124 protein-coding genes (1 of these 124 running past the window's edge) are annotated in these 115,343 nt (G+C 40.2%); 103 read left to right on the top strand and 21 right to left on the bottom strand.

Going from position 1 to position 115,343, the window contains the following annotated elements; genetic code table 11:
* The 13 genes from N483_RS10025 to N483_RS09960 all read left to right on the top strand — a co-directional run.
* Nucleotides 1-273, top strand: the 3' portion of a protein-coding gene (locus tag N483_RS10025; RefSeq protein ID WP_023401120.1) for a hypothetical protein. The gene continues 12 nt to the left of window position 1, outside the view; only the last 273 of its 285 coding nucleotides appear in the window; the start codon falls outside the window, past its left edge; it ends in the stop codon at nucleotides 271-273.
* Nucleotides 274-1,317: 1,044 nt separating this feature from the next.
* On the top strand, nucleotides 1,318-1,635 hold the full coding sequence (locus N483_RS10015; protein WP_023401118.1) for a hypothetical protein: 318 nt from the start codon (nucleotides 1,318-1,320) through the stop codon (nucleotides 1,633-1,635).
* A 121-nt stretch (nucleotides 1,636-1,756) separates the two neighbouring features.
* A complete protein-coding gene (locus tag N483_RS10010; protein WP_023401117.1) occupies nucleotides 1,757-2,329 on the top strand; it encodes a hypothetical protein in 573 nt (190 codons plus the stop codon).
* Nucleotides 2,330-2,452: 123 nt separating this feature from the next.
* Nucleotides 2,453-2,815 carry a hypothetical protein gene (locus N483_RS10005; protein WP_023401116.1) on the top strand — a complete coding sequence of 121 codons (363 nt, stop codon included), beginning with the start codon at nucleotides 2,453-2,455 and terminating at the stop codon, nucleotides 2,813-2,815.
* Nucleotides 2,816-2,937: 122 nt separating this feature from the next.
* The gene (locus N483_RS10000) at nucleotides 2,938-3,309 is read left to right on the top strand and encodes a hypothetical protein (protein ID WP_023401115.1); all 372 of its coding nucleotides are present in this window, start codon (nucleotides 2,938-2,940) and stop codon (nucleotides 3,307-3,309) included.
* 381 nt (nucleotides 3,310-3,690) lie between these two features.
* The gene (locus N483_RS09995) at nucleotides 3,691-4,323 is read left to right on the top strand and encodes a hypothetical protein (RefSeq protein WP_023401113.1); all 633 of its coding nucleotides are present in this window, start codon (nucleotides 3,691-3,693) and stop codon (nucleotides 4,321-4,323) included.
* A 167-nt stretch (nucleotides 4,324-4,490) separates the two neighbouring features.
* Nucleotides 4,491-4,715 carry a hypothetical protein gene (locus N483_RS09990; RefSeq protein ID WP_023401112.1) on the top strand — a complete coding sequence of 75 codons (225 nt, stop codon included), beginning with the start codon at nucleotides 4,491-4,493 and terminating at the stop codon, nucleotides 4,713-4,715.
* Nucleotides 4,716-4,898: 183 nt separating this feature from the next.
* Nucleotides 4,899-5,876, top strand: a complete 978-nt coding sequence (locus tag N483_RS09985; protein ID WP_023401111.1) for a transposase — start codon at nucleotides 4,899-4,901, stop codon at nucleotides 5,874-5,876.
* Nucleotides 5,877-6,687: 811 nt separating this feature from the next.
* On the top strand, nucleotides 6,688-9,039 hold the full coding sequence (locus N483_RS09980) for a kelch repeat-containing protein (protein WP_155250801.1): 2,352 nt from the start codon (nucleotides 6,688-6,690) through the stop codon (nucleotides 9,037-9,039).
* Nucleotides 9,040-9,415: 376 nt separating this feature from the next.
* Complete coding sequence (locus tag N483_RS09975; RefSeq protein WP_155250800.1) at nucleotides 9,416-9,850, top strand: hypothetical protein; 435 nt, start codon at nucleotides 9,416-9,418, stop codon at nucleotides 9,848-9,850.
* A gap of 174 nt (nucleotides 9,851-10,024) precedes the next feature.
* Nucleotides 10,025-10,282 carry a hypothetical protein gene (locus N483_RS09970; RefSeq protein WP_052027423.1) on the top strand — a complete coding sequence of 86 codons (258 nt, stop codon included), beginning with the start codon at nucleotides 10,025-10,027 and terminating at the stop codon, nucleotides 10,280-10,282.
* 159 nt (nucleotides 10,283-10,441) lie between these two features.
* A complete protein-coding gene (locus N483_RS09965; protein ID WP_023401107.1) occupies nucleotides 10,442-10,729 on the top strand; it encodes a YciI family protein in 288 nt (95 codons plus the stop codon).
* Nucleotides 10,730-11,591: 862 nt separating this feature from the next.
* Nucleotides 11,592-12,089, top strand: a complete 498-nt coding sequence (locus tag N483_RS09960) for a lipocalin-like domain-containing protein (protein WP_023401106.1) — start codon at nucleotides 11,592-11,594, stop codon at nucleotides 12,087-12,089.
* A gap of 194 nt (nucleotides 12,090-12,283) precedes the next feature.
* Here the strand turns inward: N483_RS09960 and N483_RS09955 are convergent, their stop codons facing one another.
* Together N483_RS09955 and N483_RS09950 are read right to left on the bottom strand one after the other, a co-directional pair.
* Nucleotides 12,284-13,753: an FAD-dependent oxidoreductase gene (locus N483_RS09955; RefSeq protein WP_023401105.1), complete on the bottom strand. Its 1,470-nt coding sequence runs from the start codon at nucleotides 13,751-13,753 to the stop codon at nucleotides 12,284-12,286.
* Between the two features lie 55 nt (nucleotides 13,754-13,808).
* The gene (locus N483_RS09950; protein ID WP_023401104.1) at nucleotides 13,809-14,507 is read right to left on the bottom strand and encodes a phosphoglycolate phosphatase; all 699 of its coding nucleotides are present in this window, start codon (nucleotides 14,505-14,507) and stop codon (nucleotides 13,809-13,811) included.
* Between the two features lie 532 nt (nucleotides 14,508-15,039).
* Here N483_RS09950 and N483_RS09945 point away from each other — a divergent pair.
* From N483_RS09945 to N483_RS09760, 38 genes are all read left to right on the top strand, one after another.
* Nucleotides 15,040-15,900 (top strand): TolB family protein, encoded by an 861-nt coding sequence (locus N483_RS09945; protein WP_023401102.1) that lies wholly within the window; start codon nucleotides 15,040-15,042, stop codon nucleotides 15,898-15,900.
* A gap of 63 nt (nucleotides 15,901-15,963) precedes the next feature.
* Nucleotides 15,964-16,668, top strand: a complete 705-nt coding sequence (locus tag N483_RS09940) for a hypothetical protein (RefSeq protein ID WP_023401101.1) — start codon at nucleotides 15,964-15,966, stop codon at nucleotides 16,666-16,668.
* Nucleotides 16,669-16,770: 102 nt separating this feature from the next.
* Nucleotides 16,771-17,145: a type II secretion system protein GspG gene (locus tag N483_RS09935; protein ID WP_023401100.1), complete on the top strand. Its 375-nt coding sequence runs from the start codon at nucleotides 16,771-16,773 to the stop codon at nucleotides 17,143-17,145.
* A 39-nt stretch (nucleotides 17,146-17,184) separates the two neighbouring features.
* Nucleotides 17,185-17,484: a hypothetical protein gene (locus tag N483_RS09930; protein WP_023401099.1), complete on the top strand. Its 300-nt coding sequence runs from the start codon at nucleotides 17,185-17,187 to the stop codon at nucleotides 17,482-17,484.
* Nucleotides 17,485-17,578: 94 nt separating this feature from the next.
* Nucleotides 17,579-18,061, top strand: a complete 483-nt coding sequence (locus N483_RS09925; RefSeq protein WP_023401098.1) for a hypothetical protein — start codon at nucleotides 17,579-17,581, stop codon at nucleotides 18,059-18,061.
* 184 nt (nucleotides 18,062-18,245) lie between these two features.
* Complete coding sequence (locus tag N483_RS09920; RefSeq protein WP_023401097.1) at nucleotides 18,246-18,740, top strand: hypothetical protein; 495 nt, start codon at nucleotides 18,246-18,248, stop codon at nucleotides 18,738-18,740.
* 93 nt (nucleotides 18,741-18,833) lie between these two features.
* Nucleotides 18,834-19,256: a hypothetical protein gene (locus N483_RS09915; RefSeq protein WP_023401096.1), complete on the top strand. Its 423-nt coding sequence runs from the start codon at nucleotides 18,834-18,836 to the stop codon at nucleotides 19,254-19,256.
* Between the two features lie 41 nt (nucleotides 19,257-19,297).
* The gene (locus N483_RS09910; RefSeq protein WP_023401095.1) at nucleotides 19,298-19,594 is read left to right on the top strand and encodes a hypothetical protein; all 297 of its coding nucleotides are present in this window, start codon (nucleotides 19,298-19,300) and stop codon (nucleotides 19,592-19,594) included.
* A gap of 377 nt (nucleotides 19,595-19,971) precedes the next feature.
* Nucleotides 19,972-20,328, top strand: a complete 357-nt coding sequence (locus N483_RS09905; protein ID WP_023401094.1) for a DUF6559 family protein — start codon at nucleotides 19,972-19,974, stop codon at nucleotides 20,326-20,328.
* Between the two features lie 420 nt (nucleotides 20,329-20,748).
* Nucleotides 20,749-21,066, top strand: coding sequence for a heavy metal-binding domain-containing protein (locus N483_RS09900; RefSeq protein ID WP_023401093.1), 318 nt, complete (start codon nucleotides 20,749-20,751; stop codon nucleotides 21,064-21,066).
* Between the two features lie 138 nt (nucleotides 21,067-21,204).
* On the top strand, nucleotides 21,205-21,633 hold the full coding sequence (locus N483_RS09895; RefSeq protein ID WP_023401092.1) for a hypothetical protein: 429 nt from the start codon (nucleotides 21,205-21,207) through the stop codon (nucleotides 21,631-21,633).
* A gap of 167 nt (nucleotides 21,634-21,800) precedes the next feature.
* Complete coding sequence (locus N483_RS09890) at nucleotides 21,801-22,085, top strand: hypothetical protein (RefSeq protein ID WP_023401091.1); 285 nt, start codon at nucleotides 21,801-21,803, stop codon at nucleotides 22,083-22,085.
* Between the two features lie 115 nt (nucleotides 22,086-22,200).
* Nucleotides 22,201-22,389 (top strand): hypothetical protein, encoded by a 189-nt coding sequence (locus tag N483_RS09885; protein ID WP_036976986.1) that lies wholly within the window; start codon nucleotides 22,201-22,203, stop codon nucleotides 22,387-22,389.
* Nucleotides 22,390-22,487: 98 nt separating this feature from the next.
* Complete coding sequence (locus N483_RS09880; protein ID WP_023401090.1) at nucleotides 22,488-22,895, top strand: hypothetical protein; 408 nt, start codon at nucleotides 22,488-22,490, stop codon at nucleotides 22,893-22,895.
* Nucleotides 22,896-23,577: 682 nt separating this feature from the next.
* Complete coding sequence (locus N483_RS09875) at nucleotides 23,578-23,904, top strand: hypothetical protein (protein ID WP_023401089.1); 327 nt, start codon at nucleotides 23,578-23,580, stop codon at nucleotides 23,902-23,904.
* A gap of 236 nt (nucleotides 23,905-24,140) precedes the next feature.
* Nucleotides 24,141-24,527 carry a hypothetical protein gene (locus tag N483_RS09870; RefSeq protein WP_023401088.1) on the top strand — a complete coding sequence of 129 codons (387 nt, stop codon included), beginning with the start codon at nucleotides 24,141-24,143 and terminating at the stop codon, nucleotides 24,525-24,527.
* 299 nt (nucleotides 24,528-24,826) lie between these two features.
* On the top strand, nucleotides 24,827-25,339 hold the full coding sequence (locus N483_RS09865) for a hypothetical protein (RefSeq protein WP_023401087.1): 513 nt from the start codon (nucleotides 24,827-24,829) through the stop codon (nucleotides 25,337-25,339).
* A gap of 306 nt (nucleotides 25,340-25,645) precedes the next feature.
* The gene (locus tag N483_RS09860) at nucleotides 25,646-25,981 is read left to right on the top strand and encodes a hypothetical protein (protein WP_023401086.1); all 336 of its coding nucleotides are present in this window, start codon (nucleotides 25,646-25,648) and stop codon (nucleotides 25,979-25,981) included.
* A 383-nt stretch (nucleotides 25,982-26,364) separates the two neighbouring features.
* Nucleotides 26,365-27,021, top strand: a complete 657-nt coding sequence (locus tag N483_RS09855) for a hypothetical protein (RefSeq protein ID WP_023401085.1) — start codon at nucleotides 26,365-26,367, stop codon at nucleotides 27,019-27,021.
* Between the two features lie 115 nt (nucleotides 27,022-27,136).
* Complete coding sequence (locus N483_RS09850) at nucleotides 27,137-27,547, top strand: helix-turn-helix domain-containing protein (protein WP_023401084.1); 411 nt, start codon at nucleotides 27,137-27,139, stop codon at nucleotides 27,545-27,547.
* An 83-nt stretch (nucleotides 27,548-27,630) separates the two neighbouring features.
* Nucleotides 27,631-28,038 (top strand): VOC family protein, encoded by a 408-nt coding sequence (locus tag N483_RS09845; protein ID WP_023401083.1) that lies wholly within the window; start codon nucleotides 27,631-27,633, stop codon nucleotides 28,036-28,038.
* A 105-nt stretch (nucleotides 28,039-28,143) separates the two neighbouring features.
* Nucleotides 28,144-28,449, top strand: a complete 306-nt coding sequence (locus N483_RS09840; RefSeq protein ID WP_023401082.1) for a hypothetical protein — start codon at nucleotides 28,144-28,146, stop codon at nucleotides 28,447-28,449.
* 68 nt (nucleotides 28,450-28,517) lie between these two features.
* Entirely contained in the window at nucleotides 28,518-28,772 is a 255-nt protein-coding gene (locus N483_RS09835) for a hypothetical protein (protein WP_023401081.1), read from the top strand.
* A gap of 500 nt (nucleotides 28,773-29,272) precedes the next feature.
* Complete coding sequence (locus N483_RS09830; protein ID WP_155250798.1) at nucleotides 29,273-29,743, top strand: hypothetical protein; 471 nt, start codon at nucleotides 29,273-29,275, stop codon at nucleotides 29,741-29,743.
* 236 nt (nucleotides 29,744-29,979) lie between these two features.
* On the top strand, nucleotides 29,980-30,312 hold the full coding sequence (locus N483_RS09825) for a hypothetical protein (RefSeq protein WP_023401079.1): 333 nt from the start codon (nucleotides 29,980-29,982) through the stop codon (nucleotides 30,310-30,312).
* 343 nt (nucleotides 30,313-30,655) lie between these two features.
* Nucleotides 30,656-31,228 carry a hypothetical protein gene (locus N483_RS09820; RefSeq protein ID WP_023401078.1) on the top strand — a complete coding sequence of 191 codons (573 nt, stop codon included), beginning with the start codon at nucleotides 30,656-30,658 and terminating at the stop codon, nucleotides 31,226-31,228.
* Nucleotides 31,229-31,238: 10 nt separating this feature from the next.
* Nucleotides 31,239-31,475, top strand: a complete 237-nt coding sequence (locus N483_RS09815) for a hypothetical protein (protein WP_023401077.1) — start codon at nucleotides 31,239-31,241, stop codon at nucleotides 31,473-31,475.
* 84 nt (nucleotides 31,476-31,559) lie between these two features.
* Nucleotides 31,560-31,880 (top strand): hypothetical protein, encoded by a 321-nt coding sequence (locus tag N483_RS09810; protein WP_023401076.1) that lies wholly within the window; start codon nucleotides 31,560-31,562, stop codon nucleotides 31,878-31,880.
* 740 nt (nucleotides 31,881-32,620) lie between these two features.
* Nucleotides 32,621-32,839, top strand: a complete 219-nt coding sequence (locus N483_RS09800) for a DUF7661 family protein (protein ID WP_023401074.1) — start codon at nucleotides 32,621-32,623, stop codon at nucleotides 32,837-32,839.
* A gap of 74 nt (nucleotides 32,840-32,913) precedes the next feature.
* Nucleotides 32,914-33,237 carry a hypothetical protein gene (locus N483_RS09795; protein ID WP_023401073.1) on the top strand — a complete coding sequence of 108 codons (324 nt, stop codon included), beginning with the start codon at nucleotides 32,914-32,916 and terminating at the stop codon, nucleotides 33,235-33,237.
* A gap of 119 nt (nucleotides 33,238-33,356) precedes the next feature.
* A complete protein-coding gene (locus tag N483_RS09790) occupies nucleotides 33,357-34,718 on the top strand; it encodes a serine hydrolase domain-containing protein (RefSeq protein WP_023401072.1) in 1,362 nt (453 codons plus the stop codon).
* 141 nt (nucleotides 34,719-34,859) lie between these two features.
* On the top strand, nucleotides 34,860-35,303 hold the full coding sequence (locus N483_RS09785) for a hypothetical protein (RefSeq protein ID WP_155250797.1): 444 nt from the start codon (nucleotides 34,860-34,862) through the stop codon (nucleotides 35,301-35,303).
* A 353-nt stretch (nucleotides 35,304-35,656) separates the two neighbouring features.
* Complete coding sequence (locus N483_RS09780; RefSeq protein ID WP_023401070.1) at nucleotides 35,657-36,004, top strand: hypothetical protein; 348 nt, start codon at nucleotides 35,657-35,659, stop codon at nucleotides 36,002-36,004.
* A gap of 154 nt (nucleotides 36,005-36,158) precedes the next feature.
* On the top strand, nucleotides 36,159-36,644 hold the full coding sequence (locus N483_RS09775; protein WP_023401069.1) for a hypothetical protein: 486 nt from the start codon (nucleotides 36,159-36,161) through the stop codon (nucleotides 36,642-36,644).
* 211 nt (nucleotides 36,645-36,855) lie between these two features.
* Nucleotides 36,856-37,428, top strand: a complete 573-nt coding sequence (locus N483_RS09770; protein WP_023401068.1) for an NADAR family protein — start codon at nucleotides 36,856-36,858, stop codon at nucleotides 37,426-37,428.
* Nucleotides 37,425-37,616 carry a hypothetical protein gene (locus N483_RS27470; RefSeq protein ID WP_023401067.1) on the top strand — a complete coding sequence of 64 codons (192 nt, stop codon included), beginning with the start codon at nucleotides 37,425-37,427 and terminating at the stop codon, nucleotides 37,614-37,616. Before N483_RS09770 ends, N483_RS27470 begins: the two co-directional genes overlap by 4 nt.
* 39 nt (nucleotides 37,617-37,655) lie before the next feature.
* Nucleotides 37,656-38,069 (top strand): hypothetical protein, encoded by a 414-nt coding sequence (locus N483_RS27465; protein ID WP_231105438.1) that lies wholly within the window; start codon nucleotides 37,656-37,658, stop codon nucleotides 38,067-38,069.
* 362 nt (nucleotides 38,070-38,431) lie between these two features.
* Nucleotides 38,432-39,172, top strand: coding sequence for an ImmA/IrrE family metallo-endopeptidase (locus tag N483_RS09760; RefSeq protein WP_023401065.1), 741 nt, complete (start codon nucleotides 38,432-38,434; stop codon nucleotides 39,170-39,172).
* 116 nt (nucleotides 39,173-39,288) lie between these two features.
* Here the strand turns inward: N483_RS09760 and N483_RS09755 are convergent, their stop codons facing one another.
* Nucleotides 39,289-40,830: a serine hydrolase gene (locus N483_RS09755; RefSeq protein WP_023401064.1), complete on the bottom strand. Its 1,542-nt coding sequence runs from the start codon at nucleotides 40,828-40,830 to the stop codon at nucleotides 39,289-39,291.
* A gap of 102 nt (nucleotides 40,831-40,932) precedes the next feature.
* Here N483_RS09755 and N483_RS09750 point away from each other — a divergent pair, with 102 nt between their 5' ends.
* The 4 genes from N483_RS09750 to N483_RS09735 all read left to right on the top strand — a co-directional run bounded on the left by N483_RS09750 (nucleotide 40,933) and on the right by N483_RS09735 (nucleotide 44,536).
* On the top strand, nucleotides 40,933-42,495 hold the full coding sequence (locus tag N483_RS09750) for a LytR/AlgR family response regulator transcription factor (RefSeq protein ID WP_172642424.1): 1,563 nt from the start codon (nucleotides 40,933-40,935) through the stop codon (nucleotides 42,493-42,495).
* A 229-nt stretch (nucleotides 42,496-42,724) separates the two neighbouring features.
* On the top strand, nucleotides 42,725-43,219 hold the full coding sequence (locus N483_RS09745) for a hypothetical protein (protein ID WP_023401062.1): 495 nt from the start codon (nucleotides 42,725-42,727) through the stop codon (nucleotides 43,217-43,219).
* 110 nt (nucleotides 43,220-43,329) lie between these two features.
* Complete coding sequence (locus N483_RS09740) at nucleotides 43,330-43,581, top strand: TIGR03643 family protein (RefSeq protein WP_023401061.1); 252 nt, start codon at nucleotides 43,330-43,332, stop codon at nucleotides 43,579-43,581.
* Between the two features lie 226 nt (nucleotides 43,582-43,807).
* Nucleotides 43,808-44,536, top strand: a complete 729-nt coding sequence (locus N483_RS09735; RefSeq protein ID WP_023401060.1) for a sterol desaturase family protein — start codon at nucleotides 43,808-43,810, stop codon at nucleotides 44,534-44,536.
* A 168-nt stretch (nucleotides 44,537-44,704) separates the two neighbouring features.
* Here the strand turns inward: N483_RS09735 and N483_RS09730 are convergent, their stop codons facing one another.
* Entirely contained in the window at nucleotides 44,705-45,436 is a 732-nt protein-coding gene (locus N483_RS09730; protein WP_023401059.1) for a type 1 glutamine amidotransferase domain-containing protein, read from the bottom strand.
* A gap of 90 nt (nucleotides 45,437-45,526) precedes the next feature.
* Complete coding sequence (locus N483_RS09725; protein WP_023401058.1) at nucleotides 45,527-47,575, bottom strand: winged helix-turn-helix domain-containing protein; 2,049 nt, start codon at nucleotides 47,573-47,575, stop codon at nucleotides 45,527-45,529.
* A gap of 171 nt (nucleotides 47,576-47,746) precedes the next feature.
* Between N483_RS09725 and N483_RS09720 the strand changes: the two genes are divergently transcribed.
* Nucleotides 47,747-48,190, top strand: a complete 444-nt coding sequence (locus N483_RS09720; protein WP_023401057.1) for a nuclear transport factor 2 family protein — start codon at nucleotides 47,747-47,749, stop codon at nucleotides 48,188-48,190.
* A gap of 215 nt (nucleotides 48,191-48,405) precedes the next feature.
* On the opposite strand, the gene N483_RS09715 is transcribed toward N483_RS09720, so the two are convergent.
* Complete coding sequence (locus N483_RS09715; RefSeq protein ID WP_023401055.1) at nucleotides 48,406-49,563, bottom strand: tetratricopeptide repeat protein; 1,158 nt, start codon at nucleotides 49,561-49,563, stop codon at nucleotides 48,406-48,408.
* A 356-nt stretch (nucleotides 49,564-49,919) separates the two neighbouring features.
* Here N483_RS09715 and N483_RS09710 point away from each other — a divergent pair, with 356 nt between their 5' ends.
* The 4 genes from N483_RS09710 to N483_RS09690 all read left to right on the top strand — a co-directional run bounded on the left by N483_RS09710 (nucleotide 49,920) and on the right by N483_RS09690 (nucleotide 52,643).
* Nucleotides 49,920-50,606 (top strand): helix-turn-helix domain-containing protein, encoded by a 687-nt coding sequence (locus N483_RS09710; protein ID WP_023401054.1) that lies wholly within the window; start codon nucleotides 49,920-49,922, stop codon nucleotides 50,604-50,606.
* A 448-nt stretch (nucleotides 50,607-51,054) separates the two neighbouring features.
* Nucleotides 51,055-51,396, top strand: coding sequence for a hypothetical protein (locus N483_RS09700; RefSeq protein WP_023401052.1), 342 nt, complete (start codon nucleotides 51,055-51,057; stop codon nucleotides 51,394-51,396).
* 200 nt (nucleotides 51,397-51,596) lie between these two features.
* Nucleotides 51,597-52,052 (top strand): hypothetical protein, encoded by a 456-nt coding sequence (locus N483_RS09695; protein WP_023401051.1) that lies wholly within the window; start codon nucleotides 51,597-51,599, stop codon nucleotides 52,050-52,052.
* Between the two features lie 111 nt (nucleotides 52,053-52,163).
* Complete coding sequence (locus N483_RS09690) at nucleotides 52,164-52,643, top strand: NUDIX hydrolase (protein ID WP_023401050.1); 480 nt, start codon at nucleotides 52,164-52,166, stop codon at nucleotides 52,641-52,643.
* A 178-nt stretch (nucleotides 52,644-52,821) separates the two neighbouring features.
* Here the strand turns inward: N483_RS09690 and N483_RS09685 are convergent, their stop codons facing one another.
* Nucleotides 52,822-54,459 (bottom strand): energy transducer TonB, encoded by a 1,638-nt coding sequence (locus tag N483_RS09685; RefSeq protein WP_023401049.1) that lies wholly within the window; start codon nucleotides 54,457-54,459, stop codon nucleotides 52,822-52,824.
* Nucleotides 54,460-54,928: 469 nt separating this feature from the next.
* Between N483_RS09685 and N483_RS27255 the strand changes: the two genes are divergently transcribed.
* The 3 genes from N483_RS27255 to N483_RS09670 all read left to right on the top strand — a co-directional run bounded on the left by N483_RS27255 (nucleotide 54,929) and on the right by N483_RS09670 (nucleotide 56,632).
* A complete protein-coding gene (locus tag N483_RS27255; RefSeq protein WP_023401048.1) occupies nucleotides 54,929-55,333 on the top strand; it encodes a DUF4177 domain-containing protein in 405 nt (134 codons plus the stop codon).
* Between the two features lie 180 nt (nucleotides 55,334-55,513).
* Nucleotides 55,514-55,984: a hypothetical protein gene (locus N483_RS09675; RefSeq protein WP_023401047.1), complete on the top strand. Its 471-nt coding sequence runs from the start codon at nucleotides 55,514-55,516 to the stop codon at nucleotides 55,982-55,984.
* 117 nt (nucleotides 55,985-56,101) lie between these two features.
* A complete protein-coding gene (locus tag N483_RS09670; RefSeq protein WP_023401046.1) occupies nucleotides 56,102-56,632 on the top strand; it encodes a GNAT family N-acetyltransferase in 531 nt (176 codons plus the stop codon).
* A gap of 193 nt (nucleotides 56,633-56,825) precedes the next feature.
* Here the strand turns inward: N483_RS09670 and N483_RS09665 are convergent, their stop codons facing one another.
* The gene (locus N483_RS09665; RefSeq protein WP_023401045.1) at nucleotides 56,826-58,769 is read right to left on the bottom strand and encodes a GEVED domain-containing protein; all 1,944 of its coding nucleotides are present in this window, start codon (nucleotides 58,767-58,769) and stop codon (nucleotides 56,826-56,828) included.
* Nucleotides 58,770-59,387: 618 nt separating this feature from the next.
* Here N483_RS09665 and N483_RS09660 point away from each other — a divergent pair.
* Together N483_RS09660 and N483_RS09650 are read left to right on the top strand one after the other, a co-directional pair.
* On the top strand, nucleotides 59,388-59,636 hold the full coding sequence (locus N483_RS09660) for a hypothetical protein (protein ID WP_023401044.1): 249 nt from the start codon (nucleotides 59,388-59,390) through the stop codon (nucleotides 59,634-59,636).
* 588 nt (nucleotides 59,637-60,224) lie between these two features.
* The gene (locus N483_RS09650; RefSeq protein WP_023401043.1) at nucleotides 60,225-62,054 is read left to right on the top strand and encodes a serine hydrolase domain-containing protein; all 1,830 of its coding nucleotides are present in this window, start codon (nucleotides 60,225-60,227) and stop codon (nucleotides 62,052-62,054) included.
* A 210-nt stretch (nucleotides 62,055-62,264) separates the two neighbouring features.
* Here the strand turns inward: N483_RS09650 and N483_RS09645 are convergent, their stop codons facing one another.
* Entirely contained in the window at nucleotides 62,265-64,094 is a 1,830-nt protein-coding gene (locus tag N483_RS09645) for a hypothetical protein (RefSeq protein WP_023401042.1), read from the bottom strand.
* A 532-nt stretch (nucleotides 64,095-64,626) separates the two neighbouring features.
* On the opposite strand from N483_RS09645, the gene N483_RS09640 reads away from it, so the two are divergent.
* Nucleotides 64,627-65,406 carry an ion transporter gene (locus N483_RS09640; RefSeq protein WP_023401041.1) on the top strand — a complete coding sequence of 260 codons (780 nt, stop codon included), beginning with the start codon at nucleotides 64,627-64,629 and terminating at the stop codon, nucleotides 65,404-65,406.
* 64 nt (nucleotides 65,407-65,470) lie between these two features.
* On the opposite strand, the gene N483_RS09635 is transcribed toward N483_RS09640, so the two are convergent.
* The gene (locus N483_RS09635; protein ID WP_419555108.1) at nucleotides 65,471-66,766 is read right to left on the bottom strand and encodes an amidohydrolase; all 1,296 of its coding nucleotides are present in this window, start codon (nucleotides 66,764-66,766) and stop codon (nucleotides 65,471-65,473) included.
* Between the two features lie 402 nt (nucleotides 66,767-67,168).
* On the opposite strand from N483_RS09635, the gene N483_RS09630 reads away from it, so the two are divergent.
* The 8 genes from N483_RS09630 (at nucleotide 67,169) to N483_RS09590 (ending at nucleotide 75,553) form a co-directional block, all read left to right on the top strand.
* On the top strand, nucleotides 67,169-67,921 hold the full coding sequence (locus N483_RS09630; protein WP_023401039.1) for a hypothetical protein: 753 nt from the start codon (nucleotides 67,169-67,171) through the stop codon (nucleotides 67,919-67,921).
* A gap of 671 nt (nucleotides 67,922-68,592) precedes the next feature.
* On the top strand, nucleotides 68,593-69,105 hold the full coding sequence (locus N483_RS09625) for a hypothetical protein (protein WP_023401038.1): 513 nt from the start codon (nucleotides 68,593-68,595) through the stop codon (nucleotides 69,103-69,105).
* 291 nt (nucleotides 69,106-69,396) lie between these two features.
* Nucleotides 69,397-70,128, top strand: coding sequence for a carbon-nitrogen hydrolase family protein (locus N483_RS09620; protein WP_023401037.1), 732 nt, complete (start codon nucleotides 69,397-69,399; stop codon nucleotides 70,126-70,128).
* A gap of 62 nt (nucleotides 70,129-70,190) precedes the next feature.
* Nucleotides 70,191-70,559 (top strand): DoxX-like family protein, encoded by a 369-nt coding sequence (locus N483_RS09615; protein WP_023401036.1) that lies wholly within the window; start codon nucleotides 70,191-70,193, stop codon nucleotides 70,557-70,559.
* A 398-nt stretch (nucleotides 70,560-70,957) separates the two neighbouring features.
* Nucleotides 70,958-72,037, top strand: coding sequence for a serine hydrolase domain-containing protein (locus N483_RS09605; protein WP_023401034.1), 1,080 nt, complete (start codon nucleotides 70,958-70,960; stop codon nucleotides 72,035-72,037).
* A gap of 590 nt (nucleotides 72,038-72,627) precedes the next feature.
* A complete protein-coding gene (locus N483_RS09600; RefSeq protein ID WP_023401033.1) occupies nucleotides 72,628-73,485 on the top strand; it encodes a PD40 domain-containing protein in 858 nt (285 codons plus the stop codon).
* 90 nt (nucleotides 73,486-73,575) lie between these two features.
* A complete protein-coding gene (locus N483_RS09595; protein WP_023401032.1) occupies nucleotides 73,576-74,448 on the top strand; it encodes a PD40 domain-containing protein in 873 nt (290 codons plus the stop codon).
* A gap of 340 nt (nucleotides 74,449-74,788) precedes the next feature.
* Nucleotides 74,789-75,553, top strand: a complete 765-nt coding sequence (locus tag N483_RS09590) for a ribonuclease H family protein (protein ID WP_023401031.1) — start codon at nucleotides 74,789-74,791, stop codon at nucleotides 75,551-75,553.
* 89 nt (nucleotides 75,554-75,642) lie between these two features.
* Here N483_RS09590 and N483_RS09585 read toward each other — a convergent pair whose 3' ends face one another.
* Both N483_RS09585 and N483_RS09580 read right to left on the bottom strand, forming a co-directional pair.
* Nucleotides 75,643-76,200, bottom strand: a complete 558-nt coding sequence (locus N483_RS09585; RefSeq protein ID WP_023401030.1) for a TetR/AcrR family transcriptional regulator — start codon at nucleotides 76,198-76,200, stop codon at nucleotides 75,643-75,645.
* On the bottom strand, nucleotides 76,197-76,700 hold the full coding sequence (locus N483_RS09580; protein ID WP_023401029.1) for a DUF2867 domain-containing protein: 504 nt from the start codon (nucleotides 76,698-76,700) through the stop codon (nucleotides 76,197-76,199). Before N483_RS09580 ends, N483_RS09585 begins: the two co-directional genes overlap by 4 nt.
* 476 nt (nucleotides 76,701-77,176) lie before the next feature.
* Between N483_RS09580 and N483_RS09575 the strand changes: the two genes are divergently transcribed.
* Nucleotides 77,177-78,160, top strand: coding sequence for a PD40 domain-containing protein (locus tag N483_RS09575; RefSeq protein WP_023401028.1), 984 nt, complete (start codon nucleotides 77,177-77,179; stop codon nucleotides 78,158-78,160).
* A gap of 138 nt (nucleotides 78,161-78,298) precedes the next feature.
* Here the strand turns inward: N483_RS09575 and N483_RS09570 are convergent, their stop codons facing one another.
* A complete protein-coding gene (locus N483_RS09570; RefSeq protein ID WP_023401027.1) occupies nucleotides 78,299-80,011 on the bottom strand; it encodes an SUMF1/EgtB/PvdO family nonheme iron enzyme in 1,713 nt (570 codons plus the stop codon).
* A 317-nt stretch (nucleotides 80,012-80,328) separates the two neighbouring features.
* Between N483_RS09570 and N483_RS09565 the strand changes: the two genes are divergently transcribed.
* Both N483_RS09565 and N483_RS09560 read left to right on the top strand, forming a co-directional pair.
* Nucleotides 80,329-81,495, top strand: coding sequence for an alpha/beta hydrolase (locus tag N483_RS09565; RefSeq protein ID WP_231105439.1), 1,167 nt, complete (start codon nucleotides 80,329-80,331; stop codon nucleotides 81,493-81,495).
* A gap of 181 nt (nucleotides 81,496-81,676) precedes the next feature.
* Nucleotides 81,677-81,892, top strand: coding sequence for a hypothetical protein (locus N483_RS09560; RefSeq protein ID WP_036976979.1), 216 nt, complete (start codon nucleotides 81,677-81,679; stop codon nucleotides 81,890-81,892).
* Between the two features lie 190 nt (nucleotides 81,893-82,082).
* Here N483_RS09560 and N483_RS09555 read toward each other — a convergent pair whose 3' ends face one another.
* Together N483_RS09555 and N483_RS09550 are read right to left on the bottom strand one after the other, a co-directional pair.
* Entirely contained in the window at nucleotides 82,083-82,367 is a 285-nt protein-coding gene (locus N483_RS09555; RefSeq protein WP_023401024.1) for a transcriptional regulator, read from the bottom strand.
* 1 nt (nucleotide 82,368) lies between these two features.
* Nucleotides 82,369-82,839: a hypothetical protein gene (locus N483_RS09550; RefSeq protein ID WP_023401023.1), complete on the bottom strand. Its 471-nt coding sequence runs from the start codon at nucleotides 82,837-82,839 to the stop codon at nucleotides 82,369-82,371.
* 212 nt (nucleotides 82,840-83,051) lie between these two features.
* On the opposite strand from N483_RS09550, the gene N483_RS09545 reads away from it, so the two are divergent.
* From N483_RS09545 to N483_RS09530, 4 genes are all read left to right on the top strand, one after another.
* A complete protein-coding gene (locus N483_RS09545; protein WP_023401022.1) occupies nucleotides 83,052-83,927 on the top strand; it encodes an alpha/beta fold hydrolase in 876 nt (291 codons plus the stop codon).
* A gap of 115 nt (nucleotides 83,928-84,042) precedes the next feature.
* The gene (locus N483_RS09540) at nucleotides 84,043-84,450 is read left to right on the top strand and encodes a GFA family protein (protein ID WP_023401021.1); all 408 of its coding nucleotides are present in this window, start codon (nucleotides 84,043-84,045) and stop codon (nucleotides 84,448-84,450) included.
* Nucleotides 84,451-84,525: 75 nt separating this feature from the next.
* Nucleotides 84,526-84,741, top strand: coding sequence for a hypothetical protein (locus N483_RS09535; protein ID WP_023401020.1), 216 nt, complete (start codon nucleotides 84,526-84,528; stop codon nucleotides 84,739-84,741).
* Between the two features lie 253 nt (nucleotides 84,742-84,994).
* Nucleotides 84,995-85,189 (top strand): hypothetical protein, encoded by a 195-nt coding sequence (locus N483_RS09530; protein ID WP_023401019.1) that lies wholly within the window; start codon nucleotides 84,995-84,997, stop codon nucleotides 85,187-85,189.
* A gap of 130 nt (nucleotides 85,190-85,319) precedes the next feature.
* Here N483_RS09530 and N483_RS26940 read toward each other — a convergent pair whose 3' ends face one another.
* Entirely contained in the window at nucleotides 85,320-85,481 is a 162-nt protein-coding gene (locus N483_RS26940; protein WP_023401018.1) for a hypothetical protein, read from the bottom strand.
* Between the two features lie 467 nt (nucleotides 85,482-85,948).
* On the opposite strand from N483_RS26940, the gene N483_RS09525 reads away from it, so the two are divergent.
* The 4 genes from N483_RS09525 (at nucleotide 85,949) to N483_RS09510 (ending at nucleotide 89,929) form a co-directional block, all read left to right on the top strand.
* The gene (locus N483_RS09525; RefSeq protein WP_023401017.1) at nucleotides 85,949-87,847 is read left to right on the top strand and encodes a S9 family peptidase; all 1,899 of its coding nucleotides are present in this window, start codon (nucleotides 85,949-85,951) and stop codon (nucleotides 87,845-87,847) included.
* Between the two features lie 245 nt (nucleotides 87,848-88,092).
* The gene (locus N483_RS09520; protein ID WP_023401016.1) at nucleotides 88,093-88,542 is read left to right on the top strand and encodes a DUF6174 domain-containing protein; all 450 of its coding nucleotides are present in this window, start codon (nucleotides 88,093-88,095) and stop codon (nucleotides 88,540-88,542) included.
* Between the two features lie 276 nt (nucleotides 88,543-88,818).
* On the top strand, nucleotides 88,819-89,142 hold the full coding sequence (locus N483_RS09515) for a hypothetical protein (RefSeq protein WP_023401015.1): 324 nt from the start codon (nucleotides 88,819-88,821) through the stop codon (nucleotides 89,140-89,142).
* A 331-nt stretch (nucleotides 89,143-89,473) separates the two neighbouring features.
* On the top strand, nucleotides 89,474-89,929 hold the full coding sequence (locus N483_RS09510) for an SRPBCC family protein (RefSeq protein ID WP_023401014.1): 456 nt from the start codon (nucleotides 89,474-89,476) through the stop codon (nucleotides 89,927-89,929).
* Between the two features lie 212 nt (nucleotides 89,930-90,141).
* Here N483_RS09510 and N483_RS09505 read toward each other — a convergent pair whose 3' ends face one another.
* A complete protein-coding gene (locus tag N483_RS09505) occupies nucleotides 90,142-92,241 on the bottom strand; it encodes a winged helix-turn-helix domain-containing protein (protein WP_023401013.1) in 2,100 nt (699 codons plus the stop codon).
* Between the two features lie 199 nt (nucleotides 92,242-92,440).
* On the opposite strand from N483_RS09505, the gene N483_RS09500 reads away from it, so the two are divergent.
* On the top strand, nucleotides 92,441-93,997 hold the full coding sequence (locus tag N483_RS09500) for a Zn-dependent hydrolase (RefSeq protein WP_023401012.1): 1,557 nt from the start codon (nucleotides 92,441-92,443) through the stop codon (nucleotides 93,995-93,997).
* 107 nt (nucleotides 93,998-94,104) lie between these two features.
* Here N483_RS09500 and N483_RS09495 read toward each other — a convergent pair whose 3' ends face one another.
* The 3 genes from N483_RS09495 to N483_RS09485 are packed head-to-tail and all read right to left on the bottom strand — an operon-like array spanning nucleotide 94,105 to nucleotide 96,343.
* Nucleotides 94,105-94,995, bottom strand: coding sequence for a haloalkane dehalogenase (locus tag N483_RS09495; protein WP_023401011.1), 891 nt, complete (start codon nucleotides 94,993-94,995; stop codon nucleotides 94,105-94,107).
* A complete protein-coding gene (locus tag N483_RS09490) occupies nucleotides 94,988-95,725 on the bottom strand; it encodes a hypothetical protein (RefSeq protein ID WP_023401010.1) in 738 nt (245 codons plus the stop codon). The genes N483_RS09495 and N483_RS09490 overlap by 8 nt, the downstream gene beginning before the upstream one ends.
* Nucleotides 95,726-95,737: 12 nt before the next feature.
* Nucleotides 95,738-96,343, bottom strand: coding sequence for a short chain dehydrogenase (locus N483_RS09485; protein WP_023401009.1), 606 nt, complete (start codon nucleotides 96,341-96,343; stop codon nucleotides 95,738-95,740).
* Between the two features lie 116 nt (nucleotides 96,344-96,459).
* Here N483_RS09485 and N483_RS09480 point away from each other — a divergent pair, with 116 nt between their 5' ends.
* The 6 genes from N483_RS09480 (at nucleotide 96,460) to N483_RS09455 (ending at nucleotide 100,758) form a co-directional block, all read left to right on the top strand.
* Nucleotides 96,460-97,314: a LysR family transcriptional regulator gene (locus N483_RS09480; RefSeq protein WP_023401008.1), complete on the top strand. Its 855-nt coding sequence runs from the start codon at nucleotides 96,460-96,462 to the stop codon at nucleotides 97,312-97,314.
* 275 nt (nucleotides 97,315-97,589) lie between these two features.
* Nucleotides 97,590-98,237, top strand: a complete 648-nt coding sequence (locus N483_RS09475) for a hypothetical protein (RefSeq protein WP_023401007.1) — start codon at nucleotides 97,590-97,592, stop codon at nucleotides 98,235-98,237.
* A 269-nt stretch (nucleotides 98,238-98,506) separates the two neighbouring features.
* The gene (locus N483_RS09470; RefSeq protein ID WP_023401006.1) at nucleotides 98,507-98,953 is read left to right on the top strand and encodes a hypothetical protein; all 447 of its coding nucleotides are present in this window, start codon (nucleotides 98,507-98,509) and stop codon (nucleotides 98,951-98,953) included.
* Between the two features lie 103 nt (nucleotides 98,954-99,056).
* On the top strand, nucleotides 99,057-99,401 hold the full coding sequence (locus N483_RS09465) for a hypothetical protein (RefSeq protein WP_023401005.1): 345 nt from the start codon (nucleotides 99,057-99,059) through the stop codon (nucleotides 99,399-99,401).
* A 34-nt stretch (nucleotides 99,402-99,435) separates the two neighbouring features.
* A complete protein-coding gene (locus tag N483_RS09460) occupies nucleotides 99,436-99,942 on the top strand; it encodes a macro domain-containing protein (protein WP_023401004.1) in 507 nt (168 codons plus the stop codon).
* A gap of 132 nt (nucleotides 99,943-100,074) precedes the next feature.
* Complete coding sequence (locus N483_RS09455) at nucleotides 100,075-100,758, top strand: alkylmercury lyase family protein (protein WP_023401003.1); 684 nt, start codon at nucleotides 100,075-100,077, stop codon at nucleotides 100,756-100,758.
* 71 nt (nucleotides 100,759-100,829) lie between these two features.
* On the opposite strand, the gene N483_RS09450 is transcribed toward N483_RS09455, so the two are convergent.
* A complete protein-coding gene (locus tag N483_RS09450; protein ID WP_023401002.1) occupies nucleotides 100,830-102,032 on the bottom strand; it encodes an endonuclease/exonuclease/phosphatase family protein in 1,203 nt (400 codons plus the stop codon).
* Nucleotides 102,033-102,270: 238 nt separating this feature from the next.
* Here N483_RS09450 and N483_RS09445 point away from each other — a divergent pair, with 238 nt between their 5' ends.
* The 11 genes from N483_RS09445 (at nucleotide 102,271) to N483_RS09395 (ending at nucleotide 114,887) form a co-directional block, all read left to right on the top strand.
* Nucleotides 102,271-102,828: a GNAT family N-acetyltransferase gene (locus N483_RS09445; protein WP_023401001.1), complete on the top strand. Its 558-nt coding sequence runs from the start codon at nucleotides 102,271-102,273 to the stop codon at nucleotides 102,826-102,828.
* A gap of 79 nt (nucleotides 102,829-102,907) precedes the next feature.
* Entirely contained in the window at nucleotides 102,908-103,315 is a 408-nt protein-coding gene (locus N483_RS09440) for a VOC family protein (protein ID WP_023401000.1), read from the top strand.
* A 286-nt stretch (nucleotides 103,316-103,601) separates the two neighbouring features.
* Nucleotides 103,602-103,886: a hypothetical protein gene (locus tag N483_RS09435; protein ID WP_231105437.1), complete on the top strand. Its 285-nt coding sequence runs from the start codon at nucleotides 103,602-103,604 to the stop codon at nucleotides 103,884-103,886.
* A 68-nt stretch (nucleotides 103,887-103,954) separates the two neighbouring features.
* Entirely contained in the window at nucleotides 103,955-104,551 is a 597-nt protein-coding gene (locus tag N483_RS09430) for a hypothetical protein (protein ID WP_023400998.1), read from the top strand.
* Entirely contained in the window at nucleotides 104,551-105,666 is a 1,116-nt protein-coding gene (locus N483_RS09425; protein WP_023400997.1) for an efflux RND transporter periplasmic adaptor subunit, read from the top strand. The genes N483_RS09430 and N483_RS09425 overlap by 1 nt, the downstream gene beginning before the upstream one ends.
* 7 nt (nucleotides 105,667-105,673) lie before the next feature.
* Complete coding sequence (locus N483_RS09420; RefSeq protein WP_023400996.1) at nucleotides 105,674-108,781, top strand: efflux RND transporter permease subunit; 3,108 nt, start codon at nucleotides 105,674-105,676, stop codon at nucleotides 108,779-108,781.
* Between the two features lie 78 nt (nucleotides 108,782-108,859).
* Entirely contained in the window at nucleotides 108,860-109,234 is a 375-nt protein-coding gene (locus tag N483_RS09415; RefSeq protein WP_023400995.1) for a hypothetical protein, read from the top strand.
* A 314-nt stretch (nucleotides 109,235-109,548) separates the two neighbouring features.
* On the top strand, nucleotides 109,549-111,516 hold the full coding sequence (locus N483_RS09410; RefSeq protein WP_023400994.1) for a pyridoxal phosphate-dependent decarboxylase family protein: 1,968 nt from the start codon (nucleotides 109,549-109,551) through the stop codon (nucleotides 111,514-111,516).
* A gap of 171 nt (nucleotides 111,517-111,687) precedes the next feature.
* Complete coding sequence (locus N483_RS09405; RefSeq protein WP_023400993.1) at nucleotides 111,688-112,953, top strand: hypothetical protein; 1,266 nt, start codon at nucleotides 111,688-111,690, stop codon at nucleotides 112,951-112,953.
* Between the two features lie 204 nt (nucleotides 112,954-113,157).
* Entirely contained in the window at nucleotides 113,158-113,808 is a 651-nt protein-coding gene (locus N483_RS09400; RefSeq protein ID WP_023400992.1) for a hypothetical protein, read from the top strand.
* A gap of 110 nt (nucleotides 113,809-113,918) precedes the next feature.
* Nucleotides 113,919-114,887: a hypothetical protein gene (locus N483_RS09395; protein ID WP_036976974.1), complete on the top strand. Its 969-nt coding sequence runs from the start codon at nucleotides 113,919-113,921 to the stop codon at nucleotides 114,885-114,887.
* The last annotated feature ends 456 nt before the right edge of the window (nucleotides 114,888-115,343 follow it).

Raw genomic sequence — 115,343 nt, 5'->3', positions numbered from 1 at the left:
GAAAAGTGGAGATTAACTAAAGCAGAGATAATGGCTGCTTATGCTCTATTACCAGAAGATGTCATCGAGTCAGGTAACGGTTATTGTGAGAAAGGTTTTTTAACTTACATTAGTCACAACGAGTTATTATTAGCCATGGAAGAACTAGGTGGTGTAATCGTTGATAATGGCCTTCAATCTAAACAGTTTTGGACTCATTTAATTAATGCGGCGAAATTAATGAATCATCGTCATGTTGATAGATATAGTTCAATCCGTAGCGAAGCCACATAGCAAGCGTATCAAGTAAAAGGGCGTAAAATTGCAGGCTAGTGTTCTATCGTCGCTAGTTTCAGTCTGCTATTTTGCTCGGGTTAAGCTAGGTGTTAGGGCTATGGGGAAATACCTTGTTAGATAAAAAGATAGATAAATTTTCGTACAAGTGTATATCCAATTCGAAATGGAGAAAATTGTTTGGGGTTGTTAATGACTAGAGCTTAGAAATAGTGCATTGTATGTGGAAGCTTGTATGTGAACAGCAATGCCGTAGTGGTTTTGTTCATAGTGTAGAACAACTTGGTGACAATTCTATTGGTGATTGCGGTGCTTTGAATGGTCCTTTTGAATTCAGGCGCATGAATGGCTGTTGCTACCTCATAGGGTTGAGTTTTAGCCATGTGAAAATGCACCAACTCAATACAAAATGCAGGACCTAACGCCAACATTAGAGTATTTGAGTATGTTCGGGTGTTTTGAGGTCGAGATGGACAAGGTTGGACTGAGAATATTTGGGTACAAGCTTGAACAGACTGTGTTAGAGTGATCCACAACTTGTGATATTTTTACTAAGAGTCTCATACCTTAGTGCGGCATGAGACTCTTAGTAGAGAATTGTGAAAATGTATAAAACTTTCGGATACTTTGAAAAAGACATCTTTTAGCTAACTTAAAGCTAGAGGATGTAGTGTGTCTATTAAAAATAAGACATTAGATCGTAATTCAAACGGTCAAATAAAAAGAAAATATACGGGGCCTGAATCGTCATATTGGTTGTGTCAAACTCCAAAGTGGTGGATAAAATTATATATGACGAAACCTCGTAGGAGAGAAAATCAAAGGTTATGTCACGCCATTTTAAAAGGCCAAGATCCCGATGGAATAGCTTTTCCGTTGGGGAATTCTAAGCCGCATATATATTATTGGTAATCATAGCCTAACAAGTGCAGTCATCGGACAAATTTTGCTGTGTCGCTTTTTGCTAACCCGCTTAGCGGGCAAAAACCAATCCAATAAAATTTGTCCATGCTGCAAGTGTTATATGGCAATTGAGGTTAAATATTGGATTCAGGTTTAAGTAAAGAAGCCCTAGCTCATTTAGAGGTTATTGCTCAAGTGACAATTCACCTCCGTTTTCTAGGCTATCAAGCTACAAGTTCGAAAAACTCTTCACTGTTTAGTCTATTTAAGCGGTCGAACTCTTTAGATTCACAGCTAGTTGCAGATTTAATGGATGCTATTCACAATACGCCAGCTCAAATATCACAACCATTTTGCTCAACTGAAGAATATATAAAACTGTACTATCGTAGTTTTGATCAAAAATATCCAAACTCAATTTCTCTCGAAACTATATTCAAAAACTACACTGGTGAATAAGTCATATAACAAGTTAATTAAACAATGGTTGCAACACTGCAAGCTTGCGCTCCTTTGTCGCTTAGTTTAGTGTGCTATTTACGCCGGTTAAGTGAGGCGTTAGCAGTATGGAGAGACTTGTTTGCACCCCGTCGAATTAACTTTCTATAAATTGGTATCCAAAGAAATCGAGTTGTCCACATTCGAGAGTTGGGTGTACTCGGAAACTGCACTCGAACAGACTCTAAGTTCTGATGATTATCTCGAAATAATTTCAATAAATTACAAAACGGCATCAGGTCTATATGAAGCTCAAAAAGTGCTATCAAAGTACTTTTCTATGGGTAAATATTATGATTGGAGTATTCGTAATGCTCTTTGTAAAATTATTGAGAAACCAAACGATGTTCATAAATATGTCGAGCAATGTTATGACCTATATTGTGAAGGTTTCGGTTTTATGGATAACCTCGGTTTAGGTTATGGACTTGGTTTAACTTGCTCAGATGACTTCAATGGGAAGGTTGATGATTTTTACCCACAGATAATTGAAGAAGCTAAAAGAGTAATGCTGTGGTTAGATTCTGGTAAAATAGTAATAACAGGCCATAGTGGTGAATATCATGGTGTTGAATACAATGACAATCGAAGCGCCAAAGAAAAAGAGCCAACGGGTTATAAAATACAAAAAAAAAGCGATAGTATTAGGTTTTGAGTACAGTTCACAAACGTATCAAGGATTGACGTAAAAAGTTTGGTTTGTGCTCATTCTTTATTAATTATAATCAAGTATTTTATGCTACTTATGCGAGCGTTATAAATACCTTAAGGAGCTAGTGTGGACGTTACATTTTTCGCAGAAAATGAAGGTTGCGTTCTAAATAGTTTTGAGGGAATTCCTGAAAATTCAATTCTTGGTGGTGGACGTTTTAGCAAAGCACAAATCAGTGATTTACTTGGTTGCTTTAAATGTTCAGCCACTATTCTAAGCAACAACCTTTGGATATTACCAACGAGTTTTTCTAATGAGTTGAGCTGTATTGATGATGAACAATTGAAGAGTGCTGCTGTTTACTGGTCGAATGAGAAATCATGGGTAAATACTAATGTTAATGATATGGATTTAGCTGGTCACTTATTAGAATTAAAATATGCTTATCAGTCTCATTTAAATAAAAGAGTTTTTGTACTATTTGAGTAAATACTTATAACAAACCAATTTAGCGCGAGACTGTTAAAGCTTGGCTCAGTTTCGCTTCGCATCACATTTTAGCCAACTAATGCTTAACCGTTTAATACGGCTTATGCTTCAAGGGTAATTATATGAAATTTTCTACATTCTTTCTCTTGGTCTGCTTTTCAAGTTTTGCCGTGGGCAGTTGCTTAGATAACGATGAGTACAAGAAAAAGAGAACAGACATAGTAAAAGAATCCAGAGAGCTTAATCGTTCATACAAAGAGTGTAAAGAATCAGCATACAATAATACTTACTGGAAGGCTGTATCAGAATGTACTTTGAAAGGGTTAGGAAAAGACATAGGTGGTGGGTGTGGGCACATGGTTGGACAGGGAGCTTATCCAATGCAAGAGCCTGATAAAAACCATTGTGAAATTTTCCACATTCCGAAAGAGGTTATTTTAGAATACAGGCAGCAGTTAATAGATGAGCTAGAGCTGCAAAAATGTGAAACATAACAAATTGCTTAAAACATGATGGAAGAACATGGTGGGAAAGAACATGGTGGGAAAGAACATGGTGGGAAAGAACATGGTGGGAAAGAACATGGTGGGACAGTCACAAACTTACTATAGCAATTTGGGACAGCTTAAAGCGAATAGATGTCATGCTATTCCTGACTGATTCAGGAGAGAACCGCTAGGAAATAGTTGATTGGGGCATAAGCACAAAAAGGGCTCACCATCTCATGTTCAGGTAAGATTATCCGCATCGAAGGATAAATGCTGTACAATACAATGAAGCTGACTTATTAAGCGTCGCCGGGTCGGCACGAGGTTACCACAGTGCTGTGGTACTCTCCGGTTAGTTTATTGGGGCGCTAGCAGTACAAGAGACACATGAAAAAAATAGATTATTCAAAATATTCCATTTCTGAATTATTAGATGTAAAAGAAAACATTCACCCAAGTTCGAGTAATTACAGTGCATTTTTGGAAGAAATGGAACGTCGTGAAGAAGAAATTCATCAGTTGAATGAGAGTCTTGAAGAAGGTTCTTTTTCATTAGCTGAACGAAAGATACAAATTGTTGGGTATTTTCAATTGGTAGCTGCGATTGCAATTTTTTTCGTTATTGCGTTATCGACTTTTACGAATGGAATGTCAGTACTATTGCTTATAGCTGGGATCCCCCTAATTATCCTGAATGCAGTAGCTGGATACACAGCTGTTAAAGAAAAAGCACAATGGTATTGGCTATCGATTCTCAATCAATCTCTACAGGCTATAGGGTTTTCTATAGGCTCAGTAACCGCCAAATATTCAGGGTTAGGTTTTATCGGCCTGTCAATAAAGCATGCAACGAGCCCAGAGTTGGCTTTTGGTTTTGAGTTTTCACCTGGGTTTTCTTTTTATAAGTATACGGAATCATTGAATACACAGTGGATTCAAATTGATATTGTTGCATTGATTTTCATCGTGGCACTGATAAAGGTTAAAGATGTGAAAGGTACTACTAACAAATCAAGTTAGCCTAATTCGTAGCATTGACGCGTTTTTTTCTAACCCGCTATGGCAAGTAAAAAGACATGTTTTGAGGATATGTTGCATGTATTTGGTGGCATTTGGTGGGACAGGCACAAATTTATTGTGCTGTTTTTTCGTCGATAAGGCGAGCGTAATATTTATAAGGTTGTAGTATGGCTAATGTGACCCCTGAAGAATATGTTGGCAGATTGGTCGGTATTGCTAAAAAGCTAATCGACGAAAATCAGTTTGGCCCTATTGAAATCATTAAGTATTTAAGGCTCGAGGAGAATTGTTCTTTAGGGCAAGCGAAGGAAGTATTTGTAATAGCTGAGCATGATGAAACGCTTGGTCAATATCAAAAGCGAGTAGTAGCCCCGCTCATGGAAGAGTTTTAAAAACTTGTAAATGAAAGTGGTGAAGAGTGACTGTCAAGTACATACATATGGGACCATACATATGGGACAGACACAAATTTTTTGCGATATGTGATAGCCACAAATTTGTGGTCATAAATCTATTGCTTAAATTTTACTTTTTTACTACTGTTTAAATATCCAGTTTTTAGTGGGTGAATAGGAATGACAAGAGCAAGGAAAGCGCTAATAGATTTATCATCGACGTCTTATTATCACTTAATAGCACGGTGTGTACGCCGTGCTTTTTTGTGCGGAGAGGACAAGTATACGGGCAAAAATTTTGACCACAGACGAACATGGTTGGTAGAGCGAATAAAACAGCTAAGTGGTGTTTTTGCAATTGAAATAGCAGCGTACGCCATCATGAGCAATCACTATCATTTGGTTGTAAAAGTGAATAGGCACCAGGCTCTAGATTGGTCGGAAGCTGAAGTAATATCTAGGTGGTACAAGTTATACAAAGGTAGTCCAATCATTGATAGAGGCTTACGCGGTGAAACCCTGAGTAGGGCGGAGGAATTGCTTAAATCTGAGTTGATTGCAAAATGGCGTGCAAGGCTTTATGACATCAGCTGGTTTATGAAAAACCTTAATGAATACATAGCAAAGGAAGCAAACAAGGAAGACAACTGTACAGGCAAATATTGGGAAGGGCGATATAAATCACAAGCTTTATTAGATGAAACGGCATTGCTTAGTTGCATGGCGTATGTGGATTTAAACCCAATCCGAGCGAATATGGCAAACAAGTTAGAGGACTGCGACTTTACATCGATTCAAGAGCGAATAAAGCAATTCCAAAGCAGTAAAGCAAACATCAGAAAAACAGAGCCTCACATCAAACAACCCATATCACTAAAGTCGTTTGGCGGAAGAGAACAAGAACACGCATTACCATTTTTGTTTTTGGATTATCTCGAGCTCGTTGATTGGACGGGCCGTCATTTACACTCTAAAGAGAAAGGTTACATGTCAAAAGATATGCCCCATGTACTTGTGTCAATGAAAATTGAAGTGACGAGCTGGTTAGATAGGGTAAAAAATTATGGCAATCACTATGGAAACTTCGTAGGCACTGAAACAGTATTAAGAGTTCATGCAGCTAAAAATGACATGAACTGGTATAAGGGAGTCGGGTAGCATATTTTAGTTAAAGACATTATTCTCAATTTTAAGCTCATTCGTTTATGAAAATGAAAAAATTAATATTTTAAGTTTAATTCTCATGTAATTTTCTTTTTGGTATTTTTACCGAATGGTGAGAACCCTCTTTTGAGTAATATTTTAGTGCTTTGGTTTGGGCCTGTTAAAATGGGCCTGTCCACTTGTTTTATCCCCTGTCCACTTGTTTTATTCCTAAAACAGTATTAGTGGTTTATGTGGATAAAAATGGCATGTTCTAGTGTAAGGAAGTTTGGCTTTAAAGGTTAGTTAAAGCCTTTATTTTCAATTGAATTCTCATGCAATGGTCTTTTTGACATTTTTACGAGTGGTGCAAGCTCAATTTTGAACAATGTTCCAGCACTTTGATTTGGCCTGTTAAAATGTGCCTGTCCATTTTTCCACTACTTTGATTTGGCCTGTTAAAATGTGCCTGTCCATTTTTCCACTACTTATCTACTTATTTTCTCGCTTTTCTATTTATTTACTTGTGGCTTTATCTTTTTGTGTTTTATTTGTTAGTAAATATTTAAATTCTGATTTTTCTTCTTAAATTTTTAGAAGCAGAAGATTGATGTATGTATTAATAATTTTATTCGCATATTTTCGATATGGCTTTTGGTTTATAATGTCGGAAATATAACAAATTAATTAAGTGATCTGCTTGTTTTTTGCACGGCTTGACTTGCTGTTTTCTGCATTTGTTAAGGCGTTGTGGGCAATTTTAGATTCATTTTTTATTAAAATATAAAAGGCTTAAAAAGTGTTTAAAAAAAAGATAATTCCAGGTTTGCTTAGTGCTTTATTTTTAAGCGCGTGCGGCGGCGGAGGGGGCGAAACAGCTACAACTCCAACTCCAACTCCAACTCCAACTCCAACTCCAGATCCAGCTGTAACTTCAAACTCTACGGTACAGGTAGAGGGAGCCGTCCAAAAAGGCCCATTTGTTATTGGGTCGACAGTCACTGTTAATCAACTTTCTGCTGATGCGATTAATACAGACTCTACAGTAATCACCAACACAATTGATGACCTAGGGCGATTTAATTTCTTGTTGAATGACAGTTCCGACTTGATAGAACTGTCTGGCACTGGGTACTACCGAAATGAGATCACAGGCGAATTATCTCAAGGCACCATAACATTGCGCTCTGTCATAGGTTTATCTGACCGAGAAGAGCAGACTGCTTACATTAACCTCTTGACTCACCTCACAAGTCAACGAGTTAAAAATCTGATCAATAAAAGTAAACTACACTTCGAGGATGCTAAAAACCAGGCTGAACGTGAATTTCTTACCACTTTTAGTAAAGTCATTCCTAACGTCACTGAAAACAATTTTTCATCTTTATCTATTTACGACGATAAATTATCCAGTGGAAGCCCATATTTACTTTCTGTTTCCTCAATTTTATATAGATATGCTTTAAATCAATCCAGTGCCAACTCTACGAACCCAGATGCTGAGTTAACACAACTCTTAAATGAGTTAGAAGCTGACTTTGGAGAAGATGGAGCCATCGACGATACTCAGTTGCTGGAATCGTTGCGTGCAACCATTCCCGATATAGATCCATCTTTAGTGTCAAGACATTTAGATGACTGGATTGATGGTGTAGAAGGGTTTGAAAGAGTAGACATTAATGATTATTTAGATACAGATTTGGATGGTATTTTCAATTCAATAGACACGGATGATGATAACGATGGTGTTGAGGACGAATTCGATACATCGCCATACCAACAAAATTTTATCGTAGCGGACCAAACCGTCGAAGTTAATGAAGACCAATCCATAGAAGTCAATATTGAAACCAACAACCCATTGGGCATCGAGGTTAGCGTCGAGATGATAACATCAGCCTCTAATGGGATAGTATCTGGAAATTACCCAACGTTGAGGTATTCACCTAACGCAAATTTCGAAGGTAATGATACCTTTTCATACCAATTAAAGCAGGGAGAAATTTCAAGTGAAATAGCAACTGTGAGGTTGAGTGTTATTGGAGAAAACGATACACCTTTCATTACTGGATCCCCAGTAACTGAAACTGTGGCATACAATGCGTACATGTTTACTCCAACGATTTCGGATATAGAGAATGATTCACTCGAATTTAGTGTCCAAAATTTGCCTTCATGGTCTTCTTTTAACTCCCTGACTGGTGAGATCGCGGGTACTCCAAGTAATGAAGATGTTGGTGTTTTTCCCGAAATTATTATTTCTGTAACTGACGGTGAAAGCTCCGCTCAACTTGAAGCATTTGACCTTGAAGTGGTAAGTAATCCTTGGCAAGTATTACCAAATATGCCTAAGTATAGACGTGGTCCTGAAGGAGCTGAAATTAACGGGAAAATATACGTACTCGGCGGTTTAAACCAACACAACGAGCATATGAGCGATGTGGACGTTTTCGATACGTCTACTAAAAGCTGGGGATCAATTGCCAGAATGCAGGCAGCTAGATGGAGCCATACTGCCAATGACATTGATAATCAAATCTATGCTATAGGAGGCCAGTCTACTGTAAGTATCGGAGGCAATTCTACTATAAGCTCTGTGGAAGTATTTAACTTGGAAACTCAACAATGGACTGCTAGAGCCTCTATGGACACACCACGCGATAATCACTCGAGCTGTGTATATGATGGCGAGATTTATGTATTTGGAGGAAGGAACGGACCTACCACGTTAACCACGGTTGAAAAGTATAACCCAGTCGATGATTCATGGTCTTATAGGGAGTCTAACTCAAATCTAGGGTGGGGTAGCCAGTGTGTAACTTTTGGCGATGAAATATATGTGTTTGGCGGAGCAAGTAACGAAAAAGGGTTTGAAGTATATGATCCAGTTTCTGATTCATGGGTAAGATCTGGAGAGTTAAATCAACCTATGAGATACGGGTTTTCTGTTGAAGTCATTGACCAGAATATATACATAATCGGCGGGTATATTGCGCGTGATACTGTACTTGTTTTAGATACGGTTAGTTCGACCTGGAGTGAAAATACTGCAATGCCAATAGGTAAACAAAGCATGGGTTCTGTCATGTTGAATGGCGCTATCTACCTTTTCGGTGGAATAAATGGTTCTGTTGATAATGTCCCTTCTTTCGAGAAGTATGACCCTGCATTCGAATAGAGCTGCAGTCTTAACAACATAACAAATTGCTCCTGCTAGCATTTTATCACTACAGCTTTTGTGCTTGATAGCACAAAAGCTGTAGAACCAAAATTACAGCAGAGCGAGGCGCAATATGAAATAAGGAGCGTAATATTGGAAAAACAGGGTGGGACAGTCACAAAGTTTTTCTTTGAATTATCTGAATGTTCAGGACCATGAACGAGTAGGAAATACTAGTTTACACCTGATAAAAAGCTAATTAGGCCAATTGCTTATAGAGTGACTTCGGTAAGGCCTTTTAAAATGTGTCTGTCCATTTCTTTTCCTTCTTCTTTAGTTTATGAAAATTTCGTTATGTACTTTGGTATTCTCAATATTCTTTAGCCTAGGGGTTTTGGCATGTCCAGTACCGCCTCCTGGTTATGGTTTAACGCATGCTGAACTGGTCCAGAAAACACCAACGATAGTGTTAGCTAAAACTATCAAAATAACTGATAAAGTTGTAGTGTTTGAGGTAATTGAAAATATAAAAGGTCAAACTGAAAAAGAGTTCTTCTGGAGACGTTCCAGAATACCTAAATCAGTAAAACATATAAGTACCGATTTTAATCGCCATATTGAACCTGCTTTTTGGTCTAGCTCTATACTGGTGAGAAGAGCCCCAGTTTCAAAAGGTGGAATGTGCAATATCGCATTTACTTATGAACTCGGAGAGGTTTACCTAGTTTTCCGTGAGTCGTGGGGGCATGCTCATTCAAATGAAATCATTAAATCCAAAGATGATAAGTGGTTAGCCTTTGTGAAAGAGTCCGTAGTAATCGGCTCGTAACAAGTTACTTAAAAGTGGGCGAAAAAACAGTTGGCATACGTTCCTTCGCAGCTAATTTTAGCACGCAATTTATCGCCGTTTATTAAAACGCTAACTATCTAAATGCATATGAGTACCTGGAAACCGATAACAAAAAGCCACCTTGAAGGAATCATTGAAATCTCAGAATTTGAAATGAGTTCAAGAGCCAAAATTGTGTGGCAAAAAATAAAGTTACCCGAGCTTCAAAAGTGGGAACTGTCGCCACTTGGTGATGAAGGAGGTGGGTTTTGGGTTGTAGCTATTTATGGTAATTGTTGCTTGTATTTCAATGATATTGAAGGGGGCTTCAATGAAAGTACTTTTACATGCTGGGGAGAGATAGATGAATACCTTTCCAACCAGAGTGAATTACATCATTTTGTAGAGTCTGTGTTTATTAACCGAGGTTAGGTTGTTAATAAAGCGGTTAAATCGCATATAAAACAGTAGGCTTGCGGCCATTCTTCGCGTAGTTTAACCTGTTATTTTTCCGTTTGTTAAAATGTTATGTGCTTTAGATAGCTCAGGCATTTTGAAATCAATACATGAGAATATCAAAGGAGTTATGAAATGTTTATTATTCAATTAAAGTTATCAGACAACAAATCCCGAGCCAAAGACTTTATGGAAGGCCATAAAGAGTGGCTTCAAGCGGGGTTCGATACGGGCGTTTTTATGTTATCTGGAAGCTTACAGCCTAACGCAGGTGGTGGCATTATCGCAGTAAACGTGTCTAAAGAAGAAATTGAAAGAATAGTCGCGGAAGATCCTTTTGTTATTGAAAATGTAGTTAAGTCTGAAATCATCGAGTTGACCCCATCTAAAGCGGATGAACGCTTGTCTTTTTTATTAGATTAGTCAGTAGTATAAGGTAAGAAATAAGTTTGGGCAGACATAAACTTCCTTTATCAGATGCAGGGCAATTGATACATACACCAAAACAGCAGGCTTGTGCTCGTTCGTCGCTAAGTTTAGCCTGCTATCTTGCATCAGAGTTAAGCTTGCTGAGAAATATGGAGTAACGCAAGCCCAAATTGCCAAAGAATTGGTATAAGTGCGCGGCAAGTATCGAGCTGGAAGCGCTTATTTAAACTACTCTCCGATAAGCAGTTTAATACCTTAGATGATGTAGGCCATTACAAAGAGTAATACGAAGAGCAGCAACGTCTTCACAAGTATACTGTGGCGAAACTTCACAACAACGAACCCAAATCAAAAATCAAAGACGGACATCACTTATGTGTGGATATGACAGAGCTGCCCATTACGCAAGCAACGAATATAGCTACAACAACAAGAGGTGTGACGCTAGGGCTAATCATTCACCCAGAAAGAAGCGCAATGCAATCAATGAAAAATAGATAACAAACTACGTGAATTACCTTGAAAGGTTAAGCGTTTAGCGAAGTTTGAGCCCCAAAGGCAACTGCTGGGATTAAGCGGCGATAGAGTCTTGTTATACGAGATTGAAAGTTGAATTAATCTATGTGAAGAATTCTCAGTCGATAGCAAAAGCGCGTTCAGGTATATTTGGGTACAAGCAGTATTTAATAGGCGCAAAAGAAGACATTTTGAAAATGACGGGTTGAGCCCTGTCGAATTTGAGAGCGAGCGCGAAAGCGGTATAGATAGGTGTTTATTTTTATTGACAACACCAGCTTTCAGGTAATTTATTTCTGATAGTGCCACTGATTTTTAAAATAATATGGATATGTGAGCAATGAGAATTTTATTTACTTTAGTACTAGCGTTAGGGTTTGTTAGCGGGTGCTTAACAGTAAACAGCAGCCGTCAAGCAGACACGCTAGAAGGTGAGTGGCAATTAGAATTAGAAACACTAGTTATAGGCGACCAGAAATACACCACCTTCGATGGTAAAAGTCGTGAAATGATTAAAATATTTACTGATAGCCATTTTGCGTTTTCAAGTATTGGTAATAACCGACCAAGGTTTAGCTCGTTTCAACTGACGAAAGAACAAAAAGTTGTAGCGTTTGATAATTTTGGTGGTTCTTTGGGTCGCTATAGCTACGAAGATAATATATTGACGGAACATATCGAATATTCCAGTTTTCCAAATTATGAGGGGGTATCCATTCCTTTCAAAATAACAATAACGGGTGACACTATGGTTCAAGAAGGAACCTATCCGCTTATTGAGCTTGGTCTAGGGGATCAAGACGGATATTTACGTGCGACTTTCAAACGTATTAAATAGGCATTAAAAGCGTTGTAAATAAAACATAACCAAAACCAAGAACAGCATGGGACAGGCACAAATCCATTTAACGACAGACTTAAGCTCTATCAGCCATCAAAAAGGCCAGGTTAAATATTGCTCATACTCTTACTGTTCAGATCAAATTAAAGAACGGCTGAAGATTTTGACAGATCTAGAGCCGTTGTAATTATTTACCTAATGTTTGGCATTGTTCGCCTAGCGAGGTCTACAGGAAAACCGCGCTCTTTTGCAAGATATTCTGCCCGTTGAGCAATTTGCTGCTCTGTTATATCACTAGTTGCAGAAGTATCAACAAAAGCACTGTGACAGTATTTTGAGTATCTGCCAGTTAATAAGCCAAGTTCTACGAGCTTATCAATGATAGTGTTTGCAGCCGGCAGGGCAGATGATGCCTTGACGATTTCACATCGCGCATAGCTATTTGATTGAAAAGCAACATCGGCAACTCGTAATGTCGCATCTTCCCCCGGTATCTGCTGCGCACCATACATCGGACGCCCGCCAATATCAGCACTATTAAACGCAGGGATAAAGCCAGCTACTTTTTCAATGGCTTTGGTGGTTCTTTCATTAATTACCTGCTCGTCCCACTGATGATTGACTTTGTCGATGTATTTGTTCGGTAACTCTGGCTGGGCACTTTCTTGCTTCGACGAGACTAAGCCATCTTCAAAAAGGGTAATGTCAGGTGTCATTGCATGTATTTGAAAATAACCGTTAGGGTAGGGGGTTAATTGGGTCATGCCGTTTTTAGTGCCTCGAGTACCATGAAAAATAACTTCAGGCCAATTAGTCTGCTCGTTGTTCCAACGGCTAATGTAAGCGGCTTTAAATTCAACCATACGCTGTGGCTTAAGCCCTACCATATCATCGATAGTACCTGTTCTAAACCCACACGCATTGATTAAATAGTCAACTTCAAACGTTTCGTCTGAACCCGAGCGTTTTGTCTCTATATGCCATTTTTGAGCACTGTTTTGCGTAACTGAAGTGACCTGAGTGTTTGTCAATAACTCACAATGCTGGCTGTTTTCTAGGGCCAAACTGGTCAATGCTGCTAGTCTAAAAACGCTAATGCCATATTCTTGCACCAAAAACACGGGAAACTTAAGCTGAGTTAAATCAGTTTGTTTAGCAAAAGCTATCATCCATTCGTCAGGAGTTTTTGGCTGCTTTGGCACGGTTAATTGCGACAGCCTTTCGAGGTCTGAACGTTTGTATAGCCTAAAGTACTCTGATGCCGACCCCAAAATATCGTTTTGTGGATCTGACGCGATTAGTCGCTGATACTCTTGCTGAAGCACTGTTAGCCTTGATACAACGTCGCTTGGCTCTCCTTTATCGTGCGATGGTACCGCTACGATTGTTGGTCTGTAATCGATAGCGTCTTGATATAGTTTTGCAGTGTTGATCGATTGTTGTAACAGGTCGATACATTGTTGGTCTGATATTTCTCTATATAAATTGCCGCCAGCGTGAAGATGACACATTGGTGGACCATTAACTAGGCTACTTTCTTTTTCAAAAAGTAATACATTGGCGCCTTGTTGGCTTAGTTTTAATGCGATAGTGGCACCGCCAATACCACCGCCTATGATTCCTACGCGGGTATTGGCGTGCTCAAAGTGTTTATTTAGCATGTTCTAGAAAGTAATTGAAATGATAAAACGATAAACCTTGGGAAGGTTGATACTCTTAATGTGTAGGTTCCGTTATTGGAACTAGGGCTTCAATGATATCTGCAAAGTTATCTAATACCAGTGATGCGCCATGACTGTTAATGTCTTCACCATGATTATATCCATAGGTTAAACCGATGCTTTGCATGCCTGCCGCTGTCGCTGCAAAAATATCGTTTTTCGAGTCACCTATCATTAAGCACGACGAAGGGGAAACGCCAAGAGTTTCACATACATAAGTTAGTTGCATTGGATCTGGTTTGCGTTTTGGCAGGCTGTCACCGCCTACAACCATTTCGAAAAAGTCATTTAAACCTAAATGTTTCAAGATCGGGCGAACAAACTGTTCTGGTTTGTTTGTTACAATCACCAAGCGATAACCGCTGCTATGCAGAGACTCTAATGTGCTTTTTACATTAGGATATAGTGTTGTCTCAACGCATACATTCTGGTCATAGAATGATAGAAATTTTGAAAGCGCTTTTTCGACGTAAGTGGTATCTAAATCAGGGGCAATATCAATACTGCCTGATAATGCTCTTTTGGTTAACACCGCTGCACCGTTACCAACCCAACTACGAATAGTTTCTGTAGGGTAGGGGGTCATGTTTAATGCGTTTAGCATTTGATTAATACTGAGCGCCAAATCTGGCACACTGTCGATTAATGTTCCATCTAAATCAAATAGCAATACGTCTTTGTTGGTGAATTTCAATGTAAATTCCTACTTTCTAATGTTTGCCCTAATTCAAATCCGCGCTAGTGTATCTTTAAAAGGACTAGCATTCTATGGTTTACCTAGCTAAATTTTTGTCTTTGTGTAGCCTTGTTAGGTTACCTGTCTTTAATATTAATTATGTTATGGTGGTCTCATGCCTTTTATCGAAAAGAGGGTGTTATACGGCTTCTTTGCATATACGGTTCAAAAATAGTGTGAATATTAGTTTTCCCTATAAAAAGCAATAAGCTGCATGGGGTAATCAAGTTTATTCGGATAGAGAGCCTAATCCAGCTCGACAGCTTAAAACAATGCTAACCAAGTAGGCAGTTTTTTTGCAGGATGTTTTCGCTTCGCCAAAAATTTTATCCATACATTATCAATCCCTTAGAATGGCGCTGTATGCATCCAATAGATGGATTGTCGCTTCCAGAGAAAAACCATCTTAAAGTCATAAGAACGTCAGGTCTTTTCTCCCGATTAAACTAAACTGACTGCCACTCTAATCAGCTTCAAATAAGGACAAATCATGAAGCATATTTGCATTTCAGTTACCCTGCTGTTTTTGGTTCTAACTATGAGCAGCAAAAGCCATAGTCAAGTTATACGTTTAGCCCCTGTAGGCCCTTATTTTGGGCAAAAACCGCCAGGTTTAACTCCCGAAGTGTTTGCGCCTGATATTGTTTCCTCAGAACATCATGAGTGGGGCGCTGTGTTCACTCCCGACATGAAAGAGTTCTACTTTTCTAGGAAAAACAAAAAAAGTAAAAAAGAGTCTCACTTTGTTCTTAAATTCGAGAATAATCGATGGCACGAGTCGGAAGTAGAGCGAGGGGTGGGCGGGTCTATCTCTCCTGATGGTAAAACTATGTATTATACAAATAAATATAGGGAGCGAATCGATGGTGGATGGTCCGGGTTAAAAAGTCTCGGTTCTGAGTATGAAGACATCGACATCATGGCCCTTACGGTTTCCTCAAAAGGCACTTATTTTTTTGATGAATATCGTAGAGGGGGAGGAGGTCTTCTTCGATATGCTCGTCTGATCAATGGTAAACGTGAAGCACCAAAACCCCTCAGCAAAGAATTTAACACCGGAATAGTGAATATCCATCCCTTTATTGCACCGGATGAGTCTTATATTTTGTGGGATAGCAGAAGAGATGGCGGCTATGGTGGTAGCGATATCTACGTTAGTTTTCGACAAGAAGACGGCTCATGGGGGGCTGCCATTAACTTAGGAGATAAGATAAACACGAGTACCTCACAAAATGGAGGATACGTAACACCAGATGGCAAATATCTTTTCTTTAATAGCCCTGATAAATCAGGAAATGGAGATTTTTACTGGGTAGACGCGCAAATTATTGAGAAACTTAGACCGAAATGATAAATAATATGGCTACCGCAGTAAGCGCGACTCGCGTTGTAAGCTCCCCGTTTTTTGGTAATTATGAGTAAAAAAGTAAAGTACATAATATCCTTTTGTTTATTAGTAGCCATAGTCATTAAGTTTGGCCCTATATTGTGGGGCATTTACTTAATTGATAAATCAAAGAGCGAGGCGGGCGGAGATAAGGTCTTTACTGGGCTAGTTACTGTCACATTTAAAAAAGTTACCTCCAAGCCTTCAAATCAATTTGATTTGGGCTTTCTTTCAATTGGACTACCAGATGGCTTTGTGGATGATAAGTTAGACGAATTTAAGCCAACAATGCATTCTTTTTCAGCAGAAGCAGAAACTGAGGAGTCAATTACCATTTCGGATATGTCGTTAGAGGATATGCATACTGGTTATTTAGTTTCAAGTTTAAAACGTGGTAATACTGTTGGAATTGATTTTATTAACAGTGAATTAGGACTGTTTTTAACTTTAACTAATTTAAAGCCGGATAAGGTTAATGTTTTGAGCTCTCTATTAGAAGTAAGCCAGATGGTAGTGCTGTTAAAATTGAGAAGTATTTTTATATATGGGAAAGAAAAGGAGTTTTATTACTTCAGAGTGGATGATCATCTAGAGGCAATCCAGCTGGTTGAGAAACAGGATAAAGGTCGAATTTTACTATTTCACAATAAAAATTGGTTGGCGGAAATATACTATCAATCTCTAACACAAGAAAGTCTAGACGTACTACTTTCAAATATTCAGGTAAAGTAAAAAGCTTGTAACAAACACTTAAACCAAAAAAGTCTTAGTCATTAAATTTAGCCAGTATTTATGTTCCACTTGTTTGGCATTATGAAACCAACGAGGTAACCTGTGATAAAAAAGAGAGTATGCTGGGCGCTTGGAGCCTTGCTTATTGCCGTATTGGTCTTAATAGTGATGCCACAATTCATGAATAAACATTATTGTGACAGCGTTCCTCCTAAAGAAGTGCGTGATATAGCAGCGTTAGAAGCGGCTATAAAAGTGTATTATATAAATCATCAAACTTACCCTCATACCCTATCAGATTTGATTGGATCTAAAGTGAGTATTATTAATTCAATACCTTTAGATAGTTGGGGGAACGAGTATAAATATAATAATCCTGCTAAGGTCTCCAATAAAAGGTTTGAGGTTATTTCACTAGGTGCAGACAACAAAATAGGCGGCGAGGGTGATAATCGAGATATTTTCTTGATCAATTAGTTAGCCGATTTTACTGACGTTATGTAACGGTTGGGCCATATGAAATCAAAGATCAACTTTTGTGGAGAAGTTATTACTCTCTTTGCAACAACCAATGATAAAAATTGGGGTAGAGGACTCGAAATAGGTTTTAGGTATAATGGCATTGATTGCAAAGTTGGCTTTTACTGCCACCCCGAATTTGATAATTTTGACAGCTGCAATACCCTTTCGCATGAAGAGCTGTTCGAGAGAGCCGTTTCTATAGTAGGTTCTGATGAGTATAGTCAAAAGATCTTAGAGGCTTCTACTAATGGCCTGTGTTTACTCCTTGCGTTGAATGGCGTGAACATTACATAACAAATTATTCAAAAGTGTGGAAAACACTTGGCTTTTGCTCCACCGCCGCTTATTTGAGCCTGCTCAGACTGCATTATCCTTTTCGGAAAGTAAAATGAAGTACATTGTTATCTCAGACGATAAAATAGATTTTAAAGCTAGTAAGTGGTTATTGGAGGGGGCGGTTATTGCAGGCTGTGATCGTTTTTCTTTAGACTTCGATTCTGTTTCTTGCGCTACCAGCATACGTCACAAAGAAAAATTACGACAAGAACTTGAACCCTATTATATGGGAGAGGCGGTATTAGAAAAGCTTGTTGTGTGTCGTCCAAACCCATTTTTTCAAAAACAAGAAATCTGGAAATTAAACAGGGACAGTCAAAAAATTATTATGTCTCATATGGGGCGTAACTTATTGGACTGGAACAAAGCCATCAATTCAGGAATACTTAATTGGCGCTTTTACATAAAGGAGAAGTTACGAGCAGGGTCTGCATATCAAGACGACTACTTTATATTCTATGGTATACCAGAATTCGTTTTAGAGGTGCTTAAAGAAAAAAACGTATTAATAAGTGAGGGTAACGCGATACAATAGCCAATTAAGTTCACGGCTGTAATCGCCTTGCTTAGCTACGTTTAGCAGTTTAACGCATCGTGGTCAGCCCTTTATTGAAGCGGAGTGAGTATCTAAGGAAGTTTCGACATGTCGAAGATTGATGACCCGTTTTATAGCCAAACCTTTTAATCCGTTACGCGGATATCAATTGGATTCGTAAAAATTGAGTATATATTTTGAGCCAGTAATAAATACAAGTATTGACCACTTATTATCTCTAATCCCTTTTTTAGTAGTGCTGTTTTTGGTCATTAAGTTTCCTGTTATAACTCAAGTTGCCTCTGATATAACGAAAACTAAAAGAACAACCTTGGTGGGAGCCTTTGTGGCTATATGCCTGTTGGCTATCTCAGCTGAAATCTCTCAATATCATGAGAAAGTTGAAGTAAGAAATATTATTGAAAACAAAGAGTTTCAGCAAGTTCAAGGCTGTATTAGCAACTATGAATCACGCAAACCTAAAGCGGGCACCTTGATTGAGTCATTTAGTATCGAAGGGGTGGAATTTTACTTTAGTAATCATGATGCAGGGCCATATTTTCATGGGGGGTTGCATAACGATAACTTTTTCAAAAACGGCCGATGTGTTTCCATTGATTACATATTAGATGGAAATAAAAATAAAATCTTGAAAATTGTTAAGTTAACAACAGCTTAAAGTCGGATTCGTCATGATGACCCATTGTGCTTGGCTTTACATTTAGGCCTATAAAAATTCCTCGTTTAAAGTGTTAGCAACTTAGAGATAAATATGCGTTATTTTTTAGCTTTACTGACATTACTTTCAAATATGTCATTGGCATGTACAGTAGAAAGTAGAAGTTATACCGAACTTGTTTCACAGGCTAAACAGGTTTTCATCGGCTCAGTTGTTGAAATTCATTGGAGTGATTTTGAAAAACATGTACGAAAACATTCGCCAGTAGAAAAAGAAGAAGTCATTATGTTGAAGGGCGGAGGATATACTTACAGAGCTATTCCACATAAAGTATGGAAAGGTCAGCTTAATGCGTCTTTAAGGCTTCGCGGTGGCTATTGTAATGGCGCGTTTGTTGATGGTGGCGAAACGTATTTAATAATGACATTCGATGATAGCTCAGAGTTAGGTAGTAAAACCTTTCCGCTTAATCCTGAACTAATAAAAATTGTGAAAGCAGAGCTATCAAGTAACTAAAAAATGCTTCAACTCGGGGCGTTATATTCTCATGGAGGCTTATGTACTCTGAACCATGGAATGACATTGAAGATTATGGTTCTTCACACAAATTAGCACTATTGGCAGAAATAGTCGCGGAGCTTTCTATTGGTCATGTATTGTATGGTAAAAATATAGAAATCCTTGCAAAGCGAGAAGATAGAGATGATGTTTTGGTCAAATCTGAAGGTAAGTATTTTATTGTTCATTTAACTTGGTCAAACAGCAAAGAAGCATTACCGTATCCAAAAACAGAGCTTTATGACTCGGTTGAGTTACTTCGCAAGAAGCTTAAGAAAGATACCTATGACTTTTGAGTATTCAAGTGTTTAGCATATCAGTCAAACCGTTGAAGCAAAACAGCAGGTTTGCGCTTATGTATTTTTAATTATGTTTTGCTTTTTATACTGTTCAAGGCACACATTAATATAAAGGTGAACATTTGAGTCAGCAATGCAAAAAATGTAATAGTAAGATCAATCCTATAAAGCTTGAGCCAGGCCATTATTCACACTTTAAATGTCCTGTTTGTGGTACAGATGTATCAAGCAATAGGGGTAACGGTTATCTTGCTCTAATTGTCATTGGTTTAATTGCTTGGGCTTTAGCATTTGCTTATCACCATTTGACGTAAGAGTTTCAGTAAACCCAAGTATAAATGTTTTATTGTATAGTTAGGCTTTAAGGATGGATTATGTTTTTAGCAAAATATAAAAAGAAGAGAGCAATAAGAAGTTACATACTCCGTCTAGGTAAAGACCTTTCGAGAAGGTATGGCAAAAGCAAAACTTATACAGCTGGACAAGTTGAAAAAACTGTTCATGACGAAGGTTATAACTGGAGGCATATCTGTTACGCCCATGCTTTATATACAAGTATGAAACAGTTCAATAAATGGCATGACGAACGTGGCGAAAGTTGTGACTATAACGAGATGCGAGAGGAGGTGTCAGATACATTTTTTGGCGGTGATATATCGTATATTGAGTCAGGTAGCTTTTGTGATGATTCCGCGGGAGGAAGTGGTGGTGACGGTGGGGGCTCAGATTAACCCAGGCAAGCTATTTAAATTAGGAATATAACAGTTGGTTGTATTCCTCGGTTTTCAGCAAAAATTCTAACAAATAAAAAGTGCGGTTATTAAGTGGCTGGCTTTAATCACAAAACATAAATATTAGCATGCTATTTTTTACAGTTGTGACGACTAGTTTCAATCGTTATTTTATCGGCCTTTACAGAGAATTCAGAGCAACGGATGCTTCCTCTTATAGATAATTAATCACATGATAATTGGAAGAGCATTGGCATTTTATGATTCTAACGAGTCCAACATTTATATCTATGCGCTGGTCAGAACTTATTTAATAATGGCGTTAAAAGCTTGGCAAGTACTCATTTATTGGTTAGTTTTAATAAGTCATATAGGATAATTCTGTACAGTATATTAAGACGTTGTGTTATAGGGGAAACTATGATTTATACGACAACCGAAACAGTTCCTGGAAGAGAGATTGAAGCGGTTTTAGGCATCGTCAATGGCAATGTGGTTCAGTCGAAGCATGTTGGCCGAGATATTATGGCGGGTCTAAAAGGTATTGTCGGAGGCGAGCTTAAGGGCTACACCGAGATGTTGGTTGAAGCGCGAAATATAGCGGTTGAACGATTAATCGAAAATGCGGAAAAATTAAATGCAGACGCCATAGTAGGAATACGATTTACAACAAGCTCAATCACTGATGGGGCATCAGAAATACTGGTGTTTGGTACAGCAGTAAAACTTCGATCATAACGACCAATTTAAGTTTATTAACAGTGTTCGATATCACTAGTTTGAGCAGGCTTAATGTTTTACAGCACGATAGTTTTGGTAGAAAAGTGACCATGTTCACACATGATATAATTTTATATTTCAATATGGTAAAGCAAAGTGCAAGATGCAAAAGTAAACTGTAACAAATGTGATGTGCTCATTTTAACGAGCACATTTAATAAGTCTGGCGGCTTTTGTATGCCTTGCTTTATGAAGCTAAATGATGGGCTAAGGCCATCTGAGTTAAACGCTCTGAAAGATAGAGGACTTTTTGAATTTTTTATTCGATGGAATGCTTTTGTGAAGAAGGGGGGGGCAAGTGTTAAAGGTAACGGGAGAATAATTGACAAGTTAAGTCATTGGTTACCAGTTATAAACGCATCAATATCCGGGTATCTTCGTTGTGGCAAAGGCAAATTTGACGGCCAAAAAAACTCAGATTACCTTGTTAAGTTAAAAGCCGCTAGTGAAGGAGACATTTTGTTGTTTCTAACAGAGATTGAGCGATTCAATAGCGAACTAGTAAAAGCGACAAAAACACTATAAGTGTGATTTATAAACGGAAACCCTCCATGCAAATCGTGAGTTTTTGTTCGATAAAATACTAAAATGGACTGAAGAGAACTCTTGAACTCTAGGTCTGATGGAACTGGAGTAGGTGAGGACAAGGGCAAAAACCACAGAAACAAGTTGGTAGCGTAAGGTGACTAACTATGAAATTAAGCGGTAAGAAAAAAGACCTGTATAGGCGGGTAGATGAAATTCTTCATTACCTTTGGGACCCGATAAGAGTGTCCGATACCCCTCTTGCTCGAGATGAATATCACTCTTACCTTCCAAAGGTTTTCAGTTTAGTCATCTCAGACAAAAAGCATCACGAAATCTCCGAGTATTTAGTAAAAATAGAGTCTGGCTCAATGGGTATATCGCCAAATATCGATAAAGCGACTGAAATTGCAAAATTACTCATAGAGACAAGGGAAGCAATGTTGGAGTAAGTGAATTTAGAAGTTACTCAAGAGGGAGAAAATACTCGGGTTTTACTCTTTCTTTGCTTATTATCGTATAGGCCAGTGCACTGATGAAAAATCGTTAATTTGTATAAGAAGCACTGTGAAAGCTTCAGCTATCGTTTCATTTTTATTCATTGAAAGGCCGCCTCATGGTTTTTGGTATACAGCTAATTCATGGGCAAGGGATCACTATCTTGGAAACGTTGATACCAGTTGTAGGCTGATTTTTGAAGATGGGCTAGAAGCGTTTGATGGTGATACTCTTGAGTTTAAAATGGTTGGCTGTTAAATGAGCATATGAAGGCGAGGTCGAAAGTTTGGTTGATCCTCATTCTTCGCTGAAGATAGCCAAGTAGTATTAGCAATTCATATAGAAACTAGGTGTACATGTCGAAGTTGAAGCGCGCATTATATATTTTTGAGTTTGTAGTAGGTTTTGCTCCATCTATACTCCTTCTCACATTAGGTCTGATATTTAGCCCTGCAATCCTACTTGGGTTGTTCTCAGGCCAACCATTATCTATATTGGTCTTTTTTTTAGTCGCTGGTGGCTTGGTAGGCTTTTGGGGTGCAATAAGCTTACTTGGTTTAACACTGTATCCTGAACAAGAAAATACACACCCTACAAAACTAAAAATATATTTAGTGTTAGGTGCTTTATCTTCAGTAGTTGCAAGTTATTCAGTGAGTGTTATCAACATATATTTATTACCTTTTACCGTTACGCCTTTGTTTGTAACGCTACATTTGGCATTTATACAAAGGCACCATTTGAATGGCAGTACAATAGCCTAGTAGTTTAAAGGGGAAGGTCACTCGGGTTTATTCATTTTTCGCCAATTTCACTTATGCATTAGTGCTCATCAACAGAGCTTTGCATGAACAAGGAGAGTCACTTCACTATACTTTTATTACATTGCTTTAAATACGGTTTATCTGTTGTTTCAAGGTTTCAATGAGTGTTGAAAAAGCTAAGTTCATGCGGTAATTGGCCGAGGGTTAGGTATTTTGGTATTCGGGCAACTTGTCACGATTAATCTTATGAACTACTCAGTAAACAGGTTAGGTACTGAGAGTTTTCAGTAGTGCAGTATAGGCATTATTGCATGCAATATGTTCCAATTGGTGTTATTTATACTAAGATCGCTTGTTACATTGCAGCAAGAGCATATGAAGATACAAGAAGTATGAATGTAAAAGCCGTTCACCGATGTTGGCCTTTTGGCACAGATGTTATTTTTGGGTCTTGTTAGCTTTAGATAATTTGTGACGGTAGATAGCAGTGTAAGCGAAAATATAGTGGGAAATAGTATTTTTTTGACTTTGTAAGTTGTTTTATTTGAAGTCAATTGCTTGTACTATTTATGTGCATGTTTACTTTAAACTTTTTGTAACGGGTTTATGGTTTTAATAATGCTTTAATATGAAAAATTGATTTCTTGAAAAATATTATAAAAAACTAACTATGGAGAGGATAATGAAATTATTTGGATTAGCAGCTTTACTATTTTTGTCAGTACCTTCGTTTGCGAATGATTGGAGTCAGGCTACGAAAGTTGCAGAGATCAATACCGGCTACACCGGAGGCTTTATTTTGTTTCGTACAGAAAAAGCACATCACAATCCTAAAAACTGTGATGCAGCTTTTTATGCTGTTAGACAGGGGGATGCCGAAGTAGACCAAATACTGTCAGTCCTTTTAGCAGCACAAAAAAGCGGTGGCTCAATTCAGGTTGGTGTCAACTCAAGTAAATGCGATCAACATGGGCGGATCTCAGTGACTAGAATTAGAAGCTTGCCGTAACTTCAGTAAATTGTTCAGCTTTACTTCGTGATATAGGGGTAAAGTTGAGCAATACTGCGATATACCTCAGTGGTTATGAGATTAAAATTTAACTCAAATCAATTGAATTGCCTTGGTGCACAAGACTTAAAACCATAAAGTGTTTGTAGCTTACTCTAAGTTAAATTAATTACCTTTATTTAGCTTCAATTTGTTATAATTTAAAGCCTTTTGAAAAAGTGTGACATGCTTAAATTATGAGTATCTACGAAGAAAAATTGGAAGGTCGAGAGTTTGACTGGTTCGCTATAGATGGCGAAGGAAACATAGCTCTATTTGCTACGGCGGGCGAAGGCACAATCCCCAACTTGGTTATTGAAAACTATGCCGAGCATGATGCTATTGCGGTGCAATTGGAATCTCCAAATTTGGGAAGCTCTGAAGTTTGGTCTGATTTTGCAAAGCTTGGGTTTTTTGTCTTCGATTGGGATTTGCATGGTGGCCCTTATAAAAGGGAGCAAAAGCCTACGAGCACTATGAGCGTACAATTGAGAAATACAATAATGGCAATGGGGAGTATTCCTTCGTTGCCAGTCAAGTTCACGGAAATAACGGAGTTGGTAGTTGGGCGCACATTAAAGTAAACGGAAGCACTGTTTTAACTTACCAAGCTCGAGCCGTCACAGTTATCGTGATAGCGTTTTTCTTTGGCGCAATTCACAATCATCCCTTTGCTCCAGCCGCGATGGCCGGCTGCATCAATACTTACCAATAACTATTTGCCCGGCTATTTTAGTTGTATGGATAATAGTTGAAGTGCACAATGCAACAAAATAGCTTAATAAAAAGGACAACACAGTTTGCTGTTTTCATTTTTGAACACCTATGTAACAAATCTCTGCCTTATTAAGACTTTAGATTCAAATTAGGAGCGAAACATAAAATGAAATATCTACTCATTCCGGCGGCAACTCTGTTGATGGGAGGATGTGCCAGCACATACTCGCCAGTACCTGAAAACTACTCAGGCGCAATATCTAAATTTGAAAGTACACAAAAAAGACACAGCGAAGGCAAAGCTGATTTGTTTTACCTTGAAAAAGTAGATGGTAAGAGAATACACAATAGCGCAGCTGCAACACGCTCAGCTACCTATGGCCAAGGTTTTGCACTTACAACCGAACATGTCGTAACAGATACTCCCTCTTCGATGGCTACGTTTACAATCAAAGGTAGAACTCTGTATGCCGCGCCAATTCAGGCAATGACAGGCACTGTTTATGAAGTTACTGGTGATGTTACATTTTCACCAGAGCCAGATATTACATACATTGTCAGAGGCGAGTTAGGCAAAGCATATTCAGCAGTATGGATAGAAGAAAAAGGTAGCGGTAAAGTTATTCTGAAAAAAATAGAAATAAAAGGTGATTCAGAACTAGGTTTTTTTGAGAAATAAATATAAGGGCTACGCGTTCGGGACACGCTACGTTGCGAGTTCAGACCGCGCAGCCTGTTAGGCGTTATTTAGGAAGTATTGATATCTCGCATTAGCAGAACTTTCCAGATGAATTAAGGCACTGCACTTAATAAATTATTGGTGAAGGGATTGACATCTAACTTTGGGTAAATGATTGGCGAATTATACCAATAACGCAAGCGCCTAAAGAGGTATTAAGACTTGATATCAATAGTTTATAGGTTTTTCTTCGTTCAAGCGTTGCATGCGTTTGACGCACTTTAAGGCCGCGTTTTAGGAATAGCCATGAATAGATACAACCGCAACAAACGGTACGATGAAGCAAGAAAAAAGGTGTTTTGGTTATTGCCTTTAGCTGTTGCTTTTGCGGTTTTTTTGCATATTTATGGTTCAATAAATCCAGGAATTTCGTGTTTAATAGCAATACTGACGCTGGGAGTGGTTGTTTTACTAATTCAGTTTTTATTAAGCCTAAAATATAAATTAATGAAAACGCAGTTTGGAGAATACGACAAAGCGGTTAATGTGAGGAAATACACGTTGGCATTAGTGCTTTGCTTTATAGCTCTTTGTCTGAATACAATCATGTTGATCATCATAATGACAATGATCATGATATAACAGGCAATTATGAGTGCGTGAAATGGGCAATAGGAATATCTAGGTAACAGCGCTAACTTGCACATGTATGTATCTAACAAGCTGGTTTTGTGAGCAGATGGTTACATCGAGTTTCAAGCCAATAGGACTGATGAACGATTAACTTAATGGGGTCTGCTAAGCAATTATATTCACTTAATATCAGCTCAAAAGTGTCAATTTAAAGCGAAGGCACAATATGTACAGAGTTATTTTGATTTATTGTCGAGGACTCTAGAGGTGTTTTGAAAGGTATACCAATCAAAGTTTATTAAACAACGACGTAAAAACTGAATGCACTTTATGACTGATAATTTTGTAAAGGTTTAGAGGTCTTGGGCAGTTAATCGGAGAATATAGCCAAAATGATAGTAACTTTTGAGGGTGCGCCTGCTGTAGGTAAAAGCACAATTGCTTCAGCATTAAAAGATAAGCATGGTTGTTATGTAATACCTGAAGTTAATAAACTATTTGGTAAAGATAATCGAGAGTCGGACCTATGGTACTACCAAAAACAAATTGAAAGGTGTCACATTGCGAGTAGCTCTGCTAGCGACGCTATGATATCTATTTTAGATGGTGATGTCTTTCAACCGGTTTGGTTTGGTATAACCTTCCCAGACGAGAACTGGGGATGTTTTGACACTATTGTGAGCTTTTATCGAAAAATGATAGATGAAAAACAAGTGTCATTCCCCAATAAGTACGTCTACTTTCATGTGCCAGAAGCACTCAGAGCTAACAGAGAGCGTGGGCGTTCATCGCTCCTAGGTCGAAGCTCCGAAGAAATAGAAAAGAAAATCATGAGGTTTCAGCGTTTTAGTGCTTTGCATAAAGACTATTTTTCTGATCTGAAAGCGGAGTTTCCAGAGTTGGTTTGTTTTCATGAATCGAACGACATTAGTCGATCAATCGAGAGTGTCTTATCGTGCGTTGATACTCATCAATACAAAGACAGCGATATTTTTGACTTTATGATTGAACGGTGCAGGGTCCGTACGAGAACAATAGAAAATAGGTAAGATAGTCAGCAAGCCGATAGCAACTGATGGCGTTATATATCTGGATAACAATGTAACAGCGTTGCTCAAACTTTAAACCAGCGTTATATTTTACGTGGATCAAGGAGTTTATTTTATGGCTACGAACTATAAATTTAAAAGGCTGAATGCAGGTAGGGATTTTATTGCTGGTAACTTTAACACCCCACTTAACTTATCGGATATGGCGAAGAACGCTCATATGTCCCCTTATCACTTTTTGCGCTCTTTCAAAGATACCTATGGAGAAACCCCTAATGAATTCTTGATACGGCTTCGCGTCGAAAGTGCTAAGAGGATGCTAATTACCGAAAACTTTAGTGTATCAGAGGTTTGCGAGAAAGTAGGCTACATAAGTCTCGGTAGCTTTTCATCATTGTTTTTGAAACAGACCGGTATGGCTCCAACTTTGTATCGCCGTAAGCTGTGGGCTTTGTCAGCTGAGGCCTATCGCTTTCCTTCGCAGGCTATACCAGCGTGTTACGCATATCATTTTTTGGGAAAATAAGTTAAATGAGCAATATTGGAGAAATATCATGTTGATTATTTCTATAAGATAAAACGAGTCAATAATAACAAAGGAATATATAAATGATCACATCTATAGCACATGCAACAATATATGTACTGGATCAGGAAGAAGCGCTTGATTTTTACCAAAATAAGCTTGGTTTCGAGGTTGGTGATGATATGAAAGTAGAAGGTGGCTTTCGCTGGTTAACCGTACACCCAAAATCTAAGCCACAACTTCAATTGGTATTGGCAGAGCCAAAAGAGGGACCTCTGTTCAGCAAAGATGCAGCTGAGAAAATACGCAGTTTAATCGCAGAGGGGGCATTTGGCGCGGGCGTTTTTGAAACTGAAAATTGCCATAAGACCTATGAAGAACTTGTGGCTAAAGGCGTTGAGTTTACCCAGCCACCAACAAAGCAACTCTATGGTGTTGAAGCTATGGCGATTGATAATTCTGGGAACTGGTTTAGTTTGGTTGAGCGCTAAATCAAAGTTTAATGAGTAACGCTTGCAGGGCGTCTTTAGTGGCGTCTCTGTTTATGGCATTCATAGCAATTTGAAGGTTTTCAGGTAGTTTGGAAGAGGTATGTTATGTCGATATTAATATGTCTAGCGGCCATTTGGGCAATTCTAATACTTCGTTCAGGTTTGGCTGAATATAAATACTATCAATCAGTTAAAGAATTAGAGCCTGAGATTTGGGCACAATTAGGCGCACCGAAATACTTTAAAGTACCAGTCGCTTTTGTCTCTTCAAAAGGTGTAAAACTGCTGCAGGGCGCTTCCAATAAAACAGTGCTGGCACTTGCAAGTAAGCACCGTCAGGCGGGTATTCAATTGTTGTCATACGTTGTACTGGTCTTAGTTGCATGCATTGTCTATTTTAAAGTTGCCTAACAAGGCGAGTAAGGATTTGAGTGTTGTAATACTTGTTGGGAAGGGTTGAAGCCGAAGGCCATGGTTTCATGGATATTGTAACTATATCAGTCCCAACTGTCGTGAACAGTTTTCTGTTTGAAAGTATTCAACTTACTTATGGTGAAGTTGCCGTATACTGGATCCCTCTTGATACAAAAAGGCATCACGACCGCATACTTACCACATTAAATGGCTACCCAGCCTCAATTAAGGACTTCGAGTTTTTAGTGAACTATTCAAATGGCACATGCTCTCTTTATCAAGCTGGTTCAATTAACAGCGCATATCGCAAGATAAATTAACAGTTTGAGGAACCAAACAAAATTGAGGTGAAGTGTGGCTTCAAGGTGAGCGCATTTCAGGGTATTCCAACCAGTTTGCAATGTATGCATTTCCTCATTTTAATCTACCTGAGGGCTACAACACTCTTGCTTGGTGCGTAGCGTTCACCATTGATTGGATGTGAGATATTTACGAATATCGAGGACACATTGGAGGCAAATAAAAACTACTTTGTTCGCTTGACTGCAGAGCTGCGAGATTTAGGGCATAAGGTGGTATCATATCGGTTTCTGATCATTATGGTTTTACATTGGTTGAAGAGTCTTTTGCTATTGATGAATTAAAAGAGTCAAAAAACGGATAAAAGCAAAAGTTAGGAGCATAAAGTCGCTGACTTATGTTCCTTGTTTGCCAAACAAGCATTACTAAGCAATTAAATATAAATGAATCAGTAGTGGGTTATTTAATTGCTCAAATTAGGCCCACAATATTTCTACCCCTTATCGAGTATTCACAGAGTATGATTGAACGAGAAAAAATCAAAGATGTACTACCTGTCTTTTTGGAGTATAAAGACCACAGTGATTCGGACATCACTGACAGAATAACACACCATGGATTAAGCTTTGGAGAGGCAGAGCGGATCTCAGCATTCTTACCCAGTGCATTTTGCCGCATAGTTTTGGGTGACAAATTAGAATTAGACTTTCCTAATACCTATAAAGTTGAGGGCAAAGAAGGCGAGTACGCTTATTCAGAAGAGCCTATCTACAAATTGGCCATCGATATTGCCTCAGAAATTTATCACAATGAACCTGAGTTGGCGGACATTTTTAATAGTATTGTAACTCGCAGCGCCGAGTTCAATGCCGTGAATCAAGCGTTAAATAAGGGAAGTGAAATTACCGGTGGTAGCCTTCAAGCTACGACCTATTTTGGCTATAAAACACTAGGCAAAAAGCGAAGCCTGCTCTCAAGAATATTCGGCTAGTAAAACCTAAATGCGCTCTTCTGTTTAAAAACATTGCGGTGACTATGATAAGCTGTGAATAATCAATAGGAAAAAGACGTAAAGTGCTTAATACCCTCAACAAAACAAGGACGAAAAATAGCAGGCTTGTATTCTTTCTCATTCCCTTCAACCAGCAAAGCGAGCGTAAGTCACCTATGAAGCATCTAGTAAGAAACTTAATATTTGTTGCATTACTTATACTTTCGGGAGTATCAGTGGCAGTTGATATTGAGCATCCAATAAATGTAAAGTGGGTTGATGGCTATGCTGTTATCTCTAATGAAAACAAATCTATTGATATCACAATCGACAATGTCGCCTTGCTTTTGAATATTAGTGCGGTCGTTGAGGATGGAAGTACGTACATCATAGCTTATCACTGTACAGCGACTAAGTTTGACGCCAACGCAGAAGTCATAGGCTTATACGCAGGCGAGGTTGATATTGTGACTATCTCAAAAGCACAACTGAGTAAAATTGATTGCGGGTTCGGCATTGTGTTGGAATTGTCATTAGCCAACAAAGCCATAAGTGCGGTTAAAGAGTAGTTATTGGCGTTAGTGAAGTTCCTAGCGACTATTGAATGAAGCTAACCGCCAAGTATCAGATGGACATAAATTTGCTGCTGTTGAGGGTTATAGAGTTAGATTGACTGAGCCGCAGTAAGTTTGACCTCTGTGGTTATTTATCTTTGCATTTTCATCTGGGGTCAATATTGCATTTAATAGTTCTAACCTATGGACAGTTTTTGGTGTAGAGCTTAAGTTAATTGGCAATGAGGTTGTATTAACCATTTTTTGTATTTGAGTTTGTGCACCGTCATGGCGAATGCTTTCCAAACTTTTCAGCGCCGCATACGGCGGGTGTTGATTATACAAAGTGGAGTTTTATATGAAATGGTATTTAGGTGTTGCGTTCGGAGCTCTTTCATTCAATAGCGTATCTGATACGGTCAATATTGAAGCTAAAGGTAATTTAGAAGCACTTTCCCCAGCTCGATGTGTTGAAATGGCAGAGTTGTCTAACAAGCAAAGTCCTGCCGACATATTTCTTGGGGTTGCTGAATGTTTATCAAACAAAGAGTTTGATAAAGCGTCTGAGCTACTCTTGGCTGCACTAGCTTATGGCAAATATGACACTTTGAGGGTTAAAGATAAGTCCGCCCATCAAGCTATCTCGGTGTTACGAATAAACTCACTTTCTCAACTTTCAAAATTGGAGTTAAAAGAGTTTCAAAGCACGTTTGCTGCATTGATGAATAACCCTATTGAAAAGAAAAAACTATGCAATAAGTTGGAAAAACTCGGTATTCCTCAATATATACCTAAGTATATGATACAGCATGGTATCTCAGCCTTTACGGGAAAAGATAAAGGGTTAGCTGATGATTTTGATGCTCGTGCGGCTTGGAGTGAAGTTAAAGCTGAATATGCCAAGTGTAATTATAAACTAACAAGTCATTGAGGGGGTTTGATTGATAGGAAAACTCGTAAAGCTCGTACCACTTATTATAGGCTGTGCATTGGCGTATATTGGTTATAAAAATATTAACTCAGCTCCGGCGGAGCATTTTGGGTGGATTACACTGGTGTTTGGTGGGCTGTTAATTTTAAGCTCCCTCCGTTCGTCGAAGAATAAAACCAGATATAGCATCGAATCTGATCTTGATAGCACTGGAGGAGATGGTGGTTCTTGCGGTGGCGGCGAATAGGCCGCTAAACAAAGGGATATAGGCGTAAGTATTAGAATGTAGTTTGACTATTTAATTTTAAGTTTAATCTAATCAGGAGTTATTATGGCTTCACATGAACTAGGGCCGCCTAAGGGAATGTCCGACGAAGATTGGAAAGCTTTTCTCGAACATGAAAAAAGTTGGCAGGCCATGTTAAAGCAGCGCTTTGACGATGACCTTAAATTATCGCCACCAATACCACCTTGGATAAAATACCCTGAACACGACTCGGATAGCATGTTTTGGCGTATGGGGGTAGGGGAAGAATATCTCTTTGATTATTTTGGCGTATATCTAAAGTATGCTAGTAAGGCTGAGTTAGAATCCTACAAATTAGAGTATCCTGCCCCTAACGAATGGGCCGGTTGGTACAATAAGAATTGAGAAGTGTAAAAACGATGAGCATCTGCATAAGTAAGCTTTATCTAGCTTAGAGTTTTATTGACGTCGTGCTTGTGTATTATACTTTACTCGTTGCTGTATGAAGTGCTTTATGCGTTGGGCGTGACTGAAATTAGTGCTCAATGCGTAAGAAAACTATTCCGTAAAGTGTGTTTTTAATGCTTATACACTTTGCGTAAAAAGTTTCATTCGCTGTATTCGTTTGCTTTTCCACTCGTTATATTTTTAAGGAAGACTATGGTTCTTGGTTGTTGGGACAGCGCATTGTTTAAAAGTCTATTTATTTCGAGTTTATTTATCCCTGCCGCCTATCTTTTTGACCTTTATAATTCAAATGATTTTTTGTGGTCAGAGGTTCATAGCTTTTTCGTTCTTTTTTTGCTTTATTTTTGTGCGTTCGTATTAACCTCGATAGTTGGGTGGCTGTTTATAGGGTTTCCTACGCATTGGCTTGTTTGCAAATTCACGAGTAAGAATTACGTTTATTATGCATTACTACCAGGCCTGTTTCTTTGCGAAAGCCTACTCACAAATGGTCCATGGCTTTTGGCTTTTATAGCGTTAACTCAAGCTTTACTCTTTAGATTTTACGTATTTAAAATAAAATATAACCAAGCGTGAAAATACGGTTAATTCGATTGAATTTGCTCTTGCCTTACTGTGTATTAGCCAGTATTTTAATCAATTATATTGGCCTTTTTAATTAGATGTAGGGGCAACTCATGAAACGTAAATTTAATGTATTTGGTAAAGTTATGTCGGTTTATCGTGAAGCTGACGAATGGGTTTTATACACAGAATCTGATACGAGTATGAGGGCTAGAGTATACGATGTTGTTATTCCTTCGGAACTAGCAGAAGACAAGCTCGCACAGTTTTTAGATGATATTTTCCATGAATTTGCCAACCAGCGCTATCAATCAGTATTTCAGATGGATTGAAGCTAGCTGCATGAGTGCTAGCTTTGGGCAATTATTTTTATCATTAAAACGAAGATAAGTTAGAAGTCAAATTTATGAAGATTATATCAAAAATATCTGATCCAATAGAAAAAGCAGACTTGTATTTCGGTATTAACCCTAGTGATCGTAGACGACCGTTTGTATTGGGTGCAAATAGCAATGCTCAAGGGGTACTGTCTATTGCTAGTTGGGGCGCAGCTTCCACATTCGGTCTTGAGAATCTAAATAGCATTGATGGGTCCATGTGGAAAGACTGGCGTGCGTCTTTACGCCATGTTGGTTGTGATTGGGTGATCCCTATCATAGAGAAAGCAGAAAAGACCAATAATCTTGATATGGCAGTCGCTGAAATATTACAAAGAGCGAACCAAGAATAAGTTTTGTGTAGAGCAATGAATAAGTGCATTCACTGAATACGCGTCCCGCCGTATTTCATCTTTGCTAGTGTGCCGGGCAATAGACCACATGGGTTTGTTGTTTTGGTTGGATTTTATTCGTGTTTTCAGAATTTCATTTTGGGAAGGTATTTGGTTTCAAACTAAGTAAAATACATTTAGTCAATGCCGTTGAGCCAAAGGGTAAGATGCTTGGCTTGTGCTATTTAGGAGCAAATATTAGCATTTCTCGGATAGAAACCTCGGAGTCATGGATGAACTTAATGAATAAAAATGCCTTTTTAGTACTGCTAATTAGCATTCACTTTATATTTCCCTGCAAGGTTATGGCAAACAGCGGCCTGTACCAAAAAGTTGATTATCATAGTAAATATCAGCCTATGCTAGATAACCTCATATCTGAGCACATTCCTGGAGCTGTTTTACTGGTTACATCAAAAAGCGATGTTTATATCGGAAGTGCAGGCTTTAAAGACTTGGAAAAAAAGGAGCCAATGACAACGGATATTGTCATACCCAATGGGAGTGCAGGTAAAAAGTTAACTGCATTGTTGGTTGCCATGTTGGCAGATGAAGGTGTGATAAACTTAGACGTTTCCATCAGTACATACTTGGATCGTCAATTGCTTAGGCAAATTCAGCATTCAGAACAAATGACAATAAGGCAGCTGCTAAATCACACAAGTGGCATTTTTGAATATAACGATGTCAGCGATTATGCCTTTTTCAAAGCGCAATTCGCTCAAAAAGATAAAGTCACAACAGACATATTTCCTTTGGGTTTCGCCTTGAACCAACCCGCTAATTTTAAGCCCGGGAAAGCGTATGCTTACTCGAATACTGGATATGCTTTGGCCGGAGTCATTTTAGAGCGAGTATTAAAGCAGCATCCCTCTGTTGCGATCAGAAATAAGATACTCATGCCACTTAAAATGACATCTAGCTATTCAAAAGGTGTTGAAAAGCACAAGCCGAAATTGGCTTCCGGATTTTTTATAAATGATGCAGATCCAGCGTTTCCACTGCCTATGAATGTCTGGGTAGATACAAAAGAAATTATAGGCACAACCGCGACCTCAGACGCACCCTTGGCTTCAAGTGTTAGTGATATGGCAAAACTATTAAGAGCTATAGTGCATGATAACAGTATCGTTAGTCGCAGCGTAAGAGCGACAATGATAGGAGAAAAGAACCTCGTTGAGTCTTGGGGGCCGCGTTTTTATTCTTCTTCTGATTTTCATTATGGGCTTGGAGTCTGGGTGGAGAAAGTGAGAGGTAAGACATTTTATCACCATGGGGGCACTGAGTTTGGCTATTTTACTCAAAACATTTATATTCCCGATGGCGATGTAAGTATTACCGCATTTGCAAATTGCGGCGTAAACGAGCATTGTGAGTCTGAATTTCAAAATTTCACTTTTGCGATTTTAGATTCATTTTTAAAAGTGAGGCAGGGTACTTAACGAGCACTTATGGTCACGCGCACTCAAATAGCTTGTATGGCTTTGCAATTATTAGTGATTGTCAGTCTATGGTGAAACCAGACCTGTCGATTTTGACTGTTTACACCCTGTTTATTGGGGGTTATATACGAATGGTGAAATATGAAATGCTTTATGCTTGTTTTTTTGGTAGTCAGTGTCTGTAGTTTCGCCAGTAAACCCAGTACACCATCCAAAGAATATCTAGATAGTTTATCGCCAAATGAAAGAGGCATCGCTTTAGAGTATGAAGCAAAACTTAAAGAAGAGTTTTTTCAATACCTGAGTGTTTTAACTGTTGAAAGGTTAGAATTTTTACTAAAGCTAAGAGAAAAAATATTGGCGGACGGGGCCGGGTCCGCTCAACAGTTTATTGATGGTATTATTTTCCAAGAAGCTAGAATAATCTATAGTTCTAGTAAAGTCAGGGAGTTGACTGAGTATCAAAAGTCTATTTTATCAAGGTTTAAAAGTTCCATAGAGAAAAATGAGTTGGTATTTTCAGGAAAAAACGCAAAGCGAAATGAAATTAGATTAAAAGAATTTATAGAAAATATTGCATATTAAATTTTAAATGCAAAGCCATAATAAGGTGGTGTCAAACCATATTTTATTGCTTTGTATTAGCTAATAGTTACAGCTCACAACACAACGAACGGAGCCCATGGTTGAATATATTGTATCATTGTCCTTATTGCTGGGGAGCGCCTATTCACAAGCAAAAGGTTGCACGAATGTGATTGGTTAATGCAACGGCCTAAACGCTACCTCGTCTTGTTAATAAAACACGCACAATTACACAGTGCATAAACGATGATAGCAAATTATGAAAACCTTAATACCATTTCGCTCTAATTAACTTTTTTCCTCATGTGCCGTACGTTATAATGTGCCCCAATTTAAGACAGGTAGAAAAAATAATGTTTAAAAAGATACTGTTATTAGGGGCATTATCATGTTCCATGAATGTACTCGCTGGCGATATTGCGTTTGGTAAAGTGGTAGGCACAAAGGTGTATGACTTTTCTGATAATAAGTCTGTGAAAGTGTACTTTGAAAAAGGTTCTACACTTGGAACGCCAGGCTGTAAAGAAAGTGAAAGACCATTTGGGATTATTACTTATAGCAAAAAGACTGAAGCGTCTGTCAATCATATGTTGAGTGTTATATTGGCTGCACAGATGTCTGGTAAAAAAATGCGCATATTTTCCAAAGTTGACAACAGTTGTGAAGTGGATTTTGTTGCCCTTCAAGAAACCTACTTTTAATCCAGCAGTCTAAATTGGCCGAATGTATGTTCGGCTTTCTTAACGCCTTTTATTCACTGTTAACTATGAGCTATAAGACAAGATAAAGTGAGAAGAGAAGGCGAGTTGAGCACTTAATATTAAGGTGGTTATATATTTTTTGAGGAATTAGGCTATGGGTTATGTGATACACGCAATTGTGGGTAAGAGTGATGCTATTACTAAAATCACATCAAACTGGGTAGTCGCAAAAAAAGTGGATCTCAGACAAGGGTATTCACTTATCCAAGTATCAGATGAGCTGTTAGATGACATAAACGAGCTTGTAAATTCTGAAAAAGATGCTCCCTATCCAGAGTTTTTGAAACTCTCTTCTTCACTTCACGAACTGCTTCAAAGTGAATCTATTACTAAAACATTTGCCTATATTGAAAGTGACTATTTTGGTAGCGTAGGCGCACAGTCAGCAGTGCTTTATGCTAATGGTGAAACAGTGTTAGGGCCGTTGAAAACTGAAATTAAGTGGTGCTCAAACTTAAATCAGTACTATCAAAACCCCCAAGGTCAGCTGGCCATAAACTCTGTGCTATCCCAACTAGGTGTTTCTACTAGAAATTCAATGGATGAGTTTGAGTCTTTACAGCTCGGTTCATTGAGGTAGAACTTAAAGCCACACTCCAAGTACAAAATTAATGACGAAGTATAGATAGCAGCTGCTTCAATTTTAGTGTCTGGTTCCCAGTTAAGTGAGCCTAAGAACAGGCTTCTGGTTATGTTTTAAAAACATATTTACCGTGCTTAAGGCGATTGGATTTAGCCACTTGTCTAGCCGGTTTGTGAAACGCGTTAATACGTTAAGTTTGAGAAGAAATTTGAAAGTTAGAACGAAAGAAAAACTGGCTGACTTTGTCAATCAGGGAAATAAAGTTAAGTATGTTTTTTTCTGGGGGCATCAAGAAAAAAGCGGACAAGTATCAAAGAGCTGTTTCAGTCAGTGGTATGAATCAAAGTTTCAAGAAGATGGGAATGAATTTTTCACCGCTGAGCATTACATGATGTATCACAAAGCTAAGCTATTTGGTGATTATGATGCTTGTGAGAAGGTGCTTAGTGCCCGAAGCCCAGCAAAAGCGAAGGCGATTGGTCGTGAGGTGCTTGGGTTCGAACAAACTCTATGGGACGAAAAACGTTTCGAGATAGTCGTCAATGCTAATCTGGCGAAGTTTTCTCAAAACGCCGACTTAAAGGCTTTTTTGCTTAGTACCGGTAACCGAGTTTTGGTTGAAGCGAGTCCTGTAGACAAAATATGGGGTATAGGGTTGGTACAAGATAATCCAGCATCTGAAAACCCTGACTCATGGAAAGGTCTCAATTTATTGGGATTTGCACTGATGGAAGTGAGAGACAGGCTTGCTGATAAAGCAGGGGCTAAAGAGGCTTTATGAAAATTTTTAATTTATTAATTTTATTGATGATATCCGTATCGCTAAAGTGCTTTGCAACGGGGCAAATTCCGGACTCGATCACAATTAAAAATATTGAGTATCGGTTACATACCAATCCGCTGAAAAACTACCTTGCTAAAATAAATTGGCAGCAGCCTGACAATATATCGATCTCGACTGCAAATTGACGGGGTTACTTAGCTTCTTGGAAAGTTGAAGCGGGGGCCTTGCTGCTTACGGATGTCACGATTGACCTTTACCATAAGGCGCAGCAGCGCGACGAAACTAAAAGTATTCTGCATGAGTTGTTTCCAGGCAGTAAGGTGGTTAAAGCAAACTGGTATTCTGGCGCGCTGGTTGTCCCTCATGGAAAGCGAACGAGGTTAGTGCACATGGGATATGGATCGAGTTACGAAGAATATATTGTGATTCGGGTAAATAAGGGAACAGTCGTTGAATTTTTAAATTTAAGTGGTGAAGAATTCGCAAAATACAAGGCGAGAAAGTTCCAAGCGTTTAAAGGCACATCGGAGTTTCAGCAGAAACTCAAAAACCTTATTGAGGAAGAGCACCGCTGGTCTGAAGAAGACGCTTTATATTTTATGGAAAGCTTTTATGCTGAATATTACCTTTCCCTTTGATAGAGCTGCTAAACCAAATTTCTCAAAAGTTTGGCAGATCTAATAGCTCAATAAAGAGCCTTTCTATATTTTGAGAAGGTCAAATCGATGAAAGACTTAGTACTGTTTATTAATCATCAATCCATGCAAAAGACAGCTTGCACAGCTTAATTTTTATTTCATGAACAAGCTATCTTGAGTGGTGGAAATTGAGTTTACTGCTTGTGATTGTGAGCTAAAGTCAAACAAAGGAAGAGTAGCAGACTATACTTACTGGCGTCTAAGAGGTGATAGTAAATAAGGTATGGCTTTGGAGCGGGTGAGCGCGACAAAAACACACCTGATGATTATTTGAGCCTAGACTTTTTATAAGGTCGGTAGGTATGAGAAATTGTTTGATTTTCCTTTTTTTGTTTTGCTATGCACTGCAAAGTAAAGCTGGCATATTTGCAGGCTATGATGATTTTTGCGGCTTACCAGTTGTAGTTGGTCCCGACGCGCAAGTTGCAACCGCAAGGACCGACCAAATAGGAAACAAATACATCCATATTGATCCCAAAGCAATGCAAAACTGGACAGTCTCAAGAGTGTTCACACTTGCTCATGAATGTGCGCATCACCTTGTTGGACATACCTCCCGTTTAGGACAGCTAGAGAGGTTTTATGGCGGTACGGCCAAGCAAGAGCTTGAAGCCGATTGCTGGGCGGCGAGAAAATTAGCATCAATTGGACTCAATTACGACATTAATAGAACTATCTTGGATCATGCCAATGCTGGCCATTTTTCAGCTGGTGGTTACCCTTCGGGCAGTCAAAGAGCACAGAATATACTCAATTGTTTAGGTGGCAGTAGGCAGTGTAAAACGGTTACTACACCCTGTGGTCATGCTGCACATCCTAGTGGGGACAAGGTTAATTGTTCTCATTTTGTGCAGCCTCATCCAAATGGCGACTTTACACCGTGTAAGCATCTTTGTTCAGGCCCTTGGGGCGCAGTGGCATGTCACCCTCAAGGACATACTTTACCTTGTATGCATCCGCCTGTTCAGTTGCATAGCGCTGATTTAGTGCAATGCCAACATGCAGCTCACCCTCAAGGGCATGCTCAGAAGATATGTCGTTGAACGCCGAGAGTGAAGCTGTCGACATATTAAGACACCAATGGAAGTTTCTTGAATCTGAAAAGCCTAGCGCAGCTTCCAACTTCGCTATACATTAAGTCCGTTGGGCCCAGTGCGTGTTAGAATTTCTTTTTTAAGTTCAAATCGTGGAAATTATACGAAAAGTCAGTACTACGACTCACTGCCTTCATTTTTAACCCTGTAATACTGCCTTTAAAATCCACTTCAAAATTGACGTATGCATCCGCGTTGAGCGTTCGATCAGTCCACTTGGCAACAAATCGGTTTCCTTCTAGGTGAGTAAGAAAGCCGCTTAGTGCTTCACTTCGAGAAAACTTAATTTTGAGCTTGGGTCCGGATACCTTGACGTATACTTTACCATACCAATCATCATGATAAGTCCCCGCATATTGATTGATATCTAAAGGCGGTATTGCTGCATTAACTGAAGTTGGCTCACTGTCGTTTTTTTGCTGCTTTTTATACGCTTTGTAGCGGGCATTACCTTCGATATAGAGGTCTATGTAATTTGTTGGTTGCTCCTCTATATAGCTTTCTAATATCGTTGCAGTCAGCCCTTGTGCAGCTCTTGACCATTGATTGGTGAGTGCAATAACTGCAAGGTCCTTTTCCGGTAAAAAAGCGATATGAGACGTCATTCCCTGTACGGCACCACCGTGAGAGACATGCAAATGACCATGAAAATCTTTTAATCGCCAACCTAGACCATAAGCTTGGAAATGAGTTTGCGAGTATTTCTTGGCCATGTAAGGCACTTTTTGCAATGTAACTGGCTTCCACATCTCTTGCAGCTGTTGTTCTGAAATGAGTACTTGGCCATTCGGTAACTTGCCTTTGGCAAGGAACAATTGCGCCCACTTTGCCATGCCCAAAATATCGCAATTCACTAAATCGTCATCTTTAAAAAAGGTGGTTTTTAGTTCACCATTTACTTCCATATGCGCAGTGGCGCGTTTGCTTGGTTCCGAGATACGCGACGGACTTGCAACACAGCCTGTCATTTGGAGTGGAGAAATCAGCGCTTTTTCGACATATTTATGCCAAGGCATTCTAGTGACAACGCGGATGATCTCCTCGGCGACAATATACATCAAGTTGTCGTATGCATACTCTGATCTAAATGAACTCTCAGGTTTCAGGTAACGTAATGCCTTGATGATTTCATCTGGCGTCGCTCGAGCGTCCGGCCACTGCAGCAAGTCTCCCGCGCCGAGCGGTAAGCCTGATCGGTGGGATAATAAATCTCGAATTGTAAATTCTTGCGTTACCCACGGATCATACATTCTAAAGTGGGGGAGATAGTCAATGACTTTGTCATCCCAGCCTATTTTATTTTGGTCAACAAGTAGTGAAAGCGCAGCGGTTCTAAAGGATTTAGAAATAGAACCAACTTGAAACAAAGTGTCTGTGCTAGTAGGTGTGTTGCTATCGATTGACTGAACCCCATAGCCTTTTGCGTGGATGACTTCGTCACCTTTAACAATAGCTAAGGCTATTCCTGGAACATTAAGCTCAACCTGTGCTTTTTCAACAAGAGCATCTATTTGTTCATGTTTTAACTTTGCACTTGCGCATAATGACGTTAACAGTAATTGTGACAAGATGGTCCCCGTGATAACTGATTTTTTGATATAGTTCATTAAATTAGGCCTCTTAAAGCGATTTATTACCTAGTAAGGACATTAACAATTACTTCTTATTTTTCTAGCACTTATATGCAAGCGGTAGGTTTTTTTCTGCAAGTGGCAGTAAAAAGGAGTCGCTCACATTACTCAACCATAGCAACACCAAAGTTATCGGCGTTTAGGGCCATCAGTTTTATATTTTTGGTGATCATTTGGAGTGCTTTTTCAGCAAGTGTGAGCGCCAATGGTTTTAATAAGCTTTTTATTCAAGAGGTTATGGTTTGTTATGACAAACAAGAAACCCAATCTATTGGTGCTATTCCTAGGCAAAACTGTAAAAAGACAACACTTGGTGAAGTTGAACCCAATAACAGCCTAACCTGGATAGTCGCAACTTTTGACTTAGACACAACGAAGGGCATCAACAAACCACTTGGACTGTTTTTCTCTGCCAAAGCGGCTGCTGAGTTTTATTTAAATGGCGAATTAATTGGTCGAAACGGATATCCCTCTGTAGAAAAAAAAGGTGAACGAGCAGGGGCGATGGATTCGGTCATTTATATACCATTGGAATTGATCAAAAAGCAGCAAAATGAATTAGTTATCAAGCTCTCTGCACATCATGGGATTGTCAATTTAGGCGGTTTTATCCAGCGAGCAATAATTACACACTACGATTCGCCACAAAATATGGTGCTGCGTCACTACTTACCGTCGTTGCTGCCGCTAGGCGTTTTGGTTATTGGTTTGATTTTTTCGAGCACGTTAGCGGCCCTACAGTCAAAGAATCAACGAAATGTACTTCTTCCCTTATTTACGCTATTCGTTGTTCTACAGTTATTAACCGAGGTATCGAGAGGGCTTATCCCTTATGATTATTCTTATCATGATATTCGCTTACTGTTCATTTTGCTGTTGGGCACATTAAGTGGTCAGTGTTTATTGCTCCATATTGTAAAAAGCTTTCTTACAAAAGCTCACCGAAAGTACTTTTTCCTTTCTATGCTGCTAACGCTTGTGGGGATTTACTTAGGTGAGTCAATGGAGAGTAAAACCGTGATTGCTATTCAGGTGCCTGCGTGGATAAGCTTTATAATCGCTGCTTATCAAGCGTTTCAGAAAAATGAAGCTGCGGCCAGAAGTGCGATAGCGCTGTTGGTGTTCTCAAGTGCAATTGCGATACAGCCAGACAAGTTCTTGGATATCTATTTTTATTATTTTGTGGCTTCACTTCTGCTGTTTTTCTTCATTCAACACGCAATTGCATATAAAACCGAAAGGTCACTTAAATTAGTGGCTCAATCAAGGGCTGAACGTCTACAACAAGCGCTCGATGAGTATAATGAGTTGCAGCAACCGTCAAAAATCCAAATAAATAACGGCCAAAAAGTAGAGTGGACTTCGTGTGATTATATATGTTGTTTAAAGGGAGCCCGAGACTATGTCGAAATCATGATGTCTGATAACCGCTGCATTTTACATAATCAGGGTCTTGCGGTCATGGAAGAGAAGCTACCAGCCACGTTTTTACGGGTACATCGCTCATTTATTGTTAACAAGCGCTTTATTCAATCATTAGAGAAGTTACCATCAGGGGGGGGCAACCTTATATTGACTACAGGAGTTACCGTTCCTGTGAGTAGGCGAATAATGCCAAAGGTAAAGAGCCAACTGACTTAATTTAGGTTTGTATGCCTTGGGTTATCTAAGCATTGAGCTTATTGTTGGCTCATTATTTGGAGTGATTGTATTGTTGTGGGTCGTCAATGCGCCACAGTAGGCAATAAAATCAATTAAAGACATAAACTCGCCTAGCTCTTAGGGTTCATTTTGTGAAAAAAGAGATTGCGACATATCAACACTACGACCCAGATTTTATGAGGGTTGAAAACTACGGACATATTTGAATATGACAAACCCCTTTATTCCCGATACTTTTGATCCACCATTGTATTTTGATTCGGCGGACTTTTACTTCGTGGTGTTAGAAGAACAGGTTGCAAAGTTTGACTTTGATGCTGTGATGTCGAGCCAGCAAAGACTGCAAGGAATATTTGGCCCAGGTTCACAGTGGCCAAAAAGCGACATGACGCTTGACGAAAATATAGAGAGTTTACAGGTGCATAAAAAGGAGTTTGAGTCACGATTGGCATTTGCTTATTCAGTATTCAATAAGTCAAAGGATAAGTGCCTTGGTTCTGTGTATATCGACCCAAGCCAATCGCCAAACTATGACTGTGAGGTGTATTTATGGATTAGAGATGACAGTATTGACCTTGAAAAGGTGCTATATGAAACCGTCTTATTCTGGCTCCAAGAGCAGTGGCCTTTTTCACGAATTGCGTTTCCAGGTCGCAGTATTTCGTGGGCTTGTTGGGCAAGTGAAATAAAAAGTGTGGGTTAGGTGAATAGAGCCTAAGCTTCTGCCTGGCCAATTGTGGGCTTAGTCCCTTCTCACGACTGATCCAGATTGAATATAGGGCCGTAGAACAAGGCTTTGTAAGAGAGAAAGAAATGCAGTTTTCAGCAGAGGACGAATCTAGAATCATTGAAATGGCATGGGAAGATCGCACTCCATTTGAAGCCATTGAGCTCCAGTTTGGGCTCAATGAAAAGCAAGTTATCGAGTTCATGAACAAAAGGCTAAAAGTGTCTAGTTTTAAGCTTTGGCGTGCAAGAGTGTCCGGGCGCAAGACGAAGCATTTCATGCTACGCAGTAAAGACGTTAGCCGAGGTTATTGTCCATCTCAATACAAGCACCGTTAGTTTGACATCGAACAGGGTATACTGGTTTGTGCAATGAGAAATTTTATTGCACAGGGCTCGTCGCATAGGCATCTATCTCTTGCCAAGGCGTGATGCGTTTTTAAAAAATGCATATTATGGGTATTGAGAAAACAAGCTAGATCCGTTTTCTCATTTGTGAAAAACAATTGATTTAACCTGTTGTTTTTGAGACTGTTCATACCATCACGTTGGATATGAGGTCAAAATGGAATTACTCACCCTGATTGTTGTCATCATCGCTTTTCTTGGTGTGTTTACGTTAGAAGTTATCGCGCCAGCTTCAAAGAATGAATGCGATCGTCGCTGGCTGATTTTAGCTTCTTCTATCAGCTTATTTCAGTCACTCTCGACCATAGGCATAGGACTTTTATTCGTTGATCTATTTCGTGAAGTATCTATATTTGAGTTTCGAGATATACACTTTTTTGTTCAAGGTGTATTGGGTTTTATCTTAACTAGTTTTGTTGCCTACTGGTGGCACAGAGCGATGCATAAATTTGACTTTTTATGGCGAACATTTCATCAGTTACACCATAGCCCAAGGCGTATTGAGGCGCTTACTTCATTCTATATGCACCCATTTGATGGGGCTGCAGCAACTTTTTTAAATGCCTTTTGTTGCTATTTTATATTGGGCCTCGATGCGTCAGGAACTGCTGTTAGTTTAATTTTTGCAGCACTGTACAATATTTTTATACATGCGGATTTAAAAACGCCGTATTGGCTAGGGTATGTACTCCAGCGCCCAGAAATGCATAGGGTTCATCACAAGAGTTTACACCATGCTCAAAACTATGGGTTTGCGGTGTGGGATTTATTATTTGGCACATTTTGTAATCCCAAATCGTATGTTAAAGATGTTGGCTTTGACGAAACTCGGGAGAAGCGGGTTTTTGATATGCTTAAAACCAAAGATGTTTATAAGGCAGAATGATTCAGATGTCCTAGAGTGGCAATGGTATTGCTATTGTTTTTAAACTGTAGGGTTGGAGATAATAAATTACCGTTTTGATAACTAAATCGCGAGAGATGTTAATAGTTGCCGAGTCATTGAAGCCTCAACTCATGCCATTGAGCCTGCCATGTGGCAGGCTGCTTGAGCTTAAGAGCGATCTTTTTGCAATAATTTAATCAAAACAATGGCGGTGGGAAGTGCTGATTTAGGGTTTTGGCCCGTCAACACTCCATTATCGTGAATGACATAGGGCTCGCCCGGCGAAGTATACGTAAATTGAGCGCCTTGTGCTTGGAGTTTATCTTGTAATAAAAAAGCGTAATTCTGCCGTGCCCAACGTCCTTCTTCTGCGTTTGATTTTGCTGTAACTTTGAGCCCAGACACTAGGTAATTGCCGTCTGCATTTTTTATATCTACAAATGCTGCAGGACCATGACATACGGCTGAAATGATCTTATCTTGGGCTAAAAATGCTAAGGATAATCTGGCCATTTCAGGGTGCCCTGCAAGGTCAAACATAGGGCCTGCTCCACCTGGAACATAAAATGCGATGTAGTCTTTCGGTTGTATCGATTTTAATGGTGTTGGCAGGTCAATATTGCTGTTCTTTCGCATGATTTTGTAGTCAGCCTGAGCCTGTTTAGAAAGTAGCTTGTAGGCAACTGGTCGGCCTGGCCTGCCGTCTGGACTGGCAAATTCGACCGAATACCCGTTATTAATGATATGTTGATAAGGTTCAACGACTTCAGGCAAATAGTAGCCATGTTTGTCAGCAGATAAAATAAACAGCACTTTTCCACTGTTATTCATATTTGCTAAAGCTTGCTCAGTGAAAGCACTTAATAGCATAAACCACAGCAACCCGATAACTTTAAACATAGAATTCTCCTATCGTTTTAATTTGACAGGATAATTATTGCCAACCATGCAGTTTTAAAACGTTACCTTGCAATGATTAAAAATGACTTTTTATGACTTATCACTAAAGTTGGTTCTTATTATATCGCTAACATAAGATGACACTTGCCAAGTTGCCCAATGAGGTTGTGATACGGAAAAGTGATAAGGTATATCGTTAGCTTGTTGAAAAGTCGAAGTTTGTCCCTTGTTATCAATTGCTATTATGGCGTTACTTTGCGAGTTTCGACAATAAAGTCGGTTATTGTGGAACTGCCAACTAATGCGGTATCGGCGCAAAACATCTGAGCAAATACTAGAATCTATCACTGTGCCTTGCCATGTTGCAGATAGCTGCTGGTCAAAATACACATAGTGCATCTTGTCAGACATTTTGTCTGCAAGCACAAAGGCATATGCTTTATCCAGCACCTGATGTTGGTTGGTTTTTATGTTGAGCAGGTTGAGCTGCCAACCTTGCTTGTGCCACTCGCTATAATGGATCTCCTCATCAGAGTACCAACCTGCGGCCGTAACGGTTTGTGAGATATCAATCACTTTTTGCACTTCTAGGCGCTCTATATCGTATATCACCATCCCCTTATTTGTATTGGCAAGGAGCCGTTTATCATCAAAAGACCAATCTAGGTGATAAAATAAGCGCCCTTGATCTTCAAGTTCAATTGAGCGCAGTTGATTGGTGCCAATGTGTTGCAGCCATAACTTGCTATATCCGGAGCGCTTGGAGATGAATGCAAGCTGCTTAGCGTCATTCGAAATTGCAGGAAGGTAATCCATCACGGATGAATTAGATAGCCCATTAACGTCACCATCAATTTGAATATCTCGGTTTATTATGTATGACGAAAACAAATAGTCTTTACCATTGTTGATCCGATTGAGATCTGTAATGCGTCTAGAATCACTATATAAAACTTGCTGCTGCCCTGAGGCTATACTCGTTGCCACTAAATCAAATGAGGGATGTTCCCCGGGGTGAACCAAGGTTTTGAGATCATGGCCCCACAGTGCAGAGCGAACCATATATGGTAAGGTCAATAAGCTAAGATAAGTGTTATCTGAGATGTTCAATTCAAAAGCTTGGCTAATGCCAGGGGCCGATTCCTGTAATAGTAAGATGCGATTTGTCTTTCTATCTCTATCTAGATAATAGTTTCCTTTACCCATGGCCATAGGCTGAGCAACTTTTCGCTTTTCCACAGTGTTTAAAGACATGCTGTAGGCTTGCCAAGGTGCATAATCTGCATCTCTTTCAATGAACAATAATTTTTGCTCTGCTGGTAAATGAATCACTGTTTTAAGCTGACTATCTGCACATTGATATATAACCTTGGGAGCGCTGAATACTGCCTCTGATATGTCTATTTGGTGGATCTCACACTCTTGTCCGTGGTCAAACAAATAAAACAACTTTTGCCCATCATCCGACCAATAAGCATCATGGGCTTTTCCACCTTCAGGGCTGACTATGTGAGTTATGTTGCTTTGATTATCATGGATATGCAGCTGATTTACACCTAAGGCGGTTGGCGCTGAAAAAGCTAAGTATCGTAGGTCTGGAGACATGGCCCCTTCGAATTGGGTAGTGGAGAGCCTAGATAAAGGTGAAACCTTAGCATCGATGTAAGTAGGGGGGTTATCCGTTTGAGCAACAAATACTGTATATGTGATACAAGCAGCGATGAAAAACAGTACTAAGTAGAAGTATCTGGGGCTGAAAATAGGGGCTGGCTTGCGTAGCAATGTTTTCTTGTCAGCTTGGTATTCTATACGAAGCTCATCATCATGGGGTGTCGCTTCAACTTTGATGGCAAACTTATAACCCACTTTTGGCACGGTGACGACAAATCGTTTTATTTTGTTATTATCGTCAAGGGCCTTACGTAATTTTACGACCATGCGATTAATGGCGCTGTCACTTACAACCTGTCCAAACCAAACTTGTTCAATTAACTCATCTCGACTAATCGCGCGCTGAGGGTTTTGACAAAAATAACTCAATAGCTCAGCCACTTTAGGTTCTAGCAGGTGTTCTTGCTGCCCCTTGCTCAGTATGTTGTTATTGGCATCAAAATAAAATTGGCCTAACTTCCAGCGCATTTTCTTCCTTTTTAATTTTTATAATTGTTTGATAAATATGCGAATAATTAAAAGTCACGTTCGGTCACTTGTCAGCCATGACATGCGACGTACCAAGATTGTACATTACCCCACAATCCAAAATCTATCTTCTTGCAATATGTATATTTTTAAAGAAAACAAGGAATAAATATGAAACGAATAACTCAAGCAATGGTGGTGTCTTTGGCTGGTATGTTGCAGATAAGCACAGCTGGCGCAAATGAAGATATTGAACAAATAAAGCAAGTGATTCAATGGTACTTTGATGGCACTGCGCAAGGAAAGCCCGCCTTAGTTGAACAGGCATTTTTACCCAGTTTAGAGCTTCAGTATGTTGACAGCAGCGGTGCGTTTAAACGCTGGTCGGGACAAACCTACATCAGTGGTATTGAAGAGGGTAGAAAAAACAACCGTGTGGGTGAGATAATCGCGATTGATGTAACGGGTGACTCGGCTATGGCAAAAGCAACAATTACCAACCGTAACATGGTATATACTGACTATTTCCTGCTATTGAAGCTTAACCAAGGCTGGAAAATTACCAATAAAATCTTTACTAGACAACAGGTTCGCAGCCATCAGTATGCCAAATAATACGAAGATAAAGGGTATGTGGCCCATGAATTGAGCTTGGTAGCGAAGCTGTGTAGGTTGCCAGTGTGACTTAAACTTTGTCGATCTTTGCCGCCTTAACGATTGGCTGTTTTCCAACCTGATATGAGCGAAGTATTCGATGTAAATTAGCTATTTCGCTCATACAAAATAGCTCCACATGTGATTAGGTATTTACAACATGTAGCTACCACACATTAATGCTTCCTTTTAGATATCGCGTCACGTTTGGCTTGAAACAGAGAGCGCTTTTGAGGATCTGAAGACTTTTCGATTGCAAGCGCAAGTAATCGCTCAGTGTTCTCTATATCGCCTTTAGTATAATAAATACGTGCCAGCTCAAAATAGGGCTCTGGAATATAAGGCGTTTCTACAATGATTTCTTTTAGCTCTCTTATCGCTTTGTTATAGCTTCCTTTTCTGATTGACCTTTGCGCCAATTGAATTTTATCGAATGGAGTCGAAACGCTGTTGTCGAGTAGGTTCTCAAGGTGATTGACCAGCTGTGTATCTTCTTGGGTTTTTGCTAACGATAGATAGTTCGAAATTAAGTTTTGGCTAGTCAAATGATGTTTATCAGCAAATTTAAATATTTCTAGGGCGTCGTTTTGTAGCCCTCTTCTACGGTGTAAAACTGCCGCGACGTTGATCAATTCCGCATCGTTAGGGCTGTAGTTCAGTGCACTTATTAAAAAGCTATAGCTATTATTGAAATTCTTGTCTAGCAGCGAATCAACGGCTTTGTTGGCATAATATTTAGCAACTAGGTCATCATAACTAGCGGTATCGATGAAAAAGCTGTCTTGGGCAGGGAAATAGTCGACAACTGTGCCGGCGCGAATGATCTCAAATTGATTGGCTGCATTCGATGAACTCGGCGCTAACAATTTAGTGCGAAAGTGATTAGAGATCAATATGGTATTGTTGTTTTTACGAAAAACAGGAACCGTGCCTACTTCTCTAAATGTGGTTTCTATTTTCGCTAGCGATGCATAGGCCTGAGTTAATATTGCCAGAGATATGCAATTGCCTTCGTTTTTTTCTAGAGATTCTCGTGCTGTTAGAGTTGCGCCATCGAAAGTAAATCGGTCAAGGCGTTGCTCGAGGTAATTAAGTACAGCTCTGTCTGGACGAATACCTTTATTGAGCTCTGCATTATAGTAAGTCAAAAATTTATGTTGCTCTTGTTTGGGCAAAGAAAATATATCATGCTCGTCAATTGTGGGTTGGTGTTCAAAAGCAGCATGGTTAAATAATTTTTCAACAGGCGGGATGGTTTCTACAGGACTTGTTTTTGTGCTTGAGCATGCAATCAATTGGGCTGTAACTAGCAATAGAATGGCGGTTTTTATCATGAATATTGCTCCTTCAAAATAACAGTGGGCTACTTATTTATGTCACGTATCTTCTTAATTAGCAATTGCTCGAAAGCAGCCCATGAAGTATCGAGCCTTTTACTCCTAAATATTTACTAGTGTCGTGAGTGGCACACGCAAGCTATTGTGATTTTATTTAACCAGAGCGTAACTTCTTGGGCTATCTGAGCAGGCGCCTTTAATTGTAACCTAAAAGCATTCAACCCTTTTATAACGTACTGACTTTAAAGCTTTGTCATGCTGTGGCGTCTAAATGTCGTTGTATAGCAATAGACGTTAAAGGAGGCGTGCGCATAATTACGTTCGTTGTTTTCAAAGTTTTTAAGGAGCTCAAATTGTTTCTTTCAATAAATAAGTTAAAGACACTACGCAAAGAAAAAGGCTGGTCACAGGAAGTACTTGCCAAAGCAACGGGTTTATCTGTACGCACAATTCAGCGTATAGAAGCTGACGGTAAGGCTTCTGCTGAATCTACGCTAGCACTCGCATCTGTGTATGAACTTTCTCCTCAAGCGCTGAAGGCAACCTCAACAGACATTCAAATTAAGTGGACGAGGAAAGTAATTATGAAAAGTTTAGTGGGATTGTTAATGATATCTTGTGCTGTCGGCATGTTGATTTTTCTCGGTGCAAGCTTACGAAATTATCTAGATGTTACTTCTGGCGTATTTCTCATCTTATTTTTGTATGCAGCAACCATGGTGACTTTTGGTACAAATGGCATGTTTAAGTCTTTGTCAGGGCTTAAATACATATTCACAGAAGAGATGGTTGGTGGAGAGAAAGCTAGATATCTGGCAGAACTATATAAAAGCCAAGTTAAGTTCTTGTATGGTGGCGCATTGATCGGCTTAGTTGTAGGCTTAATCGCAATACTTAGCAATATTGACACCTATGAAAACTTTTCCTTGCTAAGGGCGATATCCGTCAATTTAGTGGTTTTATTTTATGCTGCGTTATTAAGTGAATGCGTGTTTAGGCCTTTGAGCATTAAGCTTAAAACATGCGATATTAAAGAGTAAACTCATCGCATGCTAGGTATACGGAAAGGTGGCTTTAAATGCAGTCGAGTTTATTTTTGGGAGCCAATAATAATGGGTGAGAACTTGCGATGACGATTGCGGAATTTAACTATATTGAGTCGATGTTGTGGTTTGCCATGGCGCTTACTTTAATCATAAATTTGCTTTTAAAAGGCCATAAAGACGCCTATTTCACGGTGAGCATAATTGCTTCATTAGCTTTTATTGCCTTTGGCATATCAGACATAATCGAAGCAAGTACAGGGGCCTGGTGGCGCCCTTTTAGCCTGTTAGCGTTGAAAGCAGTATGTGTGGTAAGTTTTATTGGCTGTTTTGTAAAATATAGAAAAATAAAAAGCGCAATTCATACTGACCAATAGTGTTACGCCCAAAGAGTGTGAACGGCAGTTCAGTATCTTATTGTATTAGCTGAGCCAAGAAGACAAATATGGATAAGAATATTTCTGAATTATTATTTCGCTCTTTGGGCACTCATGCCCTTAAGGTATTGTCGTTATCACAATCAGAACTAAAGCTTGTTGTTGCTCCTTGGGATGATTTAGACAACGAAGCCTTGGCCACTTTTGAAGTGTCTGAGATTATGTATTTTGAAGTCACCAGTGGCGAAGTCAATGCATTTGCACAGCTCAATCTTCCTTGGGATATTATTCGGTTTGATTCACAGTTGGTATCGGGCTTGATTTGGGAATTTGGTTTGTGCTGCGATGAAGCCCATTTAGGCTTCAGAGCAAAAGTGCCTGATATCTCTTTTTCATGTAAAGCTAAGTGAATGTAACTTCTTGCTATAGCATCTGCTGCACATTATTCAAAATACCTTTGGAGGTAATGAATGAACATGCTCAGGTCAAAAGATATCAAGCAAAACCTAATTCATTCAAGAGGTCACTTTATTTTCACAAGCGAAAATAAACTCGCTTAACTCGCAGCGCTTCGATAGTAAGGCGAGGTTTTAGTGCAAAAGGAGGCACTTTGAAAGCTTTAACATCACTGTTTTTATTTTTATTTTCTTCATGCGTACTGTCAGCTAACCATAGTATTCATCACTTAATCGGCACATGGGTCATCAATCATGACAATAAGCAAGTTGACTATAGCTTTATTGAATATCAAAAATCAGGTGACAAGTGTGAAATATCTTTTTCTTTAGTTTATTCACTTGAAGTGGATATGTATTGGAATAAGTGGAAAGTCGAAAACGGAGTCATTCATTCGACAATACACAATACCAACACTTTACTTGAATACGGCACTAAAATTGGCGATAAGATTAAACGCCTAAATGAAACAGAGTTGTTTGTTGATATGGTCATTCCTAAGGGCGAATACGCGACTGAATATCACTATAAAAACATGAATGCAAAACCGGGTCAGGTGTGTAATACAGTGAAAAAATTCTTTAATCATAAAAGCCTATTAGAACAATAAACATTGCTTGGATAAACGATTTAAATTGGGTACTAATGATTTAGAGGTTTATATGACGACCACGAGTTGTGTCTCAGTCTTATATAGACTGATGTGTTTAGGAGTATCGATATGCTGAAATTTGATCAAGGGAGTGCCCGTTTTAACTTCCGAAGCGTTGCGGTTGTTATTCACGACAATCACGTATTATTGCATAGGGCTGTGGGCGATCCATTTTGGGCACTGCCGGGCGGCAGAGTAGAGTTTTTTGAAAATTCGGATGCTACGTTAAATCGCGAGTTGCTCGAAGAGCTGGGAGTTGAAATAGTCGTAAAACGTCACCTTTGGTATGTTGAAAACTTTTTTGAGTATTCAAATAAGCAATATCATGAAATTGCCAATTACTTTTTGGCGCAACTCAGTGAGCCGAACCATTTCCCTATGAAGGAAGTTTTTTGTGGAATTGAAGAAGAGGTCGACCTTGAGTTTAAATGGTTCTCTTTGACTGATTTATCCAGTATCGAATTAAAACCTACATTTTTACAGCACGGCTTGGTTAATTTGCCAATGGAGACAAAGTTCATCAAAGTTAATGAACTCAATGTTGGCTAAAGCTTTATGAGCTGACATGTCCTATCGCGAGTATCCATTGCCATCGCAACAGCTAGCGTGTTTGTTCTGCAATAAAAGCTAGGTATATAACTAGCTTTTATTGCAAAGGTGTTATTAATGGGGTTTCATTGTTTGAATTAATTTGGACAGGCTCTGACACCTCCAAACGAAAAAACCGTTATTGGCCGGAACCTAAATTCCATCCAAACTGAACTTGAATACCTGTTCCTTCAATCACATTGCCTGTATCGTCGAGATTAACTTTATAACGCCATTGCTCTAAAGCATTTATCCCTGCTTGTTCAAAGTAGCCTTCAGGGCTTGCTTCAATTACCCGAATATTAACAGGTTCGCCTTTCGCATTAAGGTCAAACTCTAAAGTTACGCTGCCGGTAATACCTTGTTTTGCAGCTTCAATTGGATAGTCGTATTCTTTGCTAAAGATGACTACAGGCTTATAACTTCTTGGTGTATCTGCGCTTTTTTTCTTTTCTTTAATTTCTCCAAAGTAGCCAAAATCAATGTAGCTCTGTATAATTTCTGCGCGCTTGGGGTTTTGAAGCGTTTTATCTTGCAGATATTTAAAAAAGCGCTGATCACCTTGTTGTTTGGCTATTTTAAGCAATACGCCATCTAGGTAGGTGTCTGATGCTTTCTCAATGTAATTCAAGTAAGCCTCAATTTTTTGTTTTGCCTGCTCAAACTCTCCTAGTAAGTAGAGTCCAAATACTTCCAATCTCATTTGGTATCTGTGATCCTCAGCGTTTAGAGCACCACTATTGATCGCTGCGCTGGCATGACGCACCGATAGCTCATGTAGCTTAACGTCACTATATAAATAGGCCAATTTACGATTGATCATGGCTGTTTCAAAGTCTGAGTTTGTCTTTATGGATTCAAGCGTTTCTTTTGCTGCCATTGCATTGTTATCTTGCTGTTGCTTGGTCGCCGTATCAATGGCTTGTTTAATATTCGCAGGCAGCACCTTTTTTGCTCGTTGGCTGTGACATTGATAGGTCAGGGTTTGACATGTTTTGTTTTTTAGTTTGTCGGTTGGCTTTATGTGTTTCTCAAATTGGATTTGATCAGCATACTGTTTTGCTATCCGAGTTTTTATCTCATCGAGCACGCGTTGAGCGGCCTTATTTTGCGCTTCTCCATCAATCATTGTTTGAATATCAAGCAGTAACTCGTAACGTGTTTGGTCTTTTTTCTGCTGTGCTATTTGATCGAAAATTTCAAAGATGTCAAAGTCAAACGATTCACCAATATATGCCAAATAATTTAATGATTTTTCTTCTCCAAGCTCGAACCAACCATGCTTAACAAGCAGTTTTATTGCCAGAAGCTGCGCCGATTTATATTCTTCTGCTGGTAAGCTCTCACTGTCTATTGCTTTTAAAGCATAATCTAAGGCATGTGCATCTTCTCCGATCCGCTTCATATTCATATTAGCTAGGTGATAATCCACAATTGCCTGCTCATAAACATTTTGGCTTTTGATTTTTTCTAACCTTATGACTGCGGCGCTATAGTAGCCATGGGTTGCGATATTTAAAGCAAAGGATATATCTTTGGCTGTACTTTCGCTTATATCTTGTTCTGGCTGCATCAAGTGGCACTGATACCTAAGCGGTTCACAACTTAATTTTTGTTGACTTGGAGTGGTCGCTATTTCAGTTTGGGCTTTCGGCGTAGTTGTTACAGCTTGCTCATTTTGAGCTGGTAATTCTACCGCAGGGGGAGAGGGTGATGACTGACATCCAGTCAAAACAGCAAGAGTAAGTGCTGTAATAGTAAGCCGTTGTTTATTCATTGTTATTATTCCATTATATTTTTCTCAATATTAGCACTTTGCATACTTTGCTTGAAGTAAGGTTCAATGTTTGAAGTATAAATGCTGTTAACGATTGTAAAGGCACCTGAAATCCTGATCATAGTATAACTTATTTGTTAAAATAAGCATAAAAATCAATAGTATGATGTTTTTTGTTGCGACTGATAGAGACAGTTTTAACAGTGAGTTTTTTAGCGTTTTGTTATTCAAGTTTATGTACAGTCGGTGTACGCTTTGGGCAGTGGATCTTAAGTATTCTTCGTATATCATAAACATTCGCCATCTGTTTTTGCCGAGCAATTTACGGTATAAGTGTATTTAGCGCTAATAACACCTAAGTGTCGTATAACTTTCGTATAGTTGTCGTAAAAGGTGCGTATAAGTTTCGTTTTACTTTCATGGGTTTACCAAAATAATTAAGCAGTCACAGATAACGGTCAAATACATTATGAGAATAAATGCAGAATTAATTCTAAGAATGAGAAAAGAAAAATCTTGGTCTCAAGATGAGCTGGCAATTGCTTCTGGACTTAACCTGAGGACGATTCAAAGAATTGAGTCAGAGGCGACAGCATCTTTGCAGTCGAAGAAAGCACTAGCATCCGCATTTGAACTTGATGTTCGAGACCTTGATTACGAGGAACAACCTAAAATGAAAAAGTACGAATATAAAACTGTAGAACTTCCGTTTAAATTTGGTTTTTTTAAACAGGGTACACCTGATATAGATGAGGTGCTGAATGTTGAAGGGGCTAAGGGTTGGCGACTAAACCAAATGGTGCTGCCTGCTTCATCTAATATGGGGCAATCTGAAAAAATGATTGCTATTTTAGAGCGAGAATTGATTGAGTAATCAAAGAGGGTTGGTAAGTCAAATAATATAAGCTAGCTATATGTTTTGCTGTTTGACTTGCCACAGTTACGGTCTCGACTTTAGTAGACATTGAGTATTGTGTTAGTTTTGAGTGAATTTTAGCCAGTCGTTACCATATTACATTTTTCAAATGTGGGCGCAGTAGATCGAGAGAACAATATGAAGTATATATTGCTTTTATTATTAATATCCCCATGCATTTCAATTGCAAACCAAATATTAACCCCAAAAGAAGTTTTTGAATCAGAGCAGCCTATTTACTGGAAAATAGATAAAAAAGTATCTATTCGAGAGTCTGTATTTGCTACGATTAAATTTGAGTTCAGTCAAAAGGGAAATGGCAGTGTTAAAGTGAGAGATGGGCTGTGGGTTAGGGTATTCGATTGTCATGACAATGGCTTTTTATACTCACCATGCCTAATGAGACAAAGACTGAAAGACATAAACTCGGATGGTTACAATGATATTGTATTCGAGGCTGATTTAATTGACACCGGAGAGAAAGAATCAGATCCCAAAACCAATAAGGGCAGAGTTTTCGTTGAGCTTTTATATTCTCCTGAGCACAGGGCTTTCAAACTAGGTAACTATAGTGACTCGATAGAACCTTATCAGTATTACGAGAAATAGTGTTTTGTGAGTGCATCTGCGTGCTTCAAGGTAGGCCACTCTTCATTTGCTAAAACCCATAATTTTTACTTTGAACAGCCGTTGTGTTCAAACAAGCTACTAAAGGAAAGGTGCTAAATGGCAACAACAGTTATAGAAACTGAACGACTAATATTAAAGGCGTTAACTAAAGAGGATGCTAGGGCCTTATTTGCAATATTCTCAGATCATGAAGTGATGAAATATTGGAATACAGAGCCGTGGGGTTCAATGGAACAAGCAACCTGCTTTATAGCTAAAAGTACAGCAACACTTGAAAATAATACTCAAATGACGTTAGGAATTTACTGGAAGGAGACAGGAGAGCTATTGGGTAAGATTATGCTCTTTAGTTATGATAAACCATCTAAGCGAGCAGAAATTGGGTTTGGGATCAGCCGCCGCTATTGGGGTAAAGGAATCGTCTCGGAAGCTGGACAAGCATTGGTCGAGCACGCATTTAACCATCTAGGGCTACGTAGAATTGAAGCTGAAATAGATCCTGACAATATCTCGTCAAGCAAAGCACTTGAGAGATTAGGTTTTGAAAAGGAAGGAGTGTTAAAACAACGCTGGGAAATTAACGGAGTGGTTTCAGACTCGGCTATCTATGGACTATTGGCGCGGTAACAAATTGGGAAAGGCAATAAAGCCGCTTTAAAGGGGCTGATTTTAACACTCATATTCTTTGTTGTGATAAAGCTAAACTACGAATAAACAAAGGTAAAATTGTTTATAAAGCTGAGCCAAATTGTTTTGACTCAGCTTGAGGGGTTGCCAAATATATCCTTTTTATAGTTCCTATATGCGCACTAGTTAGAACTTACAGTTTCTCTACTTTTACATCTATCCATGCATTTGCAGAGTCTTCTTGACCACCTCGAGCAATTGGCGTGATTTTGAAACCATTCCAAGGATCGGTAAAGCTCTTGCCAATAGCTAACTCAGCGTCCGTTTCATCTTCTTGTGCCCAGCGAGAGTTATCTTTAGAGTTGGGGGTCATATCCAAAAGTGCTGAACGATGATTCCAAAACGAAGGTAAAGGTTCATTTTCCATATAGCCTTTGATATTGACCAGTACACCATTTTTAGTATTGGTATTATATCTGTCGTTTGTTGTGCGGTACTCAAGCCAGTATGTGTAATCGCCATTTCCAGACATCAAGCGCAGCCCAATATTGCCAGGCGCATTTGTGCCATTTGCCGTACCATGGTCAAAGGCGTAAATACGATAAGTACCAGAAGATGTGATCAGAGGAACTTCTGCATCTGTGAGCCAGCCTTTAAAGTAGCTCTTATACATTAGGTTATATTCTTCTAATGTGTGCGCTCCCATCCCCATCATAGCATGTGGATTACCATAGTTACGGATCGTATCGTTACCTGAATTTATTACATGGTTCCCTGCCTCAACAGACATTGAGTGACGCAGTCCCATTGCATGTCCCATTTCATGTGCAATGGTGCCTGGTTTGTGGTGATATAGCTGGATAAATGGAGGGCCAGCTTGCGAGTTAATAGTTGATACTTGTGGGGCAGCCATCATGACAAGATTTGCCTCACCTGGGAAGTTCATATCAACACCTGCTTCTGCGATTTTGTCTGCATAAAGTTGGTGCCAAGCTTTGGTGTCAGAATCATACTTTGACTTAGGCTCATTAATGTAAATTTCAGGCTTGATCTCCCAAGTTACATTGAATCGACCATAGGATTGCTCAGCATAGTACTGCTTGACAGTTTCCATATCGGCATTGATTTGATCTCTTGACCAAGGCAGTGGTGTGCCATTAAAGCTAATAGGAAAAATGATCACATTTACGTGTGAAAACTCATATGCAACATTGCCCGGGTCGATAGGGCCTGGTTCTTTACGGCAGCTGGTGGCACCTAAGTCAGCGACAATGGTGGCACCTTTGAAGAGGCCCCGCATTACGATGTTAGTCCAATATTTAGTTGGGTTTGAGATGACAACACACTCAGTATTTCCAATGTGTTTCGAGCGTATACTATCGTCGCCGGGTCGAGGGTAGCCTCCTTCTCCGTTGCGAGCTTCTAAGGTCAAGTTACCCTGACCATAGGATGTGGTGATCGCAACACTGCCAGCGGTGTCAGCTCCAGGAACCGAGAAACTTTGAAACTGAGATGAAGATTTAACGCAGACAGGAACGCCATCTACGAGTGCAGACTGATCTGTCGGCGTTTGACTTAGACAAGTATTTTCAAGTTGTGTTGTATCACGTTTTTTGATGGTCACAGAGTAGTCTTCAACTTCACCTGAATTAAAGTTTTCACAGGCATTTGCAACGGGTGAATTGTATTTCATAGCAATACGCATTCGCGACGTTACGCCCTCTGCGGAAGCAGGGATATCTAAGGTTGTTGTCAATGCCGAACGGCCGTTACCTGAGCCAACCAATTCATCGATATCACTAAAGTCTCCATCATTATTGAGGTCAATATACACGCTCCAGTACTCCGTATAGGCGTTGTTGACGAACCCTGGAGTTAGGGTGATTTGATTTTGCCCAACACTAAGTTCAGCCGTAAGATTGGTATAGTCAGTGTATGCCGACTGACCAGACGAGGTGTTGTTTACTCCTCCTGCAGATACACCAGCGATATGCTCATAGTTTCCGCCCCCTGAACTGGCGCAATAGTTGTTTTGTGGGACTGCGCCTGTGGTCGCGAGTGCGTTGCTGCATATAAGGGCGCTGGGCAATAGACAGGACCCCATTAATAACAATTGTTTTGTTCGTTTAATATTCACTTTACATGTTCTCCAAATTGTGAGTTGACATGCCCGAAGGCATTTTTCTCATGGTAAAAAGGCTAAAAAAGTCACAAATAATTAATCAATTTCTCGTGTTCCTTTAACAGTCTTTCGAATTTAGTGTATATTGTATACAATAGTTGTAAAGGTGAAATTATCTCATGATTATCTGAAATGGGTAAGATTAAATCTATAAGCTATTGTTTTATATTGATTTAATAAGGTGAGGATTGTTTTTGTATATCAATATGACTCTTTGGAATATTGGAATAATATTTCCCATTGATTGTTTTTAATACAAAGGACCTTGATTTTATTGTTGGGAGTGTAACTCAAGGTAAATAGGGTAATCACAGAATGTGGCGCAACTTCCCATTATTAAAAGTAATATAAATTTTTCAGAGGTATTTTTGCAGAAAAGAATCAGCAATAACGAAGTAATAAATTGCGCAATATAATTGGCGATTTTTGAGTCATATGGAGGCGGTAATTAACTTGTTTAGGCTAATTTTATAAGTTTGCGAGTATGAAAATTAATCAATTTTGAGAGGTTGAATTCAGCCGCTGTTCAGCGTTTACTATTGGCTCTATTTTTCAAAAAAAGGAAATGATAAAGTGAAAACTCTACTTATTGGTGTAACATTTGCGCTAGCTACAGCTGTTTCTGCGATTTCAACTGCGAATGCGGCGGGCTCTCCATTTACCATTTGTAAATATAAAATGACTCAGGGTGCTCCTGACTATGTTAGGCCTCCTGGTTCAGATTACGCGACCAGATATTTATCAGGACACGTAACTTGCCCATCAACACATATGGGTGGTTGGGGAATTTACGCTCTAATTTCACAAAGACACGTAAACTAAGCACTGCTGTTAAATAAGCCTGTTTTAGGGGTTATTTGAACGCATAAAAAATGCTGGGAGACTGTTGTATTTAGTTTCCCTCTATTGCTTTTAAAGCATATTTTTGAGTCTTTTTTAGTATATTGTATCCCAATTTTAATTTTTATTATTGTGTTTTTGGTTGTAATTACTCGAGTGTTCGCTTTAAAATCTATCACCATATAACTTACCCAATTAACTTACTAAGTAGTGAGGTAAATTGAGTAGTATTGGTATATTAAATCTGCTCGAAGGTATTTTTGTACATATGGCTGCGATGTCTAAAATCTCGTTTTTTGTCTGCCGAATTGACGTGACGTATGAATACCAAAAAAATAAATCACTATATAAACGCTATCGCGCCGCGATGTATTTGTTTGCAAGCAATTTAGCCTAACATCTTGTTTTAAAAAACATAGACATTAATTCACTATTCTGGTCCACTGCAAACCCCTTTTCACATTTTTTTCACGTCGTTAATCAGATACTTGTAGCACGATTAGTCTTTACATGTATTTAGACGTTCGATGCGAATGTCACAATTGGTAAGAAATTAGTTTGGGAGAATAAGTGAAAAACATAATAACAACCCACCAACTTGTATTTACTTTATTTGCTGTCGTTATTTCATGCTTGAGCCCAGTGTATGCAACAAGCAACAATGATGCAGTGTCAGGCATTGATCAGAAAATTGAGCAGGTTTTAACAGAACAGCAATTGGATGGCATAGTTTGGGCCATGGTAGAGAGTGATCGCAATGTAACAGGCGCACAAGGTGTGAGCGACGCCCAAAGCCAAAAAGCAATGACTGAACTGCATAAAATGTATGTAGGATCAGTAACAAAAGCAGTATTGGCTGTGGGTGTGTTGCGTTTGATTACTGAGCAAAAACTAAGCCTCGATACTCGCGTGTCTGAAATGTTGCCGAGCCTTGAGATCAATAACCCTTGGTCAAAAACGCATCCGATAACGGTTAGGCATTTACTAACACATACATCTGGACTTGATGACATTCGATTACATCAACTGTTGACCACTCAGACCGACCCAGATATGCCTCTGGAGTTGGCTTTTAGAGATAGCAGCACTCTTGATGTGAGAAACCAGCCAGGACGCCGCTTTTCCTATTCAAATATGGGGTTTACATTGCTTGGTATGATGATTGAAAAAGTGGCAGCTGAGCGCTATGAGGACTACCTGTTAGATCAAGTACTAAAACCACTAAAGATGCATCACAGTAGTTTTCATTTTGTTGATGAACATGACCCCATACTTGCCATTGGTCACTATGAAAATCAAGTAAGACAGACGCCAGTCAGCACTGTGCTCAGGCCTGCGGGGCAGTTTGTCACGACTGCACCTGATATGGCTAAGTTTCTTCGATTTTTACTGACAGAGGAGCACGACACAAAATCAAACTTTATTGCTCCGCAGTTGCTGAGCTTGATGTCAACTCCGCAAGAGACTGAATCAGTTAAACATGGGCTGAAGATAGGGCAGGGGCTAGTCCTATCGGGACGAGATCGCCATGACGTGTTCGGCGCATGTCGCCCCGGCAGCGCTTATGGCTATAATGCTTATTTATGTATTTTTCCCGAACAAAATAAAGCATATTTTTGGGCTGTAAATACAGACAATGAATCAGCAAAGTTGGATAAACTTAACCAACTTTTTATCGAGCAATTAGATTTGGAACCTGCCAAGCTAGCCGAGCGCGAAGCGCCATCGGTTCAAAACCCGGAAATAGAGGGCGTGTATGTATTGGCACCCAACAAAATGGTTCACTTTGCATTACCTGATTTAATGTTTCATTCGGTATATCTTTCGCAAAATGAGGGGCAATTAACTATTCGGTCACTACAGACAAAAGACCGGGTCTTATTGCCCCTAGGTGATGGTATTTATAGGGATAAAACGCGCCGTACTCCATCACATGTTATTTACGAAGCTCGCGGTGAGCAATATCTAACGGATGGGTTTAAGACTTACTCTAAAATATCTGTTGTGAAGTTTACACTTTATTGGGTAAGTCTGAGCGTTGGCTTACTTAGTTTTGTCTATTTATTGGTGGTCGGTTTGTACAAGTTGGTACGATTTCAAACAAGCCAGAATAGGGCGTTAGTATTACCTGCAATTAACTTTATAGCATTCGCAGTGCCTATTTACTTGCTTGGCCAACAACACTATTTACAGCTAGGAGATAAAACACTGGCGAGCCTGTCTTTGTTCGTTTGCAGTACATTACTGCCGTTATCCGTTTTGACTGCTTCGGTGTTATTAATTCGCCAGCGTACTTTCAAAGATATTAAATATCATGTGTTTGCCTTGTTGATGTTTTTACAGTGGTATTGTGTGATGTTTTATTGGGATTTTATGCCAATTGCACTTTGGAAAATATAGAGTTTCACTGAGCAAGGATATGGAGGCGTAGGGCTTAAAGCCGGCGAATATGCGATTGGTGCTATGCACTTTATTAACTCGTCATGTATAGAGTTAATAATGACATTTACATTGAAGTTTTGCTCTTAAATATTACGTCAATTTAAGTTAAAAAAGGGTCTGGTTTTGACCCTTTGGTACATGGTAAGTATGAATAAAAATCTTTAAGCCTTAGTTGTTTGTTTTATCACTTAAACAAGCGCTATTAGGCCGTTCGGATATACGTCGCCATACACCCCACGGGTCCAAACTAAATGCTTTGCTTGGCGCATTACCACCAACTATGTACCATTCATTGCGATATTCATGGCAATCGATGGCGTCAATGACGACTTGGCCTGGTTGGTTATATAGTTGGCTTGGATCCCAATATCCATCTTTCACAGGAGGCGGAGGAGTATGAGGCCCGTGTTCGAAAGTACATACATTGTTTTCAAACTTGAATTTAAGTTGCTCACTTAAAGAGACATAGGTCTCATCTGTACTTGCCTTAAGTGCTGCCAACGCAGTATTTGCTTCATCGGTGCAGTCATATGTTCCACCACTTGCTTTTAACTGGGTGAATTGGCCATTGATATCAACGGCAATACGATTTTGTGCTAACACAAACTCGTTAACATCAGCCTGATTAGTTTCGTTATTTGCAACAACAAGTGCGGTTTGTTGAGTGTAGTTGTAAAGGTAGAACTGCTTCTTTCCTTGTTCGTCATATGGACCACCTTCACCTAACTCATAGATAGGCAGTTTCACCATAATTTGTTCTAAAACCTGACCAAACTGTGTTTGGTATGAAATGGTTTCATTGCTTTGTAAATCGTTAAAAGCCGCTTGTGCAGCAACTTTGGCTTTATCGATAACAGACTCCGAATAGAAACCATAATTCTGTAATAAAGTTAAATAATTGGAGATATCTGTCCAACTTAATTGAGCGTCATAGTTACTCCCCTGAGCTGCAGCTTGTGACAGAGTGTTGGTTACGTCAGGGATCTGTCTGATGTAACGAGCGCCAAAATCATTTTGTTTTTGAAAACATGTCCAATCGTCTTCTAAGTCCTCTGCGATTGAGACACAGTGATCAAATACCTCTTGGGAGCGCAATATTTGATCTTTTGCAGCATAAGGCCCGCGGTTATACATAAAAGACATCAGCATAGTCAGTGCATCAGGGTCTTTTGACTGTTGCAAAAACAAATGCATTGAATCTTGAGAAAGGTCGGAACCTTGATTCCAGGGCAAAGAACCACTGACTATTGCAAGTGCAGAACCGTTATAAAACCCACTGCTTAAAGAAGAACCTAAAATATTTCTCGCGGGTCCGGTGTGAGAGCTCAATACTGTTTTAGGGTCGAGGTCCTTAAATGGCAGTGGAAACCCGCCGCCAACTACACCTTGTAGTTCCGCCCAAGCACTGCCCGGGTACTCTATTTGTAGCACGCCATCATCTTCGTCTACTCCAGCAGGTAGATCTTTACCAAGAGAGCTTTCTTGCAGGCCTTTTGAGACAAAGTAATTTGGGTTCATTTGGCGCTCAAAGTAATCGCCAAAGCGTTCCCCTGTTGCGAAAGGTTTGCTCAAGTCAAAAGTACCATCAGCCCCTTTGCGCAAGCCGTACTGCATTTGAATTCGACTTGATGCACTGGCATGTGCAAATGCGATGGCCCACAATTTATGCTCAACAATCGTATTGGACGAAGGAACCCCCCTGATACTCAAGTTAATTTCATTTGGGAATTCTCCTTGCCAATCTATATGGTAAAACTGCCCCGGCTTGTTGCATCCCTCTCTATCGATATCGTAGCCTCCATCAGGTGTTTCTATGATTTCACAGTGATAATTAACAGTTACCTTGTCTGCGAGTAAAATTCGATAGTCTGTCGCACCTTGATAGGTTGGTAATAATTGGCGATATTGCGTTTCATCTATCGTTTGTATTGCTCCTGCTTGGCTGCACAGGCCACAAAGGACGGCCACATAAATGGCCTTTATTGAAAGCTTTTTCATAATGTTGTTGCTCTTTTCATGTTGTATTAGGAAAGTGTTTTGACATCGCTGTCAATATAAAATATACAATCTACTGTATAAAAAACAAGCGGTAATATGTTGTCAAAATGAACGGGTTGGTTGTTATTAGTCTCAGTGGTTGTTTGAAGTAGTGAATGATGGCAGTCTGATATCTTGGCTATGTATATAAAATTGTTGTTTAAATTTCATGTTTATTGCTGATTAATTCAGCACTCAACTAACTGTGCGGCTTTAGATGGCGAGTTGTATTGCCTGAACTTTATCATCTGATGGTTGCCATTTTAGTAGCTAGACACAATGAAGAGATGAATTACTAATTTTGACGGCACTACGAGCCTTATGGGATTAATGTAATTTATGTCTATAGTCGACGTTGGTAAATCAGGTAGAGGGCACAACGATTATCATGATGAGAGGATTTTGATAAGGCTTGACAAAAAAGCCCAAACACCAAATCATTGTTTATCTTTTATTTTCCTAAAATAGAACCATGACATCTTCAAACACTTTTATGTCAAGATTGACAGCTTTAGTAGAGGCTAAATCATTTCAAAACTTTTTAATTGCAGTGATTTTATTTAATGCTGTGACGTTAGGGTTGGAAACGACTCAATTCGGCAAGGACAACGCAGGGTTACTGCATAAAATTGACTTCGTTATCTTAATCATATTTACTTTAGAGCTGCTTTTGAAGCTGATTGTCTATCGTTTCAAGTTCTTCAAATCTGGTTGGAATTGTTTCGACTTCATCATAGTTGCCATTTCTTGGGTGCCAGCTGGTGGCGCGTTATCAGTTCTACGTGCATTCAGAATCTTAAGAGTGTTAAGACTCTTTTCCGTTGTACCTCAGATGCGCCGAGTTATTGGGGCCTTGGGCCATTCACTACCGGGAATGGCTTCTGTAATTGGGGTATTGGGGATTGTGTTTTATGTGTCAGCAGTACTGACGACTAAATTATTTGGTCAGCATCCAGATCCAAATATGCAGGAATGGTTTGGTAGTATCGGCGCGTCTGCTTACACTTTGTTCCAAGTGATGACGCTAGAGAGTTGGTCAATGGGTATAGTAAGACCAACTATGGAGCTATTCCCACAGTCTTGGCTATTCTTTGTTCCTTTTATCATCATCACCAGCTTTGCTGTTTTGAACTTATTCATCGGTATTATCGTAGATGCAATGCAAATTATGCATGAAGAAGAAGGGGGAACAGAGCCTAATGTTGCATCAAAAGAAGATATATTGCGTGTTGAGGCAAAGTTAGATGCACTTCTAAAGCAGACTAAACGCTAGTGTATTAATAACGGGTTTCACACAGTTGTAGGTGATGCGAATGAAGCGCATCACCTTACCAAGCCTATTTATTTTTGGATTGAGCCATGTAATCCAAAGTAAACTCAGTTAACGCGCGTGTGCCGAGTTTAAAAGCAGACTCATCAGCAAAAAAATAGGGAGAGTGGTTGCTAGCTGCGTCTTTTGGATCTGTGCCTTTAGGTGTTCCCCCTAAGAAGACAAACAGACCGGGTACTTCCATCGCGTAAAATGAGAAATCTTCTGCGCCGGTCACTTTTGGCATTTCAATCATGCCTTGTTTACCTACTACTTTACTAAGGGACGGCAGCATTTGTTTTGTCAGTGCGGGGTCATTGACCGTCACCGGGTAGCCCTCGTAAATGCTTACCTCAGCTTCGTTGCCAGATGCACGCGCAATATGCTCGGCGGTATGTTTGATTTTATCAAAGATCTGAGCTCTATTGTCCATGTCAAAGTTACGAATCGTACCGACCATATTGACTTCTTCTGGAATAATATTGTTACGTACACCGCCAGATATCTTGCCAAATGATACGATTGCAGGCTCTTTGGTAATATTTATTTGACGACTTACAATGTGATTTACGCCCGATACAATTTGCGCGGCAGCGGCGATTGGATCTGCGCCGGCCCAAGGCGTAGAGCCATGTGTTTGTTCACCTTTAACGCTGATTTCAAACCTATCTGCGCTCGCCATTGTTGGACCACTTCGATAACCAATTTGGCCTACATTTAGCTTGGATGTGATGTGCAAACCAAATGCGACATCTGGTTTGTGCTTTTTAAAGATCCCTTCTTTGAGCATCAGTTCAGCACCACCTTCTTCACCTTCTGGCGCTCCTTCTTCTGCTGGTTGAAAAACAAACATGACATTGCCAGCAAGTTCATCGCGCATACCTGCAAGTACTTCGGCTGCGCCCATAAGCATAGCGACATGCGTGTCGTGGCCACAAGCATGCATAATACCGACATCAACACCGCGGTAATTGGTGGTTTTGGTTGATTTGAAAGAAAGGTTGGTCTTTTCTGTCACTGGTAATGCATCCATATCAGCGCGTAACATCACTGTGGGGCCGGGTTTGGCTCCTTTTAACATGCCTACAACACCGGTATAAGCTATCCCTGTTTCGACCTCCATTCCTAGGTTTTTTAGGTGCTCTGATACCATTGCAGCAGTACGTACCTCTCGATTACCAAGTTCAGGGTTTTGATGTATATCTCTGCGCCACTCTATGACTTTTGATTCAACTTGTTTAAGTAAGCTGGACTGGTCTGTAGATGCGTGAGTTGGCACGTTTAGCCCCCCTAGGAGCATGGCAATACTAAGGCTTTTTGTTATGTTTTTCATATCCCTTCTCATATGATTGTCTATTGTTTAATATCAAAATAACAGACAAAATTCGTAGAAAAAACAAAATGAGACGAGGGGTTATAACAAGGGGAATTGTGTGTATACACTGCAGGGGTTATTTCAGTGGGGAGCAAAATACAGTAGAAGTGATTTTCTTTAGTTTATAAATCGCTCTGCTTTTTAATATTTCGTTTTTCCTAAGGCTTTCAAGCTATGTCACAAATCATGCAATTTAGCGTGTGATTAACAGAATATTGATAGGGTTGGTATTAGACATAATGTGATGTTGACAGTGCACAACGCAATAATATAGTGAGGATGCAGTACCCACATTATGAACTATAAAACTTAATATTAAATTTAATCCAACAAAGGTTAAAAGGAGTTACAATGATTAAAAGCTTATCTTTGGTTTGTGCGGTTGTTTCCATGTCAGCTGTTTCAAACGAAATTGTCTACGACGCAGATTTAGAAGCAGGTGCTAGCACTCAGTATACTCAGGGTCCAATCAGTGAAGTTGTCGTTCAGAGCCGTAGAGCGTTGCATATTTCAGCGCTATATACAGTCACTACTCCTGACGCACAGTGTACCAGCGCAAGTGTGATCAATGAAAATACTTGGCAACCAATTGCAGAGTTGGCAGTACAAGGCAATACAGCAATAAATGGCGCGATCCCTGAAGGGTATGAAAGCACACCAAAAGCACTGAAAATTACATGTCATAGTGCAAACCAAACTTATACGGTATTCCACAAAGTGCCAGCTGCACCCCAAATAACTTGGCAGGGGGATGTAGTCGCCTCTGGCTGGACATCTGGCGATCATGCTTGGTATTACAAAAACATCGATTATTCATCCACAGCGTTTATCAATAATAATGCTCCAGATGGCCAATGTATTTATTCCAATTTAGTTGGTTTGACACCAAATGTGATTGAGGAAAAAGACGGAACTCCGTTTAACAGTGCGTATTTCAGTATTGAAGGCATAGCGCTGGCTGGTGGTGGTTTGTCATATGACACTATGGTCTCGGAAATTGTTTGTAAAAATGCAGGTGGTACAACTCGAGCACTTGAGATTTGGGACTTAGGGTTTGATCATAACCCAGCGCCGACCAGAGAGATCACGGTTTATTCATACTAATGTATCAGTTAGGCAAGTAAGAAAGTGAAAGTATAGGGAAGTCGTATATTGAATGCTGTCATTGAGTAGGTAAACAGGTGTTCAAGAGGTAAATGACGACCCTATTTTTCTCATCCGTATTAGCGTCTATAGGACAAAAAATAAGTTGTATCCAAGAAAGTAAATGAGATTGACTAAAGGCGCAGTTAAAATGCATATCGCATATCGCATATCGCATATCGCATATCGCATATCGCATATCAAATAGGGTAAATAACTAAGCCTGCACTGTGCTAGCTCATTATTTCCTAATAAGTTTAAACATTAATCAAAAAACTGCGTAGGCTTGGGGCTCCTCTGTTTTCTATCTATAGCACTAGGGTGTGGCAATTACTCTTATCTAAAGAGTGTTGGGTTTTAGGCAAACAAAATTGAAGTACATTATTAGTGCAACATCATTAGTCTTTATATGGTAGCGGGTCAATAATACCGTAATACCGTAATACCGTAATACCGTAATACCGTAATACCGTAATACCGGAGTCTAAAAATTTCAACTTCGCAGTTCCGTTATGCTTGCAGCCGTAATAATATGTCTTGGCGGAAACTTCGCTAAATTATCTGTGAACAAGATCGCACTACCGTTAGAGAACTATTTAAAATTGAAAGGTTAATTTTTAAAAGGAGCATACATGAAGTTTGCAATTTTTATTCTTTTATTATGTTGTATCTCTACTCCCGTATTGGCCTGTGAACCGACAGCTGCTGAATTTGCACAAGAGCTCAAAGCCTCTAGAGAGCTAGAAGAACAATTTGCGTTAAGGGTGGCGAAAGAAGCAGACTTTATCGCAATTGGTCGCGCCGTTAATGTGAGTGATGTGGATGAGTCAACTGGATATTACTACCGGGTGCACTTCGATGTAGAGCGAGTATTAAAAGGGGAACACCGCAAAACAACATCAGCACTAAAGAATAAAATTGAAACGCGCCCGGTTGATGAGATCATAGAAGAGATTTATGTTTGCGGTCAGCCAGTTGAACCGCGCATCGATGACGCGGATGCGGTTAAAACCTATAAATACCTTTTTTATATAAAAAATGATATTTTGCTCAGAACATCAACCTACCCAGAAGCGCCATTTCCCATGAGACCGCAAGAAGAAATAGACTTATTAATACGCGAAGAACACGTAGCAAGTTATTAAAGCACAGGCGTATATTTAGTGGTAGTGATAAACGTATATGCTAAAAAGCGCCTTTCAAGACAAGCTTAGGGTTTGCTGCGCTACTTGCCATGCACTTTTATTATTCAGGCGCAGATTGCCAATAACCTTGGCTGGAATTTGACCATGCCAAAGGATTTTAGAGCAGAGCTTTATGATGCTTTGGCTTTTTTATTTTTGGATATCGCAGCGATTTAAATGGCTTGAGTACGAGCCAGCGCCAGAGTGGGGTTTAACACGACGATGATTTATCTTGGAGTCTAATAAAGAACTATGAAAATAGCAGTAGCGCAAAGCAGCTCAGTTAAAGGTGATATAAAATTAAACATCGAGAATCACCTTAGGTATATTGAAAAGGCAAGTTCTCTAGGCGTAAATTACTTAGTTTTTCCTGAGTTGTCACTGTCAGGGTACGAGCCTCAATTGGCTGCTGAGATGGCTATGGCGGTAGATGATACTCGTCTTGACCCTCTTATCGCAGCTGCAAAAAAATATAATATATCGGTTGGTGTTGGTGCTCCGTTGCTCTCAAATGGGCTACCAAAAATTGGTTTAATCATTATTCATGATAATGGCAATATTGAAACTTACGAAAAAATATACCTTCATGCAGGCGAAGAACAATATTTTAGCAGCGGCGATAAATATCATTTATTGGAAATAGAGCAAACACTGATCGCCAATGCAATTTGCGCGGACACCATCAATCCACAGCATGCAAAAACTTGTGCTGAATCTGGTGCAATAATTTATGTAGCCGGTGTTCTGATAACACCACAAGGGTATGGGAATGATGCAAAAAAATGGTCTACCTATGCGTCGGAATACAGCATGCTGGTCGCCATCGCCAATTATAACAAGCCTAGTGGCGGTTTGCCTTCGGTGGGTAAAAGCGCCATTTGGCATGAAAATAAACTATTGGCCCAAGCTGGGATCTCTGAAGATGCGCTGGTAGTTGCAGAAAGTTGCAGTGGTGTTTGGATTGCTAACGTGTACCAGCTTTAAAGTTTATTCATTGATTTACATGTATTTTCGAGTTGGTTGTAAAAATAACAAAAGGAGAGGCCGTGTCTTCGATTCAAATTGCCCGCTATGTCATTAGTTTTGCTTGGCTATATCATGGTATTTTTCCAAAGCTAGTCCATGTCGCACCAATAGAGCAATTGATTATGTCTAGTGCCGGCTTCCCAGACGACATATCGACGCTGATCACGAAGATAGCCGGAGTGGGCGAGGTCATGTTTGGTGTTTTGTTTTTTATGTTTTATAAATACAAAGTCATGAACATACTCAATGTTATTGGGCTAACACTATTGTTGATTGCAGTTGCTGTTTTGCAGCCGCAACTATTGATTGAAGCTTTTAATCCTGTAACGACGAATATTCCTCTTATCGCGTTTAGTTATTTGCTGCTCAAAGATAGCCAAAGAGGCTAAAATGCGCAGGTTTGTTGCTGGCTTACTCGTTATACTAATCACATATAGTATTGGCAGTTTGGCTGATTCAAGGAGTGAACCTTCGGCGCTAAAATCAGCACAAGGTTGGGTTAAAGACCAAGGATTTGTGCATAAAGAGCTGGTTTTCGATACAAATTGCGACCACACAAGTTGTCAGATCCGTATTTACCCCCAGGCATTCGCAGCAAGTTTGCGCAATATGTATAGAGGCTGTCCGTCAACATTATGTGTCACCTTGACGTACGATATTAAGAGTCAAAGTATTACAAAACATGTTTTTTGGCGGTAGGGGTATATTTAAAAAGTGTGTTTGTTTCAATTGATAATTTCTATTTATTTCCATTCCCTTGTATTGGTAATTACACCATGGTGACCATATGAAACTTATCTACAGTGCGGTGTTTTTATTGCTTATTGGGTGCAACCAGCATGAAAATGCTGATGATGAAATTGATCGAGCGATAGCAGAGTTCTCGTCTAAAAATAGTTATGTAGGTTTGGCTATTTCGGCGGTTAAAGGTGAGCGGACGATAGCGAGTAGACAATATGGGTTTGCGGACAAAGCACTTGCTATACCATTCAATCAAAGTAGCCTTATATCGCTCGGCTCTAACGCCAAAACAGTGACCGCAGCAGCGATTCTACTGTTGGAGGAGCGTGGTTTATTAAAAACAACGGACACAATACAACAGCATTTTCCTTTTGAATTAAAGCACTTTGAGCAAGTTACCGTAGAAGACCTACTATGTCATACATCTGGAATACCAGATGTATTTAATGAAGAACAATTCCAAAACTACCAATGGCAAAAGTCTGTATCTCAAAAAGAGTTTGTAGACAAACTCAACGAAAAGCCAGTCGTGATTCAGTCGGGAACAAGATATAGCTACAACAATACTGGTTTTTTTCTATTGGGCATGGTTATTGAACACTTATCCAATCAACCTATCGGTGACTTCTTAAGGGAGAAGATATTCCCACAGGCTAACGACCCTAATTTGTATTATTTAGGCGATTCGTTTTACCAACCTGCATTGGTTACAGCTTATGAGCAAGGTATATTCGGCAGTGCTGTATATGAGGATCCCGTTGAATACCGTGTAGTAGGTGGCGCGGGAGCGTTGGGAGGGAATTTAACGTCTTATATCAAGCTGTTCAGAGCTATATTTTCTGGGAAAGTGCTCACTACAGCATCGCTTAATAAAATGACTACGCCTTGCCGTTACAAGAACAAAGATATTGTTCGTAATGACCAAGGTCAACAAGTGGGACTTGGCATAGAAATTACCCAATTAGGAGGTCAACTTGCTTTCACAAGAGGTGGAGCTTTAAATGGTTATGTTTCCACTATCTATCATATCCCGTCAAGTGATACGACATATGGTATCACCGGGAATACGTGGTCCCCTTTAGCGCCACTATTGGAAGAAGTCATTCTCATACAAAAAGCAGAATGAGCGGGTTTCCTAGGCGTCAAAATGTTACTTGGCACCTGAAGTTCAGGTGTGATGAACAAGAAAAGTACAATAATACATGCTTTTAGGAAAAATCTGCGTTATATCGTACTCGCGCAAAGTATTTCAAAGCTGCGCTATCTACAGTCATAGCTCATTGACATCAAAAAAGTAGTTTATTAGCCGCATTTATCACCCCATTTGTGTTGTATTGGCAATGGTCAGTGAGGGTTGCAATAGTAAAGCAGGCCCCCAGCAAAAAGCCGTGATTACTTTGGAGTGATGGTAGCAATATGATATATGGGGGTCGACTCTACAGGCTACGAACACAGAGAGGTTGGTCGAAATCAATTGACTAAGGCGCATTTTGAAAGAGAAATTATGCGTTATTAAATATCTGATATTAAAGCTTATAATCGAACTATTGAGATTCAAGAAGGTTAATTGTCGCAATCAGAACTCACTTTCAGGAAAAATCATTTAGAAGTCATAAGGACGTAAGGTAATTAAAGGTCGGTTGGATTAATTTGGTTGTAAATTAGCTCAAACTAAATCGAATAAATTGTCGATTGAATAACTAAGGAATAAACACCATGAAATCCACTTACCTATCAAAAACCATATTGCTTTCTGTGCTGATGATCGGTGGCGTAAGTCATGCTCAAGATGGCTTAGCAGGATTAAAGGGTCCTTATATTGGACAAACGCCGCCAGGCTCTACACCGGAAGTTTTTGCTCCGGGTATCGTTTCCAAACAGCATCATGATTGGACAGGTCGATTTACTCCAGATATGAAAGAGTACTACTTTACGCGATATAACCGTAAAAAGAGAACAAATACTGCGATTGTTTTCAGGCATGAAAATAACCGCTGGAAAGAGGTGGTGTTAGCACCCCAAATGGGCGGCTCGATTTCCCCAGATGGTAAAACAATGCATGATGGCAATAAATATAGAGAGCGCACAGCAAAGGGGTGGTCGGAACTAAAAAGCTTAGGCGCACCATTTAGCGAAATTCCCATTATGGTGTTAACCGCATCTGCGAATGGAACATATGTATTTGATGAGCGGAAAGAAATTGGCACCATTCGCTATTCAAAGGTCATTGATGGTAAACGACAAGCGCCTAAAGCGTTTGGTAAACAAATTAATTCAGGTAAGTGGACAGCACACCCTTTTGTCGCGCCGGATGAAAGCTACATTATTTGGGACAGTGAACGGGAGGGCGGTTTTGGTGCAACTGACCTGTATATTAGTTTTCAAATGGACGATGGCTCATGGAGTAATGCAATTAATTTAGGGGACAAGATAAATACAGCTGGTCCTGATACTGGTGGAGTTGTGTCGCCTGACGGCAAGTTCTTTTTCTTTAATCGAAAGTTTGGTGATGGAGACTCCGACGTCATGTGGGTAGATGCACAGTTTATTGCAGAGCTTAAAGCCAAGCTTTGAGCAAAGTTACTGTCAATGCACTGTTGGTGAGCGATGGCTATGTAGCTTAGCTCACATTGTTTTAAGACGTATTAATTTCAGGTGGTAAATATGAAACGTGCTTATTGTTTGGTATCCCTGCTTATTACATTCGCTGTTAGCCAAAAAAGCCTTGGTCATCAAAGTACGGCTATCCTAGAAGGGCCCTACCTCGGTCAAAAACCGCCGGGCTTAACGCCAGAAGTATTTGCTCCAGGTGTTGTTACGACACAAGGGTGGGAATACGGGGGGGTTTTTACCCCAGATTTAAAGGAGTTCTACTTTTTACGAGAGGGAAAAATAGATAAAAGCCAAGAGCTTGTTGTTTTTCAATATAAGAATAACCGCTGGCATGAGTCGGTTGTTTCAAAAAGAGTAGGGCAACCATTTATCTCGCCAGATGGAAAAAAGATGCATTTGGGGAAACGATATAAGGAACGAACAAACAGTGGGTGGTCTGAAATAAAACAGCTAGCGCCATCATTTAAGGATCTTCCTATCATGCGCCTGACCGCATCAGCAAAGGGCACTTATGTATTTGACGATGCAGATAGAAGTGGTAACGGTGTTTTGCGCTATTCACGCTTGGTGGACGGAAAGCGCGAAGCGCCCAAACCATTGAGTAAAGTGATCAATACAGGGAAATGGAACGCACATCCCTTTATTGCACCCGATGAGTCTTATATTCTTTGGGATGGAGAGAGACCCGGTGGATATGGTGATGCCGATATTTACATTAGCTTCAAGCAACCAAATGGAGCTTGGGGAGCTGCAATTAACTTAGGGGATAAAGTAAACACAAAGGCTTGGGAAGCGGCGGCTGGCGTGACATCTGACGGTAAATATATGCTGTTCAATAGAAACTCGGGAACAGAAGAAAATACCAATATAGACATATATTGGGTTGACGCAAAAATTATCGAGGATCTTAGGCCTAAGCTTTAATTTATTCTAGCTTAGTTTGCGACATCCATTTTAGCCTATATACACACCTAACTGGTTAACTTGCAGCTTAAAATGGATGTTTTATCGCTTTCATTATCATGCTTTAAACAAGGCAAGTTTTGAATTAGGGGTTCAGGTGGTTGGCTGCTAGATTTTCGCTCTCCTAGCAGGGTTTTTTGCTGGAAAGGAGCGACTTTAGTCTCCTTTTTATAAATTTGCGTGACAGTCGTGGCACTGTCGGGGAAAATGAGCGCTCAACCCTCCTAATGACTCTATCAACAATCGAGTTCAAGTGAATTAGGGTGACGTGTATGCAAATAATTTGAGCGAGGAGAAGAGTTTGGCAAAAAAGTACTATGTTGTTTGGAAAGGTCGAGAGACAGGTATCTTTACGACTTGGGAGAAGTGCCAGTCGCTCGTTGATGGTTTTGCTGGTGCGAAATTTAAGTCATTTCCAACACTAGAAGAAGCTGAATTGGCATTTGGGAAAAAATCTCAACTCAAAGAGTCACAGGCGAGAAAGACTGCTTCTAAATATAGCAAACCAAAGCCTCAACCTCTTTCACAAATGCAAATTGACGCTATGCCTTATAATGTCAAAATATTTACCGACGGCGCATGTGAGCCTAACCCGGGAGAAGCAGGCACAGGATTGGCCGTATATGAAAACAACCAACTCAGTGCACTTTGGTATGGGTTATATCAACCTGTTGGGACAAATAATACCGCAGAACTCCATGGCTTGAATCAGGCCTTGCGTATTGCTAAAGAGGTGCTCGCAAGTGGTAAAAGTGTGGGCATATTTTGTGACTCGAAATATTCCATCGACTGTATTACCAAGTGGGCAATGGGTTGGCAGAAAAAAGGTTGGACTAAATCGGATGGCGAAATCAAAAACTTGGATATCATCAAACCCACCTATGAACTGTATCAAGACATAGCTGCGCAAATTTCAATTCACCATGTTAACGGTCATGTTGGTATTGAGGGGAATGAATTGGCTGATAGGATGTCAATTGTGGCAATTGACTCAAAAGATAAAGATCTTGTTCAATTTCAAGAGACAAATAATATTTCGGAAATTTTAGCGTTACGAACAGGTTGATATGTCATTATTTAACGGCGTAATAGTCGAGCAAATGGAGCACTAATACGGGGCTCCATTAAGCACTAAAAACGAGTATAGTCAGTGTGTTAGTCTTGTTTATGTGAAAGCAGTGACTTCATCCCCAAAGCAGTGATCCGCAACACTTCTTCTGTATCAGGTGTCGGATGAATTTGCTGCATCCCCAGAAAATTAGCATACGCCATCATGGCATGATCAGCAGCGGCTTGTTCCTCGAGCCCGAGTCCTAAGTAACATTCAGCTAAGTAGGCAATACGTTGTTGATCTATTTTTTCTAGATGAGCTTTTATGCTGGGGGTTTTTAATGCCCATGCACGGATATGTAACTCGGCCTCTGTATTATGGCTCGCAATGACCTTATCTAGCTTTTCAAGTCGCTCAATAGGGGTAGCGGCTTGATTGGCTTGCTGAATAAAGTTAACCGTCATCGATTGATACCAGTACTCCATCAACTGCTCGATAAAGTCCGACCTTGACGCAAAGTGATGATAAAAAGAACCCTTTGATACCCCTTTTTTATCACACAAAGGTTGTATTTTTAGCTGTTCAGGCCCATTTTTCATTAATACTTTGAGCGCAAATTCTAACCAGTCCTTTTTGGTCTCAGAAATGTGATAGTTTGTCATATTCTGCCTGCTTTACGAGCACTATTTATCACTACGCGAGCAATGACATAATGAAAAGGTAAGATGGCATTGACATAGGCTTTACCAAGTAAGGTTTTTTTATTCACTAGCGTAGATACGATGATGTTGTTTGTGTCTAACCTAACCGAGATATAAAAGTGCATATGTCTATCTTCTGCACCACAAATAATCTCATCTGCAAACTTTTCTAGAACAGTTACAAAGCCAGCTTGATCACCAACTTCCAATTCTGTTTTGCTTGTTGTGAAGTTGGCTTGTCCAACTTTAAAGCCGAGCAGTTTTACTAGTCTATTTCGCAAACGCATGAGCATTGTGATCCAGCTAGGCATGTAATTGAAAATGGCGTGTTGTGTTTCGCTTGGCGAAAGGGCGTGTTGCTTTCTTGAAATAACCAGTGCATCTCTAAAATGGTTACTCTGTGCCTTGTTAGCTAACCGATCATTAAAGGGGGCAACGAGGGAGGAAATTGCTGAAAACATATGTTTTACCTAAATGTGATTAAACAATACACAAACCATACCATGCGGTATGGTTTGTTGTGAAGCACTTTTGGTTAGTGATTTGGAAGTTAGTACGAGAGTATGACTAGATTTGTGAAAGGGTTCATTACTGGTTTTGACTAATACATGAAGTTATTAGTTATCAATACAGCTAGTGTTGAAGGTTTTACATTAGTTTACACGACTGTGCCGCCTGACCTGATATATTAGTGTCAGTTTGTTAAACGCATTAGGTGCGGAAATTATTATATGTTACATTGCTAAATTAATACTAAATGCCTCAATGAAAAGCATTGAAAATTAATAGCAAACAACGAAAGTGATTAACTGTTTGATGATGAAATTCAAAAGGTGTTACTTTCCAAAAATGCTTTTATATTGAGAATTATAATAATTATAACTTTTTAAGTATTTAGGGCTGAGACCCAGTTTATTGAGAATTAAAGGACAAAATCATGAAAAAAATAAAGTCACTTGTTAATGCTGTATGTGTTGCCATTACACTGGCAGCCAGTGCCAGTGCCAGTGCCAGTGCCAGTGCCAGTGCCAGTGCCAGTGCCAGTGCCAGTGCCAGTGCCAGTGCTACAGAAACTTTTCCTGTGTTAAAGGGATATTGGTTTGGGCAACAAGCACCAGGGTTGACTCCAGAACTTTTTGCACCAGATACCGTTTCAGTGAATGGCCGATATGAATTTGGCTTAACGTTTTCACCAAATCTGGATGAAATGTATTTTACAGCACTGGATGTAATTGAAGGGGTAGATACACGTCCAAAAATTTTATACTCAAAAATTGAAGATGGTCGATGGACAGAGCCCAAAACAGTGAATTTTACCAACGGAAAAATGAGCTATGAGTTAGTACCTTACGCGAGTCTAAATGAAGATCGAGTATATTTTACAGCTCGCTCGCCTCATGAAAAAGGCTCAGGTATCTGGTATGTATCGCGAGAAAATGGAGAATTAACAAAGGCTAGAAGGTTTGATTCGCCGATAAACAATGGCAAGTTGTCCGATCTAAACCAAGGTAAAAGTGGAGATCTCGTTTTTACCAATATGTCTGAACGCCAAATGTATTATGCAAAAAACGAAAATGGCCAATATTTAGAGGCTAAACCAATGGATATCGATTTTGGTATTCATGGTTTTATCTCGCCATCTGAGGACTATTTGTTGGTAAACTCTCGAACAAGAAGTGGTAAAAACAGAAGAGATAGTGACCTATTTGTTTATTTTAAAGAGCAAGATGGTTCGTGGTCAGATCCTATCAATTTAGGCGACACAATAAATACGACTTACTCCGAGACTGTTGCAAGGGTATCACCAGACGGAAAATACTTATTCTTTGCAAGATATAATGAGCCAGACAGCGTATCGAATATTTACTGGGTAAGTACTGATGTAATCGCCAAGCTAAAAAAAGACTATTTCAATAAATAAGTCCCAAGTTAGTGCCATCCATAAGCGTTCTTTTTGAACGTTAAATAACCAGAATGCTACTCAAGCGTAGATAAAAGACATGAATGTCGCTTATCTACGCTCAGTTGGGATAAAAACTGTGTAGGATCGAGCCAGTGTTTATTTTATTTCAATAAAGTCAATCCAAGCTAAATACCAGCTCTCAAAGCCTTCACGTTTAACACTGACTTCTAGATGGTGATAGCCGGCCTCTAAAAACACTTTTTGGTGGCTGGCTGTGGTTTCATCAATTTCTGGGTCATAGCTGATTTCTCCAGCCAACTTGTTTCCTTGCCATAGCCTGATAAATTTTCCTTTTTGTCGTACTTGAGCTCGGTAATTTACGCTGTACCAGCCCGTTTTCTGTATTTTGACGTCGAATGTCGCTGTCACCTTTGGCTGCACCAATCCATGACTAAATGCAGATAAGTAGTACAGCTCAGGTTTTTCAGGCGTTGCAGCCCTGTGTCCCAACAAAGCGTTTTCAAGTTTTATGGCCTCTTGCATGTTTAGCCGCCCCGGTATATTTACCACCTTCGGCGTATAATTGGCAGCAGCTACGCTTGGCAGGCTGGTTAAATTGGCGGATTTAGCGACCACCCGAAAGCTGGCCCCACTTTTTGGTAACACAAGGGTAGTGGTGTTTTTAGTTGCCGCGACTGTTTTTAATTTATTGTAGTGATCTTGGTAAAATCCTCCTAATAAATGTGAATAGCGGCTTTTGGACTGGTATATATCATACTCAGTGACAGTAGGATCTATGGCTGAATGCCAGCTCAACTCATAGGTATCGGCGTTCATACGGCTAAGTTGCAGACCAACGGGTCTTTTAGGTAGGCGGTCGCGTTTGGCTAAGTGGGCACTTTGGGCTTTAGCCATGTCTGCTTCGAACTGTGTTGTCGAGCCGTCTGTGTGGGCTAACTTGTCATCAGCAGCTAAGCGAAAGCTCATTGAGGCACCAGGAGAGTCATCTTTTTTAGCGACACGCCACCCATAGGCATGCGATTGAGGCGGGTAGTGCCAACTTGGACCTTTGTGTGCGATATATTCACATTTTTCGATGTCGTTATCTTCTTTGCTGCGAGTTTGATAGCCGTGGCTAAAGCAGCTCGCAGTTATTTCTGATGTATTGCCAGACATGTCATAAAGCCCAAATGGATTTGGTCGATATAGACCTGCGATTGCAATATAGGCTTCGCCGTCATCACAATTCGCGTAACCTAAAAAGCCAACATAACTGGCACCGTATTGTTTAGATGCAATGTATTCTCCTGATTCGTCTGCAAAATTGCCGTACAAACATGCTTGAGTCATGTTTAGATCATCACCCCAAAAAAAACGGCTTGTGGTATTAGCTTTTGCAGCATATTCGAATTCTTGTAGGGTAGGTAGTCGATAAGTCCCGCCTGTTTTTTGGTTAAGCCATGTTATGTATGCGACAGCGTCGCGGTAGGTAACACATGAAACAGGCTGATATTCGCTTTGATAAAATCTGTGGTTATCCCACCGTGCTGTACCAATACTATCTGGTCCAGAAAGCCAGTTTTTACCTATATAGTCATTACAATTGGCTTTTGGGGTATACCCAGAGTCTTCAACAAATTTTCTGAATTCAGCGACTGTGACTGGATATTTCGCCATCTGAAAAGCTTTAATAGACACCTTGTGTGCGGGTTTAAAAGCGGGGTCACCGCTATTACTGCCCATTATGAAATCACCGGCGGGGATGCTAGCCATGGGAGGCGCGATATAGTCTGTTGCCATAACTGAGCTTGGAATACTCAAAAGTAAATAGGTGAATACTTGAAAAGTGGGGGCTTGTTGAATCTTCATTGTTTTACCTCTTAGTTAATTCGTGACTAAGTTAAAAAATGAAATTGGTTGCGTCCTCAAAACCGACTATTGTATTTCTATTTTCTTATCTATTAATTTTATATCCAGTTTATTCAATGTCTTGTAGGGTATCGTGAGCTGAGAACCGAACGCGTTTTTAGCGTTTTAAAGTATTGTTTGCTGATGAGTAGGTTTATTACTCAAGAAAAAGTTGTACCTATATCAGTTGTAAAATGAACTTTATCATAATTTAAAAATCTATAATTGAGTGTTAAATAGCGTAAATAAAAATAATAAATCAAGGAGATAATTTGAAAGTGTTTAAAGTCGTGTTGTGGTTGTCACTCATATTAGTCGCTAGTGTCCAAGCGGGTGATGACTTTAGTATTGCCAAAAGTTACGAATTCAAATCAAAAACACTCAATGAAAATAGAAAAATTGTCGTTTCCCTTCCTGATGGTTATGCGTCTTCAGATGCTCGATATCCAGTCATTTACCTGTTGGATGGGGTGCAAAACCTCAAGCATGTGGTTGGTAGCGTTGATGTATTGACCCGCGTAGGTAACATGCCGCCAAGCATTATTGTTGGTATAAAAAGTGAAAACAGGATGAAAGACTTCACACCTTCTCATGTGGCTGAGATAGAAGAGAGTGGTGGTGCAAAGCAGTTTTTAAGTTTTCTAGAAAATGAATTAGTTCCTTTTATTGATAGTAAATATCGAACCAATAAATTTCGAGTTTTAGCGGGGCATTCGGTTGCGGGTCTGTTTACTGCCTATGCTTGGATGCAGTCACCTACGCTGTTTGATGCATATATTGTGATGGCCCCTGCGTTTTGGTGGAATAATGAACAGCTCACACGCGACGTTAAAGCATTTTTAGCTGATAACCCGACGCTAGAAAAGACATTATATTTTGGTGTCGGTAAAGAAGATGGAAATAGACATTCTCAAAAACGTTTTGTAGAAGAGATAGCAAAGGCGAGTCAACACAAGCTTCGCTTGGCGCATAAAGAGTTTGATGATGAAGGCCATATGTCGGGGCCTCTTTTAACCAATTACTTTGCTTTGAAGTTTATTTTTTCTGATATGAAACTACCCCAAGCAATTCGTGACAATTACAGTGACGCTAAATTTCTGGCCCATGAAACTACTATCATGGAAAAATACGGAGAATTAGCAAGGCAAGCTCAAGAAGTGTATGTGCCACTTGCAATGGAACTGATGAAACAGAAAAACTACCAAGGGGCAGTCACTGTTTTTAGGCGTAATGCACAAGCGTATGAAATGAATAACTACCCGCAAAATTATGTCTGGTTAGCCGAAGCACTAGAGAAAAATAACGAACTGGCGGCGGCAATGAAGGTCTATAAGCAGGCTTATGAATTATCGCAGAAAACAGGTTATGGTGAGTCAGAGAAGTATCTAATTAAAGCTAACGAACTAAAAGACGCATTGAAATCAAGCGACAATCAAGCGAACTAAATCTACCTGTCCCATTTGGCCATGCAAATGGGACACTCCTATTACGTGAGCCCACTACGGTGCAGCCACCGTCGATAAAAAATGCTCGGCGGAACAATCAGAGTAGCTGAGTTTAACTATATTGGGTACTTGGTTTATAATACCTGACTGTTTTAGTGAGAGTGACGAATATGGGTAACAAATGAATTTTGTTGTGTCTACCATTGTTGTGTTCTTTGTTTTAATTTTCAGTTCTAGTAGAGTTTGGGGTCGGATAAATTCATGTGTTGGTGAATGTGCCGAGGTGCTCAATGAGTTATCTGGCGGCAGCACAGAGGGGCTACTTTTTAAAACCATTATGTTCGTCTTTATCGGCTTATACCTCATTGTTAAAATCCACGATAAATGGTTTAAGTAATGACACTTTTATTAGATAGAAAGCTAAACCATTAAAATTCAATATAAACAATGGGTTGGTTCATCCTGCTGAGGTGTCACTATGCTAAAGCTTTGGTGTTTTGAGTTGTTGAACACTTCTTGGCGCACGCAAATCAGCTTGGCGCCGAATAGTATTTTCTATCCAGCGCTCGGTGATAATGGTGTAAAACTCAGCTGATATTAATGATGTTTTGAAGTGCTGTAACATGGCTTTCAAATGCTGATTGGCCCTTATCAGTTAATGAAATCCAAGTTCGAGGCCGCCCATTTTGATTGCGTTTTTTGGTCTCTATATAGCCAACTTCTTCAAGGGCTTTCAGTTGCTTTGAGAGTACAGAGTCGCTCACATCTAGCTGTAATTTAATCAGTTTAAAATCTAACTCGGCACTGGTTACCAGCATGGCACAAATTCGCAACCTATTGGGAGCATGAATAACAGGGTCTAATTGTGACATACTATTTACCCTCAACCATCACTTCTCCTGTAGGCAGCTTCACAAGCAACCAAAACATTGCAATGCAGGCTGCTAACGCACAAAAGTAAGGGGCCCAGTTAATACCCAATTCGGTACGTAAAAAGCGGCTACAAAACCCAAGGCCAGCAAAGCCAAACGTGGCATAAAGGTTGATTTTTTCAGCGGTTTTGGAACGTGGGAAAAGTCGAATTTTAATGCCTTGAAGCCGATACAGGTAAAAATACAATGTGCAAGAAAGGGCAAACAGTAAGGTGCCGACAATAATTGCCAGCGCCCAATTGTTTTCATGCTCAGTCATACCATAGCCAAAGAAAATAGCTGCGTAGCTCACGCTCATTATGAACCGTAACCAAATGGGGGGCGCATATTCAACGAGTATACTCTGCTGAGAATTACGGACGGCATCCAATGCATCTTTAGCTTCGGATCCCGAGGGCATATTTTCATTCATTGTTTTATTCCTTAACTTTCCAGTATGGAAACTTAGTGTAGATTATAACTTTCCACCTTGGCAAGTTAAAACTTTCCATGATGGAAAGTTATCTGTGAGCTTTGTAATAAGCGTTTATAGAGCAATAACTCAGATAATTACCTGTGTGATCTTGTTAACTGGTAATACCACTTGTAAGCTAAAGTGAGTTTGCCTTCAATTCAGATACACTTATGCAGAGCTTTTCGAGTCAAGAAATAACAATAAATTGTGAAGATGGCTACCCTTTGGCCGCAACCTTGTATAAACCGAAAAATGTCACTAAAGGTGCTGTTTTACTGGGACCTGCGACGGGAATAAAACGTCAATTTTATACGTCGTTTGCCGAGTTTTTAGCCGAACATGGCTATGGTGTTTTGAGCTACGATAATCGTGGCATAGGTCAATCGTTGCACGGCTCTATAGATAAGCACACCGCTAGCTTGCAGTGTTGGGGCCAGCTCGATCAACCAGCCGCCATTGAAGCGCTAGCGAGCGCGTTTCCTCAATCTAGTTACCACCTTGTAGGTCATAGTGCAGGAGGTCAGTTGATTGGCCTAGCCCCAAATGCAATAAAATTATCGTCGATGTTTAACTTTGCAAGTTCTTCTGGCCGACTTCTCAATATGAAGTTGAAGGATCAGTTTAAATCTCACTTTTTTATGAACATGTTCATTCCCTTTTCCAACTTTTTATTTGGTCATACGAAATCTCAATGGTTTGGTATGGGAGAGCCGCTGCCATCGGCGGTTGGTGCGCAGTGGCGGTCGTGGTGTAATGGCGGTGGTTATGTAAAAACGGCATTTGGAAAATCGGTTGAAAAGCACTATTTCGACGAGCTTACGTTTCCTGCTATGTGGGTCAATGCAGTGGACGATTTCATTGCGAATGATAAAAATGTCCAGGACATGATGGCGGTCAGTCCAAATATTAAAAGCCAAACTCTCACACTAGACCCAATAGAATATGGGCTAAAAGAAATTGGTCACATGAAGTTTTTTAGTCGAAAGTCCAGTGTGTTGTGGCAAATTCCTTTGCAGTGGTTAGATAAACACACTGGTAGTAAATAATATTGGTTATTGTTAGAGTGAGATGAAGGTAACCGGGTTATTTATTGCGCTTATATGCCTTGATAAATGACATCAATCGCTGGTACAAAGCAAAGTGAATGGGAGATAGATGAGCATGAGTGACTGTTATCTAGGTTCTTGTTTGTGTGGTGGTGTACGGTACTCTGTTACAGGTTTTAGCGATCAAGTAGCGAACTGTCATTGTTCGATGTGTCGTAAATTCCATGGCGCAGCATATGGCACTTTGGTAGGCGTCCAAGGCTTAAAGTGGCTATCTGGAACCGCGCTAATTAAAGAGTTTGTAGCACCTAATGGGACTATACGGACATTCTGTTCTAACTGTGGTTCAAGTCTGGGGTTTAGAGTCCATGGTGCGGTACTTGAAAACATTGAATTAGCAATATCAACATTTGATGTCGATATTCCAGTCGCAGTAGACGCTCAAATTTACACAGATTATAAAGCTAATTGGTGCGAGCTACAGCCTGGAGTACCCGCATTTTCTGAAGGGCGAAAAGGGTAATCGCGTATTAACGTTGCTTAATTTGTTTTGTAGACAGTACTCACATTTCTACACTCGTCACAAAAGGATATATAGATGGAACTAAAAAGTGATAATGAATCAGACAAAAAATTGCAGGGCAAGTATATTGGGCTAGGGGTTGCAATTGGCGCAGGTTTTGGATGTGTTGTGGGTATTTTAGTTGGGGTCTCCTTCGACTTGCTGCCATTCATGGGCGTCGCTACTGGCGCTGGAGTCGCCATTGGTGTTGCTGTAGGCCTTGCAATTTACCGCTCAAAGCTTGACTCATAAACTGACACTAAGCGGTTAATAGTATGGTTTTATATGAAATTCCGCTCATTTTTAAGCTTTGGAGTGTGTTATAAAGTTAGTGTTGATTAGACTTTGATATGCCTTGTAGTTTAAGTATGATGGATATTCGCCGTTGTCTTTTATGGTATAGAAGAATGTGCTAACTGCTGACCAAGCCATTATGAAAAAGACATTGTTCACATTGAAAAAAAGTGTTTAGTGGAGTTAATAATAAATTTCTTGGAGATGGAATATGGATTTTACAAGCGCAATAGATGGTCTGATCCTATTGTTAAGCGGTGTTATGATTGTTTTGTTTAGTAAAGGGGTAGTATTCTCTGGACTAACGCAACAAGAGCAGAGCTACGGTCTAGAAAAGCCCACGTTTATTGTTGGGGCAATTATGGCTGTTATTGGGTTTGTTGCAATAATTATGGGTGTTTTGTAGGTCTTTAGGCTGTTTTCTGCTGCTTCAGGTATTCGAGCATTGTGTCTTAAAGTGTAGTAGCGAGAAAACAGTGATATCTATGACAAAACTTTAAACAGGCGCTTTGAGCGCCTGACATTCACATCAATAATTATGCTTCATGAACTGTTTTTGTCGGATCACAAAGCGTTGTTGGTAGCGTAATTCTTACTGTCGCAACCGTACCCCATGCGCCATTTATTTTTTTTGTTTGTGTTGGGTTTAATTGATTGGTTGTAGAGAGTATTTTTAGATTAGTCTTTTTTAAATTCATTTTTATTTCCTTTGTCTTTTTTCGTTGTTAGCGGTATTGAAAGGTAACCTATTCTTCGGCCTTGTTTCAAATGGAATATATTTTCAGCTTATTTTGAATATTAATATGTCTAACAAATTTGAGAAGAATTTTTCCGGCCTGTATTTTTTTAATGCAATTCTTGGAATGGTTGAGTAAAAATCTACCCGCAGTGAGCGTTTGGACTTGAATATTTTTCGGTATTCAAATGCTTTTTAGCGCGGTAAAAGCTGAATTATCAATTTATGTCTGTATGTAATTTGTTTGCCTGCTATGTTTGTGTCATATGCTGCGTGCGTTTTAATTGGTTTTTGGGCGAGTTGAAAGCGATGATCTTTAATATTTGCGTTAACTCAGGTTTATGTGACAAGTTTATTACCTTAATCTCTTTTAAGCGCCTGCTGATTTATGTAGTCTAGACGCGTTTTTATTTTTGGAGGCATTTCGCCATGTTGCGAGTTCTTTTATCTGCAAGCATAGGCCTTGCAGTGAGTACAGGTGTGTCAGCTCAAGAGGTGATGACCCCTGAAAAACTTTGGCAAGTAAAACGTGTGACAGCGTTGGGACTAAATAAAGAAAAAACACACGTCATCTACAGCGTCACAACACCAAGTGTTGCTAACAATGATTTTGCCAGTAAAGTGTACCAAGTTCCTGTGAAAGGTGGTAAATCTCAGTTACTAAACGCCTATCAAGGCCTATTAGTCGATAGTAATATCTCACCTGATGGCAGTAAGAAGTTATTTCATGAAAAAGTTAATGTGGAGTCTGTTTTAGCAACTCATCGACACAAAGACTTGTCACAAGCAAACGCCTATGTATTTGACGACTTAAACTATCGCCATTGGGATACATGGAATGACGGCGGCTTCAAGCATGTATTTTACCAAGATCTAGTGACTGAGAAAAAAGTCGATATCATGGAAGGCAAGCCATACTCTAGCCCGACTTCTCCTTTTGGTGGCTCTAGTGATTATATTTGGGGTCCTAAAGGCGAAAACATTTACTACGTGAGTAAAAAGCTAGAGGGCACTGAATACGTTACCAGTACCAATACTGATATCTATCGTTATAATCTAGCAAGTAAAAAAACCACTAACCTTACACAAAACAATTTGGGTTACGACAAAAGCCCTGCGTTTTCTGCAAAAGGTCATTTAGCTTGGTTGCAAATGGACAAGGCTGGCTATGAGGCTGATAAAAACGACATCATAGTTCGCATCAAAAATAAAGAAATCAATTTGACTGAACACTGGGATGGCACTGTAAACAGTTTTAAATGGAGCCCTGATGGCAAACGTATTTACTTTGTTGCCCCAACAGACGGCACCATTCAGCTGTTCCAAGTATCAGTAAGCGCCAAATCTAAACCAAAGATCAAACAGCTTACTAAAGGCCAATATGATGTAAATGGTATTGTGGCAGCACTAGACAAGCAGTTAGTAGTGACTCGCAGCAGTATGAATCGTGCGTCAGAGATCTTCCGTTTTGATTTGCGTAAGAAAAACCTGACTCCACTAACAAAGGTCAACGACGCGTTTTACGCTGAACTCGACCTGCCAACAGTGAAAAAACACATGGTGACCACTAAAGATGGTCAGGAAATGTTAACTTGGGTGATCTATCCACCAAACTTTGATGAAAGTAAAAAGTACCCAACACTTCTTTACCTTCAAGGTGGACCTCAGTCTGCACTATCACAGTTTTATTCGTTCCGCTGGAATTTCCAGGTCATGGCATCACAAGGTTACATTGTTGTTGCGCCAAACCGTCGCGGGATGCCGGGTCACGGTGTGAAGTGGAATGAAGACATCACGCAAGATTGGGGCGGTAAGGCAATGCAAGATTACCTTGATGCCATTGATGATGTTGCAAAAGCGCCCTATGTAGACAAAAAGCGTATTGGTGCAATTGGCGCAAGCTTTGGTGGTTATTCAGCCTTTTACCTAGCGGGCAACCATGATGGGCGTTTTAAAACCTTTATTTCACACTGTGGTATTTTTGACCTTCGCAGCATGTATGGCACAACTGAAGAGCTATTTTTTGTAAACCATGAGTTTGGAGGCCCATATTGGGAGCAAAGTAATGCATCGATTAGCCAAACTTACAATGAGTTCAACCCGATAAACTTTGTAGACAAGTGGGATGCCCCAATGTTTGTGATCCATGGTGGTAAAGATTACCGAGTACCATTGGGCCAGGGCATCCAAGCGTTCCAAGCAGCAAAACTGCGAGGGCTAGAAAGCCGCTTCTTGTACTTCCCAGAAGAAAACCATTGGGTACTGACGCCACAAAACGGCATCGTGTGGCAGCGTGAGTTCTTTAAGTGGTTGGAAGATACGCTATAAACATTCGTTTAAGGTGATTTTAAAAAGATGCTAAAAAGACCTGAGTGCTTCACTGTACTCAGGTTTTTTTATATATAGCGCTGCATTATTAGCTTAATAGTTAACTTTGTTGTGCGCCAAGCTGGTTTTTATCCATTCAAGTGTATGATTTATAGAAATTGTTTCTATTTCGACTGTAGGGAAAACTGAGTGAAGTTTAACAGGGGTTAAAGGCACTAGGAAAAATGATAATAATGAGGTGAACTATGCAATTATCTCTTTCTCGAAACCCTTATTTAATTTGTATTGTGCTCGGTGCAGTTACTGCAATTGTGTTCAGTTTTTGGGTTATTGCCTACCATGCGATATCAGGGAAAACACATGACAGGGTTAAAAAGCAACAGAGCATTTGGTTGCACAAGCAGCCGGTGAGTTATAGTTATACAGCCTATGCAGGGTGTATGTACACGATTATTTCCAAAGTGCTAGTGATTGATGGCAACACTTTTTTTGAAAATGTCGCGCCAGAGGAGGATAGACTGGTGATAGACAAGCTATTTAAAGCTGCATCGAAAGGGCTCTATGAGGCGTCGAGTATCGAAATAAAGTACCATTCTGAGTATGGCTTCCCTGAGCTTATTGAAGTGGATTGGAATAAGCACGTTATTGATGATGAGTGCTTTTACAAGATTGAAAACTTTAAACTTATTGAATAGTAGTTAGCGTAATTTTTGTGAGTAAATTTAAATCTGCTGTTGTTATACCGTAAGTGGTTTATGCGATATATTGGCAATTGGATATAGTCACAGCGAATTTCTAAACTACGAAAAAAGGCCTGTGATCTCATTAGGGTAACATTGTGTTGACTTAAATGAGGTACAATTGCAAAAAGAGAACATACAAATAGATAGCGACATTGCCAAACATAATACGGTAGATTGGGTGTGTTGCTGGACAGAAAAATACTTACTAAAAACTTAAAGGAACCAATTATGCGCAGTGTCATTGCTATCTTTTTTATGCTTATTTTATTGCCAGGGTGCGATATAGGTGAGGGGATATCTGGTATGTTGGAAAAGCAGAAATTGGCAGAGCAACATATAAAATCAAAATATGGCTGGGAGTCTAACTTTGGCTATAGCATTGTCAATGGGGAGCTTCAACAAGTCACTTTAGTGGTGTTTTCAAATGAAGTACGTCAGACAACTGTGGAAGACTTGGAGCTGGCCGCTGCTGAAGCTGTTACTTTGGCTTTTGATGAAAAACCTCAGGCCATTTTTATCCAAATTGTTAGTCAACCAGAGCTCCTTAAATAGTTACATAGTTCACCCCAAGCGCATTTAATTATTTGCGGGGTTGAACGATCTTACGCTCAAATTGCAACTTTTTTGAATCATTCAATTAAGTTATTGCAATTTGAGTGGGTAAATAAACTTAAAGCCTTTCCCAAATGCAACTCATGTTGACTACCGTACAGGACGATAATCGCCAGAAGGATTTAATGTCGTAAGTTTACATGACTAAACTTCTACTCAAAATTGTGTCATCGCATTTTGTTCATATACTAAATAAAGTGGTGTGTGCAAACGACACATGTAAATACCTAAAAGTATTTAATGGTGGAACGACAGCAGAGGCTGATGAGCAATGCAAATATCTGAAAGTATAGACATCAAGAGTTCTAAAATGAGAGTTTGGTCGGTGATCACAGATATAGAAAATGCGTCGACCTGGCTATCAAATATAATAAGCATAGAAATTATTGATAGTCCTGATAATGGGATCAATGGGTTGAAATGGAAAGAAGTCCGCAATTTTTGTGGTAAAGAAGCGTCCGAGGTTATGTGGATAACAGATTCCATCGAAAATGAACATTATCGCGTAAGGGCCGAAAGCCACGGGGCAGTGTATTTATCTCAATTAAGCCTTGCAGAATCAGACGGGACAACAACACTAACTATGTCATTTAGAGCTGAGCCACAAACATTTCTTGCAAAATTACTTTCCAAAATTATGACCCGCTTCGTTCTAAACTCAATGATAAAAGAAATTCAAAAAGACCTCACAGATATAAAAGAGTATGTTGAAAGCGCAAGTGGTTAAAGGAAAGTGGTGATGTAATATCTAGCGCTTTGGCAAAAAGAAAGCACTATGCGCTGCACTGTTGAGCACTAAAAAGGCTGCACAAGCTCAGCCTACTGTCAGCACTGTTGAATACCCTTGGCAGGGGTTTTATATCAATGAATATACCAATAGAGTGAAGAGTTTGCCTTGTTGGCAACTGAGTTAAAGAGCAGCGCCCGTGAAGGCACAATTTACAGGCTAAGCTCATAAATATCCTGATTCAGTTCAATCAACTGTTCAAGTAGTACTTGCTGGCCTTTGACATCCGATATTTTCCAAGCAAATGGCTTGAGCGGTTTTAGTCGATTGAGCAGCTCGCCGTTTAAGTCATACCTAGACAGGTATTCAGAGCGGCTGTCATAACTATAAAATAGGTCTTGGTGTAATACTAAGCTGTTGCCATTGAGTGTCGGTATCGGTGTCGGCTTTTGTGGATCTGAGTTCAGTGAGCGCTTTACAACACGACCTGCGAAGTTACTAATATAGAGGTTTTGCTCATTGACCCAAGCGGCTTTAACGTCTGAAATCGGGTATTGTGTGAGATCAGTGGTGTCAATATCGAGTTCCCACATTGTGCCTCTCGATGGTTGTGCGGACGTCACTAAAAGACGCGAGACATGATGCCAGCTCAGTACCTGTGTCAGTGGTATTTTTGTCTCAACTTCTAGGGCCTTGCCCTTTAAATCAATGATGCTAAGTGTTCCATCATTTACCACTGCGATTCTTTTTCCGTTAGGGGACCAGGTTAATTGCTCAATATCAATATGACCGGTAAATCGGCTTAGTTGCGTCGCTAGCTTGCCATCCCATAACCAGATCTGATCACGGCCACTGCGTGCCGAAATAAAGGCGATAAGTTCGCCCTGAGGTTGATACTTTGCAAGCTTCTCCCGACTCTTAGAGCGCGCAAAGCTTGGGTAAGGTTGAACATGTTGGTTTATTCCACTCTGTGCAGGAACTGAGCGCTGCTCATGAAGAGGAATATGCGAAATATCAGTATCCTTGTTGCCTGCAATCGTTAGAATATGGCTGTTTTTAGGATGATGTTGAGCACTGACAACCCCCTGAACTGTGGTGCTGTATGGAGTAAGCTTACCCTCTAAGCCTAATCGATAGAGTTTGCCTTGTTTTATTGCCAGAAGCGACTCTCCCGTTGATGAGAATCGTATAAAGAGTGGATCTTCGCCAGTGACGGTGCCATCTAATTCAACTGGATTTTGCTGTGTAATTTTGCCTGTTGAATCAAGAATGGCCAAAACGTGTTCGCTTTGCTGAGTATAGTAGAGTGCAGCAAAGTGATTGCGCTGTGGCGCGTAATCATAGGTGTAAATTGTGTCCGTTGATGACGTGAAGACTGCCGTGGTTTTTTGCTCTATGGCATTGTAGTTAACTAAGGCAGGTCGGTCTTGCACTGTACTTAAAAAGGTGTAGTTGTGATTCGCCAATGCGATGGGCCGTTCAATGGGTCGTTCTTGGCATTGATAGCGTACCGATGAGACCTGTGGTGCTACTAATGATTCAGCAAAATCTAACATGTTGATTTGCCAGCAATTGGCTTGGTGAGGCTCTGGGCTCTTTGTATCTTGTTGCGTGCAGTCTCGCTGTTTTGTATAGATCACACTGCGGCCATCCGGGGTAAATCGTGTGTCGCGATAAAACCCTGTGTCGGCGCTTAAACGTGTTTCAACACCAGTTTGAATATTTCTCGCCCAAATATGGCTTTGGCAGGATTGAACATGGCGATTAAACACGATGTATTGACCATCCGGGCTGTATGTTGCTTCACTTTCAAACGCGTCAGTAAAGGTTAATTGCTTTAAGGCTTTGATATTGAGCGCTTGCAGCGGAGAGTTTGTCAGGATAAACAGCCCTGTTAGTAATATGATGCAGCCCAATATGCCCCAGGTGACCTGTTTATTGTGTAACACTGAAAACGGTTTGCTCTGTGTGGCTAATGGAGGGGTGTCCATATCCCAGCGCACTTCGGTCATCAATCGGTAACCGATTTTGGGGTGTGTCGCAATGATCCTTGGTGACTTGGCGTCGTCACCAAGTACTTTACGTAGGCGTGCGATACAGCGCTGAAGCGCATTGGGGACTACCTCGGTGCCTTGCCAAACTTGCTCCATGATGTCTTGATGGCTCACCACTTGTTGTGCGTTTTGTGCAAGTAAGAGAAGCACTTGTAAAACCTTCGGTTCTACTTTAACGCTGTGGTCTGCACTAATTATTTCTGAACGTGATAAATCAATGAGGTGATCTTCAATAAAAAAACGCTGTGGTGATGGCATAAATCTAAGACTGCGGCTCTGAATATGCACGAGTATATGAATATAATTTGTTGCTGTCGAGCACGGTGTTTTTTATAACCTATTGTAAAGTATAGATATCAGTTATTCATCATGATTTCATCAGCGTGCCATTGTTGTACTCTTTGCTGCCCAACGCACAGTAGAGACTCTGATTTTACACAAGTTAAGGAGTCATGCTATGTGTTTACTTTCTTCGAATAAGTCGCTCAAAAAATTAGCCGTCTCTCAGTATATTGCCAGTGGTTTATTGGCCTTTTATAGTCAGTATTCTATTGCTGATGAAATCGCCAGCAAGGCAATTGAGAAAGCTATTTCGGCATATGGCGCTGAGGCATTGATTACAATGCCGCAGTTAAACATAAAAGAACAGCAGTTGCGCTATACCAAGGGTCAATCAGGTCACGCAGGGGAGGGCGCACATGGCATTGCGCTGCATAAGTACAATCAGCAACTAAACATCGACTTTGTTAAAAAGAACAAGGTATTTAGGCGAAGCGATCAGAACTTACTTGGTAACTATGGTTATCATACTCTGATCACCCTAGATAGGCGTTTTATCGAAGGTAAAGGCGCATACATTGATCACTGTTTGCAAACCTTTCAGCCGAGCGAACGAATACGTTGGAATTCGGTTGGACTGGACATGGAGCAAGGTGTCGATACGCTGATTGTCAAACAGATTGCAATGCTTAAAAAACATGTCAGCAGCGAGGGGGTGGCGTATATACATGGTCAGGCCCATGATGTTCTCAAGTATCAACAGGGTAATGAACTGTACACTGTGTTCATCAATACTGATTCGGGGTTGGTATCCAGAGTGGTCCGTAAAACAGGTGAACAGCCAACACGGTATGACTTTGTAGCACATACAAAAAATCGAATTGGTATTGCATGGGCGACTGAGGTTATGGTGAGTCGTGAACAGCATCCAATTGCGCATGTCACCGAGCGAAGCTTAACAATGGAGCAGCCCCTTTTTTCAGCTGAATTAATACCTGCCAACTACAAACGCCGACAGCCTGCGACATTCTTAGATTTTGAGCAACCCAGTGTTAATCAACTTGCAGACGACGTCTTTTTAGTTGGACAGGGCTGGAGCTTCACGCTATTTGTAGATATTGGCAAGTCATACGTATCAATGGGGGCGTGGCAAATGCCCGGAGATAAATTTACGTGGCGAAAACGCTTAGAAAAACTACATCAATTTACCGCAGAGCAAAAGCCGGTTTCACATTTTGTTGTCACTCACCACCATGACGACCACTTAATGGGGCTTTCAGAAGTGGTAGAGCATGGCGCTCAATTATTGATGCTCCCCCAGCATGTCGATGCAGTAAAGGCGAGCCTAAGTATACCAGTTGACTCTAGCAGGTTGACCTTAGTGCGAGATGCACTAAAGGTTGCCAATGACAAGATACAGGTGTTTGATGTGCCAAGTAGCCATGCGGATCACAATTTGGTGGTATACCTGCCTGAGCAGGAGATTCTTTTTGCAGAAGATATGTTTGGCAGCAGCTTGGCAAAGGGTTTTCACTCCCCCAATAGCTGGCCAAGTCGCGATGTATATTATCGCACCGAGACCCTAAACAAAAAGCTTCAATCTGTGAGGGTAGATGTGGCTCAATATGTATCATCACATCATGGTCGGGTGCTATCTAAAAGTGAATTTAAACAAGCTTTGACGTTAACTTGCCCAAGCGATGACGTTTTAAAACAACGACTATTCGGTAGTTAAGCGCCGCTTCGATATTTTTGTTAAAAGTGTATAAAGAGCCTTTACAAATGTTTGCCAAGGTACATTTATTGCAGCGAACAAGTGAAAGGCTTTTTATACTCATGGCCCTAAGTCACGTTTATTTGCTGATACCAATTCGCCAAACGTTGACCTATGTCGTGGGGATAATCTTCTTGAATAAAGTGGGTCCCTTTTCCCAGTTTGACCATTGTGGTATTGGGAAAGTGCTCTGAAATCCATTTAGCATCCTCACTGCGGATCAACATGCCAGGCTCTGCATAAAAACAGATTTTTGGCAGATCTGTTTTGGTCAGCCAGTCATGATAGTTTTGAACTGCCCTAGCTGTGTGCTCAGGTATCCCATTTACGGGCACATCTGCGGGGAAACGCTGGATGGCTTTACGACTTTGAATGGTTGGATAGGGTGCTTTATACTCCCTCATTTCCTCGTCCGTTAACTTGCGCTCGGTCCAATTCGGTAGCATTTGAGTGATGAAACTATTTGCCACGCCAAACATAAAATAACTGCCAAGCTTAGATTGCATCACCTTCAGCGCCAGTTTTTCTCCCAGATTTAACCTTTGATAGTCCATTGGTTTGTACATGGCCTCCATAAAAGCGATGGCCTTGATATTATCTCGGTGTAAGTTGGCGTAGTGAAAACCCAACCCCGAGCCCCAATCTTGCACAACCAATGTGATATTGGTTAAGTTCAATGCGGTTATGAATTTTTGTAAGTAGTCATAGCTGTCGCGAAAACCGTAGTCAATATTTGGCTGTTCTGATCTACCCATACCGATTAAATCAACGGCAATGGCGCGGCCATGGCTGCTCATATAAGGCATGATATTACGCCAAATATAAGATGAAGTTGGATTTCCATGAATAAATAGTATTGGGTCGCCTTTACCTTGCTCCACATAGTGGATTTTATGCCCATTCACATTGATGAACTTTGACTCAAATGGAAATTCAGTACCAATATTGCGACTATGCATTGTTATCCTCATGACAGTATAAATGGGCAATAGTGGCGTTCACTTCTTGCTTAGCTGTGTTTAATAATGGTGTGCCATGGGAAGGTAGTAGGTGTTTAAATCGCAACCGTTTAACTTGTTTAAAGTCAGCAAAACTGGGCGAATTAGCTCGTCTCCATTCAGGGCCTATGTTCGCAGGTTTTATAAAACCCGCTTTGCTTAACATAGCACTGGCTTGAGGGCTGAAATATTCGTCAGCAACGCGCCAGTTTTGTAAGCTATCTGCTGTGATGATCACGCCATCACCCTGAGTAAGTGATAGTATGCCTTCTGGCATCGGTGAGCTGTCAAAGACAAATAGTTCTATATTAGGAATGGGCAAATTCGCTTTAGTCATTAAGCTGACTTTATCATTGGGTACGACAGTTTTCATACCTGGTAAAAGCCAAAGCTTTGCATCAAAATAATCTAAGTAAAATTCATCATCTACTCCGTTCATATGACCCAAATGGTATGCACCTAATCTGACTATATGTTTTACTTCTCCAAGCGTTGAAAGTTGCTTTAATCCTTGTTCATTGAGGCGTATTGCACTGACCAAAGTTAATTGACCTTCATGACGCAAAATGATCATGTTGCGACTGATTTGTAGACCGGGGCCCATTTGTATGCTGCCTTTTACCATAAAGATATTAGGAAAAATTTGCTCAATCTCACCATGGGGCGAGGCTTCAGGATAGATATGTGGCATTGCGGTGTCTCTCTAGTTGGCGTAATCAGAAGTTTGGATTATTTGACCATGAAAGGTGCCGTTGAGCGCGTCGAGATAAGCTTTAGCTGTGTCAGATGCCGATACTGCATTTGGCATTTCAAAGCCAAGTTTTGCTAGGGACTCCTGAACGGGAGCTGGTGATACTGCATTTAAACGAATGTTTTTCGACTCAATACTCGCTGCACTGATAAAGCCTTCTAATGCAGCTGTTGCCATTGCGATGCTCGAGGAACCTGGGATTTGCTCGCGATGCGCGCGGCCCGTTGTTAGGGTGACCGAGCCGCCTTCATTTAAATACTTAACGCCAAACCGGAACACATTAACCTGACCCATTAATTTATTGTGCAGCACATTGGTGTAATCCTCATCGCGGTGTTGGTGCAAAGGTTTAAGTTGCCCGTTCCCGGCGGTGCAAATAATCGCATCAACTTTTGTGGTTTTGCTAAACATGTTTTTAATCGATTGGTGGTCATTTAAATCTACTTTAATGTCACTGTTGGAGCTGTGGTTGGCTGTGATCACCTCGTGCTGAGGTAACAGTGCGTTATGTACCGCAGAGCCAATGGTGCCAGATGCACCGATTAGTAAAACTTTCATGTGTGTACCTTTGGTTAGTGAGTTAATGGAGGGGCCAGCCTTGTTTTTCACTATACGCCTAACCAATGGTCTAAAAAAGAATAGATATTTAATCAAGATGTTCATATAATTTGAACATGATCCCATTAGAACATATTCACGTTATTTACGTGATCCACAAAGAAGGCAGCTTCAAAAAAGCCAGTGAACGACTGTTTAAAGCGCGTTCAGCCGTGTCCTATTCGGTGAAAAAAGTTGAAGAATATTACGGTATTGAAATTTTTGACCGAAACGAATACCGACCCTCTCTAACCCGTGACGGCAAACTGCTACTACAGAAAATTCAGTATTTGATGGGGCAGGTGCAGCAGTTTGATCACTTTGCCAAGCAGATGAATTCCGAAATTGAAACTGAGGTGCGCATTGGCGTTAGTTCTATCTTCCCGATGAACAGACTAATAAAACTATTAACCGTCTTGAAGTCTGAATTTCCCCATACTGTGGTCAATTTGGAAGTGGAAACTTCTTCTGGAGAAAGGTTGTTGTTGGACGATAAAGTAGACCTAGGTATTTATGGTAGTTTGCAGCAGAATGAACAAGTTGTTTATAAGCACATTGATACCTTTCGGCTACCTGTTTTAGTCTCAACCAAGTTTCCAGCAGATCTTGATTCAATATCAGTGTCTGATTTAGCTCGCTTTCCGCAAGTGGTGTTAAAAGCCAGTTATAAATCAGGCAAGAATATTGGTATTTTGGATAACGGGATACAGTGGTACGTTTCAGATCACAGTACCAAAAAAGAGCTTATTCGAAGTGGGCTCGGTTGGGGGAGAATTCCTGTTCATGAAATTGAACATGAAATATCTACAGGCCAGTTAATACCGCTACCTTGTTGTGAGGAAATGGTGGTACCAGCGTACATCGCCAAAAAGAATGATAAGGTTTTGGGACCGGTTGGAAAGAAAATATGGGACTTTTTCAGCCAAGCTTAGCTCATAAATTTATACCTTACGTGCACGTTGTTTCTTCCTTAATTAATTGTGTGAAAATGGCAATATACCAAGAAAGGTAATATTGAGAAATAACTTAAATTCAGATTCAATTTCCTATAATGCAATACTGTTGATTTTGTAATGTATTTTATCGATATTTTTAGTTGCTCCTGTTTTGTGGAATTTATATTTTCACTATATTTGCATTATATACCATATATTGTATGTTTTTCTCACGCCAATTGAGTGTGATTAATTAATAAAAGGAAATTTAAATGAAACTCAAAATATTTGCTGCAACTATTCTAGTTGGTTGCGGTTTATCAACGGCTGCTATGGCAGACGCTTCCAGTGAATTAGTAACAGCCAGCGGTAGTTCAAAATACGATTTTCGTATTGGTTTACAGGCTTTAGACGATCGTGGCCGAGACCCTGGCCGAGTTGAATATATAAAGTATCTATCAGCTGGATCAAATGTACAATCCGAGTGGGCTGTAGACAGAGATGCATATGATCCTGATGCATTGAAGTTACACCTTTCAATCCTCAATCATATTCCAAGCAATCGAGACTTCCGTATCGCTATTCAAGCTGCGGACAGAAATGGTCGCGGTGACTTTGGTTATTGGCAATATACTCCTTGGGCAAGTGAGGGAGGCGGTTGGTCTGGTATGGCATTTGACACCGACCGTCACGATCCGGATGCATTTCGTATTCGTATTGAAACTCGTACATGGCAAAGCAGCCGCTCATTGAGTGACTTCCGTATTGGCCTGAGGGTCTCGGATCGTGGTGGACGTGAAACTGGCGAGGCAACATACACGCCATGGGCGTCATATGGCGGAGGCTGGACTGGTCTAGCTACAGACAACGATGCATATGACTTCGATGGTTTTGAAGTGAATTTGGAAGTTCGTCAATAATAAGAACAATTAGGGCTATTATCACCTTGCCCATATGTTATAAAGCCCTTCGGGGCTTTAATATTAAAACTGCGCAAAGTGAAATGCTATTTATACTTAATTTTTCGTATTTTTAATTTAAACAAGATAAGATTTATCGGCTGGTTTTTATTAAAACAACATGTATTGATTGATGTTGTCATTTTTATTATCTAATTCCCTTTAAGTTTCTCCGTAGTTAAATATAATGCCACCTACAATAACTAAAGCAAAAAATACTCGGAGAGCACGTGAAATACGTTTTTTCAATTCTGTTATTACTATCTCTAATCGGCTGTGACATGTCTGATGAAGTATCTTCACTGGATACGGTAGATGACGTGGAAAAGGTTTGGGTTTTTGCCCAATTTAATGTACCTCAAGAGAATGATGAAATTGAGTCGTACTATTACTATGGCGAAATATCCAAGCGGCTTTACACATCTATTTCTGGCAACAAAATTGAGTCGGGCTTCATTTTGATGTCACAGGTAAAGTATTGGGGAAATGATGACCTGATCCATGATTACAAAAATGTCGAAAGCTCAGGTGAGATAGTGTTTCGTATAGAAGATATTGCAACGCTCAATTTATTGAATATGGCACCTACCGTAGGCAAAGGGTATGAGCAATTTGACAACGAGGAGCAGACTAACCAGACAAGTGAACCGGCCCAAAAAGAAATATCTAACCCTTAATTAAGGTGATTCTATGGCAGGTTTCTCGGTTAAGTTCATCATCAACTTGAGGAACCTACCGGTATTTTAAGTGAGTGGGTTAACAGTGTAAAAAAGGGAACCAATGAAAGTAGTTGTAGTTGAAGCGCATACTTCAGATTTTCCAGCGCCTTTTTATTTAAAACAAGGTGAACAAGTTACTATCGGGAAAATGGACGAGGAGTTTCCTAACTGGGTGTTCATTACAACACCGTCGGGTGAGCAGGGGTGGGCACCTGTTCAGTATATTGATAGATCTCAAAAAGGCTCATTGGGCACTTTACTTCAAGACTACGATAACTGTGAATTTAATACTACAGTTGGTGAAAGGTTAACAGTACTTTTTGAACTTAATGCATGGTACCGTGTTGTAAGAAAGAATCAGTCGGTTGGCTGGATCCCCGTTCATACGGTCAAAGTTGCACTTTAAGTTTAGATTGGTATCGAAGTGCGAGGTTAGGCGTTTGAAACTAGACAGCAATATAGAATTAATCATAGGAGATATCACTTCCTCTGAAGCTGATGCCATTGTCAATGCAGCTAATCCCAAAATGTTGGGTGGTGGCGGAGTTGATGGCGCAATTCACAGGGCCGCAGGCACTGGATTGCTTGATGCATGCCGAAAAGTGAAAGCTGTCAATGGTATTCGATGTCCGTTTGGTGAAGCTCGGATCACCAGTGCGGGAAATTTAAGGTCAAAATATGTGATCCACACAGCGGGACCCATATACAGAAACGAACAAAACCCGGCCAGTGTCCTCGAGTCTGCTTATCGCAGTGCATGTGAGTTGGCGATAAAAAATGATTGCCAATCGGTAGCTTTTCCTGCGATATCTTGTGGCGCATATGGTTACCCCTATGAAGAAGCTGCACAAATAGCAATTGATACCTGCCGCCAATATCCACAACTGAAAGTAGCATTTTATCTGGTTGATAAAGCGCTGGCGGACGTATTTCGAAGTATCATCTAAACCCAGAGATATGCGTATTCATGAGCCATCGAGTAGTAAAGCTGGACATTGTTTTATACTTGGATTAGAAGTTTTTGCACCGGCTCTTAAGATGTGTTTGCTGATAGGTTATTCACTAATTATGAGGGAGTGATGAATTTAAATTCCGCAAGTTTGCATTACTACATCATGAAGCACTTTGTTGAGTTTTCGACAGCACCACAGATAGAGAAGCTGTCCACTGTTTTTGGTGTTGCAAGGCAGGATGTGATTGATGCACTCAAAATGCTACAAGATGATCATGGTGTTGTATTGCATTCAGTGTCCAGTGAGGTATGGGTAATGCACCCTTTTTCAGCCGCGCCAACTAATTTTTGGATTCAATCTGGTCAACATGGCTGGTGGGGAAATTGTGCTTGGTGTTCATTGGGGGCCGCGGCACTGTTAGATCGCGACTTGACAATCACCACGACTTTGGGCAGTGAATCAAAGCAAGTGAACATCGAAATTAAAGATGGGAACATTATCAATGATAACTTATATATTCATTTTCCAATCCCAATGGAAAAAGCGTGGGACAATGTGATTTACACATGTAGCACTATGCTCATGTTTGAATCAAAATCCGATATCGAACAGTGGTGTGCGCGCCACGGATTGGTACAAGGTGATGTGCAGCCGATAAGTCATATCTGGGAGTTTTCCAAAGTGTGGTATGGTAATCACCTCAACCCTGATTGGGTAAAATGGTCAGTTGCTCAAGCGGCGGAGATATTTGAGCGGTTTAATCTTGCTGGCCCAATTTGGCATTTGCCTGTAGGCCCACAACGGTTTTAACTATTGTCGTTATAGGACAATAGAGAATACATGCAGCTGATTGGATTTTACCAATCAGCTGTTTGCAAAGTCTATTTTGAACAGATTGATGATAAAGCGATATCAACCCAAACTAATCGGTGGTCTGATGAAGCTGCTCTATCGGCAACAAGCTCAATGCCTTGTTCATCTTTTGCGGGCCAGAAAACCCCGCTATTGACCACTGCTAAATTGCTCGACGGCAACACATAATCAGCCCTCATTCCCCAGTGCGCAGTGTGTGTGGCTGCATTTGGATTTTGCGGTTTATTCAGTTGTCCGCCTCTAGATTCGGGGGCTGCATAATTGTTGACTCTCTGGTGTGTCAGCAATTGTCTTATGGCGTTTGGATGAGCGTCTCCATCTACATCACTGGCATTTAAGTCGCCCAAAATAACAAACGACTGATTGCTAATACCGCCAGTTATACCTGCGTCGTCATATATGTAGCTATTCCCTGAGTCAGAAATATAGTCTTTCCAAAGCCTAAGCTCATCGTGATTTCTTTTTCCATTTCGATCTTCCGGACCATCGAACACTGGCGGAGTAGGGTGGCTTGCTAACACGTTGAGTTGTTGATCGCATACTTTGACGGGGATATCCCAATGCGATTTAGAGGAAAGCCTCATGATGTCACTTTCTGACTTGGCGTACCAATGACTGCCGTCTTGGTTTGTAGGCATTAAGTTGTCAGGCATATCTTTCCATAAAAACTTTTGAAAAGTACGCACTTGGTTTGAGTTTATCGGATACTTTGACAGCACTACCATGCCGTATTGACCCGGATATTTCCCAAAACCATAGTGCGTTAATTTACTGTCTTTTCCAGTCAGCGGTGTTTTGACCCCCGTATTAACTGGCGCAAGGTATACGTGTGGGTAGGTTATTGGCTCAAAACCATTTTGAGAGACTTCTAAATATTGCTGCTTAAACAAGTTAATACCAAGCTCGGCGTCGGCAATATAGTCGAACTCATTTAACAATATAATGTCAGGGCGAGTTTGTTGAATGATTTGTGCGATGTTGTTGATTTGTTGCACTTCACCACTTTTCAGAGCGTTAGTCAGCACATTTCCTGATGTATCTAGCTTGTCTTCAATCTGGTAATTGGTTGCTTCCATACTCACATTGAATGTTGCGACTCTAATGGTCTTCTGCTCGTCGGGCTGTATATTGCCCGGTTGGCTTGATGTTTGTTGACAGCCTGTACCCAGCAGGGTCGCTGTCAAAATAATAGATAATAGTGATGGTTTCATTACTAACCTAGTGAAATATGTTATTGCCCATAGTCTACAGCTTTGTGAATAAAAGAGGGTTTAAAAGTATGTTAATTATTTGATTTGATAAATTGTTCAGAATATTAGTGTAACTACTTCACAATTGCCCTTTGGCTTGTTAGTTTCTTTATGGGGACAAAGGGTTTAATGGTCGATTTTGATTAAAACTTGGTTCCTTTTTTATGTGTTTTTGGTGCTATCAACAAGGAGAAAAATTGTGGTTAAACTCGAGGTAAGTTGTGGGTTAAGTGTTAAGTTACTTGATATTTCAGATGCGCAAACGCTGTTTTCTTTAGTCGAGGCAAATAGGTCTTACCTAAAAGAGTGGCTTCCTTGGCTCGATTTAACTAATTCTCACCTAGATTCAGAAGCATTTATACAATCAACACATCAACAGTATCATGATGGCCTCGGTATTATGGGCGGAATATATAGTAATAATTCGCTAGTAGGAATGTGTGGCTATCATCCGATTGATAAAATCAACCGCTGTGCCAATATCGGGTATTGGATAGCAGAAAAATCCCAAGGACAAGGCATAGCGACGAGGTGTGTTGCTTACCTTGTGGATTATGCTTTTACTGAATTGCAATTGGAGCAAGTCTCTTTGTCAATTGCGGAGCATAATTATAAAAGTCAGGCAATTGCGACACGCTTAGGGTTGGGCCGCAAAGATATCAAACGAGATGCAGAGTATTTGTACGACCATTTTGTGAACCATATTTGCTATTCAGTGAGCCGTACCAATTGGCTGGATCGCAAGGTAATCGATTAAAAAACCGAGCAAATGGGATAAGTTTTTCTGTGTAAAGTAATTTAAGGTTACACTTGGCTTTTTAATATTGGACACTGTTATGTCAAAAATTACACAGCAGCAAATTGGCAACGTGGCCCTCGTTGTTGATAACTACGATGATGCTATTGATTTTTATACGCAAAAACTACAATTTACGCTGGTAGAAGATACAGACTTAGGGGGAGGGAAGCGCTGGGTGCAAATATCGCCTCCTAACTCGAATGGCACTAATTTACTCTTAGCCCAAGCAAGCTCTGATGAGCAAAAGTTGGCGGTGGGCAATCAAAGTGGCGGGCGTGTTTTTTTGTTTTTACACACCAACGACTTTTGGCGTGATTATGAGTTGATGAAAACAAATGGTGTTTTATTTAATGAAGAGCCGCGTGTGGAAGAGTACGGTACCGTGGTTGTTTTCCAAGATTTATACGGAAATAAATGGGATTTATTGCAATTGAATCAAAGCTAAATTTACGCAATAAAGATGAAGATGTAATGGCTATTCTGGTTACCAATAGGCCCGCATAGCCAATATCGCTGTCTATTTATAAAGGGGGGCTTAAGGGAGTATATCAGCCATTAAATAAATAGGTGCATTCACATTCAAGCTAAAAATCCGTTATTTATAAATTGAGCTTTAGCAAATTCAATGCTAGCATCAAAAAGAATTTAAACTTATCGTTCAACTAATGCGTAAACTTACTCTCATATTTATCATGTTTTGCGTTCTGAGTACTCAGGTATTCGGAAGCGTTGTGCATGAAGGAGAGCATAAGTCATTAGGAGATGAGCATAGTCTACTCCATGAAATTGGCCAACCACACAGTCATGAGCATGAAGACGACGGTGAATTTACCCTATCATTCACAAAAGAAGCTGTAGAGCACATTAACCAAGATCTGGAATGCTGTGTTACTGCTATTGTTGAAGTTTCTCAAACTACAGAACCTGAAATTAAACCAACTGGCCCGATTGCCTCGTTAGATGCCAATTGGTCTTCCCCTTTTATAAAACATACAACACCGCCCCCTAAGGTTTAATCCAAAATTACATTGTTACGGTCAGTGCATATTAGCTCTGGCTGGTTTTGTCGTTTATTGGATTTATTATGTTTTTAAAAATATTTTTGCTGCAAAATTGGCAGCGGACAGCGTATAGATTGCTATTTGCTGTGTTTTCATCGCTATTTTTTCTATCTGGTGCTTATGCTTCACCGGGAGCCCACGGTCCAAATGGAGAGCACTTGGATACCACAAAGCAAGTTTCGGTTTCCAACAAACCTAAGTTTGAAAGTTTCACCGAAACGTTTGAGCTTGCTGGGGAACTATCTGAGAACCAGCTGCTCATTTACCTTCATGATTTTAAATCAAATGCACCAATATCGGGGGCGTCGATAGAAATAGAACTTGGCGACCTAAGCGCCAGCGCCACGTATTCTGCGCAAATGAAAGCCTACACCCTAAGCAACGAGGCAATCGTCGCTTTACTGAATCAGCGCGGAACACATGAAATAGTGCTGACAATCATGACAGAAGATCTTGGTGATCTTTTGGTTGCATACCTTGAAAACGAAGCGCCTCAATTGGTGAAAGAAAATCACAACACAGCTCATCACCATGAAACGCCTTGGTGGGGTATTGCTATTGGGTTAATGGTGTTTGTCATCGGTTTTTGGATTGGTCGTCAATTTAAGGAGCGTAAATAATGAAACTAAAACACGCTTTATTGTGCGCATTTTTCTTGCAAGCTGGACATGTAATGGCTTCACCCGGTGCCCATGGCCCTAATGGCGAACACCTAGATCAGAAAGCTAATCGCGCAGAAGGTGGGCTTGGCCGACAATCAGATGGTTCAGTCATTATGCCAATGAAACATCAGGCTCTGCTCAATATTAGAACCCACTTTGCAACAGAATCTATGGCGGCCAAACACGTTCGTTTAGATGCGATTGTAAAGCCTCACCCAGCTGGTTATGCCAAAATTCAATCTAGCCGTGATGGTCGTTTGGATGCACCAGAAGCGGGGGTTTTGCCAAGTGGCAGCAAAGTAGTCGCAGGTGATGTGTTGGGGCTCATTCGATATCAAGATACCGATTACGAGCTTGCCAGCCAAACTAGTGAGTTAATCGCGATTCGAAATCGCATAGAGCAAACCAAGCGTGACGTGAGCCGTTTAAAGAAACTGGGTGAGCTGGCATCTAAACAAGCTTTAGAGCAACTAGAAACCGAGTTATTGAGCTTAAAGCAACAGGCACAAGCATTGCAAAAAGGCCTCGAAAAACCTGAAGTATTGATTTCACCTGTTTCAGGCGTCTTGATCAACCACGCAGTCTCTCGCGGGCAATGGGTGGAAGCGGGACAAACTCTGTTTGAAGTAATCTCACCTGAGCAGCTCATTGTTGAGGCGAGCACTAATGACAGTCATCTACCTGCGAAGTTAACAACCGCTAAGGCAATAACGCAGCCATCACTTAACTTTAATTATATTGGTCACACCCCTCTGCGTGTAAACGGGCTGATCCATGTTAACTTTGAACTTGAAAAAACTATTGAAGCTCCGGCGCTGTTGGTTAACCAACGAATTACGATTCAAGCTCCTATAAATGAGCAACAGCGTGGCATAGTGCTACCTGCTGATGCCATTGTTCGCAGTCAAAACAACTTGCCTCAAGTGTGGATCAAACTCTCGGCTGAACGGTTTTTGCCTCAACTGGTTAAATATGAAAATTTGCAGCCGGGTTTTGTGTTGGTAACTCAAGGATTAGGTGCAGACAACCGGGTAGTGGTAACCGGTGCGTCGCTACTTAACCAAGTGAGGTGAGCCAATCATGTTTAATGTCTTAGTGAGAACTAGCTTAAAGCACCGACTGGTGGTTTTGCTTATCGCTTTTGTGATGATGGCTTATGGGGTCATACAAGGGCAAAAGCTGCCTGTCGATGTCTTTCCCAACCTGAACAAACCGGTTGTTACCGTGTTGACTGAAGCTGGAGGAATGGCACCTGAAGAAGTTGAGCAACTGGTTACATTCCCTTTGGAAAACTTACTCAATGGTGTCACAGGGGTTACGCGTATTCGCTCTACTTCAGGGATCGGGTTATCCATCATTTATGTCGAATTTGAGTGGGATACGGATATCTATCGAAATAGGCAATTGGTCTCGGAACGACTGGATTTGGCATCGGAACAACTTCCTAACGGGATCAATTCAGTTATGGGACCCGTATCGTCTATCATGGGAGAAGTGATGTTAATTGCTTTACCCATTAACGATCCCGGCAGTATAAACGCAATGGCGGCGCGAGAATATGCTGATTTCGTATTGCGGCCAAGACTATTGTCGATCCCCGGTATTTCTCAAGTCATCCCCATTGGAGGGCAAGTTCGTCAGCTTAGAGTTGCACCAGACACCGTGAGAATGCGCCAATTTAATATCGATGTAGATACCCTCCAAGGTGCACTGGAAGACTTTGCAGCGAATTTTGGCGGCGGTTTTATCGACTTGAATAATCAGGAGTACTTGATCCGACATCAAGGGCGAACTCTCGATGAAAGTCACCTACAAAACCTGGCAGTTGGGTGGCAAGCAGGGCGTCCAATTGTGCTTTCACAAGTGGCAACGGTCAGTTACGCGGAAGCCGAAAAGCGAGGAGATGGCGGCTTCAATGGCAAACCCGCCGTGATCGTCAATATTCAAAAGCAGCCTAGTGCTGATACTGTGCAGCTGACAACACAAATTGAATCAGCACTTGCGGAGCTAAACTCAGGATTACCTGCTGGTTTGGCTGCGCCACAAGTACTCTTTAGGCAAGCGGACTTTATCCAATCCTCAATTGATAACGTCACCGAAGCCCTGCGAGATGGTGCCATTATGGTGACCATCATCTTGTTTCTATTTTTACTCTCGGTAAAAACCACGGCCATATCGCTGCTTGCTATCCCATTGTCGTTGGCTTTAACAGTCCTTGTATTTCAGTGGATGGGGCAAAGCATTAATGTGATGACTTTGGGAGGGCTTGCGATTGCAATTGGTGAACTGGTGGATGACTCTGTTGTGGATGTGGAGAATATTCTCAGGCGTTTAAAGTTAAATGCACAATCACAAGAACCAAAGCCTATTTTTAATGTGGTTTGGCAAGCGAGTGTTGAGGTGCGTTCGGGTATTGTATATGCAACCGCGATAGTGATTTTGGTATTTCTTCCTCTATTTGCCCTACCGGGCATAGAGGGGCGGTTATTCTCCCCGCTTGGTTTAGCGTATATCGTTGCGATTCTCGGGTCATTACTGGTGTCAATGACAGTTACGCCAGTACTTTGCTACTACTTGCTGCCAAAATCCAAAGTGATCCACCAAGGAGATAGCTGGTTAGTGACGCAGCTGAAATATATGCAAAGCTTATGGATAGAGTGGGCGCTACCTAAGTCAACCCAGCTCATTGCCATAGCGGGCTTAGTAGCAGTAATATCAGCTGCCAGTATTACTCAGTTTCCACGCGCTTTTTTACCTAAATTTAATGAAGGGTCATTGGTGCTTGGTGTTATTTTTGAACCGGGTACTTCGCTCGAAGAATCAAACAAGATGGGACATTTGGCAGAGTCTATTTTGTTATCAGTACCCGAAGTTACACAAGTAGGTCGGCGTACAGGTCGGGCTGAGTTAGATGAGCATGCGGAAGGTGTACATTCTTCGGAAATTGATGTCGATCTTATTTCATCTGCGCGTAGCCGCGAAGAAGTACTGGCAGAAATTCGCGAGAAATTATCTGTATTGCCAGGGCAAGTTGCAATAGGTCAACCGATCTCGCACCGACTCGATCATTTACTATCAGGTGTTAGGGCACAACTGGCGATAAAGCTTTTTGGCGATGATTTAGAAGCTTTGCGAATTAGTGCGCAGGCTTTAAGCAAGAAGCTAGAATCAATCCCCGGCTTAGTGGACATTAATATTGAAAAACAAGTATTAATTCCTCAGCTTAGTGTGCGTATAAAGTATGAAGAATTGGCAAAGTATGGACTGACACCCGGGGCAGCACTGCGTCAGCTAAGTGTTTTAACCGAAGGCACGCACGTTACAGACGTGATTGATGGGGTAAAACGTTTTGCTTTGGTATTGCGCTTAGATGATTCAGGTCGAACACCACAAGCGCTTGCGAACACTCTAATTGACTCGCCTGCGGGAGCCATTCCCATATCCTATATTGCTGATATTCAATTGCTTGATGGGCCCAACCAAGTGCTTAGAGAAAATGGCCGTCGTCGCCTTGTGCTCTACGCTAATAGTGAAAACGTGGATGTAAAAGCGCTAATGGTTGCTATACGTGAAGTTGTCGAAAATCATGCATTACCAGATGATAGTTTTGCGAGTTTAGAAGGGCAATTTTTGGCCCAAGAACAAGCAATGCGGCTGCTCATCGGTCTGTCAGCGTTGTCGTTTGTGCTGATTTTTTTAGTCTTGTATTTACGTTATCAGTCTTGGGCTTTTGCAGCCATTATCATGTGTAGTCTGCCTATGGCATTAATTGGTGCAGTAACAGCCATGTGGCTTACCTCTACGTCACTGTCGGTTGCGTCTGTGGTGGGCTTTATAACACTGACTGGCATTGCGGCACGTAATGGCATTTTAAAAATAAGCCATTACCTTAATTTAATTCGGTTTGAAGGAGAGTCATTTGATAAGGCACTGATTGTAAGAGGAGCAAAAGAACGTTTGTCTCCTGTCTTAATGACTTCCATGGTCACGGCATTTGCTCTAATTCCACTGTTGTGGGCGGCGGATCAACCGGGGAAGGAAATACTTCACCCAGTAGCCATTGTGATTTTTTCTGGGCTGATAAGCTCGACCTTGTTGGATACTTTACTGACCCCTTTGCTGTATTGGAAGTTTGGTAAAAAACCCACAAAAGCGTGGCTTAGAAACAATTCAAACGAGTTGGTTTAAACAGGTTTGTGCAGCAACACCTATATAACCACCAAGTTTGCTGCTTTTAATTATTAATAAAACTATGAGAACTAAAATATGAAAACATCAATCATAATCGTTATTTTGCTTGCATTAAAAACCCTTGTTTTTGCACCATCGGTCAGCGCACACGGGAGTACTCAGCCACTTCACGGGGGCGTAGTTAAAGTAGAGCATGAAATGGTCTTTGAACTAGTCCGTGAGGAAGCGGGCACAAGTCTGTACTTGCGCGATCACGGTAAGCCTTACCCTACAGCTAAGGTAACCGGATCGGTAACAGTGCTTGCTGGTGGCAAAAAATCTGACGCCACATTAACTTCAGCTGGAGACAATAAGTTGACAGCGGCGGTAAGTATTCCTGATGGGGCTAAAGTTCTGGTAAAAGTAAAAGAAGCTGGGCACCATTCTGTGACGGTGCGTTTTACTTTTTAAGTAAATAGGATTGGAATACCTAGAAGCTTCTTCTAGGTATTCCAAAACCATGTGGTGCACTAAAAACGGTTTTTTGTTTAAAACTTGTTCTACCTCAAATTAACTATCAATAAACACCACTTCTGTAACTTTCTGATTAATAACACAGTCTACGAAACGTATTCTATATGGGGCCACATTTTGTATCGCCGTTGAACTGGCGACTGGGTTTTTGGCAACGCATAGTGTAACAGCGTATTGGAGTGGCGGCGCAAAGGTAGTCAGACAGCTTCGGTATGCTGAGTTATTTTTTATCTAGATTTGAGTAAATTAATATGGATATACGCCTTTTCTCTCCTTATTTCCTTGGTTCTTATGGTGAAAATAATCATGAATTTGAGGATGTTTTTTTAGAATTTTTCCGTGATCATGTTTATTGGCGGCGAAGCTTTCACCCAGAAGATTTGCCGCCGGTTTCTATTCTTGAAAAGCAATCTTCTCACTACCTTGAAACCATGGCTAAAACTAAACAGGAGCTGCATAAACTCAGTGCCGATCTAAAACAGTCAGTGCCATTTTCAAACCCTCGTTATATCGGTCATATGGCATCTGATGTTTTGTTACCAGGTATGTTGGGGCAATTTATCACAGCCTTATATAACCCAAACAATGTAACCGAAGAAGCCGCGCCCGTTACAGTTAAAATGGAGCTTGAAGTTGGTAATAACCTAGCAGCCATGTTTGGCTATAATTTAGACCATCGCAATGGCCCGGTTGCATGGGGACATCTGACCTCGGGTGGCACTGTGGCCAATTATCAGAGCCTTTGGATGTTTCGCTCTGTTAAGTATTATCCGCTTGCCGTAAAACGCTGTGGCGAGCTGGCTGATATTGACTTTGTTGATGGAAAAGGTCGCTCATTGCATCATATGTCAACATGGGATTTGATGAACCTCTCAATAGATGAAGTGATACAAGTACGCGTTAACTGTTTGAACCAACTCAAAGCGATGGGGGATGACAAGTACGATGAACTGATCCAACTACTGAGAGAGCAGCGCATTGAACATCAAGGACATATCGACTTCTTTGAGCAGCATAAAGAGTTAAAACAACCTGTTGTGTTAGTTCCTGCTACAGCCCATTACTCTTGGGTAAAAGCAATGAAAATTCTGGGGATCGGCAGTAAAAATTTATGGCATGTACCAACTGACGATAAAATGCGACTTGATCCTGAAGCGCTGAGATTACTGTTACTCAAAGCAAAGTCTGAAAATCGAACGGTATTAGCAGTAATAGGTGTCTTGGGAACAACAGAATTCGGCACAGTAGATCCGATTTCCGATATTGTTACCTTACGTGAGCAGATGATCCGTGATGAGTCGCTTAATTATTACATTCATATAGACGCTGCATGGGGTGGGTATTTATCCTCTGTTTTTAGAAATGAAGACAACAATCTGCGTTCACATGATGAAGTAAAAGCCGGATTTGAACATTTTCCATCAGTCAAAGTGTACGATGCTTTTGCGGCACTCAAAGATACAGATTCAATTACCGTTGATCCACATAAGCTAGGTTATATGCCTTATGGTAGTGGTGCATTTATTGCCAGAAATAAGAATATGTGTGGATTTGTTGTGCAAGAGGCCGCTTATGTATTTGATAAAAAGAACCGCTTTGTTGAGCCTGAGCCAAAGCTAAACCAGCTTGGACAGTACATAATGGAAGGCTCTAAACCAGGAGCGGCCGCAGCTGCGAGTTATGTCGCGCAAAACGTTTTGCCATTAAATGCTGAGCAGTTTGGCAAATTACCCGCCAGCACAATTCGGACTACCGAATTGTTTTACCATAAAATATCTACATTGAGTGATAAGCTAAAGGGCAAGGCAACGCTCATCACACCGATGGAGCCTGACACGAATCTGATTTGTTTGGCGATAAACCCAGCTGGAAATGCCAGTACTCGGGTTCTAAATGATTTTACCCGCAAGGTATTCGAGCATATAAAAATTGAGAAAACGACTCCCTTGTTTAACAAGGAGTTTATTGGTTCATATACCTCTATTTTCAGGAAAAATATCGATGACTCAGTTGCACAAAGTTTGTGTAGTAAATTGGGGTTAGACTCAGGCTCTTTTGTAACTGATATTGAAAAGGCTGAATATCAAGACAACGCGTTGTTTGTATTGCGTCATACACTAATGAATCCTTGGTTGTCAGATGATAAAAATGGTGAAACCTATTTAGATATGTATCTAAATTATCTGGAGGAAACAATTGTAAGTTTGATTGAGCAGTAAATAAGATTGGCCTTTGTCGGACTGTGGTCTTTTACCCAAACAAGGGCACAGCCCTAAAAAATGTGCGTTTGACACGCTTATATGGGGGTTATCTGTTTTTCGCTCTTGGTATTTCAAGAGTGTATAAATTGATTGGTGTACCCAGTTTTATATTTTTCATAAGGAGAAAAAATGAAAAAAGTATGTTTTGGAGTATTACTATTAATTTTGTCTGGTCATGTTTTTGCAAAAAACATAGCGTACTTGTGTGCTGATCCAGACTTCAAAAAAGGGCATGAGTACAGAGAAGTTGCCTTAAAAAAACTGATTGCTGATAGAAGTGTTGATGCGATACAAATTTGCTGGGCACAAATCGGTCTAACAGAACCGCTTTGGATCAATAGACCCTTAGAGATCATGGGGGTAGGTGAAAACACACGCATATATGCCAAAACTAAATTTGCAGATAATGCGGCGATGATTAAATTCACACACAATGCCGGTGGCAGCAAAGTTTACAATATGCTTATTGATGGTAGGTCGCGGGCAGCGAAAGGAATTGAAGCCATTGGCTTAAATGGTTTTACGGTGGAGAGGGCCTCTATTCGAAACTTCTTAGGCACAAACTTTAAAAACGGATCTGTTGGGCATTACACGGAGATTTACCCAGCACGTGCGATCCAAATCAAAAATAGCGGGAATATTGATATTCTATTCAATACCATAGAAAACATTGGAGGATATGATACAAGCGCTGATAAGTATTTCAATGGCACGAGTTTGGTTGGAAAAATTCATTTGGCACATAGAGGGATTGTGATTTACGGTTCTTTCATAGGATCAGTCAATGTAACTGGCAATACCATTAATAATGTATTTGGTTATTTAGATGCTGATGCGATTCATTTACAGGATATACATTGCAACACGGCTTGTTATCCCGGCGTTGTGAGCAACAATACGATTAACAACTTTGGAAAAAGAGCCATAAAAATCCAAACAGGAAATACTACCGTTAATCGTAACAAGATTACTTCGAGTGGGTTGAGTGACTCTGTAAACAATAAAACAATTGGTACAACTGGGGCAGCGATATCTTCATATTGTCTTATTTACCCTTGCGAAGGGAATGTTATTTCTAACAATACCATTGATTTGCAAAGAGCCTTTAGAGGGATACAGGCGAGAGGTCCTCATTTTATAGGCAATAATCAAGTAACGATCCGCAGTAGCCACAAAACTGGTAGAGGTCACCCGACCTACGAGTTTTCGATGCAGCTATATGGTGGCATGACGCATTTTGCATCTAACCGTATTGTTGGAAGTGCAAAGAATCCGCACTTCGGTACGACGAACTACGCCGATGGTTATTGTGTGAAAAGTGTACCGCTAACCGACATCGGGGATATTAAATACGACTGTGATGCTCGCTTACCTGCTTCGGTAATTATTAGGTAGTTACTCATACCGCTCATTGTGAGCCTCTTTGGGGCTCACACCTGTGGAGTATCATTTTCAAATTTGTATGTGCTCCATGTTTATTAATAGGCGCAACAAGCATTTTTTTACGATAGCCTTAAGGGCATACTACTAGACTTATCCATTCACTTTTGATTAAATTTCCGGCTTGGTTATGCGTTGGTTGTGATTGCGGAGAAAGCTGTGCATCTATTCATATTGCTTATATTAATTGCGAGTATCTATTTATACATTGTCTATCTAAATAGGTCTAACAAGCCAACCGATGATAGAAGTGTTACTGAACTTTTTAGCATCGAACCAGGTAGTGTTGATGTCGTGAAAATCGATAAAGTATTTATTACAGATCCTCAAGCTGAGTACATTTATCACGCAGAAATTGATACCAATGCTGTTAATCGAGATGGGATTGGTGAGTTGTACAAGGCGCGTTATTTCGCCCAAGTCAGTGTGAGTTTTGAAGACGACTTTCGAGAGGTTGCTTTGCACAGGCTGGAATACAACCAAGAAAATGAGTTCTACGCAGAAGATGAATCTGTGTTAAAAAGCTTCTACCCATTGAGCCCAAGCGCATTGATTGAACAAGCGGCTAGTTCTGGGCCTTGGTTGTTATATGTTGATGATGATTGGTTTATTGAGCTACATATCAATTTGGACGTAAATAACGTTTACTTTATATATACTGAAATTAATGGTGAACGATGCACGTCAATCAAAGTGTGGGCTGAAGGGGACTTTTTAACGATTGGCGATATGCACAGCAAGCTAAATCAGCTGATCCGTAAATACGAAGATATGCCATACCAGCATTTCAAAGGTGCAGTGCGTGTGTAAAGTTCAACCTACAAATTAGCGTGTTCACCCGCCTCTAAATTCATTTTTATTGCTCAAATAATATTCGTTTAGGCCGATAACCTATGCGCATGGATGGGCTTGGAGGAGCTATGAAAATTGAAAATGCACAAATCGAAATGGCCAATAAACATGAAGGTCGGCTTCATGTTGTTGAAAAGCGGACAGATATATCTCAGCCTGTAGAGGCACGAGCACAAATGGCAGAAGAGAAAGTTCAGTTGTATCAAACTGAGGCTGAGAAAGCGGATATTGATATAAACAGTGATGCCAAGATGTATATCCTTAAGTTGTTGGTTCAAAAGTTAACTGGCGAAGAGGTCGATTGGTATGACGATACTATTGGAAAAGATATTGCTGATTCAGAAGCGAATATAAACGGCGTAGAAAATGTAGCAGAGCAGGCCGAGCAGCCAACCCACGTTATTGTTGAGCGCTTAACTCATGAACAGCAATCTAATAGCTTTAAAGCTGGCGGGCAAATCCAACTTGAAAGCGGTGAACAGATCACCTTTGCATTTAAGTCTGTTTTCGCGCAATCACACACTAGTTATCAACGCACAATTGAAGACGTTAATATGAAAGACCCGCTAATTATCAGTTTTACAAACAAGGCAGTAGAACTTGATAAAGAGCATATGAACTTTGATATTGACGCTGACGGGAAAGCGGACAGTGTGGCCCATTTAAAAAAAGGCTATGGATTTTTGGCACTTGATTTAAATGACAACAATAAAATCGACGATGGTAAAGAGCTGTTTGGTGCTTTGAGCGGTAACGGTTTTGCCGACCTAGCGAAGTATGACGAGGATGGTAATGGCTTTATTGATGAAAATGACGCAGTATTTGAAAGCTTAAAAGTTTGGGTGAAAAACAAAAGTGAAGATAAGCTTGTGTCTTTGTCTGAGGCGAATATTGGGGCTATTGCACTGCAAAATGTCGATACGCCACTCAATATCAGAGAGGAAGGCGAGTTAAAAGGTGTCATTCGTAAGTCAGGCTTTTATCTGGATGAGCAGGGTAAGCCAAAGTTAGTACAGCAGATAGACTACGTTGTTTAATGTTTAATGTTTAATGTTTAATGTTTTTTTGGGGAACCACGACTAGGTATACAAGTATTGAAGACAGGGTGCAACCTTAAACGTTAATACGTCACCCTGAACCTAAACCCGTCACCCTGAACTTGTTTCAGGGTCCACAACATTCATCACAAAACATGGATTGCGGGGCAAGCCCACAATGACGAATAGGCAGGGATGTGCATAGTTAGTCTGAACTTAAACTCGTGATCCTGAATCCAAACCCGTAGCCCTGAACCTAAACTCGTCACCCTGAACTTGTTTCAGGGCCCACAGCATTCATTACTAAACATGGATTACGGGGCAAGCCCACAATGACGGATAGGCAGGGGTGTGTATAGTTACTCTGAACTTAAACTCGTGACCTTGAAGCCTAAACCCGTGATCCTGAACCTAAACTCGTCACCCTGAACTTGCTTCCAATGCTGTTCGTTTAAG

This window comes from Pseudoalteromonas luteoviolacea NCIMB 1944, assembly GCF_001625565.1.
GTDB classification, from domain to species: Bacteria; Pseudomonadota; Gammaproteobacteria; order Enterobacterales; family Alteromonadaceae; genus Pseudoalteromonas; species Pseudoalteromonas luteoviolacea_F.
This window is presented reverse-complemented; position numbering and strand designations above follow the sequence as displayed.

Excerpts from the sequence above, each read along its gene's own strand:
- N483_RS10000 (WP_023401115.1), top strand. The coding sequence starts at position 2,938 with ATGAAATTTTCTACATTCTTTCTCTTGGTCTGCTTTTCAAGTTTTGCC.
- N483_RS09995 (WP_023401113.1), top strand. The coding sequence starts at position 3,691 with ATGAAAAAAATAGATTATTCAAAATATTCCATTTCTGAATTATTAGAT.
- N483_RS09990 (WP_023401112.1), top strand. The coding sequence starts at position 4,491 with ATGGCTAATGTGACCCCTGAAGAATATGTTGGCAGATTGGTCGGTATT.
- N483_RS09985 (WP_023401111.1), top strand. The coding sequence starts at position 4,899 with ATGACAAGAGCAAGGAAAGCGCTAATAGATTTATCATCGACGTCTTAT.
- N483_RS09970 (WP_052027423.1), top strand. The coding sequence starts at position 10,025 with ATGAGTTCAAGAGCCAAAATTGTGTGGCAAAAAATAAAGTTACCCGAG.
- N483_RS09965 (WP_023401107.1), top strand. The coding sequence starts at position 10,442 with ATGTTTATTATTCAATTAAAGTTATCAGACAACAAATCCCGAGCCAAA.
- N483_RS09960 (WP_023401106.1), top strand. The coding sequence starts at position 11,592 with ATGAGAATTTTATTTACTTTAGTACTAGCGTTAGGGTTTGTTAGCGGG.
- N483_RS09955 (WP_023401105.1), bottom strand. The coding sequence starts at position 13,753 with ATGCTAAATAAACACTTTGAGCACGCCAATACCCGCGTAGGAATCATA.
- N483_RS09945 (WP_023401102.1), top strand. The coding sequence starts at position 15,040 with ATGAAGCATATTTGCATTTCAGTTACCCTGCTGTTTTTGGTTCTAACT.
- N483_RS09940 (WP_023401101.1), top strand. The coding sequence starts at position 15,964 with ATGAGTAAAAAAGTAAAGTACATAATATCCTTTTGTTTATTAGTAGCC.
- N483_RS09930 (WP_023401099.1), top strand. The coding sequence starts at position 17,185 with ATGAAATCAAAGATCAACTTTTGTGGAGAAGTTATTACTCTCTTTGCA.
- N483_RS09925 (WP_023401098.1), top strand. The coding sequence starts at position 17,579 with ATGAAGTACATTGTTATCTCAGACGATAAAATAGATTTTAAAGCTAGT.
- N483_RS09915 (WP_023401096.1), top strand. The coding sequence starts at position 18,834 with ATGCGTTATTTTTTAGCTTTACTGACATTACTTTCAAATATGTCATTG.
- N483_RS09910 (WP_023401095.1), top strand. The coding sequence starts at position 19,298 with ATGTACTCTGAACCATGGAATGACATTGAAGATTATGGTTCTTCACAC.
- N483_RS09905 (WP_023401094.1), top strand. The coding sequence starts at position 19,972 with ATGTTTTTAGCAAAATATAAAAAGAAGAGAGCAATAAGAAGTTACATA.
- N483_RS09900 (WP_023401093.1), top strand. The coding sequence starts at position 20,749 with ATGATTTATACGACAACCGAAACAGTTCCTGGAAGAGAGATTGAAGCG.
- N483_RS09890 (WP_023401091.1), top strand. The coding sequence starts at position 21,801 with ATGAAATTAAGCGGTAAGAAAAAAGACCTGTATAGGCGGGTAGATGAA.
- N483_RS09880 (WP_023401090.1), top strand. The coding sequence starts at position 22,488 with ATGTCGAAGTTGAAGCGCGCATTATATATTTTTGAGTTTGTAGTAGGT.
- N483_RS09875 (WP_023401089.1), top strand. The coding sequence starts at position 23,578 with ATGAAATTATTTGGATTAGCAGCTTTACTATTTTTGTCAGTACCTTCG.
- N483_RS09870 (WP_023401088.1), top strand. The coding sequence starts at position 24,141 with ATGAGTATCTACGAAGAAAAATTGGAAGGTCGAGAGTTTGACTGGTTC.
- N483_RS09865 (WP_023401087.1), top strand. The coding sequence starts at position 24,827 with ATGAAATATCTACTCATTCCGGCGGCAACTCTGTTGATGGGAGGATGT.
- N483_RS09860 (WP_023401086.1), top strand. The coding sequence starts at position 25,646 with ATGAATAGATACAACCGCAACAAACGGTACGATGAAGCAAGAAAAAAG.
- N483_RS09855 (WP_023401085.1), top strand. The coding sequence starts at position 26,365 with ATGATAGTAACTTTTGAGGGTGCGCCTGCTGTAGGTAAAAGCACAATT.
- N483_RS09850 (WP_023401084.1), top strand. The coding sequence starts at position 27,137 with ATGGCTACGAACTATAAATTTAAAAGGCTGAATGCAGGTAGGGATTTT.
- N483_RS09845 (WP_023401083.1), top strand. The coding sequence starts at position 27,631 with ATGATCACATCTATAGCACATGCAACAATATATGTACTGGATCAGGAA.
- N483_RS09840 (WP_023401082.1), top strand. The coding sequence starts at position 28,144 with ATGTCGATATTAATATGTCTAGCGGCCATTTGGGCAATTCTAATACTT.
- N483_RS09835 (WP_023401081.1), top strand. The coding sequence starts at position 28,518 with ATGGATATTGTAACTATATCAGTCCCAACTGTCGTGAACAGTTTTCTG.
- N483_RS09830 (WP_155250798.1), top strand. The coding sequence starts at position 29,273 with ATGATTGAACGAGAAAAAATCAAAGATGTACTACCTGTCTTTTTGGAG.
- N483_RS09820 (WP_023401078.1), top strand. The coding sequence starts at position 30,656 with ATGAAATGGTATTTAGGTGTTGCGTTCGGAGCTCTTTCATTCAATAGC.
- N483_RS09810 (WP_023401076.1), top strand. The coding sequence starts at position 31,560 with ATGGCTTCACATGAACTAGGGCCGCCTAAGGGAATGTCCGACGAAGAT.
- N483_RS09800 (WP_023401074.1), top strand. The coding sequence starts at position 32,621 with ATGAAACGTAAATTTAATGTATTTGGTAAAGTTATGTCGGTTTATCGT.
- N483_RS09795 (WP_023401073.1), top strand. The coding sequence starts at position 32,914 with ATGAAGATTATATCAAAAATATCTGATCCAATAGAAAAAGCAGACTTG.
- N483_RS09785 (WP_155250797.1), top strand. The coding sequence starts at position 34,860 with ATGAAATGCTTTATGCTTGTTTTTTTGGTAGTCAGTGTCTGTAGTTTC.
- N483_RS09780 (WP_023401070.1), top strand. The coding sequence starts at position 35,657 with ATGTTTAAAAAGATACTGTTATTAGGGGCATTATCATGTTCCATGAAT.
- N483_RS09775 (WP_023401069.1), top strand. The coding sequence starts at position 36,159 with ATGGGTTATGTGATACACGCAATTGTGGGTAAGAGTGATGCTATTACT.
- N483_RS27470 (WP_023401067.1), top strand. The coding sequence starts at position 37,425 with ATGAAAATTTTTAATTTATTAATTTTATTGATGATATCCGTATCGCTA.
- N483_RS09760 (WP_023401065.1), top strand. The coding sequence starts at position 38,432 with ATGAGAAATTGTTTGATTTTCCTTTTTTTGTTTTGCTATGCACTGCAA.
- N483_RS09755 (WP_023401064.1), bottom strand. The coding sequence starts at position 40,830 with ATGAACTATATCAAAAAATCAGTTATCACGGGGACCATCTTGTCACAA.
- N483_RS09745 (WP_023401062.1), top strand. The coding sequence starts at position 42,725 with ATGACAAACCCCTTTATTCCCGATACTTTTGATCCACCATTGTATTTT.
- N483_RS09740 (WP_023401061.1), top strand. The coding sequence starts at position 43,330 with ATGCAGTTTTCAGCAGAGGACGAATCTAGAATCATTGAAATGGCATGG.
- N483_RS09735 (WP_023401060.1), top strand. The coding sequence starts at position 43,808 with ATGGAATTACTCACCCTGATTGTTGTCATCATCGCTTTTCTTGGTGTG.
- N483_RS09730 (WP_023401059.1), bottom strand. The coding sequence starts at position 45,436 with ATGTTTAAAGTTATCGGGTTGCTGTGGTTTATGCTATTAAGTGCTTTC.
- N483_RS09725 (WP_023401058.1), bottom strand. The coding sequence starts at position 47,575 with ATGCGCTGGAAGTTAGGCCAATTTTATTTTGATGCCAATAACAACATA.
- N483_RS09720 (WP_023401057.1), top strand. The coding sequence starts at position 47,747 with ATGAAACGAATAACTCAAGCAATGGTGGTGTCTTTGGCTGGTATGTTG.
- N483_RS09715 (WP_023401055.1), bottom strand. The coding sequence starts at position 49,563 with ATGATAAAAACCGCCATTCTATTGCTAGTTACAGCCCAATTGATTGCA.
- N483_RS09700 (WP_023401052.1), top strand. The coding sequence starts at position 51,055 with ATGGATAAGAATATTTCTGAATTATTATTTCGCTCTTTGGGCACTCAT.
- N483_RS09690 (WP_023401050.1), top strand. The coding sequence starts at position 52,164 with ATGCTGAAATTTGATCAAGGGAGTGCCCGTTTTAACTTCCGAAGCGTT.
- N483_RS09685 (WP_023401049.1), bottom strand. The coding sequence starts at position 54,459 with ATGAATAAACAACGGCTTACTATTACAGCACTTACTCTTGCTGTTTTG.
- N483_RS27255 (WP_023401048.1), top strand. The coding sequence starts at position 54,929 with ATGAGAATAAATGCAGAATTAATTCTAAGAATGAGAAAAGAAAAATCT.
- N483_RS09675 (WP_023401047.1), top strand. The coding sequence starts at position 55,514 with ATGAAGTATATATTGCTTTTATTATTAATATCCCCATGCATTTCAATT.
- N483_RS09670 (WP_023401046.1), top strand. The coding sequence starts at position 56,102 with ATGGCAACAACAGTTATAGAAACTGAACGACTAATATTAAAGGCGTTA.
- N483_RS09645 (WP_023401042.1), bottom strand. The coding sequence starts at position 64,094 with ATGAAAAAGCTTTCAATAAAGGCCATTTATGTGGCCGTCCTTTGTGGC.
- N483_RS09640 (WP_023401041.1), top strand. The coding sequence starts at position 64,627 with ATGTCAAGATTGACAGCTTTAGTAGAGGCTAAATCATTTCAAAACTTT.
- N483_RS09630 (WP_023401039.1), top strand. The coding sequence starts at position 67,169 with ATGATTAAAAGCTTATCTTTGGTTTGTGCGGTTGTTTCCATGTCAGCT.
- N483_RS09625 (WP_023401038.1), top strand. The coding sequence starts at position 68,593 with ATGAAGTTTGCAATTTTTATTCTTTTATTATGTTGTATCTCTACTCCC.
- N483_RS09620 (WP_023401037.1), top strand. The coding sequence starts at position 69,397 with ATGAAAATAGCAGTAGCGCAAAGCAGCTCAGTTAAAGGTGATATAAAA.
- N483_RS09605 (WP_023401034.1), top strand. The coding sequence starts at position 70,958 with ATGAAACTTATCTACAGTGCGGTGTTTTTATTGCTTATTGGGTGCAAC.
- N483_RS09600 (WP_023401033.1), top strand. The coding sequence starts at position 72,628 with ATGAAATCCACTTACCTATCAAAAACCATATTGCTTTCTGTGCTGATG.
- N483_RS09595 (WP_023401032.1), top strand. The coding sequence starts at position 73,576 with ATGAAACGTGCTTATTGTTTGGTATCCCTGCTTATTACATTCGCTGTT.
- N483_RS09585 (WP_023401030.1), bottom strand. The coding sequence starts at position 76,200 with ATGACAAACTATCACATTTCTGAGACCAAAAAGGACTGGTTAGAATTT.
- N483_RS09580 (WP_023401029.1), bottom strand. The coding sequence starts at position 76,700 with ATGTTTTCAGCAATTTCCTCCCTCGTTGCCCCCTTTAATGATCGGTTA.
- N483_RS09575 (WP_023401028.1), top strand. The coding sequence starts at position 77,177 with ATGAAAAAAATAAAGTCACTTGTTAATGCTGTATGTGTTGCCATTACA.
- N483_RS09570 (WP_023401027.1), bottom strand. The coding sequence starts at position 80,011 with ATGAAGATTCAACAAGCCCCCACTTTTCAAGTATTCACCTATTTACTT.
- N483_RS09560 (WP_036976979.1), top strand. The coding sequence starts at position 81,677 with ATGAATTTTGTTGTGTCTACCATTGTTGTGTTCTTTGTTTTAATTTTC.
- N483_RS09555 (WP_023401024.1), bottom strand. The coding sequence starts at position 82,367 with ATGTCACAATTAGACCCTGTTATTCATGCTCCCAATAGGTTGCGAATT.
- N483_RS09550 (WP_023401023.1), bottom strand. The coding sequence starts at position 82,839 with ATGAATGAAAATATGCCCTCGGGATCCGAAGCTAAAGATGCATTGGAT.
- N483_RS09545 (WP_023401022.1), top strand. The coding sequence starts at position 83,052 with ATGCAGAGCTTTTCGAGTCAAGAAATAACAATAAATTGTGAAGATGGC.
- N483_RS09540 (WP_023401021.1), top strand. The coding sequence starts at position 84,043 with ATGAGTGACTGTTATCTAGGTTCTTGTTTGTGTGGTGGTGTACGGTAC.
- N483_RS09535 (WP_023401020.1), top strand. The coding sequence starts at position 84,526 with ATGGAACTAAAAAGTGATAATGAATCAGACAAAAAATTGCAGGGCAAG.
- N483_RS09530 (WP_023401019.1), top strand. The coding sequence starts at position 84,995 with ATGGATTTTACAAGCGCAATAGATGGTCTGATCCTATTGTTAAGCGGT.
- N483_RS26940 (WP_023401018.1), bottom strand. The coding sequence starts at position 85,481 with ATGAATTTAAAAAAGACTAATCTAAAAATACTCTCTACAACCAATCAA.
- N483_RS09525 (WP_023401017.1), top strand. The coding sequence starts at position 85,949 with ATGTTGCGAGTTCTTTTATCTGCAAGCATAGGCCTTGCAGTGAGTACA.
- N483_RS09520 (WP_023401016.1), top strand. The coding sequence starts at position 88,093 with ATGCAATTATCTCTTTCTCGAAACCCTTATTTAATTTGTATTGTGCTC.
- N483_RS09515 (WP_023401015.1), top strand. The coding sequence starts at position 88,819 with ATGCGCAGTGTCATTGCTATCTTTTTTATGCTTATTTTATTGCCAGGG.
- N483_RS09510 (WP_023401014.1), top strand. The coding sequence starts at position 89,474 with ATGCAAATATCTGAAAGTATAGACATCAAGAGTTCTAAAATGAGAGTT.
- N483_RS09505 (WP_023401013.1), bottom strand. The coding sequence starts at position 92,241 with ATGCCATCACCACAGCGTTTTTTTATTGAAGATCACCTCATTGATTTA.
- N483_RS09500 (WP_023401012.1), top strand. The coding sequence starts at position 92,441 with ATGTGTTTACTTTCTTCGAATAAGTCGCTCAAAAAATTAGCCGTCTCT.
- N483_RS09495 (WP_023401011.1), bottom strand. The coding sequence starts at position 94,995 with ATGCATAGTCGCAATATTGGTACTGAATTTCCATTTGAGTCAAAGTTC.
- N483_RS09490 (WP_023401010.1), bottom strand. The coding sequence starts at position 95,725 with ATGCCACATATCTATCCTGAAGCCTCGCCCCATGGTGAGATTGAGCAA.
- N483_RS09485 (WP_023401009.1), bottom strand. The coding sequence starts at position 96,343 with ATGAAAGTTTTACTAATCGGTGCATCTGGCACCATTGGCTCTGCGGTA.
- N483_RS09480 (WP_023401008.1), top strand. The coding sequence starts at position 96,460 with ATGATCCCATTAGAACATATTCACGTTATTTACGTGATCCACAAAGAA.
- N483_RS09475 (WP_023401007.1), top strand. The coding sequence starts at position 97,590 with ATGAAACTCAAAATATTTGCTGCAACTATTCTAGTTGGTTGCGGTTTA.
- N483_RS09465 (WP_023401005.1), top strand. The coding sequence starts at position 99,057 with ATGAAAGTAGTTGTAGTTGAAGCGCATACTTCAGATTTTCCAGCGCCT.
- N483_RS09455 (WP_023401003.1), top strand. The coding sequence starts at position 100,075 with ATGAATTTAAATTCCGCAAGTTTGCATTACTACATCATGAAGCACTTT.
- N483_RS09450 (WP_023401002.1), bottom strand. The coding sequence starts at position 102,032 with ATGAAACCATCACTATTATCTATTATTTTGACAGCGACCCTGCTGGGT.
- N483_RS09440 (WP_023401000.1), top strand. The coding sequence starts at position 102,908 with ATGTCAAAAATTACACAGCAGCAAATTGGCAACGTGGCCCTCGTTGTT.
- N483_RS09430 (WP_023400998.1), top strand. The coding sequence starts at position 103,955 with ATGTTTTTAAAAATATTTTTGCTGCAAAATTGGCAGCGGACAGCGTAT.
- N483_RS09425 (WP_023400997.1), top strand. The coding sequence starts at position 104,551 with ATGAAACTAAAACACGCTTTATTGTGCGCATTTTTCTTGCAAGCTGGA.
- N483_RS09420 (WP_023400996.1), top strand. The coding sequence starts at position 105,674 with ATGTTTAATGTCTTAGTGAGAACTAGCTTAAAGCACCGACTGGTGGTT.
- N483_RS09415 (WP_023400995.1), top strand. The coding sequence starts at position 108,860 with ATGAAAACATCAATCATAATCGTTATTTTGCTTGCATTAAAAACCCTT.
- N483_RS09410 (WP_023400994.1), top strand. The coding sequence starts at position 109,549 with ATGGATATACGCCTTTTCTCTCCTTATTTCCTTGGTTCTTATGGTGAA.
- N483_RS09405 (WP_023400993.1), top strand. The coding sequence starts at position 111,688 with ATGAAAAAAGTATGTTTTGGAGTATTACTATTAATTTTGTCTGGTCAT.
- N483_RS09395 (WP_036976974.1), top strand. The coding sequence starts at position 113,919 with ATGAAAATTGAAAATGCACAAATCGAAATGGCCAATAAACATGAAGGT.